This window comes from Paracoccus seriniphilus (assembly GCF_028553745.1).
In the GTDB taxonomy this organism is placed as follows: Bacteria; Pseudomonadota; Alphaproteobacteria; order Rhodobacterales; family Rhodobacteraceae; genus Paracoccus; species Paracoccus seriniphilus.
This window is the reverse complement of the sequence record NZ_CP067129.1, coordinates 1714402-1827541: the sequence shown is the minus strand read 5'-3', so window position 1 is coordinate 1827541 and position 113140 is coordinate 1714402. Positions and strand designations below refer to the sequence as shown.

Here is a 113140-nt window from a genome sequence, read left to right as displayed (position 1 = left end):
CGCCATTTGCTCTGGCCGGGTTTGATTTCCAGCGATTGCAGCAGAAAGGCGCGAATGCCTGCTTCGGGGATCAGCTCACGCAGGGCCGCATCGGCCTGACTGCGGCGTTCGATCGTCGAAAGATCAAGGGATTGCATGGCATCGATCAGATGCGACTGGCTGTGGCTATAGGCCAGCGGCGCAATATCCATCACCACCAGCCTGCGAAGCAACTCGGGATGGGTCAGCGCCAGCACCATCGCGGTCTTGCCGCCCATCGAATGACCCGCGACATCCGCGCGACCGCCCAGATCGCGAATCAGTTCAGCCAGATCCGCAGCCATGGCGGGATAGTCATGCTCTTCACTATGCGGGCTTTCGCCGTGATTGCGCAGATCGACGGTCACGACCGGACGATCCTTGGCAATACGACGGGCCAGAGCGCCCAGATTGCGGCCCTGACCGAAGAGGCCATGCACCAGAATGACGGGAAGCCCATCTTCCGGGCCGGTGATTCTATGCTTCAGTTTCATGTCGTGATCCTAGGATGTCTGGCACCCGTCTGCCATAGCGTCTATCATCGCGACATGACACGCGAAGCAATCAATTTCACCGATATTCAACCCATGGCGGACGAGGTTTCCGACCTGATCAAGGCACGTTTCGGCGGTGCCCGCCGGGGTGAGCATCCGCCGCTGGCCGTCATGTTGCGCCGCCGTGGCGGGGCGTTGCCGCGTCGTCTGCGGAATGCTGCTGCGCGTCTGGCCGAGGCCGACCGTCTGAGCGCCCAGCCCAAGATCGCCCGGCAGCTGGATCTGGCCGGTCTGGCCCGGGCCCATGGCGATCTGATCGCCTATCTGCGTCCCCTGGGAGAGTTCAGCCGCTGGCGCGGCCGTGCGATCAGCTTTGCGGCATCAGTCTGTTTCGGATTGCTGGTTCTGGGCGCGGTGATCGTCTGGCTTCTGGTGCAGCGCGGACATATCTGACAAAGGGCCTGAAATGCATGTGACGCAAGGCTGGTGACCGGTTGCGGTCACTTGCAAATGCTGCCTTGCGGCATGACCTTGGGACGAACTCGAACAGGATAGCCTTATGACAACCGCCACTGATTCCGGGCCGGTCAGCCTTCGCAATGCCATTCTGGCACTTGCGCTGGGGGCCTTTGCCGTCGGAACCTCTGAATTTTCCGCCATGGGGCTGTTGCCCTATTACGCGGCCGACCTGGGAATTTCCGATCCGCAGGCGGGCCATGTCATCAGCGCCTATGCGCTGGGGGTGGTCGTCGGTGCGCCGATTACCTCGCTGCTGGGGGTCAGATTGCCGCGTCGTCGCTATCTGGCGGCCCTGATGGCATTTTACGGGTTGATGAACCTGCTGGCTGCGGTGATGCCCGGCCTGATGGCCCTGACTGCCATGCGCTTTCTGGCGGGTTTGCCCCATGGCGGCTTTCTGGGCGTGGCGATGCTCTATGCGGCGGACGCCCTGCCGCTGGGGCAAAGGGCGCGCGGCGCGGCACAGGTGATGCTGGGGCTGACCGTGGCAAATACGGTCGGGGTGCCCCTTGCCGGCTTCCTTGGGCAGAGTATCGGGTGGCGCTGGGGGTTTGCACTGCCCGGTGTTCTGGCTCTGGCATCGTCCTGGCTGATCCTGCGGGTCGCACCCCGCGTGGGCGGCAACCCGGATGCACGGCCCCTGGATGAACTGCAGGCTTTGCGCAATCCCCGCGTCTTGTGGATGCTGGCGGTAGGTTCGATCGGGTTCGGCGGGCTGTTCGCGGTTTATGCCTTTCTGACGGCGGCCATCCTGGCGACGACGCAGGCGCCCTCATGGTCAATTCCGTTGACTCTGGCGATGTTCGGGCTGGGCGGCACTTTCGGCACCTGGGGGGCTGGACGTGTGACCAGCCGACTCGGGCCGATCCGCGCCGCCTATGTCAGCTTTGCGGCCATGGCGATCACGCAGGCTTTCGCCTCATTCGCGGTTGGAAACTGGCAGCTGATGGTGCTGTCGTCGTTTCTGTTGGCGGCCGGGGCGGGGCTGGTGATCCCCCTGCAGACGCGACTGATGGATGTCGCCGGACGCGCCCAGAACATGGCGGCGGCGATGAACCATGCCGCCTTCAACGCCGCCAATGCACTGGGGCCGTTCCTGGCCGGGCTTGCCCTTGCGGCGGGCTGGGGCTGGCGCGCGCCGGGGCTGGTCGGGATCGGGCTTACGGCTGCGGGTGCCGTGATTCTGACCCTTGCGGTTCGCCATGAGCGTGCACATCCCGGGATGGCAGAGCATGCAGAATGATCTGGCGCGAGTTTGACGCGAACTCGCGGCGCCAGGTGACGAACAGCACGACGGCGGTCGCCACAAGCAGGGCAAGGGGGCCGGCCAGCCAGGCCAGCCCCGCAAGGGCGAAATAGACGCTGCGCAATCCGGCATTGAAGCTGCGCGCCGCGGTGATGTTCAATTCGGCCGCCTGCAACGCCTTGTCCCGTGCCGAGGGGTCGGTCACGTCATTGGGCACGGCGGCCATCATGACGGCGCAATAGCCGAACAGCCGATGAGCCCAGGCAAATTTCAGAAAGGCGTTGACGACAAAGAACATCGCGACCAGAAGCTTGATCTCCCACAGGACCGCGGTGCCCTGTTCGAGGTCCAGCTCGCGCACAAGGCCGCGCAGTTGGTCGGTGTCGCTGACCAGAGCCAGGATTCCGCCCGTGGCAATCATGCAGGCCGAGGCGAAAAAGGCTGTCCCATCGCGCAGGGTGGACAGGATGCCGCCATCGAAGATGCGCGGCTCGCGTGTCAGGAACTGCAACATCCATTCGCGCCGGTATTGTTTCATCAGCACCGAAACCGACGGCCGCGAGGCAGGGGGATGTTCGGTTACCCGGCCCATGGCGAACCAGCCTATGAACAACAGTGCGACGGCGCTCAGGTCGGCGAAACCCAAAGTGAGTGGAAGATAAAGATACTTGTCCATATCCGGTATTTATGCGGCGGTGGCGGCGCTTGAAAGCAATATGTTCAAACAGTATTCTTCCCGGATGCCACTAATTGCCGCTGCGCGTTCCCAACCGCGCGCGAGCAGGGAGCCAATATCGTGATACAAATGCCCGAGCCGGATACGGCGGTGCTGGCGAACAGGGCCGGGATCATCGCTGCCTTGCGTCAGGCGGCACCGGATGCCGTCATTGATGATCCCGCCGAGACCCGCGTCTATGAATGTGATGCGCTGTCGGCCTATCGCTGTGCACCCCTGGCCGTTGTCCTGCCGCGCAGCACCGAAGAGGTTTCGGTGGTTCTGGCCACCTGTCACCGCCTTGGCGTGCCTGTCGTGCCGCGCGGGGCCGGCACCAGCCTTGCGGGCGGATCCATGCCCACCGCCGATGCCGTCGTGATCGGACTGGCCCGGATGAACAAGGTGCTGGAAATCGCGCCCGAGGACCGTCTGGTGCGGGTGCAGACCGGGCGCACCAATCTGTCGGTCACAACGGCGGTCGAGGGCCAGGGGTTCTTCTTTGCACCCGATCCCTCCAGCCAGCTGGCCTGCGCCATAGGCGGCAATATCGCCATGAATTCCGGCGGTGCCCATTGTCTGAAATATGGCGTCACCACCAATAATCTGCTGGGGGTCAGGCTGGTGCTGATGGATGGCACCATCGTTGATCTGGGCGGGCCATCCGGCGAGGGGCCTTCGCTGGATCTGCTGGGCGTGGTCTGTGGCGCGGAAGGCCAGCTGGGCATCGTGACCGAGGCGACTTTGCGTATTCTGCCCAAACCCGCGGGCGCGCGCCCGGTTCTGGTGGCATTCGACAGCAGCGAAACTGCCGGAGCCTGCGTGGCCGCGATCATTCGCTCGGGCGTTCTGCCGGTGGCGATCGAATTCATGGATGGTCCCTGCATTGCCGCGACCGAGGCCCATTCCGGCGCAGGCTATCCCGATTGCGAGGCACTGCTGATCATCGAGGTCGAGGGCAGCGATCCCGAGATTGACGAGCAACTTGGGCTTATTCGCGCCGTGGCGCAGTCATTCGATCCCATCGAGTTCCGCGAAAGCCAGAGCGAGGACGAATCCCGCCGGATCTGGCTGGGGCGCAAATCGGCCTTTGGGGCGATGGGGCAGCTTGGCGATTACATCTGTCTGGATGGAACCATTCCGGTGTCCTCCCTGCCTGTCGTTCTGGCCGAAATCGGCGTGCTGTCCAAAAGATACGGGCTGGCCGTCGCGAATGTCTTTCATGCCGGTGACGGCAATATGCATCCGCTGATCCTCTATGATGCCAATACGCCGGGCGAGCTGGACAAGGCCGAGGCTCTGGGCGCGGATATCCTGCGCCTCTGTGTCAGGGCGGGTGGATGCCTCACCGGCGAACATGGCGTCGGTATCGAAAAGCGGGACCTGATGCGCGAGCAATATTCCTCTGCCGATCTCGAGGCCCAGATGCGCGTCAAGGATGTCTTTGATCCGGGCTGGTTGTTGAATGCGGCCAAGGTCTTCCCCCTTGATCTTTCGGCGGAACGCAAGCGCGTTGCGCGCCTGGGGGTACATCATGCGTCCTGAAAGTGAAGCAGAACTGGCCGCGCTGATCCGGCAGGCCGAACGCCCCCTGTCGATCACCGGCGGCGCGACCCGTCATCAGCCGGGCGAAGGCCAGGGCCTGCGTCTGGACATGACTGGTCTGCAGGGGGTGACGCTGTTTGAACCCGCCGCGCTGACCTTGGTGGTGCGTGCCGGAACTTCTCTGGCCAGTGTCGAAAAGATGCTGGCGGACGAGGGACAGATGCTGGGCTTTGAACCGGCCTGCCATCCCGGATCGACCATAGGTGGTGTCTTTGCGACCAACAGCTCTGGCCCTCGACGCATTCAGCTGGGCGCGGCGCGGGATGCGCTGCTTGGTGTGCGTTTCGTGGATGGCAATGGCGAGATCATCAGCAATGGCGGGCGGGTGATGAAGAATGTCACCGGCTATGATCTGGTGAAGCTGATGGCTGGCAGTCGGGGCAGATTGGGTGCCCTGACCGAACTCAGCCTGCGCACGGCGCCTGTTCCACCGGCAAGCTGCACTCTGACGCTGCCCGCATTGGATGCCATCGGGGCGATCGCGGCGCTGACCACCGCGCTTGGAAGCCCGCTGGATGTCAGCGGGGCCGGTTGGCTGCCCGGGGCCGGCGCGTTGCTGCGTATCGAAGGGCTGTCGGGTTCGGTGCAGACCCGCGCGGCCGAACTGACCCGGCTCTTGTCCGGTTTCGGCGAGGTGCATGTTCTGGACAGCGATCCATGGCAGCAGCTTCGCAACGGGCCGCAGAATGGCGAAGGCGATCTGTGGCGGATCGTCTGCCGCCCCAGCGAGGCTCCGGCGTTGTTGGCCGCCTTGCCTGCGCCGGAAATGATGGATTGGGGTGGGGGATTGATCCTGCTGCGTCTGCCCGCAGGTGAACTGCCAGAACTGCCGAAATTCTGGGGTCATGCGCGGCGCGTTTCGGGTGCAGCCCCTGCCGTTCTGCCCGCCCCTGATCCGGTCACGGCGCGACTGGAGGCAGGGCTGCGGCAGCGTTTCGATCCGCGTGGCATTTTTGCAGGAGCCGAGTGATGCAAACCAATTTCACCGAACTGCAATTGCAGGATCCTGCCATCGCGCAATCGAACAAGATCCTGCGCAGCTGCGTTCATTGCGGCTTCTGCACCGCGACATGCCCGACCTATCAGGTTCTGGGCGATGAATTGGACAGCCCGCGTGGGCGGATCTATCTGATCAAGGACATGCTGGAGGCCGGACGTCCGGCGGATGAAAAGACCGTCAAGCATATCGACCGTTGCCTGTCCTGCCTGTCCTGCATGACCACCTGTCCTTCCGGCGTGGATTACATGCATCTGATCGACCATGCCCGGGTGCATATCGAAAAGACCTATCGCCGGCCCTGGCACGATCGGGCGCTGCGATGGGCGCTGAAAGGCATCATTCCCCATGCCGGTCGCTTCCGTCTGGCCCTGCATGCCGCGCGGCTGGCCCGCCCGTTTCGTGCACTGCTGCCCGACAAGCGCTTGCGCGCCATGGTCGAAATGGCCCCGGCCTCGGTTCCCAGGGTCAGCGCAAATGACAAGGGGCAGCTTCTGCCCGCCACGGGGCCCCGCCGGGCGCGGGTTGCGCTGATGATCGGCTGTGCGCAGCGGGCGCTGAACACCGATATCAATGACGCGACCATCCGTTTGTTGCGGCGTGCAGGCTGTGACGTGGTCATCCCCGAGAAGTTCGGCTGCTGCGGTGCGCTGACCCTGCATATGGGCAAGGAATCACAGGCCAAGGCAAGCGCGCGCGACAGTATCGCCCGTTTGCTTGCCGCCGAGGCCGAGGCTCCGCTGGATGCCGTTATCATCAATACCTCGGGATGTGGCACCACGATCAAGGACTATGGTCACCTGTTCCAGCATGATGACATCGCCGAGGACGCTGCACGGGTGTCGGCGCTGGCGCAGGATGTGACCGAGTTTCTGGAACGCCATGCCCTGCCCGAAGTGACCCGGCCTGGTGCGCATCGCGTCGCCTATCATTCGGCCTGCTCGCTGCAGCATGGGCAACGGATCAGATCGACACCGAAATCGCTGTTGACCCATGCCGGTTTCACGGTGGTCGAACCCGAAGATCCGCATCTGTGCTGTGGTTCGGCGGGCACCTATAACCTGCTGCAGCCGGAATTGTCGCAAGAGCTGCGCGCGCGCAAGGTTGCAACTCTGGAAGGGACCACACCCGAAATCATCGCCGCCGGGAATATCGGCTGCATGATGCAGATCGGAGGGGCGACGGCGTTGCCGGTCGTTCATACGGTGGAATTGCTGGACTGGGCGACCGGAGGGCCGCGACCGCGCGGATTGGAGAAACCGAACTGATTTTTGCGCAGGGTGATGTCTTGAACCCGAAAAAGCGATGCCTAAATCAATGATACCGGCGGCCGCAATGGCGCCGGTTCAGGCCCGCCCGATGATCGGGGGGCACCAGGAACATCGCTTATGGAAGGATGTGAACCCATGCGTAATTTTGACCTGACCCCGCTTTACCGTGCGTCTGTCGGCTTTGATCGTCTGGCCGATGTTGTTGATCGCGCCATGACGGCCGATCTGGCCGCGCCGACCTATCCGCCCTACAATATCGAAAAGACCGGCGAGGACAGCTATCGCATCTCGATTGCCGTGGCCGGTTTCTCGGCTGATGACCTGACCGTGGAAATGCGCGATGGTGCCGTGGTCGTCTCTGCCCGCAAGGCCGAGGAAGACGAAAACCGCACCTATTTGCACCGTGGCATCGCCACCCGCGCCTTTGAGCGCAAATTCACTCTGGCCGACCATGTCCGGGTCGAAGGTGCCAGCCATTCCGACGGCATGTTGCATATCGATCTGATCCGCGAAGTGCCCGAGGCACTCAAGCCGCGCCGTATCGAGATCGCCAAGACCGCACCGCGCGTCGAAAAGCTGGATTCCTGAATCCTGAACTGAAGGCGGGGTCCGGGGGCATCAGTTCCCGGGCCTTTTCCATGCGGGTTTCTCATGCAGGAATGCCGTTGGCGCGAAGGTCAGACGATGGTCACAACTTGCGCCGCGCATTCAGTGCGGCACTGATCGTGCCGTCATCCAGATAATCCAGCTCGCCGCCAATGGGCACGCCATGAGCCAGCCCGGTCACTGCAACGCCCATGTCGTTCAGGATATCGGCAATGTAATGGGCGGTCGTCTGGCCATCCACGGTGGCGTTCAATGCCAGGATGACCTCTCGCACATTCTGGTTCTCGATCCGCTCAAGCAGGGCGGGGATGCCCAGATCCTCGGGCCCGATTTCATCCAGGGCCGACAGCGTGCCGCCCAGAACGTGATAGCGCCCGCGAAAGCTGTTGCCTCGTTCCAACGCCCAAAGATCGGCGACATCTTCAACGACGCAGATTTCACCGGTGTCGCGACGCGGATCACTGCATATGGCACATTGATCGCTGTCGGTGATGTTCCCGCAGGTCAGACATTCGCGCGAATTGGTGGCGACACGATCCAGCAGCTGCGCCAGCTGTGTCATCTGTCCGCTGCGCTTGCGGATCAGTTGCAGCACGATGCGCCGGGCCGAGCGTGGCCCCAGCCCGGGCAGGCGCCCCATCAGCGTGATCAGCGCCTGTATGTCATCGCTGCCTTCGGCCATTGCCTCAGAACGGCAGTTTCATGTCTGCGGGCAGCCCCAGTTCCTGGGTGATCCGGGCCATTTCGGACTGCATCTTGTCCTGCGCACGGCGCTGTGCATCCTTGATCGCGGCAAGGATCAGATCCTCGACGACCTCTTTTTCGGTAGGCTGGAAGATCGAGGGATCAATCTCAAGGCCGGTCAGCTCGCCCTTGGCGGTCGCGGTGGCCTTGATCAGTCCGGCACCGGATTCCCCGGTGACGGTCAGCTTGTCCATGTCTTCCTGCAGTTGCTGCATGCGATCCTGCATGTCCTTGGCGGCTTTCACCATCTTGGACATGTCGCCCAGCCCGCCCAATCCTTTGAACATCTACTCAGTCCTCATCTTCGAAGGGATCCCATTCCTCGACTTCCGCGACGGGCCCCTGTGTTGCATCATGCGGGTTGGCCGCACCTTCGGCGACCGTTTCCTCGGCGATCGTTGTGTCATGTGTGATGCGCGTGACATTTTTCAATGTGGCACCGGGAAAAGCCGCCATCACCTGCTGGACGATCGGCAGTTCCATCGCCCGTTTGCGCGCCTTGGCGTTTTCGGCCTCTCGCGTTTCGGCAATCGTCGGGGCACCACCGCTGTTGGTGACCGTGACGGCCCATCGCTGACCGCCACACCAGCCCCGCAACCGCTCGGCCAGACGTTGCGCCAGATCGACCGGCGGATTGCCTCGGGGTTCGAACTCGATCCGCCCCGGACTGTATCTGGCCAGCGCCACATGGTTTTCGACCTGCACCAGCAACAGCATGTCACCCATGCGCCGGATCAGGTCCAGAACCGAGGCAAAATCGGGAAAGGCGGCAAAGGCATCCGGGGAAACCGCCAGCGCCGTGGCTGCGCCCGAGGGCTGCACCACCGCGCGTGGCGGCACGGCGCGGCGCGCCTGGGGCGCATTTCCTGCCGTGCCCGCAGGCGTGTTCCGGCGCGAAAAATCACCCGCCGCCTGTGATTGCTGTACCTTGCGGATCAGGGCGTCCGGGTCGGGCAGATCGGCCGCATGGGTCAGACGGATGATCGCCATTTCCGCCGCCATCATCGCATTGGGCGCGGCAGAGACCTCTTCCAGAGCCTTCAGCAGCATCTGCCACATGCGCGTCAGCACCCGCATCGCCAGACGGTCGGCCAGTTCCTTGCCGCGCGTCCGTTCATCCGGGGCGACGGTCGGATCCTCGATGGCATCGGGCGTGATCTTGACCACGGAAACCCAATGGGTGATCTCGGCCAGATCGCGCAGGACCGCAATGGGATCGGCTCCATCGGCATATTGTGCCTGCAGTTCGGTCAGGGCCGCCGCCGCATCGCCACGCAGCACCATCTCGAACAGGTCCAGCACCCGGCCACGGTCGGCAAGCCCCAGCATCGCGCGGACCTGCTCGGCGGTGGTTTCGCCTGCGCCATGGCTGATCGCCTGATCCAGCAGCGAAGTGGCGTCGCGGGCCGAACCCTCGGCGGCGCGGGTAATCAGCGCCAGCGCGTCCGGTGCGATCTGCGCGCCCTCGCTCCTGGCGATTCGCGTCAGCATGTCGATCATCACCTCGGGCTCGATCCGGCGCAGGTCGAACCTTTGACAGCGCGACAGCACGGTGACGGGAACCTTGCGGATCTCGGTGGTGGCAAAGATGAATTTTACATGGGGAGGCGGCTCCTCCAGCGTCTTGAGCAGCGCGTTGAAAGCGCTGGTCGACAGCATGTGAACTTCGTCGATGATATAAATCTTGTAGCGGGCGCTGGCGGCACGGTAATGCACCGACTCGATGATCTCGCGAATGTCGCCGACACCGGTGCGCGAGGCCGCGTCCATTTCCATCACATCGACATGACGGCCTTCGCTGATCGCCACGCAATGTTCGCAGACACCGCAGGGTTCGGTCGTCGGGCTGCCATTGCCGTCGGGGCCGATGCAGTTCATGCCCTTGGCGATGATCCGCGCCGTGGTCGTTTTCCCGGTCCCGCGAATCCCGGTCATGATGAAGGCCTGTGCGATCCGGTCGGCGGCAAAGGCATTCTTCAGCGTCCGCACCATCGCATCCTGACCGACCAGATCAGCAAAGGTTTCCGGCCGGTATTTCCGGGCCAGCACCTGATAATTTTGTTCGTTATCGCTCATCCACCACCCGATCTTGCCGCGACACTCTAGCCTTGCCGCCAGCGGGCGACAACCGATTCACGGTTCCTGGAATTTCATTGTGAAATCTGATCGCTTGGCAGATGCATGGCCCTGAATTTCTCCCATGCCTCGTTCAGGCTGCGGGTCCGGGCCTCGGCCAGACGCACGGCTTCAGGCGGCAGGCCGCGGGCAATGGCGCGGTCCGGATGCGCCTCGAGAACCAGCTCGCGCCAGCGTTTGCGCGCCTCGGGCAGCGGCGTGTCCGGTGCCACGCCCAGCATCTGGCAGGGAGGGCAGCCCGCATGCGGATCGTGGCGGTTGCGGATCGCCAGAATGCGTGCCGGTGACATGCCGAAGATCCGGCCGACCTCCTCGATGAAGGCAATCTCGGATTCATGCATTTCGCCATCGGCAAGGGCAATGATGCACAGCCCTTCGATCACATCGTCCAGAACCGGATCACCGGGAGGGAACATGGCTGCGATCCGGCGCGCCCAGGCGTCGAATCCGGCCACATCCTGACGCGCCAGATCAAAGACCCGGGCGGCATTCTTTTCCTCGGCACGGGGAATGATGAACACCCGGCGGAAGGCCGCCACCTCGGATCGTGCTACAAAGCCGTCGGCCTTGGCCAGCTTGGCCCCCAGCGCAATGATCGCGATGGTAAAGGCGACCGAGCGTTCCGGCGGCGTCGCGCTGCGCTGGTTGCCCAGCAAGGCGGCCAGACGGTCGGCAATGCGCTGCCAGAAGCTGCGTGGCTTTGGCAGATTTGGGCAGGGCGGGTGTTGCGCGGTCGTATCCATGGCTGCACAATATCCGGCTTTGCTGCGGGACGGTAGGGCGAACGGAGATTCGCCCGCCCCTGTCGGCTGGGCCGGCCTAGCCGCGATGCGCGCCTTCTGCCAGCTTCCTGACGAAATCTACGATTTCCGGAACCGGGCGCTTTTCGCCGATCATCTTGACGATGGCCGAGCCCACCACGCAGCCATCCGCGATCGAGGCGATGCTTTCGGCGGCCTCGGGCGTCGAGATGCCGAAGCCGACCACGACGGGCAGATTGGCGGCGGCCTGGATGCGGGCCACTTCCGGGGCCACATCAGCGGCATTTGCCGCCGCGCCGCCGGTGATGCCCGTCACGCTGACATAATACAGGAAGCCGCTGGTATTGGCGATGACGGCGGGCAGGCGGCGATCATCCGTGGTCGGGGTGGCAAGGCGGATAAAGTTCAGCCCGGCCTGATTGGCGGGAACGCACAGCTCGTCATCCTCTTCGGGCGGCAGATCTACCACGATCAACCCGTCAACGCCTGCCTCAACGGCGTCGCTGAGGAATTTTGTCACGCCCCCGGGGCGTGCATAGATCGGGTTGTAATATCCCATCAGCACGATTGGGGTCTTCGGGTCATCCTTGCGGAAGGCCCGCACCATATCCAGGGTGCGCGTCACGCTGCCACCGACCGCAAGCGCGCGCTGGCCCGCAGCCTGAATCGTCGGGCCATCTGCCATCGGATCGGTGAAGGGCATCCCCAATTCGATAACATCGACCCCGGCGTCCGGCAGGGCGCGCATGATTTCAAGCGCGGTCGCGTCGTCGGGATCGCTTGCCATCATATAGGCAACGAAAGCCTTTTTGCCCTGTGATTTCAGTGCCGCGAATGTGTCATCGATTCTGGTCATGGCCCGTCCCTGAAGTGCTTGCCCCCAGCACTAGCCCCGTTCCGCGGCTTTCGCAATCCGCTGCGCAGGCTGGACTTGCGCGGCGCAGATGCCTAAGTAACCGCGAAATTCAGGAAAAGGTGCATCAATGGGCTTTCGCATGGGAATCGTCGGGTTGCCGAATGTCGGGAAATCCACGCTGTTCAACGCGCTGACGAAAACTGCCGCCGCGCAGGCCGCAAACTTTCCCTTCTGCACGATCGAGCCGAATGTCGGCGAGGTTGCGGTGCCGGATCCTCGTCTGGACAAGCTGGCTGCAATTGCCGGGTCGAAGCAGACCATCCCGACACGGATCACCTTTGTCGATATCGCGGGTCTGGTCAAAGGTGCCAGCAAGGGCGAAGGTCTGGGCAACCAGTTCCTGGCCAATATCCGCGAAGTGGATGCCATCGCCCATGTGCTGCGCTGTTTCGAAGACGGCGATGTGACCCATGTCGAAGGCCGCGTGGATCCCCTGGCCGATGCCGAGGTGATCGAGACCGAGTTGATGATCGCCGATATGGAATCGATCGAGCGTCGGCTGGCGAACCTGCAGCGCAAGCTGAAAGGCAATGACAAGGAGGCTCAGGATCAGGACCGGCTGCTGAAGCAGGCGCTGACCGCGCTGGAGGCGGGCCGCCCCGCTCGCAGCATCGAGGTTGCGCCGGATGATCTCAAGGCGTGGAACATGCTGCAACTGCTGACCGCCAAGCCGGTGCTTTTCGTCTGCAACGTTGCCGAGGACGAGGCCGCCAAGGGTAACGCCCTGTCCGACAAGGTTGCACAGATGGCCGAGGCGCAGGGCGCAGGGCATGTCGTCATTTCGGCGCGGATCGAAGAAGAGATCAGCCAGCTGGAAAGCGATGAAGCCGAGATGTTCCTGACCGAGATGGGACTGGACGAGGCCGGTCTGGACCGACTGATCCGCGCGGGCTACGACCTGCTGGGGCTGAAGACCTATTTCACCATCGGTCCGAAAGAGGCGCGGGCCTGGACGATCACCAAGGGCACTCTGGCCCCCCAGGCCGCCGGGGTCATTCACGGTGATTTCGAGAAAGGCTTCATCCGCGCCGAGACGATCGCCTATGACGACTATATTGCCGGCAATGGCGAGGCTGGCGCGCGCGATGCCGGCAAGCTGAGGGTCGAGGGAAAATCCTACGAAGTGGCGGATGGCGACGTGCTGCACTTCCTGTTCAACGCCTGAAGAGCCTCATCCGCAACAGTTTTTCCGCCCGCCATGCGACGTCATGGCGGGCTGTTTCCGGTGAGCTTCAGACGGAGGAAAGGAAAATTCCCGCTGTTTTGCAGCAAAAAAACAATTGCTTGCCCGGTGTTTCCCATATCCGCGAAAAAGCACTTGTCAGTCTTTGGCAAGCTGAATATACGGATCAGCGGAGACGTGGCCGAGTGGTCGAAGGCACACCCCTGCTAAGGGTGCAGGCCCGAAAGGGTCTCGAGGGTTCGAATCCCTTCGTCTCCGCCACTTATCTTTCTGAAATCGCTCTCCCTATACGGACGCAGCCGGATTTTTCCGTTGTTTTCGAGGGTTATGCGGGAGGGGCTATTCACCACGCCCGGCGCGAGACGGCCGAAATCGGTCTCTCAGGGCCGAAATTCTCTGAACCTGTTGCCTGCGCCGGTTTGGTGAATTTTTCGCAAGTAATTGATCGGGCTCGGAAAATATGTAGCGCGACCTGAACACTTCGATTGCGGTGGCAACACCGGAAAAGCGACCGGCACCGGACGTTCGCCAACAAGTGCATGCCCGGCGTGAACCCTAATGTTCGCTCCGGGCTGCTCCTCTTTCCGGCAATTTCGCCCCTGGCGACGTCAATCGGTAGCCTTCTCAAAACCAAGTGGTAGCGGCGTGATTCCAAGCTCTTTCAGATACCTATTATGCGTCGCGGCCGCCGAACTGATTTGCGTCTGGAGATCCGAGAGGTGTTTATGCACACTGACAAGATCGACCTCTTCCTCGGGCTCAGCAGTACTGACGTATCGAGAGATGTTGAGGTTGAAATCATGCTCTTTTTCAATCTCGTCGAGACTCACGACTCGCGAATAGCGGTCCTCTTCTTTCCTGTGCTGATAGGTTTCTACGATTTTGTTGATATGCTCCTGCAGCAGCGTGTTTTGCCGTTTTCCCGGTTGGTAGTGCTCGGCCGCATTGATGAAGAGAACGTCATCGGTCCGCTTGCATTTCTTCAGCACCAGGATGCACACCGGAATTCCGGTCGAGTAGAACAGCTTGGCCGGCAGGCCGATGACCGTGTCAATGTTCCCGTCCTTCAGAAGCTTGGTGCGAATCTTCTTCTCTGCCCCACCCCTGAACAGCACACCGTGCGGCAGAATGATCGCCATGGTTCCGTCCTTCGCGAGGAAGTGGAATCCGTGCAAAAGAAAGGCGAAGTCGGCCGCTGATTTCGGCGCGAGCCCGTAGACCTTGAAGCGGAAGTCCTTCGCCATCTCCTCGCTCGGCTCCCAGCGCAGGGGCTGGGTGCGACGGGCCATGCCCTGTCGCGACATCTGCACGATGCCGGGGCGGAACTGGTCGTGGCGGATGTCAACAACGACGCGGTGCGTCGCGCGGTTGCGGAATTCGGGGCGACGGCGGTTGAGCCAGACTGCATCCATACGGCAGATGTCGATGTATTCGCACCTTGTGCCCTTGGTGCCGGATTGAACGATCAAACGATCCCCGAGATCAAGGCCAGGGCCATTTGCGGGCTTGCCAATAACCAACTGGCCGAAGCCCGGCACGGCGAAATGCTGCGCCAGGCAGGAATTGCCTATGTGCCCGATTACGTGGTGAACGCGGGGGGGGGATGATGGGGGCCTCGACCGTGATTTTTTCCCAGCCATCGCGCGAAGCGTCGATCAGGCAGATCGAAGGGTTGCAGGGCAAGATCAAGGAGATCCTGACCCGTGCGCTGCGTGAGCGAAAACCAAGTTCCGAGATCGCGGATGCGATGGCACGTGAACGGATCAATTCCGAGGGGAAATGCTGATGCCCGCCTATGTCGTGTCGATGATGTCGATCCATGATGTCGAAACATACAGGAAATATGCCGACCGCACCCCGCCTCTTGTCAGGAAACATGGTGGCAGGTTCCTGACCCGGGGCGAAGCCTTCACCTGTGTCGAGGGGAATGACTATGACGGGCGTCTGGTGATCCTTGAATTTCCGTCCAGGGCAGATGTCGAGGCGTGGTTCAATGACCCCGAGTATCAGGAGGCCATGGTCTTTCGACAGGCTGCTTCGACCATGCATTACCTGCTGTTGCAGGAAGGAGGCCAGAATACCGAAGACCCTGATCCGAAACTCTAGCGCAGCCAGGGAAATGGCCGTCTTTGCAACCCGTCCGCAGTCCAGCACGCAGGGAAAGCTGTCATGGCTCATGCAATCGTAATCAGGGAATATGGTGGATCAGAGGTGCTGATCTGCGAGGAGGTCACGGTCGGTGAGCCAGGTGCCGGTCAACTGCGCATTCGGCATACCGGGATCGGGGTGAACTTCCATGATGTCTATGTGCGCTCGGGCCTTTACAAGACGCTGACCTTGCCGGGAGTTCCGGGGTGTGAAGCGACGGGTGTCGTGGAAGCTGTCGGCCCCGAGGTTTCCGGCTTTCAGGTCGGGGATCGGGTCGCCTATGTGACGGGACGCTATGGGGCCTATGCCTCGCACAGGCTTCTGTCTGCGGACCTGGCCGTGCCGATGCCCCCGGGCGTAGGGGATGCGGCACCGGCTTCGAACCTGTTGCGTGCGATGACCGTGGAAATGCTGACCGGGCCTGTATGCAGGATCCGTCCCGGCATGAGCGTCTTGGTGCATGCGGCAGCCGGGGGTGTCGGGCGCATGCTGTGTCAGGCTCTTTCAAATCTTGGGGCGAGCGTGATCGGAACCGTCGGAACGGCCGAAAAGGCCGAAATAGCCAGGGCCAATGGCTGTACCCATACCATTCTTTACCGCCAGCAGGATTTCACCAGGGCCGTGGCTGACATCACCAATGGCCGGGGTGTTGATGTCGTCTATGACTCGGTGGGGGCTGACACGTTCAAGGGGTCGGTCGAAACTCTGGGGTACTGTGGCCACCTGGTGAATTTCGGTCAATCATCCGGGCCAATCGAACCAGTCTTGATGAGCACGCTTGCGGCCAGGTCGCTGACCCTGTCCCGGCCCATCCTGTTTCATTACCTGCGCGACCCCATCCAATATCGTGCAATGGCCGAAAATGCCTTGCAAAAATTCGCATCCGGTCGCTTGCAACCACCGGAGCCGACGCCTGTGCCGCTTGCCGATGCGCAAAGGGCGCATGACATTCTGGAGGGTATGGCAGGTGGGGGCGCGCTTCTGCTCGTTCCCTGAGCACGAATACGAAGTCGATCCTGGATCGAATGCGGCAGCGAGAAGGCAGGTCTTGAGCCCTGTTCTGCTGCAAGGCATCAGGTTGCCGATGGGGGGCTGGCCGGATTTCTCCGGCCAGATGTCGCTTCATTCACCGGGAACGCCCATCAGGTCCGGCTCCTTGTGGTGATGATGCTCTTTCACTGGGCGCATGAAGAAGTTGGCGAAAAAGGCCACGACCAACAATGCCGCCATGCAATACATGGTGGTGTTGTAAAGGCTGGGCGTCGGGTCCACCGTGCCGGCCGGGGCGATTTCCATCAGGCGCGCGATGGTGACCGTATGGGCATCCACCAGGGCCTGCAACTGCGAGATCGGCGCACCAAAGGTATCTTCAAAGACCGCGGGATCGACCCGTCCGGCCAGATCATTGATCGCGCTGGTGACCGACACCTGGCGCAGCGAGGTGATGGCCAGCGGTCCCAGAACGCCTGCCGTCGACCATGCGGTCAGCAGACGGCCGTGGATGCCACCGACATGCATGGTGCCGAACATGTCGGCCAGATAGGCCGGGATCGTCGAGAAACCGCCACCATACATCGAGAAGATGATCATCGTCGCGACATAGAAGCCGATCAGGTAGAACATCGACGGAGAGTTGGCGCCCGCCGTGGCAAAATAGGGGATCGACAGATACAGCGCCGTGCCCAGCACGAAGAAGCACATATAGGTCGTCTTGCGCCCGATGTAATCCGAGGTCGAGGCCCAGAAGAACCGGCCCAGCATGTTGAAGACCGAGATCATCAGGACATAGGTCGAGGCAAACCCGGCGGTGACGACAAGCGGCATCATGGTGCCGAAGATCTCGCTCATCATGGTCTTTGCCACGCCGATCACGCCGATCCCGGCGGTCACGTTCAGGCACAACATCAGCCACAGCTGCCAGAACTGCGGCGTCTTCAGCGCCTGGTCGATGTCGACATTGTTCTGCGAGACGAGGCCCGAGGATGCGGGTTTGGGTTGCCAGCCTTCGGGTTTCCAGTCCGGGGCCGGGACGCGATACTGGAAGGCCGCGATCATCATCACGATGAAATAGACGATACCAAGCGTCATGAAGGTGGCCGCGGCGCCGGTATTTCCGGTGCCAACCACATAGACGCCCGCCTGACCGCCCAGCTCGGCCGCCTGCGAGGCGGTCGCAATGACCACTTCGACCTGGCCTGCCGCTGTTTCCGCAAAGATGCGGCCATTCTGGATGGTCGTGGAGACGGCCTCTTGCGTGCCCAGATATTCCGGGGCGCGCTCATAGATGTTCAGCAGCCAGCCCTTGACCGGGGCCGCGATCATCGCGCCACCGCCAAAGCCCATGATGGCCATGCCGGTCGCCATGCCGCGCCGGTCGGGGAACCACCGCAGCAGCGTCGAAACAGGCGAGACATAGCCAAGACCCAGGCCGCAGCCGCCCAGCACGCCGTAACCCAGATAGATTAGCCAGAGCTGGTGGCTGGAAATGCCAAGCGAGCCGATGATGAAACCGCCGCCCCACAGGAAGGCGGCAGCGACCCCGACCATTCTGGGGCCGACCTCTTCCAGCCATTTCCCCGCGAAGGCGGCGGAAAGACCAAGGAAGACGATCGCCACCGAAAAGATCCAGACGACCGAGCTGAGGCTCCAGTCGCCTGCAGCCGGAGAGACCACGCCAAGCTGGCGCGTGAGCGCCGGGTTGAATACCGACCATGCATAGACCGAGCCGATGCACAGGTGAATTGCGATGGATGCCGGCGGAACCCGCCAGCGGTTATAGCCGGGTTCGGCGACGATATTGCTCTTGTGCAGAAAGCCGAGCGCGCCGCCACCTTGGGCGTCATTCATTTGGTTGTCCTCCCTCTCTCGTCAGACCTGGGCGGCGTGCCTCCACCCGAGGCGCGCGACCCGTCAAACCGGCATGCGGCGGCATGCCACATCGAGTTTTGGGCAGGAGAATGTAGTTCTGTCAAATATATTATCGTTTTAAATCAATATGATATATGGACATTCTGATCCGGTATCTGCCTGCTTTGGGGTTGGTTCGGGACATTTTGTCCTCGCGGCGGGCAAGGGGGCTGGCAAAGCGGGACATTCTGTCCGTTTCAATTCAAATCGGTTGCGGGCAGGAAAATCACGAAGCGGCTGCCCTGTCCGGGTTCCGACGTCACGGTAATACGCCCACCGGCGCGACTCACCAATGTCTGGCTGATCGACAACCCCAGACCGGTGCCCACGGCATGTTTGGTGGTGAAGAAGGGATCAAAGATCCGACGCAGCGTGTCGGGGGGAATGCCTGTCCCATTGTCCTCGACGATGATTTCCACGCCTTGCGGCGCATTCTGCACCACAAGCTGCAGCTGGCCACCCTCGGGCATGGCATGGACCGCGTTCAGGATCAGGTTGACGATCACCTGCTGCAATTCGGTGCGCGCCATCAGCACCTTTCGCGCCGAGCTGAAATCCGTCTGTGCCTCGATGCCGTTGGCTTCGGTCTGGTGACGGGTCAAGAGCAGGCAGTCACGCACCACCTCGGCGGGTGAAATGACATTGGCAGCACCGGAATATTCGTTGGGGCGTGCGAATTGCAGCAGCTTCGATACGATGGATCCGATGCGATAGACCTGATCGTCGATCAGCCGGAATTCGGTGTCCACAGTGCTGGCATTTTCGCCCAGGAGGCTGCGCGCGACCTCAAGGTTGCCCTGAATCACTGCAATCGGATTGTTGATCTCATGCGCGACCGAGGCGGTGATTTCCCCGACGGCCGCCAGCTTTTCCGACATGATCAGGCGCTCGGTCGTTTTCTCAAGCTTGCGATTGGCGATACGCAGATCGGCGGTTCGTTCCTCGACCTTTTGTTCAAGGCTGTTGGCCCAGTCGCGCAACTGGCGGTCACGCTCCTGTATCTGGTCAAGCAGGTCGTCCAGATGGCTGGCCACCTGCGCGATTTCCCCGGCATCGCCAGTATCGCCGTTGCGGGCCTGCCAGTCCCCGGCTTCGACCCTTGCGATGGTCTGGGTCATGCGTTCCAGCGGCAGAAAGATCCGCCCGGCCCATCTGAGGAAGATCGGCACCGAGGCAGCCGCGATCAGCAGGAAGACCAGCGTGATCGTCAGCACCGACATTATCTTGGCCTGCCGGAAAGGGGTTTCCAGAAAGCCGACGTACAGCATGCCGACCCGATTGCCAAAGCTGTCGACAATGGGTTCATAGGCCGAGATATACCAGTCATTCACCACAAAGGCCCGGTCAAGCCAGGTTCGCCCCTGGTCCAGCACCCGCGCGCGCACCGCAGCCGAGACCCGTGTGCCCAGAGCGCGGACATTTTCGAACAGCCGCACATTGGTCGAGATGCGCACATCTTCAAGGAACAGCGTTGCGGTACCCTTGCTGCCCTCGGGCAGGCTTTGCTCGCGATAGACCAGCGCATTGATCGTATCGATGAAATCCAGATTGCCGTTCAGCAGTCGTCCCCCCACCAGTGCCGCTCGACGTCCGTCGGGCAAAAGGACCGGGGCGGCGGAATGGATGATCATGCCCCGATCCTCGACCTCGCGATCGGTTGGTGTGGCCGCGACCGTCGGCACCAGATGCGTCGCCGCGCGATCTGACAGTCCCGGCACAAGCTGGTCCATTTCCGGTGCCGACAGAATGTCGATGGCGCTTTCGGTTGCACCGCTCAGGGCGGATTGCACCACCGGCCATCTGACCGGTTCAAAGCCGCCGGGGCCGTGATCACCGGTTGTCAGATAGAGGAAATCCAGTTGCAACGCATCTCGCCGCTCTTCCAGCAGCCCCGCCAGTGCATCCTGCTGATCCAGCGCGTCGCGCAGCGTGACCGAGCGGGCGATGGCATCCAGCCGTTCGCCCGACAGTTCCATCAGCCGCGCCAGATATTGATCGGCAATGGTCAGATCGCCATTCACCTTGGTGATCAGGATGTCGTCGACCTTGCCCGACCATCGCCACATGGTGCTGCCCAGCATCAGGGGCAAGAGTACCAGCATCGGCAATAGCGCGATGACCAGAAGCCGCATCCGGACCGACTGCAGGAAACGCGGTACGCGCGTCATGGATCAAAGGCCCCACGCCGCGCATTTGCGGTCAATGGTCTTGCGCGAGACCCCAAGCCGGCGCGCGGCCTCGGTCCGGTTGCCGCCCACGGCTTCCAGGGCGCGCAGGATCTGGCGGCGTTCCATCTGGTCAAGGGGTTCGATGGGTGCGGCGCTGGCAGATTTGCCGCCAAGTGTCTCGAGGGGGAAATGCCCGAAGATCAGCGAGCGCTCGATGAAATTGCGCAGTTCGCGGATATTGCCGGGCCAGTCGTGGCGCAGCATCGCGGCCCGCACCGGCGGGTCGATCTCCAGTCGCGTCAGGCCAAGGCGCTGCGACAGGTCGTTCAGATACATCTCGGCCAGTTCCAGCACATCGGTGCCGCGATGCGCCAGTGGTGGCATCTGGATGTTCAGGACATCTATGCGAAAGAACAGATCAGCACGAAAACGGCCCTCGGCGACCTCCTGTTCGAGTGATTTCGATGTGGCCAGAATGAAACGCGCGTCCAGTTGCAGGCTGCGCTCGGTGCCCACTGGTCGTACCAGCCCATCCTCCAGAACCCGCAACAGGGCCGATTGCGCAGGCGCGTCCAGTTCCGCGACCTCGTCGATGAAGACAGTACCCCCCTGGGCCGAGACCAGCAGACCTTCGCGCGCGGTGGTCGCGCCGGGGTGGATGCCCGCGGCATGGCCGTAGAGTTCGACCTCGATCATGTCACTGGGGATGGTTGCGCAGTTGATCGGTACGAATGGATGGCGTGCCCGTGCCGAGGCAGCGTGCAGATGCCGCGCGGCAACCTCTTTGCCCGAGCCGGAAGGCCCGGTGATCAGCAATGGCGTATCGACATCCTTGACCCGGTCCAGCGTGTCCCGGATGGCGCTGATCTCGGGGGATGTTCCCAACAGCCTGTTCCGCTGGCGCCGTCCCAGATCGGACTGGTCCAGTTCGTGGCGCAACAGGCGGTTTTCCCGGCGCAGCATGGCTGTCTGCTGGCAGCGGCGCAGGGCGTTCAGCAGTTGATTGCTGCGAAAGGGCTTGAGAAGGAAATCCGACGCGCCGGCCCGCATGGCGGCAATGGCGGTTTCCAGATCGGCATAGGCGGTCACCATGATCACATCGGTGACGCCGCCCTTGGTGTTCTGTTCGGCCAGCCAGTCCAGGCCCTTGCGCCCCGGCATCACATTGTCCAGCAACATGATGTCGAAATGCCGTGCGGACAGCTGCGCCGCCGCCTCGTCGGTATTGGCGGCTTCCACGACGGTCCTGCAATGGGGCGCCAGAGTCTTGACCAGAAAGTTGCGCATTCCCGGTTCATCATCCACGACCAGAATACTGGCCTGGGCCAGCGCCTCGGTCAGGTGACCGTCTTGGCGGATGTCTGCCTCCTCCACCAGAGCCTCCCTCTCTCGCGGTTTGGATTGCATCATGGCGAAAGCAGCGCGGGCGTCTAGGGACAATTTCCTTCCCCGCGCGCCGTCTCTCCGGCAAAAGCCGGTTGCCCGCGGAACGCGGAACATGAGACTAGATGGCAGACAGTTTGCGCGTCCCGCCCATGGACGTGACGCGATCGATCAGGAGGGACGAAAGATGAAACATTGGCACTGCGCTGGGCTGGTCGGCGCGATGATCCTGGCGGCCGGGGTGGCCGGGGCAGAGACGCGGCTGACCTATAAATCGGCAAAGACCGGCACATCCTATTACCAGATGGGTGTAGAACTGTCCGAGGCGGTCAAGGCCGCGACGGATGGCGATATCACCATGACGGTCGAGGAAAGCCAGGGGTCGGTTCAGAACGTGATGGAGGTGCGCGGACGCGGAGGCGACTATGTCTTTACCGGACCTCCTTCACTGGTGGGGGCCGCACAGGCCGGGACGGGGCCTTTCGAGGGCAAGGGCAATCCGAAGTTCGAGAACATCCGTGCCTTGTTCCCGATCCCTTCGTTGACCATGCATTTCGTGCTGGCGGGGAATGAGGGGACGACGACTCTGGACGCACTGGAGGGCAAGAAGATCCTTTTGGGCAAGGGCAGTTTCGGGGCAACCGAAGGCGCGAAATATCTGGATCTGTTCGGACTGACCGACAAGATCACGGTTGCAGATGCCGAACTGTCGAATGCCGGTGACGCGTTGACGAACGGGCAGATTGACGGCTTTGTCACGGCGGGCAGCTATCCTGCACCCAATGTCGTCGAGGCGGCTGCCAGCGAAGGTGTGCGTGTCCTTTCGTTGAGTGATGAACAGATCGCCCAGACGGGACGGGACAAGGTGGTCATCCCCGCCGATGTCTATCCGGGGCAGGCGGGCGACATCACCACCACGGGTCTGACGGTTGTGGCCTTTGCCTCGACCGAAATGGATGATGACACCGCCTATGAACTGACCAAGGCATTCTGGTCGCAACGCGACAGGATGGCCGAGACTGCGCCCTGGTGGGCAGGTGTGAATACCGATCAGGTGGCCGGAATCGGGGCGCTGCATCCGGGTGCGGCACGTTATTATGAAGAGATCGGAGTGGCGACGCCTCAATGACGATGACTTCGATGTCCAGAACGCGGCGGCTGGCAATGCTGGCCGCCGCGATCCTTTTGGTCGGCTTCCATCTGGGGCTGGTCTTTTCGGGGATCGTGCCGAATCTGGTTGCGCGTCCACTGCATCTGGCGCTGATCCTGCCCTGGGTGTTCTTTTTTGCCACGCCGCGCGGGCGGGTTGCAGGGCTGTTTGGAATGCTGTTGGGCGCGGCGGGCATTGCGGCCGCGATATGGATCGCGCTGAACGCGGACCGACTGGCCGATCAATACGGCTTTGTCGAAACGTGGTTCCAATATGTTGTCGGGGCGGTGCTGCTTCTGTCAGTTCTTGAGGCTGCACGCCGGGCGATCGGCTGGCCCTTGCCACTGATAGCCGCCATCGGATTGCTCTATGCGGGGTTCGGTCAATATGTGCCCGGAGAATTCGGCCATGCCGTCCTGCCCGCCGCAAGCCTGATGGGCACGCTGACTCTGGCCGAGGGTGGAATATTCGGCCAACTGGCGGGGGTGTCAGTCGGCGTTGTCGCCATCTTCGTCATCTTCGGCGCGGTGCTGAATGCCGGTGAGGCGGGGCAGGGCTTCATGAACCTGTCTGCCGCTGCCGCCGGTCGGCTGCGGGGCGGGGCCGGGAAGGTCTCGGTCGTTGCCTCGGCACTCTTCGGTTCGATCTCGGGCTCGGCTTCGGCAAATGTCGCCTCGACAGGGGCCGTGACCATTCCGGCGATGATCCGCCTGGGCTATCCGCGGCGCATTGCGGCGGCAGTCGAGGCGGTTGCCTCATCCGGTGGCCAGATCATGCCGCCGCTGATGGGGGCAGGAGCCTTCGTCATGGTCGAGCTGACCGGCACGCCCTATACACAGATCATCTTTGCAGCCTTGCTGCCGGCGCTGCTCTATTTCGTCGTGGTCTGGTTCGGGATCGATGCCTATGCCCGTCGATTCAATCTGGGGGCCTTGCCGGCCGATCAGCGCCCGTCCCTGCAGGAAGTGGCGATCACATCCGCCTTTTTCGCGGTGCCTTTCGCTGTCTTGTTGGGTGGCATGTTCTGGATCGGCTATACGCCGCAGTATTCGGCGGCCCTGGCCATTATTTCCGGATCGCTGCTGTTGCTGTTCGGGGCGGACATGCGCATGGACCTGGCGCGGGCCCTGACGCGGGCCGAGACCGCGCTGATCGGGGCCGCGCGGCAGGTTGCCATGATCGCCTCGATCATTCTGTGCGCGTCGATCATTGTAGGCGTCCTGGCGATGACCGGGCTTGGCGTGAAGATCACCTCGCTGATTCTTTCCGCGTCGAACGGTCAGATCTGGCCGACGCTGATCCTGACCGCGCTGGCCTGTCTGGTGCTGGGCATGGAGGTGCCGACAACTGCAGCCTATGTGATCTGCATCTCGGTTGCAGGACCGGCGCTGACATCGTTGGGGCTGGAACCCTTGCAGGCCCATCTGTTCGTCTTCTGGTTCGCACTGTTGTCGACGATCACTCCGCCGGTTTGCGGGGCGGTCTTCATCGCGGCGGGGATGGCCCAGGAAAACTGGCTGCGCGTCGCCGCAACCGCCATGGCGCTGGGCGTGGGGCTGTATCTCATCCCGATTGGCATGGTGGCACAGCCCGATCTGATCCGTCTGGCCGATGCGCCAGTGCCCGCGGTGATTGCAGCCTTGCTGGTGGGTGGAGGATGCCTGATCATCGCCTATGGGCTGATCTCGGTGCAAAGCCTGTGGAAATCGGCGCTCGCCCTCATCCTTGGACTTGGCATCATCTACGGTCTTCCGGCGTTGATATAGCGACCGGCAGAGCATGGTGCAGATTGCGACGGGCCTGTCAGTTGGGCCCGTTGCGCGATTGTCTGGCCTGCAGCGACGCCATGACATATCCCATCAGCATCGCCATGCCGATATGGCCGACAAGGGAAGACTGCGTGTAAGCGCCGAAACCCATCATGAAGCTGCGTCCGACCAGTGGCGCCAGAAGACCCTGTGCAACGAACCACAGGATCAGACCGGCAATTGCGCCCGCAAGAACCAGGTTTCGTTTCAGGATCAGATGGGTCATCCACAGGAAGCCCGAAAATCCGATCGTGCCGATCGCGACATGCAGGATGAATCCGGCCCAATACGGGACAGGGATGCCAAATCCGATCCTGATCAGCGCAACAACCAGATTCGCCGGTGCAAGCGCCACGCCGAACAGCAGGGGCGAGATCAGCCAGGCATAGATTTCGAATGCGATTTCACCGGCCAAGCCGGCCAGCAAAAGATTCCTGAATAGGTGACGGCTCATCATGTCGGTCGTTCTTTCCTGCTGGGTGGCGGGCGAAAGGAACCCGGCGTGAAGAACGCACGGGAAATGAGGGGCGGACTTGCAAGAGGCCGCTGAATGGCGTCTAGCCAATCTTGAATGAATGCTCAACAATATACTTGAGCGTTCGTTCAACAATTGGTGAGCGGCTGCGCTGCATGAGGCGTGGCGCCACCTTCCTGTCATTCTTGCCTGATTTTCACTCAGTCCCGGTTCCGGACTCTCTGAGTGTGCACAGGTCATCCCGTTGCGATGGCGCGGGTATCAAATGCTTTGATTTCTTCAGGGCAGGCATTCTTATGGATGGGCATAATAATGATAAACGAAGAGAACACCGATGACCGATACCAACAGGGGGACGGCCCCCGTCCTTTCCGTGTGCGATCTGACAGTCGCCTTGCCCGGAAAACATGACCGTCCTTATGCCGTGCAGGATATCAGTTTCGATCTGATGCCTGGCGAAATCCTTTGCATCATCGGGGAGTCCGGCTCGGGGAAATCCGTCACTGCCAATGCGGTGATGGGGCTCTTGCCCGACGTGATGACCGTCGAACGTGGCAGGATTGATTTCAAGGGAAAGGCCCTGCTTGACCTGCCCGAGGCCGAGTTGCGCAAACTGCGCGGACGTGCGGTTTCGATCATCTTTCAGGATCCGCTGTCTGCCCTGAACCCCCTGATGACCGTCGGAGACCAGATTCGCGAAGTGCTGGACACGCATGGGATCGGCACCAAGGGCAGCCGTGCCGAGCGGGTGGTCGAGATGCTGACAGAGGTCGGTCTGCCCGATCCGCTGCTGATCCAGCATCAATATCCGTTTCGCCTGTCTGGTGGGCAGCGACAGCGCGTCATGATCGCCATGGCCTTGGCGCTTGATCCCGATATCCTGATTGCGGATGAGCCAACCACCGCGCTGGATGTCACCACGCAGGCGCAAATCCTGGACCTGATTGCCCGCATTCAAAAACACAAGGGCATGAGCGTCATGTTCATCACCCATGACTTCGGCGTGGTGGCCGAAATCGCGGATCGGGTGATCGTGATGGAACAGGGCCAATTGGTCGAGCAGGGCGATGCCCATTCGGTGCTGACCGCGCCCCGGCATCCCTACACAAGAAAACTGATCGCCGCCGTGCCGAAGATGCGTGAAGATGATCGCGCGCGCGACAAGAAGCGCAGCGTCGTCCTGAACGTCCGCAATCTGCACAAGACCTATCGCACGCGCAGCGGACTCATGGGGCGAATGCGCGAGGTCAATGCTGTGAATGACATCAGCTTTACCCTGCATGCCGGTGAAACCATCGGCATCGTCGGAGAATCCGGCTCGGGGAAATCCTCGATGGGAAAAGTGCTGATGAAACTGATTTCCGCCGACAGCGGAGAGATCCGCTTTCAGGGGGAAAACACGCTGGCCATGTCCGAGGAGGAATTCCGCCATCTGCGCCCCCTGATCCAGATGATCTTTCAGGATCCCTTTGCCTCGCTTAATCCCCGTTTCACGATCGGGCAGGCGCTGACCGTGGGACCGATCGCCCACCGTCTGCTGACGCATCGGGATGCACGAAAAAAAGCCGAGGGTATTCTGGAGCTTGTCGGCCTCGACGCCTCTGCCTTTGATCGCTATCCGCATGAATTTTCGGGGGGGCAGCGACAAAGGGTCGGCATTGCCCGCGCGCTTATGTTCGACCCCGAGGTGATCGTCGCAGATGAGGCTGTCTCTGCGCTGGATGTCTCCATTCAGGCGCAGGTTCTTGAATTGCTGGACCAAATCCGGCGCGAACGCAAATTGGCCATGGTATTCATCACCCATGACCTGCGCGTTGCCAGCCAGATCTGCGACGAGATCATCGTGATGCATCGCGGCAAGATGGTGGAATGCGGTCCGCCCAGCCAGATTTTCCAGCGGCCGCAGCATGACTATACGCGCTCTCTTGTCGCCGCCATTCCCGGTATTGATGCCGCCTGATGGGCGGAATTGCCGCGCCGATGCAAGAGGGGTGACCGCCGGATGCCCCTCTTTCTTGTTTGACGACCGCGAGGTGGTCCGCGCCGCGCGATAAGGGCGCAGGCATCGGGGCTGCCGGGATCTTGCGTGTGGGATCACAGAGAAAGCCATGCCCAAAAGAGGGGCAATCATCGCCCGCTTCAGATCCGATAGTTGTATTTCACAACTTATTTCTTGCGCGAAACCGATTTTGGCCCAAGCATGAACACAGGATGACAGGGAAGACCCATGGCATGACTAAAAGGCCCACTGATCAGGATATGGACGCACCGATCACGATTGGCGGGCTGCACATAGATGTGCTGGATGGTGCCTTCAGCTGGTATATCCGATCTCTCGATTCGGTCGTGTCCCGGGATCTGGATCGACGCATGGCGCATCTTGACGTGGCCAGGGGCAAGGGAAAGATCACCGCCTTGCTTTTGGTCGATGACTATCCCGGCGTTCGTCCGTCGCAAATTTCCGAAGTCCTGATGAGAGACCGTCCCGCAACGGGCCGGATCATCGATACCCTTGTAAAGGCAGGTGACATCCGGCGGGAAACGGCCGCCGGGGACCAGCGTGCCCAGGCGCTCTACATCACCCCGCAAGGGCACAGGGTTGCCGAGGAAGTTCGCCAGATCATTCGCCAGCAGGAAGAGGAGTTCTTCGATTTCATCGCTCCGGACGACCGGCGGGAATTCATGCGCATGCTCAAGCGTGCCTATCTGAACATGAGAAAGAAACGCCCATGACCCAGTCTCAAGTAGCCCTTGTTTCCGGTGCCAGCCGCGGCATTGGTGCCGCCACTGCCAGAACCTTGTTTGATGCGGGCTGGCAGGTGTCACTGGGAATGCGGACTCCGGTCATGCCGGAATGGGCCGAAGCGGCCCCCGAGCGTGTGCATCTGTTCACCTATGATGCGTTCGAAGCCGAAAGCCCCCGGAACTGGGTCGCCGAAGTGATGGGGATCTGGGGGCGGATCGATGCCGTGGTTGCCAACGCCGGGATCGCGACCACAAAGACCCCGATAGAGATCACCGACGAGGAAATGTCCCGGCTTCTGGAGGTGAATGTCCAGGGGCCACGCAGGCTTGCGGCGGCCTGCTGGGATGCGCTGGCCCGATCCGGGCGGGGCAGGGTGATCATCCTGGGATCGCTGTCGGGAAAGCGGGTCAAATCGGCCAGGTCGGGTTCATATGCGATTTCCAAATTTGCGGCGGTCGGTCTGGCCCATGCCCTGCGTCACACGGGCTTTGAGCAGGGCATTCGTGCGACGGCGGTCTGTCCGGGATTCGTTGCCACGGATATGGCCATGGGGCTGACGGAGCGATCCAGCAAGGCGATGACCCAGCCCGGCGATCTGGCGCGGGTGATCCGGATGCTGATCGAACTGCCCAATGAGGCCAGCGTCGCCGAGTTCTGCGTGAATTGCCAACTTGAGGAGAGTTTCTGATGCCCGGTCCTTTCGTGACGCCTGTTCATGGTGATCTGGAGTTGCCACGGAAAGTTGACGTGGTGGTCATTGGCGGGGGCATCATCGGATGTTCAGCGGCGCTTGAACTGGTCGACCAGGGGCTGAAAGTGGCGCTTTGCGAAAAGGGCGGGATCGCCCATGAGCAATCCAGCCGCAACTGGGGCTGGGTGCGCATCACGCGCCGCGATCCGCGCGAAATCCCCTTGATGGCCGAGGCCCTGCGCATCTGGCCGACCCTGGCGGAACGCACGGGGCGCGATCTGGGCTATGAGCGGGCCGGGATCGCCTTTGTCTGCCGGACGGCCAAGGCCTTTGCCGAACACGAACGCTGGCTTGAACATATCAAGGATTATCAGTTCGACAGCAGGATGCTGTCGGCCGAAGAATTCGCAGCCATGACACCGGGGATGCAGATGCCCATCGAGGGGGCGCTGTTCACCTCGGCCGACGGTCGTGCCGAACCCCAGAAGGCCGCACCTGCAATTGCGGAGGCCGCGCGGGATCGTGGTGCGCATATCCTGACCGAATGTGCCGTGCGCGGGATCGAGACCAAGGCAGGGGCCGTATGCGGGGTGGTCACCGAACGCGGCGAGATCGCCTGTGATCAGGTGCTGCTGGCCGGCGGGGCATGGTCAAGCCTCTTTGCCCGCAATGCCGGGCTGCGTCTGCCTCAGCTGAAGGTCAAGAATTCGGTCATCCGCACCAAGCCGCTGGAAGGCGGGCCGGAACATGCGATCTGGTCCGACGGGTTTTCGATCCGCAAACGCCAGGATGGCGGCTACACGATCGCGGATGGATTCCGCAATATCGTCGATATCGTTCCGGACAGCTTTCGCTACATGCGAGAATTTCTTCCCGCGCTTGGCGCCGAGTGGAAATCGCTTCTGCTGCGTTTCGGCGGGCGTTTCTATGACGAGGCCCGCATTCCCAACAAATGGTCCCTGACCGAGGCCAGTCCTTTCGAGTACAACCGCGTGCTTGATCCGAAACCGTCATTTTCCATGCAGGACGAAGCTCTTGCCAATCTGCGAAAGGCTTTCCCGGTTTTCGAAAAGGCCGAGATCGCGCAGCGATGGGCGGGGGCGATCGACGTGACACCGGATGCGGTTCCGGTGATCTCGGGGATCGAGGATATCCCAGGGTTCCATATCGCGACGGGCTTTTCCGGCCATGGGTTCGGTATCGGTCCTGCCGCGGGACGTCTGGCCGCCGATCTGGTCAGCGGGCGCAGCCCATTGGTCGATCCGCATGCCTTCCGTTTCTCGCGTTTCACGGATGGATCAAAGATCGAGATCATAAGCGGGTTCTGATGCTTCCGCAGGGGGCGCGGCACGTGAGCGAGCCGGGTCCTGAAGAGCGGCGCATGACGCGCGCCGTTCTGGAATTTCCTTCGCTCGCAACAACAGGGAAACTGAGATGACTGACAGGAACAAAAAATCCGCACATCTTGATCGCCGTCAGGCCTTGATGATGATGGGGGCCGCGGGTGCGGGTCTCATGACCCCCATGATGATCGGGCGTGATCGCGCCTTTGCGGCCAATGCCGATGCAAGCGGTCAGCTGGTTCTGGCATTTTCGCAAGAGCCGACGGTGTTCAATCCCCTGATGCCGCATATCGAAGTCGATGAAGGGGTCTATTACGCCGTCTATGACCCGTTGTTCGATTTCGATCCCGATGGCGAGTTTTTCCCGGTCCTTGCTGCCGAGGTGCCCTCGGTGGCAAATGGCGGCATTTCCGAGGATGGTCTTTCCTGGCGGCTGAAGCTGAAGGAAGGTGTCACATGGCATGACGGCACGCCATTTACCGCTGAAGATGTGAAATTCTCGCTGGAACTGACGATGGATCCCGATTTCCGGTCCTTCCGTTCGACCGGTTACAGGTTCATCAAGGACATTACCGTGGTGTCGGACACGGAACTGACATGGACCATGAGCGAGTCCTTCGCGCCCATGACGGCAATTCTGGCATCAACCTACATGGTGCCCAAGCATGCCTTCGACGGGGTCGAGGACAAGAACGCCACGATCCTGAATACCGCGCCCATCGGCACCGGCCCCTTCCGGTTCAAGAACCGCATGGCAGGCGATCATATCGAGCTTGAGGCCAATCCCGATTATCACATGGACGGGCCGTTCCTGAAGACGCTGATCATCAAGTATGTGCCCGATCTGAACGTGATGTACACGCAGTTCAAATCCGGCGACATTGATGTGATCGGCCTGCAATACATCTCGCCCGACCATCTGGGCGAGGCCGAGAAGCTGCCAGGCAAGGTCGTCGAGGTTGTCGGGGCGGCGACATTCGAAAGCATCGGGCTGAACATGACGCGCCCGCAGTTCCAGGACAAGGCCGTGCGCCAGGCGCTCTACATGGCGATCGACAAGGGTTCGATCATCGACGCTTTGTATTATGGTGTGCCCACGCCCACCGAAACCTACATGCCGCGCCAGTCCTATTACTACAATGAGACGCTGCCCAGGCATGAGTTCAGCATCGAAAAGGCCAACGCGCTGCTGGATGAGGCAGGCTGGGCGAAAGGCAGCGATGGCATTCGCGAAAAGGATGGCGTGCGCCTGTCCTTTTCCAATTCGACCACGGCGGGCAACCATCTGCGCGAACAGGCGCAGCAATTCATTCAGCAGACATTTGCGTTGATCGGAGTCGAGATGACGATCAAGAATCTGCCGCCTGCCGTCATGTGGGGCGACTATTGGATGAATTCCGAGTTCGACTCGGTGGTTGTCGGCCTGAATGTCCTTGCTGGCGCAGACCCCGATGCGTCGGATTACTTTCTGTCCAGCATGTCGCCGGCCCTGGGTGGCTCGGGGCAGAACACCTTCGCCTATCAGAACCCCAAGGTGGACGAATTGCTGGTAACCGGTGCCAGGAATTTTGTGCCCGAGGAACGCAAGGCGATCTATGAGGAGATGCAGGCCGTGATCCGTGAAGACCTGCCCTTCCTGCCGATGTTCCAATACGCGTTGATCAAGGGTTGGAAGGATGATGTCACCGGCCCGGTCCCGAATATCAACAACCGCATCGACACCTGGAATGTGCGCGACTGGGCGCGCAGCTGAGGCAGTTTCCTTGTGCCTTTGACGCGCGGCGCTGCTGCGCGTCAGCGTCGGCTGTCTTCATGCGGCCGACCAGCCCGGAATACGACTCATTCAGAGGACGTTCGCCATGTTTCGCTATACTCTGTCCCGGCTCGGCCAGAGCCTCATCCTGCTGTTGATCGTGTCCTTCATCGGTTTTGCAGTGCTGACCCTTGCCCCCGGCGGCCCGCTGTCGCAATTCGCGCTGAGTCCGGGCATGACGCAAGAGCAGATTGACAAGATCGCCTCTCAGATGGGGCTCGATCGACCGGTTTGGGTGCAATATTTCGACTGGCTGCGGCATCTTGTGGTCGGCGACTGGGGAACCTCCTATCGCGACGGACAGTCGGTCCTGCATGTGATCGGCAGTCATCTTTTCGCGACGCTGCTGCTGATGGGTTCGGCCACCGTGATGTCGGTCACCCTTGGCAGTTCCATCGGCATATGCAGCGCCCTGCGACGTGGCAGCGCCTTTGATTACAGCATGACGGTTCTGGCCATGGTGGCGCTGTCCATCCCGACATTCTGGTTCGGTCTCATTGCGATCTATGTCTTTTCGCTCAACCTTGGATGGTTGCCCGCAGGGAACATGTACACGGTCGGGGATGGATCGGTGATCGACTATCTGCGACATCTGATCCTGCCCGCGTCGGTGCTGGCCCTTGTCGATGTGGCGATCTGGAGCCGCTACATGCGCACCTCGACACTCAATGTGGTCAATCAGGATTTCGTGCGCACCGCCAAGGCCAAGGGGCTGACCCGGCGCCGGGTGCTGCTGAAACATGTCGTCGGCAACTCGCTGGTTCCGATGATCACCCTGGCCGGTCTGCAACTGCCGATGGTTCTGGGCGGTGCATTGGTGACCGAGACGGTGTTCACCTGGCCCGGCATGGGGCGGCTGTTCCTCGATAGCCTTGGATATTCGGATTATCCGGTGGTGATGGGGCTGCTGATGGCCTCGGCCATGCTGGTCCTGATCGGCAATCTCATCGCGGATCTTGGCGTCGCGCTGATCGATCCGCGCATCCGCCTTGAGTGAAGGACATATCGCCATGACGACAACCGTGACATACAGCAAACGGCCCTTCATCAAGTCCCGCGCCCTGCGCCGCTTTCTGGGGCACCGGCTGGCCCTGATCGGTCTGTTGATGGTGCTGAGCCTTACGGCCGCCTGTTTCATCGGCCCCTATCTCCTGCCCTATGACGAACTCTACATAGACCTGCTTTCGCGCTTTGCGCCGCCGGGAACGGGCGGGCATATCCTTGGCACCGACCCCCTGGGGCGCGACATTGCCGCGCGGCTGTTCCATGCGGGGCAGATTTCCATGGCGGTGGGGTTTGCGGTGATGGTGATTGCCACCAGTATCGGCTCTGTCGTCGGGGTGGTTTCGGGATATTACGGGGGGCGTGTTTCAGCCGTGCTGATGCGGATTGTGGACGCCTTTCTATCCTTTCCCTCGGTGTTTCTGCTTCTGGCTTTGGCGGCCTTCATTCAGCCCGGACCGGTGATGATTGCGCTGATCATTTCGGCCACCTCCTGGATGGAGGTCGCGCGGATCGTCGAAGCCGAGGTGAAATCGCTGCGCAACCAGGATTTCGTTCAGGCCGCACATATGCTGGGGCTGTCCAATCGCTGGATCATGTTTCGTGAGCTGTTGCCCAATGCCATCGGCCCGATCATCGTCGCAGCGACCCTGACGGTGGCCCGCGCGATCCTGCTGGAAGCCTATATTTCCTTTCTGGGCTACGGCATCCAGCCGCCGCTGCCCAGCTGGGGCAACATGTTGAATGGGGCGCAGCAATATCTTGCCTCGGCCCCATGGTTGGCGATCGTGCCCGGGGTGACCATCACCATTGCCGTGGCCGGGTTCAATTTCATCGGCGACGGTCTGCGCGATGCGTTCGACAGCCGCAGCGACCATCAATAGGGGGCGGTCTGATGCAGAAATTCTCGAGGTTCACGGATACGCTTTGGTATGCGACCGCACCTGCTGCGCCGCAAACCCGGCCTCTTGAGGAAGAGATCAAGGCCGATGTCTGCGTTGTCGGGGCGGGTTATTCGGGCCTGACCACGGCGCTGGAACTGGCCCGGCAGGGCGTTTCGGTCGCGGTGCTGGAACGCGAATTGATCGGCTTTGGCGGATCCGGACGCAACGCGGGCCATTGCACGCCGACATTCACGCATTTCAGTCTCGATGAACTTCGCGCACATCTGGGGGCGCCCTGGGCGGAACGCCTGATCCGGCGCCAGACCCGTGCCAATGACAAGGTGGGCGAGATGATCGCGCGCTATGGGATCGACTGTGAATGGGAACAGAACGGCTATGTTCAGGGGGCCTTGTATCCCTCGCATGTCGACACCCTGCGCAACCACATGAAAAGCTATAACGCCGTGGGCGCGCGCACGCGCCTGCTTGATCGTGACGAGGTTCGGGCGGTCACCGGCTCGTCGCGCTTTTTCGGCGGCTGGCTGCATGAAGAGGCTGGGGGGCTGAACGCGCTTGGTTATGCGCGCGGTCTTGGACGGGCGGTCATGGAAGAGGGTGGCCGGATATTCACCGGCACGACAGTCACGGGCTGTGATCGTGACGGGCAGGCATGGGTGGTCAAAACCCCGCGCGGTTCGGTGCGTGCCGAAAAGGTGATCTACACGACCGGGGCCTATACGGTTGCGGGATGGCCAAAGCTGGACCGGACCTTTCGGATCATGCGGGTCTTCGTGGCCGCGACCCAGCCCTTCTCGGCGGCTTCGCAGGCTGTCGTCCTGCCGGGGCGCACGACCATTCAGGACGGACGCGGCGATATCTATGTCTACAAGTACAATCGCGAAAACCGCATCGTCGCCTCGATGTTTCCCATGGGCCCGCGCGGGCGTGACCCAGAGCTGACGCGCAAGATCCTGTCTGAACGTCTGAAATGGCTGCACCCCGAATTGCGCGAAGAGCCGCATTGGGAATTTTTCTGGTATGGTGATCTGGACATGCAGCGGCGCACTGTGCCGCGCCTTTACGCCCTGGCGCCCGGCGTGGTGGCAATGACCGGCCTGTCGGGACGCGGCGTGCCCACCGGGTCGATGATTGGTGGCATCCTGTCCGATTGGGCCATGGGCGTGGCAGAGAAAGATCTGGACCTGAGGATCGAGCCCCTGAGCCGGCAACCCCTCTATATGAGCATTGCTCCGAAACTTGCACTGCGCAGCTATCGGCTGCGCGACAACATACGTGCGAAAAGACAGCGGGCTGAATTGCCGCCCTATGCCTAGGGCCACATCCGGCACCGGATTTGCACAGCAACAGGAGAACGAAGATGCCGGGACCGAAACCTGATCCGGTCGAAAGCAATGCCGAGCTTCCACGGCAGGTCGATGTCGTCATCATCGGTGGCGGGATTGCAGGGGTTTGCGCGGCGCTGGAACTGCTCGAACAGGGCAAGAGCGTGGCGATCTGCGAGAAGGGCCGGATTGGGGCCGAGCAATCCAGCCGCAACTGGGGCTGGGTGCGACTGACACATCGTGACCCTCGCGAAATGCCATTGATGCTGGAATCCGTGCGTCTGTGGCAGGACATGGATCGGCGCACGGGGCAGCAGACCGGCTATCGGCAATGTGGCTCGACCTATGTGGTCAACAGCGAATCCGCCCTTGAGGCCGAACGTCATGCGGTGGATGCCCTGCAATCATTTCAGGTTCCCGCGCGCATGCTGACTCGTGACGAGGTTCTGCAGGCATTTCCCGGTCTGACTTCGGATATCAGGGGGGCGCTTCACAACCCGCATGACGGGCGTGCCGAGCCGCAGAAGGCGGCCCCGGCCATTGCACGGGCGGTGCAGGAAAAGGGCGGCAGCATTCATCAGGAATGCGCTGTTCGCAGCGTGGAAACCGCAGCAGGCAGGGTCTGCGCCGTGATCACGGAAAAGGGGCGTATTGCCTGTGATGCCGCGCTGGTGGCCGCCGGGGTCTGGTCACGGCTGTTCCTGGGAAACCTGGGCATTGATCTTCCTCAACTGCAGACCAAGGGCAGCGTCCTGCGCATCGAGCCGTTGGCGAACGGCCCCGAGGGCACGCTGAAACATCCCGATTTCGCCATGCGCAAACGTGCCGATGGTGGCTATACGATCGCCTCGGCCACACCAGGCCGCTATCAGCTGACGCCGGACAGCTTTCGGCTGCTGACCAGATTCCTGCCGACGCTGAGAAATGAATGGCGCAGCATAGGTCTGGGCATCGGCCCGGCCTTTCTCGACGCCCTTCGCACGCCGCGGCGCTGGAAAGCGACGGATATCAGCCCGTTCGAAAGGATGCGTATTCTCGACCCTGAACCGGACGACAGGATTCTGGACAGTGCATTGGCCGCGGTGAAAGCCGCCCATGCGCCGTTCAAGAATGCCAGAGTTGCGCAGCGGTGGGCAGGATACATGGACGTCCTGCCGGATGTTATTCCGGTGATTTCGGCGACCGAGGGGGTCAGGAACGGCCTGCCTGGACTATATGTCTGCTCTGGGTTCTCGGGTCATGGATTCGGTCTTGGAACAGGGGCGGGGCGGCTTGCGGCAGAGCTGATCTCGGGCCAAGCGCCTTGTCTCGATCCGTCGGCCTTCCGGTTGCACCGTTTTTCTGATGGATCGCGGATCACGCCCATGAAGAACATCATTCAGGGAGCCAAGGCCTGACATGGCGCTCTTGCTGAATGTGACAGACCCTGAACGGATCGAGGCCTTTGAAAAGGCGTTTCGCGATTTTCCGGTCCGGCTGGTAAGGTCGGACGAGGGGTATGACGCCCGGGACATCCACTACATCTTTACCTGGCAACCGGTCGATGACTGGGCGCGGTTTCCCAATCTCAGGGTCGTGTTTTCCGTGTCTGCCGGGGTCGATCAGTTCTCGACACTGCCCGGACATGTCGATCTGATCAAGATGGTGGACGGCAACAACACGCAATATGTCGTGGACTATGTGCTGGCGGCCTGTCTGGCATGTCTGCGGAGGTTTCCGGTCTATGCCACCCGGCAGGGACAGAGACTATGGCAGCCCGATCCCCCACGGTCCTTGGCAAATTCAGAGATCGCGATTCTCGGACTGGGAGAGATTGGTCAGGCGACCGCACGGGCGCTTTGCGCGCTGGGGTGCCGGGTATCAGGCTGGTCCCGCAGTGGGCGTGACATCCCCGGCATTGCCTGTGCAGGCGGAGAGGCGGGCTATCTTTCGCTGTTGCCGACTGCGGATATCGTCGTCTGCCTTTTGCCGCTGACCCCGCAAACGCATGGTCTGCTTTCCGGCGCGTTCTTTGACCGGATGAAGCCGGGAGCGGCATTGGTGCATGCCGGTCGCGGCGCGCAATGCGTATTTCGGGATCTGGGGGATGCACTGCGGACGGGGCAGCTTGGCGTCGCCGTCATCGATGTCTTCGACAGGGAACCCTTGCCCGAGGACAGCGAAATCTGGGGCTTTCCCAACTGCCTGATCACCCCCCATGTCGCCGGGCGCACTGATGCGGGAACCGCTGCGGCCAATGTTGCGCAGAACCTGACAAGACTGCGGCAGGGCAGGGACCTGCTGTGGCGCGTGGATCGGCAGAAAGGATATTGAGCCGGGGACGGCGCCCTCGGGCAGCCCTGCCGTGATGTCGAATGCACGGGTCGCGAGTGCTGCGTCAGGGCTGTCTTGGCGGCGCGGTTGTGGCGCGCATCATCAGTTCGACATCCAGCTGCATCCGCGTGACGGCTTGCGGATCCCCATGCGAGATCGCCGTGACCATATGGCGTGCCGCTGCCGCTCCGATCCGTCTGGCGGGGATGCGGACGGTGGTCAAGGTCGGCTCCATGTCGGCTGAGCCGGGAAAATCGCCGATGCCGATGATCGACAGGTCGCGCGGGACCGAAATGCCCAGTCTGAGTGCCGCATAGACGGCCCCCTGTGCGATGATGTCATTGCCACAAAGCAGGGCCGTCGGCTGGCTGGCGCGGCCGAGGATCCCGGTGCATACGCTTTTGGATTGCGACAGGCTGTAAAGCGTTTCTGCGCACCATTCCTCGGCAATTTCCACACCTGCTGACGCCAGCGTACTGCGGGCCGCGTCCAGTCGCGTGCGCGCGCGGTCATTTTCCGCTGTCGGGGGAAAGACCAGACCGACCCGGCGATGTCCCAGAACCAGCAGATGTTCGGCCGCGCAACGACCGGCCTCGGCATTGTCGACGCCGATGCAGGATAATTCCGACTTGGGCGAATAATTCCAGATTGCCAGTGACGGCACCTGTTGTTTCTTCAGAAGCAAGAGGCTGTCCGGGCTGTGATCAAGCCCGATCAGGGCCACGCCATCGACCCTGTGTTCCAGCAGTTTCCTGATGACATTGTATTCCAGCGACAGATCATAGCCATGCGATGCAAGCAGCAGGGTAAAGCCATGTGCGCTGACCTCGTCATTGAAGGACTGCACGACGTCGGCGAAGATGGCGTAATTGACGGTGGGCACCACAAGGCCGATCGTGGCGCTGCGTTTTCCATGCATGGCCTGTGCGGCGCGGTTCCTGATGTAGCCCGAGTTGCGGATCGCCGTGTCGATTCGTTTTCGGGTCTTGGGATTGACCATTTCCGGATGGTTTATCGCCCGGGATACGGTCGCCGGAGAAACCCCGGCAAGCTTGGCAACGGAAACGATATCGGCCTTGGAAGCATTTTTTTTCATATGGTTATGTCCTGTTCGGCAGATATTATGAAAACATTTGCAATGTAATTTTCATAACATATCCTGAGATGGACGGAACAAGAAATGTGCATCACGCAGCTTCGGGAAATGCCTGCGGCAGTGCTGTCGGGACGATGGTTTCGAACTGTCGGTGCCAACTTGGGAGGGAGGATCATGAACGCTCAGGAAGAAACATTGGTGGTCGATCGGATCATCGCCGAGGCCCGTGCCGCCCAGGCGGAATACGAGCGCAACGGCAGCCAGTCGCGCTATGATCGGGCGGCGCAGGCCGCTGGCTGGGCCATCATGGAACCCGCCCGCAACCGCAGCCTGTCAGAGCTTGCCGTGAAGACGACGGGTCTGGGTAACGTGAGCGACAAGATCACCAAGAACCATCGCAAGACCCTTGGCCTGATGCGCGATATCAGCCAGGCACAGACGTTCGGTGTGCTGTCCGATGACGCCGAGAGCGGGATCACCACCTTCCTGCGGCCGATCGGCGTGGTCGGCGCGGTCGTTCCCTCGACCAACCCTGCGGCCACGCCAGCCAACAATATCATCAATGCGCTGAAGGGCGGGAATGCGATCATCCTGTCGCCCTCTCCGAAAGGGGTGGCCTGCTGCACGCTGTTGCTGGAATTCATCCACGCCGAGTTCGACAAGATCGGCGAGAACAAGGCCCTTGTGCAGATGCTGCCCGCCCCCGGCAGCAAGGCCAAGACGCAACGTCTTCTGGAACAGGTCGATCTGGCCATCGTGACCGGAAGCCAGGACAATGTCCGCCGCGCCTATTCCAGCGGCACGCCAGCCATTGGCGTCGGTGCGGGGAATGTGACCGTCATCGTGGATGAAACCGCCGATCTGGAAGACGCGGCCAGCAAGATCGCCGCATCAAAGACATTCGACAATGCGACTTCCTGTTCATCGGAAAACGCGCTGGTCGTCGTGGAGTCCGTCTATGACGCTTTCACCGCTGCCCTGCGCAAGGTCGGCGGGGCGGTGCTTCCGGCTTCGGAAGAGGCAGGGATCGTCGAACGCCTGTGGCCGGGCGGGCACTTGAGCCGCGAGATCATCGCCAAGGATGCGGATGTGATGATCGAAAAGCTTGGCCTTGGCGACAAGTTGCCCGAAGCCACGCGTTTCATTGCGGTCGAGACGCAGGGGATAGGTCCGGGCCATCCGCTTTCGGGCGAGAAAATGAGCCGGATCGTCGCGCTGTACCGGGCACGTGACTATGAAGACGCCGTCGATATCACGCAGCGGATATTGCAGTTTCAGGGTGCCGGTCATTCGCTGGGGATCCATACCGAAAACCCGGACCGCCCGCTTGCGCTGGCCAGCCGGATGCCGACCTGCCGCGTGATCGTCAACCAGGCGCATTGCTTTGCCACGGGCGGCGCCTTTGACAACGGGCTTCCGTTTTCGCTGTCGATGGGTTGTGGAAGCTGGGGCGGAAATTCGATCGACGACAACCTGCATTGGCGCCATTTCGTTCAACGGTCACGGGTCATCCGTCCCATTCCCGCACGCGAACCGGCGCTGGAGGAGATCTTTGCTGACTACTGGGCGGAGGCAGGAAAGTGAACTACGACGCTTCGACACCGCCCATCGGCACGGTCCGCGACTGGCTTGATCATCGCGCAGAGACGGCAGGCCGGACGATCAGTCACCTGTTTCCCGGCAGTGCGGCGCCCTTGACCTGGGCCGAACTTCGCGACGAGGCACGCGTCATTGCGGCCCGTCTGGCAGGTCTGGGAGTGTCCAGGGGCACCAGCGTGGCCGTGATGCTGCCCAACAGCAGGGACGCGATCCTTTGTCTTTTCGGTGTGCTCTATGGCGGGTTTCGCACCACGGTCATCAATCTGGCGGCCGGGGCCGAGGCCATCGGCTATGCCCTGTCCCATTCCGAGGCCAGTCACGTCTTCGTCGGCGCAGGGCAGGAAGAACTGTTTGCAAGCGCCGCCCAGTCGCATGATTTCAACGCCATTGCCATACGGGTGGAGGATGGCATTGACTGGCCTGCCGCAACTGGCGAAGCGCCGCTTTGCGAGTTGAATGCCCAGGATGATGCGCTGCTGATGTATACCTCGGGGACGACAGGACGTCCCAAGGGCGTGGTGCACAGCCATTCCAGTCTGCTGGCAGGCGGCTGGACGACGGCACTGGCGCATGAACTGACCAGCGAGGATCGCGCGCTTTGCGTGCTGCCGATCTGCCATATCAACGGGCTTTGCGTGACCGTCATGGGGCCGCTGGTCTCGGGGGGATCCGTCGCCATCTGCGAGCGTTTCTCTGCGCGCAAGTTCTGGGATCAATGCGGCGAGGCCGAGGTGACATGGTTCTCGGTCGTGCCGACGATCGTGTCGCATCTGTTGCATAGCGACGAGCGACCTGATGTGGACACACGCGAACGCATCCGTTTCGGCCGCTCGGCATCCTCGGCGCTGGCGCCCGAGGTCCACCGGGCTTTCGAAGAACGTTTCGGTATATCGCTGATCGAGACCATGGGGCTGACGGAAACTGCGGCGCAGATCCTGTCCAATCCGCTGTCCGAGGCCGAGCGCAAGATCGGTTCGCCGGGAAAGGCCTATGGCGACAGGGTGGTGATCCTTGGTCCCGATCTGATGCCGCTGCCCCCTGATACCGAGGGCGAGATTGCCGTGCGCGGCCCCAATGTCATGCGCGGATATCTGAAGAACGAGGCTGCGACGAAGGAGGCGCTGACCGAGGATGGCTGGCTGCGTACCGGGGATCTGGGGCGCATGGACGCCGACGGGTTCGTCTTTGTCACCGGGCGGCTCAAGGAACTGATCATCAAGGGTGGCGAGAATATCGCCCCTCGAGAGGTGGATGAGGCGCTCTATGCCCATCCCGATGTTGTCGAGGCGGCTGCTTTCGCGCGCCCATGTTCAAGCTATGGCGAGCGGGTCGAGGCGGCGGTTGCGCTGCGCGCCGGAGCCGCCGCATCCGAGGCTGAACTGATCGAGTTGTGTCACGAAAAACTGGGAAAATTCAAAAGTCCCGACTCGATCCATTTTCTGGCCGAACTGCCCAAGGGGCCGTCGGGAAAGATCCAGCGCAGACATCTTTTGGAGATCACGAGGGCCGGAGGTTAGAACAGGCAGCAAGTGGCCGACCGAAAGGGAGAGCGGAAGGCCACCGACAAAGCTGCGTCGTCAATGAACGCAAAGGGAGGATAACAGATGGATATGTTCAAAAGCAGGGGCAACGCCCTTCGTGCCTTGATGATGCTGGGGGCCATGACGGCCGGTGGAGCGGTCAGCGCCCAGGATTATCCGAACCGGCCTATCGAGCTGGCCGTGACATTTGGCCCCGGTGGCGGTGCCGATGTCATGGGACGGCAGATGGCGAAACTGCTGGAAGAACCGCTGGGTGTGCCTTTGCCCGTGGCGAATGTGGCCGGTGCATCGGGCAATGCCGGGCTGACCCATTTGCGGACGAATCCGGCCGATGGCTACACGGTGGGCACTTTGATCTCGTTGACGGTGGCGTCATGGGCTTCGGGGCTGGGCGACAATGAGCCCGAGGACTTTCGTGTGGTCGCCGTGGTGCAAAGTTCCCCGTCCTTTCTTTTCGTACCGGCCAGCAGCCCGCACAAAAGTGGCAAGGAGCTGTTCGACTATGCCAGGTCCCATCCGGGCGAGATTACCGTCGCGACATCGGGATATGGCACTCAGGATGACGTGACGCTCAAACTGCTGACAGATGCCGGGGTCGAGATGAAGAACGTTCCCTTCCAGGCCCCGGCCGAGCGCTATGCTTCGCCAATTGGTGGTCATACGCAGGCCATTTATGAGGAACCCGGTGATGTCGCGCAGTTCATCGAGGCAGGACAACTGGTGCCTGTGGTGGTGTTCTCGTCGGAACGCCATCCGGCATTCCCGGATGTGCCCACGTCAGCCGAGCTTGGCATAGATATTTCCGGGCTGGACAATTTCCGCAGCCTGGCGGTGCGGGCCGGCACGCCCGATGACATCGTTGACCGGCTGCAGGAAGCGGTTCTGGGCGCGGTGGCGACGGATGACTGGCAGGCGTTTTGCAAGAAGACATATTCCTGCATCGAACCCGTGACGGGCGATGCGGCACAGGCGATGATTTCCGGCTTCCGCAGTCAGATCGCCGCTCATCTCGGAACCTGAGGGAGTGCGCCGTGTCTACTTCATCCAATCGAGTCGCTGTCGCTGACCGACCGGCGCGGGATCACGCCTCGGGCCTGATCCTGCTGCGCCCCGCAGTGCTGCCGGCCATGCTGTTCCTGCTGGCGCTGATCCTGCCGCAATTCATGTTCTGGCAGGGTGCGCCGAAAGTGACCGAGGGCCTGGGGCCGGCAGCATGGCCGGACCTGATCCTAGACGGGCTGGCGATCTTTTCCGCCATCTGGCTTGTGCACGAACTTTGGGTGCTTGGCCGCGCCGGACGACGGCCGATGCTGAAGGCCCAGGAGGATGACGAGGTCTATCGCTATGGCAAGGCCCTGGTCGGCATCTTGCTGATCGTCATTTATGGCGCGGTTCTGAGCCTTGTTGGCTTTGCCCTGGCCACGGCCGGTTTCATCGCCATCTGGACCCTTTACGGAGGCATCCGGAATCCGCTGGTCGTCGCGTCGGTGTCACTGATCGGGACCGCCATTCTGCTGTGGGTCTTCATGGGGCTGGCGCTGATGCCGCTCAGCCGGGGGCAGGGGGGCTTCGATCATTTCAGCATCTGGCTGCTTCAGACCCTTGGAATCTATTGACGGAGATGGTCGCATGAGTTCGTTCGAATTACTGGCAGGCGGCTTTCACTCCGCGTTTCAGCTGGTTGCCTTTGCCACGATCGTGATCGGTCTTCTGGTCGGCGTCGTGGCGGGGGCGCTTCCCGGCATCTCGTTTGTCAATGCAATGGCGATGGCGCTGCCCTTCACCTATGTGATGGAACCCACGCAATCCATGCTGTTCCTGGGTGGCATCTATGTCGGTGGGGTCTTCGGGGGGTCCATCTCGGCCATCATCATCAATGTTCCGGGAACACCCGCGTCCCTTCCGGCCACCTGGGATGGATATCAGATGACCCGAAGGGGCGAGGTCAAGCGCGCGTTGACCATTGCCGTCACTGCCTCGGCCACGGGCGGATTGGTCAGTGCGCTGGTTCTGGCCTTTCTCTCGGCTCCATTCGCGGCCTTTGCGCTGAAATTTTCCCAACCCGAATTCTTTGCGGCGACGGTGCTTGGTCTGGTCAGTGTCATTGCCATCGCCAAGGACCAGCCGGTGATCACCGTCGTATCCCTGCTGGCGGGGATTGCCATTGGCACCGTCGGGGTCGATCCGCTGTATGGGCAGGCGCGTTTCAGCTTTGGTATCTCCGAGATGGAAAACGGCATCCGCTTCGTGGTCGTGATGATCGGTCTGTTCGCGATCGGCGAGGTCGTGGACCTGATCGCCACCAATCGCGATCTGCGCCCGAAAAAGACCGAAGGCGCAGGAAAAGGGGCGGGTCTGCGCGACATGTTCAGGCTGAAGGGCGCCATCGCCCGCGGAACGGGCCTTGGCTGCATGATCGGGATGATCCCGGGCGCGGGGGCAACCCCTGGTGCGGTCATTGCATATGGGGTGGAAAAGCAGGTTTCCAAACGCGGCGACGAATTCGGAACCGGCGTCGAAGAGGGACTGGCCGCGCCCGAAGCCGCGAAGAATGCCACGACCGGTGCGGCGATGGTGCCGCTGCTGACTCTGGGAATCCCCGGCAGTGCCGCGACGGCGATCATGCTGGCGGCGATGATGCTGCATGGCATCAACCCGGGCCCGCTGCTGTTCATCATGGACCCTTCGATGGTCTACACGATCTTTGCGGCCATGATCATCGCGAATATCCTGATGATCTGTGCCGGGATCGGGGTCGCACAGGTCTTTTCGACGCTGATGCGCACACCTCCGGCGATTCTGGCGGCATTCATCATCGTTCTCAGCGTCGTGGGGGCATTCGGGATCCGGAACAATATCTTCGACGTCTATGTCTGCCTTGCCTTCGGGGTTCTGGGCTGGGGAATGAAGCGGATCGGATTTCCATCGGCGCCGATGGTGCTTGGTGTCATACTTGGCCCTCTGGCAGAACGCTATTTCCTGACATCGCTTGCGAATTCCAACCAGGACTGGACGGTATTTTTCACCCGCCCGATCAGCGGAACGATCCTGCTGCTCGCATTGCTCTTTGTGCTTTGGTCCCTTTGGGCTCCGATCACATCGGCGATGTCGCGGATGAAACAGCTCATGGCCTGAAGCACCCGCAGGGCCGTCCTGCGCGGCGGGCCTGCTGGGGCTGCCCGCATGGGTCTCGGCCTGCCGAATGCACGCGAATGGAGGAATGACATGAAAAGGATGTTCGACAGGACCTTCGGCAGAGTGCTCAACATGGATGATATCCGCGCCATGATCGGATCCCGTATCGCAGCAGGGTCGGATCATCGCCTGGGCAGGGCGTGGCGCGAACAGGTCGTCGGGCCGGGGCGGCAAATGTCCCGGCCCCTCACAAGCCACAGTTTCAAGGAAAACAATATGAGGCCGTCGAGAATGATCCCCGGAAATGTAGCGCGATCCGCGACGACAGACGCCTTTGGCAAAGCAGGCCGCTCCCCGGTCAAACTGTCCATCGCTATGGACATGGCGGTGCCGTCATGAACCAGCCCTTTGTCGATACATCGCCCAGGGTCTCGGACGAGATCCGCAAGACCACCTGCTACATGTGTGCCTGCCGCTGCGGCATCAATGTTCATATGAAGGATGGCAAGGTCGCCTATATCGAGGGAAACCGGGATCATCCCGTGAACCGCGGGGTGCTTTGCGCCAAGGGATCAGCCGGGATCATGCAGGTGAATGCTCCCTCACGCCTGCAGGCACCGCTGCGCCGGGTCGGGCCGCGCGGATCGGGGGAGTTCGAAGAGATCAGCTGGGACGAGGCGCTTGATATTGCCACAGGCTGGATGGAACCCTTGCGGCGCAAGGATCCCTCGAAGCTTGCCTTCTTCACCGGGCGCGACCAGTCGCAAAGCTTCACCGGCTTCTGGGCGCAGAATTTCGGCACCGTCAACTACGCGGCGCATGGCGGTTTCTGTTCCGTCAACATGGCGACAGCCGGCATCTATACGATGGGTGGTGCCTTCTGGGAATTTGGCCAGCCGGACTGGGATTACACCAAGCTGTTCATGCTGTTCGGCGTGGCCGAGGATCACGACAGCAACCCGATCAAGATGGGCCTGGGCAAGATCAAGGCGCGCGGCGCGCGGGTCATCGGGGTGAACCCGATCCGCACGGGCTACAATGCGATCGCGGATGACTGGATCGGCATAACCCCGGGCACCGACGGGCTGTTCGTTCTGTCGCTGATCCATTGCCTCATCTCGGCTGGCCGGGTCGATCTGGACTATCTGGCCCGATACAGCAATGCACCGGTCTTGCTGGAGGATGGGACCGGAATGTTCCTGCGCGACGAGGCAGGCAAACCGCTGGTCCGCGACCGCAAGACGGGCAAGATCACCGCATTCGATACGCCTGGAATCCTTCCCGATCTGGCCGCACGCCATGAGGGACATCGCACCGTGTTCCAGCATATGGCGGACATGTATCTTGACCCCGCCTATGCGCCCGAAGCCGTGTCCGAAACCTGCGGCATTCCCGCCGAGCGGATCCGCGCGGTTGCCGAGGAATTGGCGCGTGTGGCCTTTGACGAGGCGTTCGAGATCGAAAAGAAATGGACGGATTTTCGCGGCGAAACGCATCAGCGGATGATCGGTCGGCCGGTTTCCTTCCATGCCATGCGTGGCATTTCGGCCCATTCCAATGGCTTCCAGACCTGCCGGGCGATCCATGTGTTGCAGATCCTGCTGGGAACGGTCGAGGTTCCGGGCGGCTTTCGTTTCAAGCCTCCCTATCCCAAATCCTCCGAGGCGCATCCCCGTCCGCATTTCAACAGCCGGCCCGACAGCCCGCTGGACGGGCCGCATCTGGGCTTTGTGCATGGGCCGGAACAGCTTGCCCTGACGCCCGAGGGGACGCCTGCGCGCATTGACAAGGCCTTTACCTGGGAAAACCCGATGTCGGCTCATGGGTTGATGCATATGGTCATTGCCAATGCCCATGCCGGTGATCCCTATCGGATCGACACACTGTTTCTCTATATGGCCAATATGGCGTGGAACTCGTCGATGAATACCGCCGAGACCATCAGGATGCTGACCGACAAGGACGAGAATGGCGAATATGTCATACCGCGCATCATCTATTCGGACGCCTATTCCTCCGAGATGGTGGCCTATGCCGATCTGATCCTGCCTGACACGACCTATCTTGAGCGGCATGACTGCATCAGCCTGCTGGATCGCCCGATCTGCGAGGCGGATGCGGTGGCGGACGCCATCCGCTGGCCGGTGATCGAGCCGGACCGCGAGGTGCGGGGCTTCCAGACGGTGCTGATCCAGCTGGCCAACCGGATGAAGTTGCCGGGCTTTACCAATGAGGATGGCAGCCCGAAATACCGGGATTACGCAGATTACATCGTCAATCATGAACGCAAGCCCGGCATCGGCCCGCTGGCAGGGTTCCGCGGAAATGGCGACCAGGCTGGCCGCGGACCCATCAATCCCGAACAACTGGATCGCTATATCGAGAATGGCGGTTTCTTTGTGTCCCATGTTCCCGATGGGGCGCAGTATTACAAGCCGTGGAACATGGCCTATCAGAACTGGGCCGTGGAAATGGGGATCCTCGATGCGCCCCAGCCCTATCTCTTCCAGCTTTATGTGGAGCCGATGCGCCGGTTCCAGCGCGCCGCCGAGGGCCACGGAGAGCTTCAGCCACCAGAACACCTGCGCGACCGCCTGCGGCGCACGATGTCACCGCTGCCCGACTGGTATCCGCCATTTGGGGACGAGAATGTCGATCCTGCAGAATATCCTGTTCATGCACTGACCCAGCGGCCCATGGCGATGTATCACAGCTGGGGCAGCCAGAACGCATGGCTGCGCCAGATCCACGGGATGAATCCTCTCTATGTGCCGCAAAAGCTGTGGGAAACGCATGGCTTTCAGGAGGGCGACTGGGCGCGGCTGACTTCGGCCCATGGCACCATCGTCGTGCCCGTGGCGCTGCATTGTGGTCTCAATGAGAATACGGTCTGGACCTGGAATGCGATCGGCAAGCGCAAGGGAGCATGGGCCTTGTCGCCCGACGCGCCAGAGGCCCGCCAGGGCTTTCTTCTGAACCATCTGATCAGCGAACTTCAGCCACCCAAGGGCGACGGGCTGCGCTGGTCCAATTCGGACCCGATCACGGGGCAGGCGGCCTGGTTCGATCTGCGGGTCCGGATCGAAAAGGTCGATCCGCGCGACGAGGCAGAGCCCGCCCTTGCGCCACTTGTTTCACCCGTCGGCACCGGACCGCAGAATATCGCCTGGAAGGTAGGAAAATGACTGTTCTCCCCCAAACGACCGAAAAGAAGCTGGGGCTGGTGATTGATCTTGACACCTGCGTCGGCTGTCATGCCTGCGTCATCAGTTGCAAGGGCTGGAACACGGAAAACTATGGCGCACCTCTTTCGGACAGCGATGCCTATGGCGCCGAGCCCGTCGGCACCTTTCTCAACCGCGTTCACGCCTTCGAGGTGCAGCCTGACAATGGTGCGGCGGCGCAGGCCGTTCACTTTCCGAAATCCTGCCTGCATTGCGAAGATGCCCCCTGCGTCACCGTCTGCCCGACCGGGGCTTCATACAAGCGACGCGAGGATGGCATCGTTCTGGTGAACGAGGATGCTTGCATCGGCTGCGGGCTTTGTGCCTGGGCCTGTCCATATGGCGCGCGCGAGCTGGACACACAGGCAGGCGTGATGAAGAAATGCACGCTTTGCGTCGATCGGATCTATAACGAAAACCTGCCGGAAGAGGATCGTGTCCCGGCCTGCGTGCGCAGCTGCCCCGCAGGGGCGCGCCATTTCGGTGATTTCGCCGATCCCGACAGCAATGTCAGCCGTCTGAGCGCCGAACGCGGAGGCTTCGACCTGATGCCCGAAATGGGCACGCGTCCGGTGAACAAATATCTTCCGCCACGTCCGAAGGATCAACTGACCTGTTCTGACGGCGCAGCCCCTGCAGGGGTGGTTGCCGAGAATCCGGGCGGCTTTCTTGCATGGCTCGACAAGGCACTGGAGAAACTCTGATGCATCCCGCTCCTTCGATCATTATCTTCACTGTCCTCTCCGGCGCAGGCTTTGGCTATCTTGCGCTGCTTGCCGGGGCGCATGGCACGGGCCATATCGCGTTTTTCCAGTTCGCCCTGGGCTTTGCCCTGGCCGTGACGGGCCTTGTGGCCTCCAGCTTCCATCTTGGAAATCCGCAGCGCGCGCTCAGGGCCTTTAGCCAATGGCGCAGCAGTTGGCTCAGCCGCGAGGCATGGGCTTCGCTGGCCGCATTGCTCTGCATGGCCGTGGTCGGCGCTTATGCCGTATTCTTCGGCCAGCCATTGCCGTTTCTGGCGCTGTTGGGGTCGGCTCTGGCGCTTCTGACCGTCTTGGCCACCTCGATGATCTATGCCCAGCTCAAGACCGTGCCGCGCTGGAATTCCGCCTTGACGCCATTGTATTTCCTGACCACCGCCCTTGCGGGGGGGGCCATTCTTGTCGGCTGGACGCGGCTGGCGGTGGTGGCGCTGCTTGTGCTGGGGGGAATTCAGATCTGGGCATGGGCTGCGGGTGATCGCCGTTTCTCGGCGCGGGGGCATTCCATGGCGACGGCGACGGGGCTAGGCGGGTCCGGTTCCATCCGGCTGTTCGAGAAACCGCATTCGGGGCAGAACTACTTGCTGAAGGAATTTGCCTATGATGTCGGTCGTCGTCATGCGGCAAAGCTGCGCGTCATCTCGATCATCCTGATGTGCCTGTTGCCCGCAGTCCTTCTGGTGTTCTTGCCGGCATCCCTGCCGGTCATCATCCTGGCCTTTGCCCTTCATCTGACGGGGGCCATCGTTTCGCGCTGGCTGTTCTTTGCCGAGGCCGAACATGTCGTCCAACTCTACTATGGTCGCAACTGATCGGAGGTTGATCGGGCACGGCCTGCAGGGGCGGCAAGCCCCTTGCCGATGGCTCATGGCATGGCTGGGCGATCTCAGCGGTCGAAAAAGGGGAACTCGTTCAGGCAGTAATTTTGCGCAGCCATGGCCAAGGAAACCGAGCCGTCCCGTGGCCCCGACCCGAAATGCGACAGGCCGGCTTTGGCGGCCTTGTTCTGCGGGTCCAGGGTGAAGATGATAGCCTCTCCGGCCTGACGGGGTTTGGCCGTAGCGCGCCAGATCCGCGTTTTCCCGGGCAGGCCCAGCACGCGTTGGGCAAAATCGGCGGCGGCGCACCAATATTGCGTCTCGATCCGGCGCAGATCATTGTCGACCGCGATTTCTGTCGGGCTGATCTGACGGGCGGTCATGCCGTTGACGGCCGTGAAGGCCATGGCGGGCAGGGGAAACAGCAGGACGGCAAGGGAAAACAGTCGCATCGGCACCTCCGTTGCCCTGCATTATCCATGACCGGGCCGATTCTTGCACCCCCGGAAAACAACGGCGGCCCCCGGATAGCCTGTTCCGGGGGCCGCATGATGAAAGCTGGCGGGGCTGCTTGTCGGGCCAGCCACCGGATCCGGGGCAGGGGGCCATCTTGCCAGGCGGCTTGCCCGGGCCTTGCGGCTGGCGGAATGCGCCCTTGCGGTCAGCTGTGGATATCGATCCGCTTGACCTGGGCCTGTGCGGACGGGGATTTCGGCAGTGTCACCGTCAGCACACCCTTGGCGAATTGCGCGTCCGCCTTGTCCTGATCGACTTCAACCGGCAGCGGGATGCGGCGTTCGAAGCGGCCATAGAACCGTTCCGAAAATTGCCGTTCCTTGTCCTCGGTGGTCGAGGATTTCTCGCCGCGCAAGGTCAGCGAACCGTGGTCAAGCAGAAGCTCGACATCCTTTTCCTCCATTCCCGGGAGATCGGCGGTGACACGGATTTCATTGTCCGTTTCCGAGATTTCGACACTCGGCCAGCTGTTGGGCATCAGGCTGCCCAATCCTCCTGCCATTGGCAGAGTTCTGTCGAACGAACGCCAGAAACTGTCGAAGAGGCGATCAAACTCGCGGTGAAAGGCGATGAAGGGATCGCTGGTCTCGGCCCGCCACGAGGTCAGGGCTTGATCATTGCGGTTCCGGGTCCAGGGGATGAGGTCACGTACGGACATTGTCTTCCTCCTTGTCTTCAGAACATTGTCAGGGGATGCACCGGTTGCACCGGTGCATCACATGCGGTTTTCAGAGGGAATCTCAGGCGGCGGCAGGCTCGCGCCCCGATGATGTCGTGATCTGCGCGGGTTGGCCGCCCTTGTCGCTGGCCTGAGAGGCGATCTCGATCCGGCGGGGCCTGAGTTCCTCGGGGATCTCGCGCTTGAGCTTCACGGTCAGCAAGCCGTCCGACAGGCTGGCGCCCTCGACCCGAACGTGATCCGCAAGTTCGAAGCGGCGCTCGAATGATCGACCGGCGATGCCACGATACAGGTAGCTGTTGCCGTCCTTGTCGGAATCTTCCCTGTGTCCCGAGACGATCAGCATGTTCTTGTCCTGGGTCAGGGTCAGATCGTTTTCGGTGAAGCCTGCCACCGCCATATCGATGCGATAGTCGTCCTCGCCTGTCTTGACGATGTCATATGGTGGCCATTTGTCCGGCGTGTCCAGCCGGCTGGCAGCTTCCAGCGCATCAAGCATCCGGTCAAAGCCGATGCTGGAGCGGAACAGCGGTGCAAAATCATGTCGTGTTGCCATAGCCATATCCTCCTTTGAGCAACATGGGTACAGACCTTCGCAAGACCGCTTTCGCGGTTCTTGACTGTGTTGCCGATCCCCTTATGGGCGGTCGACACAAATCAGATTGTCGGGATGAAAGGCGATTTCAAGGGGAAGTTTGACATTTTTTTATCCGCGTCATCATGTGGTTGTGCTGTTTCGATCAGATGGTCACGATCACGCGGACCGGCCCGTCACGGCGCAGGATATCGGCGGAGACGTGATGATCGCCGGACCGGCGCAGGGCGATGTCGACCGTGCCCTCGCCCAGCCGCAGATTGCGCAGTTCGACCTCTCCAAGGAACTCGGGCAGGATCGGCTGATCAAAGATCACCTGACCTGCCTGCGCATCGAAACGCAGCCCCAGACAGGCCTGAAGCAGCAGCAGAGGCGCACCTGCCGCCCATGCCTGCGGAGTGCAGGCCACGGGATAGAAGGTGGGGCCCTGCGTGTCGCGACGCGGAAAGCCGCAGAACAGTTCGGGAAGACGGCGCAGGTCGATATAGGTTGCTGCGGAGAAGATCCCTTCGAAGATCCGCGCGGCCTCGGCCCTGAAGCCGTAGCGCGCCAGGCCCGCACCAATCAGCGCATTGTCATGGGGCCAGACCGAGCCATTGTGATAGCTCATCGGATTATAGCGCGCCTGACATGCCGCCACGGTGCGAATGCCCCAGCCGCAGAATGAGGACGGTCCCATCAGCCCATGCACCAGCCTGTCGGCCCGGTCCCTGCGCACGATTCCGGTCCAGAGGAGATGACCCGTATTGGAACTGCGCACCCGGCAGGGGCGCTTGTCGCCGTCCAGCGCCAGCACATAGGTGCCCATTTCATCGTCCCAGAAGGTGGTGTCAAAGCTGGCTTTCAGCTTTTCGGCCTTGCGTTCCTGTGACAGGGCAAAGGCGTCATCGCCCAGCTCGCGCGCCATATGTGCCGCCGCAAGGCGGGCGGCATGGACATAGCCCTGCACCTCGCAAAGCGCGATCGGCCCTCTGGCCAGCCTGCCGTCGGCGTGAAATACGGCGTCATGGCTGTCTTTCCAGCCCTGATTGGTCAAGCCGTTGTCGTTGCGTCTGCCATATTCGATGAAACCGTCTCCGTCGCGGTCACCATGACGTTCGATCCAGTCGATGGCCCTCCGGATATGCGGCCAGAGCCTTTCCAGCCCCGCCCGATCGCCGGTGCGTTCGAAATAGGCCCCGGCCAGCATGACGAAAAGCGGTGTCGAATCGACGCTGCCGTAATAGCGCCGAAATGGCACCTCGCCCGTTTCGGCCATTTCGCCATAGCGCACCTCATGGAGGATCTTTCCCGGCTCGGCATCGGTGTCAGGATCAAGTTCCCCTGCCTGATTTTCGGCAAGATGCAGCAGGACGCCCCGCGCGACAGCCGGATCGAGCCACAGCATCTCCCAGGCGGTGATCAGCGCGTCCCGGCCAAAGACGGTGCTGAACCAGGGGACCCCGGCATAGGGATAGGGTCCGGTTTCGGTATCCGTCATCAGCATGTAGAGATCCGAGATCGAGCGGCGGATCGTCTCGTTGAAGATCTCGTTCGAACTCTGCACGGCCGCGGCGCGTGATGATGACCGTCTCAGCGCATGGCGCGCCTCGCGCAGCGACCGAAAGAACAGTTGCGACGGGGGATCCTCGACCCCGTTCACGTCGCAGCCGATCTCGATGAAAAGAGCGCGCGCCTCACCGGGGGCAAGTGTCAGCCGATAGACTGCCTTGCCGGCCTCCAGTCTGGCCGGTGCGGGATCGAAACGCAGGGCCGTGCTGCGTGGATTGTGGTCAAGCCCGCGATAGGACAGCAGGACATGGGCGGCGTTCACTTCGGGCAGCAATTGCCGGCCGCGTTCAGGCCGCTGTGCGCCACGGACCTCGAAGATATCCGCGAAATCGGCCTCGAATGCGATTTCCAGTGTGATGTCATGGGCCGTCTCGTCAAAATTGCGCAGTGCCAGCCGTTCATAGCAACAGCCCTGCCACAGGAATCTTGTCCGACGCATGTGGATGCTGTCATGGGCGATCAGGCAGCGGCCCAATTCATCATGCAGATCGGGATTGGTCAGATCGCAGGTCAGCGTGGCATTGTCGTCGCGCAGCGTCGAGGAGAGCAGCATGGGCCGCTCTCCGCAGATGGTCAGATAGTATTGCGACAGATAGCGGGTGTCGCGGTGGAACAGGCCCTCGGGGCTGCCAGGCCCCGAAAGCACGTCGCCGTTATGGTCGAAGACGGCGAAGGTGTCGCCATGCTTCAATGTTCTTGGCCGCCGCTCTTGCAGCGAGGCGGCAGCCGGAATGAAGAACTGCGCCAGCGGCGCGACGGTTTGCGCCCCGTTCAGGGAAGAATGCTGCAATGCCCCGGTCATCTCGATTTCTCCACTTGTCATTGTGCCGCTTGCAGGACGTCGGCGTCTCGGCCGTCGCGCAGGTGCAACATTGGCGTTGTGGCGGCCCTGACACCGGGAAGGGCGCGATAGATGTCGATATAATCCTGCGCCATGCGATCGGCGGTGAAACGCTCTTCGAAGGTCGCCCGCACGATACGTCTGCTGATCCGGTCAAGCTTGCCCAGTGCCATGACGGCTTCGTCCAGGGATTTGACAAGATAGCCCGTCAGGCCCGGCTCGACGATTTCGGGCACGGAGCCATTTTCCCAGGCTATTACCGGCGTGCCGCAGGCCATGGCTTCGATCATCACCAGCCCGAAGGGTTCGGGCCAGTCGATGGGAAACAGCAGCGCCCGGGCATTGCCAAGGAAATCGGCCTTCTGCGATTCATTGATCTCGCCGACATATTCGACGTGATCGCAGGTCTCGATCATCGGCGCGATGGTCTCCTCCCAATAGCGGCGGTCCGTGTCGCTGATCTTTGCCGCGATCTTCAGGGGCATGCCGGCGCGCCGGGCGATCTCGATGGCGCGATCCGGGCGCTTTTCAGGCGAGATCCGGCCCAGAAAGGCCAGATAGTCGCCCCGCGGCTGTTCGGTGAAGGGCAGCAGATCGCGGGGGATGCCGTGATAGACCGTTCCCGCCCAGTTCACGAAGGGCAACGGCCCGCGCTGGTCATCCGAGATCGACACCAGCGGATAGTTGGGAAAGGTCGCATAAACCGGCCGCAGATCGTGCCCGTCAAGCCGTCCGTGCATCGTCGTGACCATCCGGTCCGCGAAGGGCTGTGCCATGGGATAGTGCAGGAAATCGATGTGGAAATGCAGCACGTCGAATTCATCGGCGCGCCGGCGAACCTCCTCCAGCATGGCGACATGCCATGGCAGCGAATTCGTCACCATGGGGTCAAGGCGCAATGCCTCCTTGCTGCAGGGCACCAGATGAGCGCTGGTCTTGCTGTCGCCACTGGCAAACAGCGTGACCTCATGGCCCTGCCGGACCTGTTCTTCGGCAAGATATGAGACGATCCGTTCCGTGCCCCCATACAGACGCGGCGGGCAACTTTCTTCCAAGGGTGCGATCTGCGCGATCTTCATCAGCAAAACCTCCTCTTGAGAGCGAAGCCTCATCGATGCATGCATGAAGGTCTGTGCGATCACCCGCATGGGCATGACCGCCGGAGGTGGCATCTCGGATTCGGACTGGCGTGACGCGTGATCACCGCCCTCCGCCGGAATCCTGTTTCCGGAACGCGAGATGGTCCTGTCCGGCAAAACCTTCTGCGCAATACAGCGATGTCAGATAGCAGGAAAACCCTGCATCATTTCAGTTAGCAAACACGGGCGGGGATTCAAGCCCGTGGCGTGGCCGAAAAAACGCTCGGTCAAGCGATGCGCAGGGCAGATCGTGCGCCGGAGGCCGTCAGCGCTTCAGATACATTGCCAGAAAGACATCGACAGCGCTGCGCGAGGTCTTGCGCAGGCTTTCTTGCGGAGGAGGGGACTCGATCTTGCTGAACAGGCATTGTCGCCACAGACCGGCCGTGGACAGTTCGATCAACTGATACGCGGCCAGCGTGATATCGGGAATGTCCAGGGTGCCGGAAGCGGTTTCGTTGCGAAGGAAGGTCTCGACCATCTGGCGCATGCGCGTGGCACCGCCCTCATAGAAACGGACGCCAAGCTCGGGCATGCGTTCGGCAATGGCGATCACCGTGCGCTGTGATCGTATCAATTCGGCAGAGCATAATGTCTGCGCAAAGGCAAACGCGAAATCATACAGCTTTTCCCGCAGCGGAAGATCGCCCTGCAGCCGGTCTTCGAAGCTGGCGAAAACGCGGTCTCTTTCACGTTCCAGCAGCGCCTCGAACAGATCTTCCTTGCCGCTGAAATAGACATACAGCGTGCTCTTGGACACATCTGCGACCCGACAGATGTCATTGACGCTGGCGCTGTCGAATCCAGAATCCAGAAATACACGGGCCGCGCCATTCAGGATGGCTTCCCGTTTGGCCGGATCCTGCCCTGCGGCGTGGCGGCGCGGTTTGGCTGTGTCATGTGTCATGGGTTCCATCTAATCGAACCGATCGGTGCGATAAAGGCTTGTAGTGAGCCTTTGCTCCATCTAAATGCCGGATCGAACCGCCCGGTACGATGGAGTTTGCCGAATATGGGCGCCCGAGGGAACGAGGATAGATCTGATGGCCCGTCACGACCGCAACATTGTGCAGACCGACAAGATTGATGTCACCGCAGATCCGGCCGAGATGCCGTTGGCCTCGACCCCGCAAAAATCACGCGCCAAGCGGATTGCATTGATGGTTCTGGGGTTTGCCGTGATCGGTGCCGCGCTGGATTTCGGTTACGATTACTGGACGACAGGGCGTTTCATGGTCGAAACCGATGATGCCTATGTGACCGCCGACACGACGGTGATCAGCAGCAGGGTGCAAGGCTATGTCGTCGAAGTGCCGGTCAAGCAGAACGACCGGGTCAAGGCGGGTGACATCCTGGTGAAACTGGATGATGGCGATTACCGGATCGCATTGGAGACCGCCAAGGAAAAGGTCCGCACCGCCGATCAGACCATCGCGCGAATAGATGCCCAGATCACCGCAGCCAAGGCAAGCGTCGAACAGGCCAGGGCCATGAAGGCCGTGGCCGAGGCGCAACTGCGCGCCGCGCAACGCAACTATGAACGAGCCGAGAAACTGGCCCAGAACAGCGTCACCTCTCAGGCACGTCTGGACGAGGCGACCGAAACGCTGGAAACCACGACCGCCTCGCTGGCCAGCGCCGAGGCCACGATCCTGAATGCCGAGGCGCAGGTGGGTGTGCTGCAGGCCCAGAAGGCCGAGGCACAGGGCACCAGGCATGAACTTGAACTGACCGTGAAACAGGCGCAGCGCGATCTGGATCTGACCGTTCTGCGCGCGCCTGCGGATGGAACCATTGGCAATCTGTCCATCGAAATTGGCGATCTTGTCACGCCCGGCGCCAATCTGGCCGCGCTGGTTCCGCTGGACTCGCTCTATGTCGAGGCGAATTTCAAGGAAACCCAGATGTATGATCTGGCCCTTGGCGCGGATGTGCATGTCACCTTTGATGCGATCCCCGGGCAGACATTCAAGGGCAAGGTGACCTCGATGTCTCCGGCGACGGGCTCGGTGTTCTCGCTGTTGCCTGCCGATAATGCCACGGGCAATTTCACCAAGATCGTGCAGCGTGTGCCCGTGCATATCGACATCCCGCGATCTGCGATAGAGACCGGACATCTGCGGGCCGGCCTGTCTGCGGTGGTCGAGGTGGATAGCCGCACCGGATCCAATGAGGGTCTGGCGATTCTGGCGAAAGCCGAATAGCCGCCATGTCTGCCCCGGATCAGGAGTTTTCAACCGAACTGACCCGCCGCCGGGTCATCGCCTTTTTCATCATGGTCTTCGGGATGTTCATGGCGATTCTGGACATCCAGATCGTCTCGGCCTCTTTGCCGGACATTCAGGCGGGGCTGGGAGCCAGTTCGGATGAGATCAGCTGGGTGCAGACCTCATATCTGATTGCCGAGGTCGTCATGATCCCGCTGTCGGGCTTTCTGGCGCGGATGATGTCCACGCGCATCCTCTTTGCCCTTGCCGCCGCGGGATTCACGGCATCCAGCTTCATGTGCGCGACATCGACCACGATCACCGAGATGATCCTTTGGCGGGGGCTGCAGGGGTTTCTTGGCGGCGGGATGATCCCGTCGGTCTTTGCCGCCGCCTTCACGATATTTCCTCCGGCCAAACGAAATGTCGTTTCCCCCCTGATCGGGCTGATCGCGACGCTTGCGCCCACGGTGGGACCGACGGTCGGGGGCTATCTCAGCCATACGATGTCATGGCACTGGCTGTTCCTGGTCAATGTGATTCCGGGAATCGGCGTCACGATCGGCGCCTGGATGCTGATTGATTTCGACCGCCCGAAATGGAGCCTGTTCAACCGCTTCGACTGGCTGGGGCTTGGCGCTCTGGCGGCCTTTCTGGGGGCGATGGAATTCGTGCTCGAGGAAGGTCCGGGCAACGACTGGTTCGATGACGACATGGTCTCGACCATGACGGTGATCATGGTGGTCGGCGGAATCGTGACCTTCTGGCGGGCCTTTACGCGCGAAGAGCCATTGGTCGATTTTTCGGCCTTTCGGGACACCAATTTCGCCGTCGGTTCGGTCTTCAGCTTCACCATGGGGATCGGGCTTTACGGGCTGACCTATCTCTATCCGCTCTATCTGGCCTCGATCCGCGGGTATGACAGCCTGATGATCGGCGAAACCGTCTTTGTGTCCGGGCTTTCCATGTTCATCAGTGCGCCGCTGGTGGGGATGCTGTCGTCGCGGGTCGATCTGCGCGCCATTCTTCTGGTGGGTTTCATGGGTTTTGCCAGTTCGACGTGGATCCTGACCGGGATGACCGCAGAGTGGGATTTCTGGGAGCTGCTGCTGCCTCAGATCATTCGCGGCATGTCGCTGATGCTGTGCATGGTGCCCATCAACAATCTTGCCCTTGGCACATTGCCCCCCAGCAAGATGAAGGGAGCTTCAGGGCTTTACAACCTGATGCGCAATCTTGGCGGTGCCGTCGGGCTGGCAGTCATCAACACGGTGCTGTCTGATCGCAGCAGCCTCCACTATGCCCGCCTGTCCGAGGCCGTGACATGGTCGAATGACGAGGCGTTGCGCCAGTTGAGCCTGCTGGCGGCAAATCTGACTGCGCACGGGTTGAATGGCACGACAGGGGCCCTGCAGCAGATGGCCGCGCGCGTTGAGGCACAGGCCACGGTGATGTCATTCATCGATGTCTTCGTTCTGATCAGCCTGTTGTTCGCCAGCCTTGCCTTTGCATCCCTGCTGATGAAACCGCCTGCCGCGCGGGGAGGCGGCGGCGCACATTGACGCCGCCGAAGGCATGCCCAAAACCGGGCGTGCCTCTCTTGTGTCACAAGGGTTGGGGCAGCTTGCCCGCGACGAAGGGGTGGCGCTGAACCAGCAGCCAGAGCGTCGCACAGAAGGTTCCGATCACCATCAGCAGCAACCCATAGTTCCAGATCAGGTCTTCCGGGTGAAGGGAGACGATCTGAATGCCCGCAGCGCCCATGAGCGTTGCACTGAACTGGATCAGGGCTGCGGCCGATCCCGTGTCGCGCGCCTGCTGTTCCAGCAGCAGGTTGGTGCCGGGGACGCGCACGACGATCACCGAGACGGTCGAGACGGCCGCCACAGCCGCAAAGAGGAAGGGCGACAGGCTGCCGAACAGGATCATCACCGCACCGCCCGTGATCAGGACAGCGAAGCAGCCCAGGATGATGCGCTGCACGGGGATGAAACGGGCCAGCCGCAGATACAGCATCGGCCCCAGGGTGGCACATGCGGCATTGAAGGCAAAGAAGAAGCCAAAGGTCTGCTCTGACAGGCCGAAGCCGTCGATATAGACATAGGCTCCGATCCCCAGAAAGGCCATCAGGCACATGGGCACCATCGCAAAGAGGGCCAGCAGATAGGCGAATCTGGGATTGAGCAGAACAACGGCCAGCCGGCTCCATGCGTGAACAAGCGGTCCCGTCGATTTTTCCTCCAGCGTGTCCCTGTAGAGGCTGACAAGAGCGGCACCACAGCATCCGAAGATGGCCAGCGCGATGAACATCCAGTGCCACGAGGCGATCTTCAACAGGAAGGCGCCCAGGACCGGAGCGATCATCGGGGCAACGATCACCAGGGACATCACCGTGGCCATGACCCGCTCTCTTTCCCGACCGTCGAACAGATCCTTGACGATGGCGGTCCCGACAACGGTGATGCCACCCCCGGCAAATCCCTGCAGGATGCGGAAGGCGATCAGGGATTCGATGCTGAAGGCCAGGGCGCAAAGAAGGCTGGCCCCGATATACATCGCCAGGGCCGTGAACAGGATCGGCTTGCGGCCGGTTCTTTCGCTCAGTGGCCCCCAGAACAGCATGCCCACCGCAAAGGCGACCATATAGGCACCAAGCGTCAGGTTCACCATGCCGTGGCTGGTGGAAAAATTCTCGGCCATCTGTGGAAGCGCAGGCAGATAGAGATCCATGGTCAGCGGGGGAAAAGCTCCGAGAACAATCAGCAGGAGCATGGTTCCCCTCCTGCCCAATACGGGTTGTTCGACTTTCATGGCAGAGACTCCTGTTGCTGATCCCGGATGGCGAATTCCGTCGCGATGTCCTGATGGCCGACAGGGGACAGGCGACGGGGCCGGTCATAGTGGCGGGACCGCGAAGATAGAAGATGTTCAATGAAATCAGCCGGTGTTTCCTTTGGCCCATTGCGTGACACCTTTCCGTTACTGATCCAGATCAAGGTGCCGGTCGTTTGAATCACCTAGGTTCCGGGGGTGACGCAGGCGATGACAAGGGGTCGGTAGCAATGCGCGACACCGGGAAAATCACGGATTCGACGACAAGCGGCCTGGGGATGGTTCAGGCTGTCCGGGGGGCCGTGGTCGATGTCGGGTTCGCGCAGGGCGATCTGCCGCCGATCAATGCGGCGTTGCAGGTCCAGTGGGACGGTCCGACACCCTTGCTGCTGGAGGTTCAAAGCCATCTTGACCTGAATACACTGCGCGCCGTGGCATTCCAGACGACCACGGGGCTGGCGCGGGGCACCCCGGTGCAGGCCCTGGAGGGACCGGTCGAGGTTCCGGTGGGCAGGCCGGTGCTGGGGCGTCTGCTGGATGTGGTCGGCAATGTCAGGGACAATGGTCCTGCATTGCCCGACGATGTGGTGCGCAGGTCGATCCATGCCGCGCCGCCCGCCTTGCAGGCCCGGACCCGCAGCACCGAGATTTTTGAAACCGGCATCAAGGTCATCGACCTTCTGACCCCGATGGCACAGGGGGGAAAGGCCGCGATGTTCGGGGGGGCGGGCGTCGGAAAGACCGTTCTGGTCATGGAACTGATCCAGGCCATGGTTCAGAAATACCAGGGGATTTCCGTTTTTGCAGGCGTGGGTGAACGCTCGCGCGAGGGGCATGAACTGCTGACCGAGATGAAGGGCAGCGGCGTGCTGGATCGCACGGTTCTGGTCTATGGCCAGATGAATGAGCCGCCCGGCGCGCGCTGGCGGGTGCCTTTGACGGCGCTGACGATCTCGGAATATTTCCGCGACCAGAGGCATCAGAACGTTCTGCTGCTGATGGATAACGTGTTCCGCTTCGTTCAGGCGGGGGCCGAGGTTTCCAGCCTTTTGGGGCGTCTGCCCTCGCGGGTGGGGTATCAGCCGACCCTGGCCAGCGAGGTGGCGGGCCTGCAGGAACGTATTGCCTCGGTGGCCGGATCGGCGGTCACGGCCATTCAGGCGGTCTATGTGCCCGCGGATGATTTTACCGATCCGGCGGTGACGACGATTTCAAGCCATATGGATTGCGTCATCGTCCTGTCGCGCGCCCAGGCAGCCGAAGGCTTCTATCCTGCGATTGATCCGCTGGGGTCCTCTTCGATGCTGCTGGATCCGCTGATCGTCGGGGATGACCACTATCAGACCGCCGAGGCCGTTCGTCGGGCCTTGGCCCGGTTTCGTGAATTGACCGACATCATCTCTCTGCTTGGGGTCGAGGAGCTGGGCATGGCAGACCGGCTGATCGTCAAGCGCGCCCGCCGCCTGCAGCGGTTCCTGACCCAGCCCTTCATGGTGACCGAGGCCTTTACCGGCACGCCGGGTGCCAGCGTGCCGCTGACCGAAACGCTGGCCGGATGTCGGGCCATTCTGGATGGCGAGGCGGATGATTGGTCGGAGAGTTCGCTCTATATGGTCGGCAGCTTCGAGGATGCCCGCCGCAAGGAGGCCGCCTCATGCAGTTGAAGATCGTCACGCCGCTGTCGGTGGTCGTCGAGACCGATATCACCTCGCTGCGGGCCGAGGATGTCAGCGGCAGCTTCGGCATTCTGCCCGGACATGCACCATTCCTGACCACGCTGGCCGTGTCGATTGCCAGCTGGCGTCGGGGTAGGCGGGAACATTTCTGTGCGCTGCGCGGTGGGGTTCTGGTCGTCGGCGAGGATGGTGGCATCACCATTGCCACGCGTGAGGCGGTTCCCGGCGATGATCTGGACCATCTGGACCGGGATGTGCTGGAAAGGTTCCAGTCCGAAGAGGATGCCGAGCGCGTGGAACGCAGCGAGACCGTGCAACTGCAACTGAATGCCATCCGCCGCATGGTCAGCCGACTGCATCTGAACGCCGACAGAGGAGCGTTCCGCTGATGTCCGACCCCGAGGAAGATCCGCTGGTTGTCCAGACCCGCCTGCGCCGGGAGCGCCGCGCGCGCTGGCTGCGCGAGGGGGATATGTCCGTCGGGCGCCGTCTGGCCCAGATTGGCGTTCTGGGCTGGATCTTCATTTTGCCGACGCTGGCCGGATTGTTTCTGGGCCGCTGGCTGGATGCCCGATTTGGGACCGGAATTTTCTGGTCCGCCCCCTGCATGATTCTTGGTCTTTGCGTCGGGGGCTGGACCGCATGGAAATGGATGAACGCGAAATGACCCACCTGCCGCTGACTCTTGCCGTTTGCTTTTCTGCCGGATTGCTGCTGGGCTTTGCCTATTTCGCAGCCCTGCGCATGACCGCCGATCTGATCGTCGGCCAAGGCCGTCCGCTGCTGGCGCTGGGGCTGACACTGGGCCGCCTTGGGGCCATGGTCGCCGCGCTTTATCTCGCCGTTCTGTTCGGTGGGCTGGCGCTTCTGGCTGCCCTTGGGGGGGTGTTGAGTGCCAAGGCAGTTCTGGTCGGTAAAGCGCGGAGGGCCGGGTCATGAACTCTCCGCTGGATGCAATGATCCTGTTTCACGTCGGGCCCGTGCCGATCAGTCGCGCGATTGTGGTCACATGGGTGATCATGGCAGTGCTGGTGCTGGGCGCATTCCTGCTGACGCGCCGCCTGACGCTGAAACCCGGCAAGCTTCAGGCCGCGATCGAGTTGATCGTTACCACCGTTGACACCCAGATCCGCGAAACCACCGGCGCCGGACCCGAACCCTATCGCGCCTTCATCGGTTCGCTGTTCCTGTTCATTCTGGCCGCCAACTGGTCCTCCCTGCTTCCCGGGGTAGAACCTCCGACCGCCCAGCTTGAGACCGATGCCGCTCTGGCGCTGCTGGTCTTCATTTCTGTGATCTGGTTCGGCATTCGCGGCGCGGGCCTGCGCGGCTATCTGAAATCCTTTGCCGCGCCCAATATCGTGATGATCCCGCTGAACATCATGGAAAGCATCACCCGCGTCTTTTCGATGTTCGTGCGCCTGTTCGGAAATGTCATGAGCGGCGTGTTCGTGATCGCCATTGTTACCTCGCTTGCGGGGCTGCTGGTGCCGATCCCGCTGATGGCGCTGGATCTGCTGACCGGCCTTGTCCAGGCCTATATCTTCGCCATTCTGGCCATCGTCTTCATCTCGGCCACGGTCGAAGAGGGCCAGCCGAAACCCGCCCCTGTTTCCTCTGCTGAGAAAAAGGATAAATGATGGATTACGCTCCGATCGTCAGTATCATCTGTGCCGCCTTTTCCGTGTCCTTCGGGGCGATTGGTCCCGCCCTTGCCGAGGGTCGTGCGGTCGCCGCCGCCATGGATGCCATCGCGCGCCAGCCCGAGGCGGCGAACACCATATCGCGCACGCTGTTTGTGGGTCTGGCGATGATCGAGACCACGGCGATCTATTGCCTTGTGATCGCGTTGCTGTTGCTGTTCGCCAATCCGTTGCTGGCCTGATCCGATGGATATCGATGTCTGGGGACTGGCACTGCAGGCCGTCAATGTCCTGATCCTGATCTGGTTGCTGTCACGCGTCTTCTGGCGGCCCGTTGCCGCCGCCATCGCCAAACGTCAGCAGGCCGCCACAGCCATCATCGAAGCCGCCCATGCCGTGCAGGCCCGCGCCGATGCTGCATTGGCCGAGGTCACGCAGGCGCGAGAGGGGATTGCCGCGGAACGGGTCGCCCTGCTGGATGCCGCGCGACAAGAGGCCGAGGCCGCGACCCAATCCGCCCTGACCGAGGCCCGCGCCAGGGCCGAAGAGATCCTGACCAGGGCGCGGGCCAGCATCGAAAGGGAAACCGAGGCCGCACGTCAGGCCAATGCCGAACAGGCGCGCGAACTGGCGCTGCAGATTGCCTCGCGGTTGCTGCAGCAATTGCAGGGTCGCGAAATTCAGGCCGCTTTCGTGGCCCGATTGAAGGATGCCATTGCGGCGCTGCCGGAAAAGGATCGCGCGACGCTAGCAAAGGATCCGAAAGGGGTTCGCGTGGTCACGGCCAGTGACCCCGAAGACCTAAGGCCGGCCATCGAGAAAACCCTGCGCAAGGCTCTGGGCGATCAGGTGAGGCTGCATTTCGTGACCGATCCCGGTCTTGTCGCGGGGATCGAGTTGCATGGTGATCACTTTGCCCTGCGCAACAGCTGGCAGGATGATCTTCAGCAGGTCCGAAAGGTGCTTCAGGATGCCGAATAGAGATCCAGACTGGTTTTCCACCGCATCGGCGGCTTTGCGTGATGCCGGGATCGGGCCGCGTGTTCAGCATCGTGGCCGGGTCGAGGATGTCGGTGATGGCATTGCCATGATCTCGGGGCTGCGCGATGTGCGGCTGGACGAGGTTCTGCGCTTTGCCAATGGGCAGGTCGGTTTCGCGCGGGTGCTGGACCCGGATCTGATCGGCTGCGTGATGTTGGACGCGGCACAGGATGTCGAGGCGGGCGATGAGGTGTTCGGGACCGGAGAGGTCGTCAATGTTCCCGTGGGCGAAAGCCTGCTGGGTCGTATCGTTGATCCTTTGGGTCGGCCGCTGGACGGCAAGGGAGAGATCGAGGCACAGGCGCATTGGCCCATCGAAAGACCGGCGCCGTCGATCATCGAACGCGATCTGGTGACCGAACCGGTGCAGACCGGCGTGGTCGTCCTCGACACGCTGTTCGCATTGGGGCGCGGCCAGCGCGAGTTGATCGTGGGCGATCATTCGACCGGCAAGACAACGCTGGCCGTGGATGCCCTGATCGCACAGCGCGACAGTGACATGATCTGCGTCTATGTGGCGGTGGGGCAGAAAAGCTCCAGCGTGGGCCGGGCCATCGATGCCTTGCAGGCGCAGGGAAACTTCTCGCGCTGTATTGTTCTGGTGGCCGAGGCCGCCTCGGCACCCGGTCTGCAATGGATCGCGCCCTATGCAGGCATGACCATGGCCGAATATTTCCGCGACAGGGGACAACATGCGCTGATCGTCATTGATGATCTGTCCAAACATGCGGCAACCCACCGCGAAATCGCATTGCTGACACGACAGTCCCCGGGGCGCGAAGCCTATCCGGGCGATGTCTTTTACATCCACGCCCGGTTGCTTGAACGCGCCGCCAAGCTGTCCGGGGCATGCGGCGGCGGGTCATTGACGGCGCTGCCGATCGCCGAGACCGATTCCGGCAATCTGTCCGCCTATATTCCCACCAATCTGATCTCGATCACCGATGGTCAGATCGTGCTGGATGCAGCGCTGTTCCATCAGGGGCAGAAGCCGGCTGTCGATGTCGGCCTGTCGGTCAGCCGCGTCGGGGGCAAGACCCAGGCGCCGGTCCTGCGCAAGGCGGCCGGCACGTTGCGGCTGGATTACGCGCAATTTCTGGAGCTGGAGGTCTTCACCCGCTTCGGGGGCATGCCCGAGGGCCGCGTGCGCGATCAACTGACGCGCGGAGCCCGTATCCGCGAGGCGCTGCGACAGCCCCAGCACAGCCCCTATCGTCTGGCGGATGAGGTGGCGCTGATGCTGGCCGTGCAGACTGGCCTGCTGGATCCGCTGCCGGTCACGGCCATTCCCGCCTTTCGCACGGCCTTGCCCGCCACGCTGGATCGGGATGCTGCGCGGGCCGTGCAGGCATTGGCGGGGCGGGGCGAACTGGCGCCCGAGTTGCAGCAGGAATTGTTGCGGGCGTTGACGGGATTGGCTGGATCCTTCGCTCGGTCCGATCAGGCGACGGTCGGGCAAGACAGCCAATGACGGAACGGCTGGCAGATATCAGCGCCCGGATCGAAGGCGTGCGTCAGCTGGGCGCGGTGGTCAATGCCATGAAGGGCATTGCCGCGGCCCGGGCGCATCAGGCCCGCGCCCAGGTCGCGGCGGTTGACAGCTATGCCCGCACCATTGCTGCCGGCCTGTCGGCGATGATAGGCCATGAGGCAGAACCTGCACCGTCGGCAAGGGGCAGGGAGGCCCTGCTTGTCTTTTGCGCCGAACAGGGCTTTGCCGGTTCTTTCAGTGAAAGGGTGCTGGACAGCATCGACCATGCGCCGGACTGCCTGTTCCTGGTTGGCACGCGCGGACAGAGCGTTGCGGCGGCGCGCGGCCTGCAGGCCGATTGGACCGCCGCGATGCCCTCGCATAGTTCGGGGATTCCGAGGTTGGCGGATCACATCACGACAGCCATCTATGATGCGGTGGCCAGGGGGTGCATGGATCGCCTTGACGTGGTTTTCACGGGCTGGCGCGAGGGACGCAACACGCTGGTCCGGCAGGGTCTGTTCCCGATAGTTCTGGATGATCTGCCGGAAACCAGATCGCAACGCCCCCTGACGCAACTGCCGCAAGAGATGTTGGTGTCCCTGCTGGGGCAGGATTATTTCAACGCGCAGGTCTGCAAGGCTGCGCTGCATGCCTTTGCTGCGGAAAATCAGGCCCGGATGGAGGCCATGGCCTCGGCTGCCCGCCAGATTTCGCAAGAGCTGGAGGGTTTCGAGGCCACCCTGCGCCGTGTTCGGCAGGAAGAGATCACCGCCGAGATCATCGAGCTTGGAACCGGCGCGGTTACAGCCGGGAAAAGGGATGGTAGAATGTCGAAACGCTGACACAGATCAAGGTTACGTTGCAAGCCGGCCTGCAAGGTCATGCTTGGGACTGCCGTTGCCCTAGCATCCTCGGAAGGACATGCCATGGCGAAGCTATCTGGACGGACAAGAAAATACCGCGATGACAAGCCCCGGGCAGTCATGCGGGCGCAGGCTGGCGGGTTGTCTGACGCGTCCGCCCGTGCCAGCGAGGGCGGGGTGACCCGCGGCCTGTCCCCCTTGGTCCTGACCCGGGCGTGGATGGATTGGGCGGTTCATCTGGCTGCTTCGCCGGGCAAACAGATGCAATTGCTTCAGCAAGCGATGGAAAATGCACAGGCTGTCTTTGCCGCAGGCCTTGGCGAAACCTTGTCGGGCGCGGATGGTGCAGCCGATCCCCGTTTTGACAGCGCCGAGTGGCAAAAATTCCCTTTCAACCTTCTGGCGCAGGCACATCAGCGACAGCGGCAATGGTGGCTGGATGCCATGACCGGTGTTCGCGGTGTCGAACCGGCCCATGAGAACCTGATGGCATTCGTCACCGGGCTGCTCTCGGACGCCGTCGCTCCGTCGAATTTTCCCGCCATCAACCCCGATGTCATCTCGGCCAGCCTGAGCGAGAACGGACTGAACCTTGTTCGCGGCAGCAGGAATTTCGCCAAGGACATGGCGACGCTGTCCGGGCTAGTCCCCGCAGTCTCGCAACCTTTCGAGGTCGGGCGCAATCTTGCCACCACCGCGGGCAAGGTGGTGTTTCGCAACAAGCTGATGGAGCTGATCCAATATGCGCCGACGACCGACACCGTTTGCCCCGAGCCGATCCTGATCGTGCCGGCATGGATCCTGAAATATTACGTTCTGGATCTCTCGCCACATAATTCCTTTGTCCGCTTTCTCGTCGATCAGGGTTTCACGGTCTTCATGATCTCGTGGAAGAACCCTCTTCCCGAAGATCGCGATATCGGGATGGAGGATTATCGCCAGCTTGGCGTGATGGCAGCAATCAATGCCGCCATCAAGATCACCGGGGCGCCAAGACTGCACACGCTTGGCTATTGTCTTGGCGGCACGCTGTTGTCGATAGCGGCTGCCGCGATGGGGCGGGACGGAGACGATCGGCTTGCCTCGGTTTCACTGCTGGCCACGCAGGTGGATTTTTCCGAGCCGGGGCCGTTGCGTCTGTTGATCAACGAGGCCGAGGTGGCGATGGTCGAAGAGATGATGGAAAGGCAGGGCTATCTTTCTTCGGACAGCATGGCAGGTGCCTTTGCGCTGTTGCGTGCCCGCGATCTGCTCTGGACGCGGGCGATCAACAACTATCTGCTGGGTCGACAGGACGATGGCCTTGACCTGATGGCATGGCATGCCGATGCCACCCGCCTGCCTGCCCGGATGCATTCGCAATATCTGCGGCAGCTGTTTCTGAACAACGATCTTGCCCAGGGGCGCTATCTGGTCAAAGGCAAACCTGTCGGCTTCGGCGCCATTCGCGCGCCCATCTTCGCGGTGGGCACCGAAGAGGATGACGTCGCCCCTTGGACATCAGTCTATAAACTGCATCTTTTCACAAGATCCGAGGTGACATTCGTGCTGACAAATGGCGGACATAACACCGGCATCATTTCCGCTCCGGGACAGCCAGAGCAACATTTCCGGATGGGGCGTGGCTCTGCCGATTCCGGCTATCGCGAGCCGGAAGAATGGCTTGCTGAACATGAGGCCGAGGACGGCTCGTGGTGGGTCGCCTTCGCCAGATGGCTGGGAGAGCACTCGGGTGAGGCGGTCTCGCCACCGCAAATGGGCGCTCGGTCAGGCGCATGCAAGGCGATCTGCGATGCCCCCGGCACATATGTCATGCAGCGATAGGCCGGTCAGCCAAAGAAACCGGGGAGGCCGCTTGGCCTCCCCGTAAAAATTCGCAGCGAACTGAGGTGGAAATCAGAACGGGATTTCGTCGTCGTAATCGCTGCGCCCGCCAGCCGGGGCACTGCTGCCGCTTGCGGGTTCGCTGCGATAGCCACCATCGTTGCCGCCGCCAAAGTCGCGTCCGCCGCCACCTTCACCGCGACCGTCCAGCATCTGCAGACTGCCGCCGAAATTGCGGATGACGACTTCGGTCGTGTAGCGGTCCTGGCCGGATTGATCCTGCCACTTCCGGGTTTCCAGCTGGCCCTCGACATAGACCTTGCTGCCCTTTCTCAGGAAGCGTTCGACGACATTGACCAGCCCTTCGGACATGATCGCGACCGAATGCCATTCTGTCTTTTCGCGCCGTTCGCCGGTGTTGCGGTCTTTCCACTGTTCGGATGTGGCGATCCGCAGATTGGCGACCTTGCCGCCGTTCTGGAATGTCCGGATTTCCGGATCACGGCCCAGATTGCCGATCAGAATGACCTTGTTGACGCTGCCTGCCATGACGGAGTTCCCTGCTTCGATACGCTTGAGAATGGGGTCTAGCCCAGCCGGGGTGCAAGCCGCAAGCCCGACCCGTTCCGATGCCTGATGTGAATACCTTGCGGGTCTCGGCGGAAACCCGCCGAAGGCATGCGGAGATCGAAACGTGATTTCGCTCCTGCTGGCAGGATTTCCGATTTGCTGTATAGTTTCGACCAACGCGTCAGCCAAAAGATGCGGTTCAAGCTCCGGTAGCAGGACGAGCCTGCCCTGGGACGCGGCGACATAAAGAATGAGGGCAGATGAATGCGGATCATTCCGAACGCGAAGGCAGTTGTTGGAACTGTCATGGTGGTAGCTATGGCGATGCCGGCGGCGGCCGAGGGATTGCGCCTGTCTGGCAGTTCGTCAAAATCCCGTGCCGATCAGTTCGCGCGTCAGACACGGTTGATGGATTCCCGGCTTGCCACGCAATATCAGCAATCGGCCCGGCTGCAGCCCAATGGCGGAAACCGCAGCATTGTCGATATCGAACTTTCCACCAATATTCCGGCCTATCGCGGCAAGCGTAGCGACTACATTCCCCATGCACGCGCGGCGGCCCGCAAATACGGCATCCCCGAAGATCTGTTCCTGCGGCTGGTGCAGCAGGAGTCCGGCTGGAACCCGCGTGCGCGTTCGCACAAGGGTGCGACAGGTCTGGCACAGCTGATGCCCGGAACAGCCGCCAAGCTGGGCGTGAACCCGAATGATCCGATCCAGAATCTTCAGGGCGGCGCACGGTATCTGCGGATGATGTATGACCAGTTCGGCAATTGGCGCCTTGCCTTGGCCGCCTATAACGCCGGCCCCGGCGCTGTCTCGAAATATGGCGGCGTGCCGCCCTATCGCGAGACCCGCAATTACGTGCGCATCATTGCAGGTAGCTGAGTGCGGGGCGCGGAACCACGGATGCGAATGGTGATCGCCGCATGAGCCTGCCCCGCGCGCCGGACCGGCTTTCCGACGACATGGCATCGGCGATCGGTCATGCAGTGGCCGCTTTCGGCTTTCTGGAAGAGGCGCTGAAACGCGCGTTGTTTTCCCTGACCCGTCAGGGGCTGGGCGAAGATGCCAGTGACGCCGAACTGGAAAAATGGCTGCGGCGCATCGACGAGATCGCCGATGACTCTCTGGGCACATTGATCGACAGTTTTGGTGCGGCCCTGCTGCAGGCGGGTGTCCATGACCGGGACGAACTGATCGAGGCTCTTGGCGGGATTCGTCTGAAGCGGAACCTGCTGTGTCATGCCTCGTGGCGGCCCGGCCGCAAGGAGGGCTATTGGCATCCGACCTTCATCAATACCCGTGGCGAGCGCTATCCCGACGACATGAGTCCTCAGGACGTGCGTGATATCCATGCACATGCATTGCGCATTGCCCGCCGCGTCGTATCGATCATGCGCGCGACCGGGATCGATGGCGAATGGGCAGGCCATGATGATGCTCCGCAGGGCTGAACTGCGCCTGTTGCGCCACCATTGCAGAAAGAGTTTTCAGCAGTTTGGCGTGAAAACGCGATCGCGCGTTGCAACGGCCGGGCGGTCAGGATAACAACCCGACCAATCCAAGACGAGAGGCTTTCATGTCGTCCCCCCTCCGCCTGGGCATTGCCGGGCTAGGCACCGTCGGGATCGGTGTCGTCAAAATCGTGCAGAAACGCGCAGAGCTTCTGGCCGCTCGTTCCGGGCGCGATATCACCATTACCGCCGTTTCGGCGCGTGATAAAATGAAGAACCGTGATGCGGATCTGTCGGCTTACCGCTGGGAAACCGATCCGATGGCAATCGCGCAGGCCGATGATGTCGATGTCTATGTCGAGTTGGTCGGCGGCGACAGCGGCATTGCCAAGGACAGCATCGAGGCCGCGCTGCGTTCGGGCAAGGATGTGGTCACGGCCAACAAGGCGCTTCTGGCCAAACATGGGCAAGAGCTTGCCCAGTTGGCCGAAAGCCTGGGCCGGGTGATCCGTTTCGAGGCAGCCGTTGCCGGTGGTATTCCGGTGATCAAGACCATGACGGAATCGCTGGCCGGAAACGAGATCCAGCGCGTCATGGGTGTCATGAACGGCACCTGCAATTACATCCTGACCCGGATGGAAAGCGCTGGTCTGCCCTATGAAACCGTCTTTGAAGAAGCGCGGCAACTGGGCTATCTGGAGGCCGATCCGACGCTGGATGTCGGCGGGATCGATGCCGGGCACAAGCTGGCCATTCTGTCCTCGATTGCCTTCGGCACGCAGGTCGATTTCGACAATGTCGAGATCGAAGGGATCGAGCGAGTCAGCATCGACGACATCAACCGCGCCGCGGATATGGGCTATCGCATCAAGCTGCTGGGCGTTGCGCAGATGACCGGACGCGGGCTCGAGCAGCGCATGTCGCCCTGTCTGGTGCCCGCGGACAGCCCGCTTGGCCAGCTGAATGGCGGCACCAATATGGTCATCGTCGAAGGTGACAGCGTCGGCCAGATCGTGCTGCGCGGGGCAGGGGCCGGCGAAGGTCCGACCGCCAGCGCCGTCATGTCCGATATTGTCGAGGTCGCGCGCGGCCTGCGCATGCCTGTCTTCGGTCAGCCGGCTGTCGGCCTGACGGCAGCACAACCGGCCCGCACCGCCGTTCCCGCCGCCTACTACATGCGGCTGGAACTGCAGGACAAGCCGGGGGCGCTGGCCAAGGTGGCCACCGTTCTGGGCGATGCCGGCATCTCGATCGACCGGATGCGCCAATACGGCCATACGAACAAGGCCAGCGTTCCGGTTCTGGTCGTGACCCACAAGACCACGCCGGATGCCATTGATCACGCGATCACGGTCCTGCCGGAAACGGGTGTGCTTGTCAGCGATCCGGTCGAATTGCGGATCGAGGATGTCTGACGCCTGAAGGGCTTTGACAGGAATTCGGGCAAGGCCGCAGATTGATCTCTGCGGCCTTGTCGTTTCAGTCTTTGCGTGCTGCGCGGATCAGGTTCAGGATATCGGCGGCGGCGGCCGGAATATTGGTGCCGGGTCCAAAGATTGCCTTCACGCCTGCCTTCTTCAGGAAGTCGTAATCCTGTTGCGGGATGACGCCGCCGCAGATCACCAGGATATCTTCTGCGCCCTGAGCCTTGAGGGCCTCGATCAGCTTGGGGGCCAGCGTCTTGTGGCCGGCGGCCTGGCTGCTGATTCCGACGACATGAACATCATTGTCCACGGCATCCTGAGCGGCCTCTTCAGGGGTCTGGAACAGCGGTCCCACATCCACGTCAAAGCCGATATCGGCAAAGGCGGTGGCGATGACCTTGGCACCCCGGTCGTGGCCGTCCTGACCCATCTTGACCACCAGCATCCGCGGGCGGCGGCCTTCTTCCTCGGCGAAGCTTTCGACATCCTTCTGGATCTTGGCAAAACCTTCGTCGCCCTCATATGCCGCGCCATAGACGCCAGCCAGGGTCTTGACCTCGGCGCGGTGACGACCGAACTGTTTTTCCATGGCCATGCTGATTTCTCCGACAGTTGCACGGGCGCGGGCGGCCTCGACGGCGGCTGCCAGAAGGTTGCCTCCCTCGGCCGCACGGCGGGTCACCTCGTTCAGGGCGGCCTGACAGGCGGCCTCGTCGCGGGTGGCGCGAATGTTTTTCAGTCGTTCGATCTGGCTGGCGCGAACCTTGACGTTGTCGACATCCAGAATGTCGATCGGGTCTTCCTTGTCCTTGCGGTACTTGTTGACGCCGACGATCACGTCCTCGCCCCGGTCGATCATGGCCTGGCGGCGCGCGGCGGTTTCCTCGATCCGCAGCTTGGGCATGCCCGAGGCCACGGCTTTGGTCATGCCGCCCAGTTCCTCGACCTCTTCGATCAAGGCCCATGCCTTCTCGGCCAGTTCCGCGGTCAGGCTTTCGATGTAATAGCTGCCTGCCAGCGGATCGACGACATGGGTGATGCCGGTTTCTTCCTGCAGGACCAACTGCGTGTTGCGCGCGATGCGGGCGCTGAAATCGGTGGGCAGGGCGATGGCCTCGTCCAGCGCATTGGTATGCAGCGATTGTGTTCCGCCCAAGGCTGCCGACATGGCCTCATAGGCGGTGCGGATCACATTGTTGTAGGGATCCTGTTCCTGCAGGCTGACGCCCGAGGTCTGGCAGTGCGTGCGCAGCATTTTCGAACCCGGCTTCTTCGCGCCGAATTCATCCATGATGCGATACCACAGCAGGCGCGCGGCGCGCAGTTTGGCGATCTCCATGAAGAAATTCATGCCGATGGCAAAGAAGAACGACAAGCGGCCCGCGAAGGCATCGACATCCATGCCCGCCGCAATGGCCGCGCGGACATATTCACGCCCGTCGGCCAGCGTATAGGCCAGCTCCTGCACCAGATTGGCACCGGCTTCCTGCATGTGGTAGCCGGAGATCGAGATGCTGTTGAAACGCGGCATCTCGGTGCTGGTATATTCGATGATGTCCGAAATGATGCGCATGCTGGGTTCGGGCGGATAGATATAGGTGTTGCGCACCATGAATTCCTTGAGGATGTCATTCTGGATCGTGCCCGACAGTGTCGATTTGTCGTGGCCCTGTTCCTCGCCGGCGACGATGAAATTCGCCAGGATCGGAATGACCGCGCCATTCATGGTCATGCTGACGCTGACCTTGTCCAGCGGGATGCCGTCGAACAGGATCTTCATGTCTTCGACACTGTCGATGGCAACGCCCGCCTTGCCCACATCGCCCTCGACGCGCGGGTGGTCGCTGTCATAGCCGCGGTGGGTCGCCAGATCGAAGGCGACCGAGACCCCTTGCTGACCGGCGGCAAGGTTGCGGCGATAGAAGGCGTTGGATTCCTCGGCCGTGGAAAATCCTGCATATTGGCGGATCGTCCAGGGGCGGCCCGCATACATCGTGGCACGGGGTCCGCGCGTGAAAGGAGCCAGTCCCGGCAGGCTGCCCAGATGCTCAAGACCTTCGGTGTCTTCCTCGGTATAAAGCGGCTTGACGGCAATTCCTTCCAGCGTGTCCCAGGTCAGGCTGTCGGGGTCGCGGCCCTTCAGTTCTTTCTCGGCCAGCTTGCGCCATTCCTCCAGCGTCGGTTTTGTCATGATCCGTCCTTTCCCAAAGGCTGGCTCGTCCTATATTCATATAAGGAAGAGGTGCCGATGAAGTTGAATTTCCTGTTGTTCGCGATGGCTCTTGCGGCCATGGGGCCTGCGCGTGAAGCCGCTGTGCCGTCGGTCGTCCCCGATATCCCCTTGCCACAGCCACAAAGCCCGGAAGAGGTGGAAGCCCCGGCCGTTCCCGAAGCCGAAGCGGTCGCCATCACGGAATATGATGCGTCAAGCGTGCTGCCCGAACAGTTCCGTTGGGTTGCGCGTCCGGTGGTGGTTTTCGCCGATGCCCCCGAAGACCCGGCCTTTCGCGAACAGCTCGAGGCCTTGCGCAGCCGTCCGGATGCCCTGGTCGAGCGCGATGTCGTGGTGATCACCGATGCCGATCCCGAGGCCAACAGCCCTTGGCGCCAGCTGTTGCATCCGCGCGGCTTTTCGCTGGTTGTCATGGACAAGGACGGGCAGGTCAAACTGCGCAAGCCCTTGCCTTGGGATGCGCGCGAAATCAGTCGCGCCATCGACAAGTTTCCGTTGCGTCGCCAAGAGATAGGCCGCGCGGGCGTCATGCCGTGACAATTGAAATTCGGGGCAATCATCCCTATATTGACAGTACAAGGAATGGAGTTCCATGATGAGCACGACATCTTACAACCCTCCGCCGATCACTGGCCGAACTGGCCCGAAGCCGGGCTACTAGGGCGATCTTCTTCGCCTGCGCGCCCGTCGATATTGGCGCGAATCGCTGCCAGCGCCTGATCGCCCAGTTCAAGCGCTTCCAGCTTCATCGAAATGTAATCCCGATACATATTGGCGGCCCTTTCCGGGCCGATCACAGCAAGATCAAGCTGTCTCAGATCCGCGATCATGGCTGATATCGCGTTGAGCTGGCTGTAATACAGCACGATCGGATCAACCGTATCACGCGGCAGCACGTGGATTTCCCCAGCAATCGCCCTGAAGATCGCATCATTGTTCTCGGTCGGAATCACCGGAAAATAGCCGGGTTCCGACAGGATTCGCTGGCGGATCTGTGCGCCATAGGCTCCGACATCATCGCGCCGTAGTGCCGCCAGATAGGCGCGAATTTCCGCGAACAGCGCACGCTGAACATCACGCACCCGATCCGCGCGCAGTTTCGCATCGCGTCTCCGGTTCTGATAGGCCACGACCCACCAGCCGATCGCAAGAAACAGGCCGGCGATCACGGCCTGTTGTGCCTGCGGGGCAAGATATGAGTCGAAGGGCGGCATCAGCCCCGCAGGCCCCTAGGGGCAGGAGGGGCCGGTCTTGCAATGATCTGGCGCGGGGATGATGTCATTCGAACTCCAGAATCACATCATCCACCTTCAGGCTTTGTCCGGCCTCGGCATTTACCGATTTGACGACGGCCTTCTTCTCGGCCCGCAGGATGTTCTCCATCTTCATGGCCTCGACGGTGGCCAGCGGCTGGCCTTCCTCGACCTCATCTCCGACGGCGACATTGATCTTCACGATCAGGCCGGGCATCGGGCACAGCAGGTATTTCGAGGTATCGGGTGCAACTTTCTGGGGCATCAGACGCACCAGTTCGGCCGCACGTGGACGTCGGACATGGACCTTCAAATCCGCGCCACGGCTGCGCAACCGATAGCCGGCGGCGATCCGGTCGACCTTCAGCACCAGCAGCTTGCCGTCCACCGTCAGCCGTGCCAGAGAATCGCCGGGGGTCCAGTTGCTTTCGACACGCAGATCCTGGCCGTCGACAATCACATTGGCGCCGTCGCGGTCGGCCCGGATGCGCACGGGAACTTCGGTATCACCGACAAAGACAACCCAATTCTCGCCGACATGGCGCTCATGGTTGTCCAGCCGTCCGCTGATACGGGTGCGACGGATCTCCGCAACCCGGTGCATGGCTGCCGCCGCGGCCGCGATGCGCATCGTCTCGGATTCCGAGGGAGCAACACCCTGGAATCCGTCGGGGTATTCCTCTTCGATGAAGGCGGTGGTCATTTCACCTGCAGTAAATTTCGGATGATCCATCACCGCCGAGAGGAAGGGCAGGTTGTGGCCGATGCCTTCGACCTCGAATTCATCCAGCGCCACGCGCATCGCCTCGATCGCATCGGCGCGGGTCGGGGCCCAGGTGCACAGCTTCGCGATCATCGGGTCATAGAACATGCTGATTTCGCCGCCTTCATAGACGCCGGTATCATTGCGCACTGCAACGGGACTGTTGCCGCCAGCGGTGCTGTTGACCCAGTTTCCCGTGTCCTTCAGCGGACCTGCCGCAATCTCCGAAGGCGGACGATAGCGGCTGAGGCGCCCGATCGATGGCAGGAAGCCGCGATAGGGGTCCTCGGCGTAAAGCCGGCTTTCCATCGCCCAGCCATTGATGATCAGATCGGACTGGGCAAAGGGCAAAGCCTCGCCTGCCGCGACGCGGATCATCTGTTCGACCAGATCGACGCCGGTAATCAGTTCGGTCACCGGGTGTTCGACCTGAAGCCGCGTGTTCATTTCGAGGAAATAGAAGTTCCGGTCGCCATCGACGATGAATTCCACGGTTCCCGCGCTGCTATAGTCCACGGCCTTGGCCAATGCGACGGCCTGTTCGCCCATTGCCTTGCGGGTGGCCTCGTCAAGGAAAGGCGAGGGTGCCTCTTCGATGACCTTCTGGTTGCGGCGCTGAATCGAGCATTCACGCTCGTGCAGATAGACGGCATTGCCCGCCTTGTCGGCCAGCACCTGAATTTCGATATGACGCGGCTGGGTGACGAATTTCTCGATGAAGATCCGGTCGTCACCAAAGCTGTTGGCAGCCTCGTTCTTCGAGGATTCGAAACCTTCGCGGGCCTCCTGGTCATTCCAGGCAATGCGCATGCCCTTGCCGCCACCGCCGGCACTGGCCTTGATCATGACCGGATAGCCGATCTCGCCGGAAATTTTTACGGCTTCTTCGGCATCGGCAATCAGGCCCATGTAGCCCGGCACCGTTGAAACCCCGGCTTCCTGTGCCAGTTTTTTCGAGGTGATCTTGTCGCCCATGGCTTCGATCGCGGAAGCGGGGGGGCCGATAAAGGCAACGCCTTCAGCCTCGAGCGCCTCGGCGAACTTGCGGTTCTCGGACAGGAAGCCATAGCCGGGGTGAACGGCCTCGGCGCCGGTCTGGCGGATCGCATCCATGATCTTGTCGATCACGATATAGGATTGATTGGCCGGCGGAGGACCGATGTGAACGGCCTCATCGGCCATTTTCACATGCAGGGCATTGCGGTCGGCGTCGGAATAGACGGCTACCGTCGCGATGCCCATCTTGCGGGCGGTCTTGATGACCCGGCAGGCGATCTCACCCCGGTTGGCAATCAGGATTTTCTTGAACATGGGGTCCCCCGGTCGAAAAGACATGAAAAAACCGCCCGCGACCCAAGGTCACGGACGGTCCTGAACGATTCTCTGCGCGCCGCGACGGCGCGCAGGTCAAATCCGTTATTGGCAGAGGCGCACGTCGTCGCACAAGGCGCCGCCGGCTGCGCCGATTGCCGCGCCACCCAGAACGTTTTCACCGGCGAGATCTGCGATGACAGCCCCCGCGCCGGCGCCGATAAGCGCGCGGTCGGTGTCGGTCGGATTGATGTTCTGGGTGCAGGCCGAAACCGCGATGACCGCGAGGACCGCCGAGAAGGAGAGAAGTTTCCGCATGTTCCATTTCCAGTCAGTTGAAGTGACGCAGGAACCGCCCCCGCGAGGTCGCAAGTTCGGGTCTTAGTAGCTTTTCTGGCAGACACCGACGTCGTCGCACAGGGCACCGCCTGCGGCACCGATGGCCGCACCGGCCGCGATGTCTTCATCCAGAACTTTTGCGATGACCGCACCGGCGGCCGCGCCGCCGACGGCACGCTGTGCATCGGGGGTGAGGCCGGTCTGATAGCCAGAGGCGCATGCGGAAAGACCCGCTGCAGCAACGGTAAGGCCTGCGAGGCGGAGGAACAACGAAGTTTGCATTTATGTGTGCCTGTATCTGAAGACCCTGAGCGGGCCAGTTCTTTTGAGTGATAACCGACTATTACATAGTTGATGAGCCCGTCAAACTGACATGGGCGTGAAATCGCGGTATTTGGCAGAGAACCGCGCATTTCCATCACCCTTCGTCCTCATCATCCAGATCGAGCTCTTCCCAGTCGAAATCGGGCTGTTGGCCCGACGCAAACAGTTGCGGGAAGGAAGCTTCGGCGGCTTCGAAATCGATCTGCAGCAATTGCCCGTAATCGGCGGGATCAAATTCGCCGACCGGAACGATTTCACGCCCGATCAGCCAGCCGATACGGCCAGCGTCCAGATTGCCGCGCTCAAAGGGCTCGGCGCCGAAATGCTGGATCAGGGCTGAAAGAAAACCGGCATCGGCCCGCTTGTCTGCGGGCTTGCGATCGCGGAAACGTTCACGGCGCACGATTGGCGTCGCGCCCTTCTTGCGATTCTCTCGGCGAATGGTGAATTGATAGTCGGTGCCGGGCAGGCGGCCTGGAAAGCCACGATGTTTCAGCATGGTGCCCTCATGTCGTCGGGGCGCCGGATGCACGGGCAGCCGGACTGCCCGCGCAAGTGTTTCCTGGTTGGGTTAGCTGCCGTATTTGCCTTGGTAGACCGGCTCGGTCGTGACCGGATCGGCTGCGGTCGGCACATAGACTTCGGGTTCCTGGCGCTGGCAGGCGGCAAAGGCCGAAACCAGAACGAGGCCGAGAATGAATTTCTTCGACATGCGATATTGCTCCTGAATGGCGGGCGCGCTGACGCCCGGCTGCTCGAATTCAGGTCGTCCTCTTCTCGGGCCGACCTGACTTGGATGTTACCGTCCCGTGGTCGCCCGAGACAGCACCGCAACTCGCCCGCAGGTGAAACCTTGCGGGTCTGTGGCCTGGCTGCATCATTCACGCAGATGTGCATTCTCATTCTGTCCCGCCGACTACAGAGGAATGTTGTCGTGTTTTTTCCACGGGTTGGACAGCTTCTTGCTGCGCAGCGAGGCAAAGGCGCGCGCCACCCGGCGACGGGTCGAACGGGGCTGGATCACCTCGTCGATAAAGCCCTTTTCGGCCGCCACGAAGGGATTGGCAAAACGGTCCTCGTAATCCTTGGTGCGCGCCGCGATCTTGTCGTTGTCGCCCAATTCGTTGCGATAGAGAATCTCGACCGCGCCCTTGGCACCCATCACGGCGATCTCGGCCGTGGGCCAGGCATAGTTGAAATCGCCCCGCAGATGTTTGGATGCCATGACGTCATAGGCACCGCCATAAGCCTTGCGGGTGATGACGGTGACTTTGGGGACCGTGGCTTCGCCATAGGCAAACAGCAGCTTTGCGCCATGCTTGATGACGCCGCCATATTCCTGTCCGGTGCCAGGCAGGAAGCCGGGAACATCGACGAAGGTCAGGATCGGGATTTCGAAGGCATCGCAGAAACGCACGAAGCGCGCTGCCTTGCGCGAGCTGTCGATATCCAGACAGCCTGCCAGAACCATCGGCTGGTTGGCGACGACGCCGACGGTGCGCCCTTCCAGCCGGATGAAGCCGGTGATGATATTGCCCGCAAAGTCCTTCTGGATCTCGTAGAAGTCGCCCTCGTCGGCGATCTTCACGATCAGTTCCTTCATGTCATAGGGCTGATTGGGATTGTCCGGAATCAATGTGTCCAGACTTTCCTCGATGCGGGCCGGGTCGTCGAAGAAGGGGCGAACCGGGACGGTGTCGCGATTGTTCATCGGCAGAAAGTCGAACAGCCTGCGAATTTCGGACAGGGCTTCGACATCATTCTCGAATGCACCATCGGCGACCGAGCTTTTCCTGGTGTGCGTGCCCGCACCGCCAAGCTGTTCGGCCGTGACGACCTCATTGGTGACGGTCTTCACGACATCCGGGCCGGTCACGAACATATAGGATGTGTCCTTCACCATGAAGATGAAGTCGGTCATCGCCGGGGAATAGACAGCACCGCCCGCGCAGGGCCCCATGATCACGCTGATCTGCGGGATGACACCCGAGGCCATGATGTTGCGCTGGAACACATCGGCATAGCCGGCAAGGCTGGCCACGCCCTCCTGGATCCGCGCGCCGCCGGAATCATTGATGCCGATGATCGGGGCACCATTCTGCATGGCCATGTCCATGACCTTGCAGATCTTCTGGGCATGGGTTTCCGACAGAGAGCCGCCAAAGACCGTGAAGTCCTGCGAAAAGACATAGGTCATGCGGCCATTGATCGTGCCCCAGCCCGTGACGACCCCGTCACCATAGGGGCGGTCTTCCTGCATTCCGAAATCGGTGCTGCGATGGGCGACGAACATGTCGAATTCTTCGAAACTGCCTTCGTCCAGAAGCAGCTCAATTCGTTCGCGCGCGGTCAGCTTGCCGCGCTTGTGTTGGGCGTCGATGCGACGTTGGCCGCCACCCAGCCGCGCTTCATCACGACGGCGCTCCAACTCTTGCAGAATATCCTTCATGGCAAGCCTCCCGGTTCAGTTGCTGCAAACTATCCTGACACGAGGTTGCAGGAAAGAAAAATCAAGGAAATTTGCAAACTATGTGGTAATGATCCATCGCAAATTGCAAAAATGCAAAAGCGGCATTTCGACGCTGTGGGCTTGACGAGGGCGGGGGCCGGCGTCATGCCACCGGCATGGGACTTCAGATCGATATTCAGGCCATCGTGGCCAACTGGCGGGCGCTTGCGTCCATGGCTCCAACAGCGCGGGCAGCCGCCGTGGTCAAGGCCGATGCTTACGGCCTGGGCGCGGGCAGGGTGGCCGCGGCACTCTATGAGGCCGGAGCGCGCGACTTCTTCGTGGCGCTGGCCCGCGAAGGGCAGGTGCTGCGCGGGCATCTGCCCGAGGACGCCCGCATCAATGTCCTGTCGGGACATATGGAAGGGCAGGACCTGAGCGGGCTGGTGCCGGTTCTCAACAGCACTGAACAGTTCTTCCGCGATCGCGCCATGCGTCCGGGTCAGCCCTTCGCGCTGCAACTGGACAGCGGCATGAACCGCCTTGGGATGGAGGCCGCGGAATGGGCCTCGATTCGTGACGAGGCATTGGCCGCCGGACCCGCTTTCATCATGTCTCATCTGGCCTGCGCCGATGAGCCCGAACATCCCGCCAATGCCAGCCAGCTTGCCGCATTCCGCGCCATGACCGAGGGCTGTGACGTGCCGTTGTCGCTGGCCGCGACCGGAGGCATCCTGCTGGGCAAGGATTATCACTTCGATCTGGTCCGCCCGGGAATCGGCATGTATGGCGGCCTGCCCTTTGCGCAGGCACGGCCCGTCGTGCGCCTGTCGCTGCCGGTGATCCAGACGCGTGTGGTCGAGCCGGGCGAATTCGTCGGCTATGGTTCAACCTGGACAGCTACGGAGCGCTGCCGCATTGCGACCGTGGCTGCCGGTTATGCTGATGGCATTTTCCGTGCCCTGTCCTCCAGTGGGGCCAGCCTTTACGCTGATGGCAGGCCCTGTCCCATCGTGGGGCGGGTGTCGATGGATCTCGTGACCGCCGATGTCAGCGCCCTCGATGGCGTTCCGGCCGAACTTGATCTGATCTGTGACGAGCAGCCCATTGATCGTGTGGCCGATTACGCCGGAACCATCGGCTATGAAATCCTGACGTCGCTGGGGCAGCGATACGAGCGGACATATCTGTGAACCCTGTCGGGCTGATCGGGCGGGCCACGTTGCGCGGTATCCGGGGAACCGGAGCGCTGGCGCTGTTCGTGATGCGGGGGCTTTTCAGAGTCAGGCCGTTTTATCTGCGTGTCTTTCTGACGCAATTGCTGCAGATCGGCTGGCTTTCCCTGCCCGTGGTCGGTCTGACCGCCCTGTTCACCGGCGCGGCACTGGCGCTGCAGATCCATTCTGGCGGGGCGCGCTTTCAGGCCGGTGACGTCGTGCCGGCGATCGTCGCCATCGGCATGGTGCGCGAGTTGGGGCCGGTTCTGGGGGGGCTGATGGTCGCGGCGCGCGTTGCCAGCAGCATCGCCGCCGAGATCGGCACCATGAAGGTGACCGAACAGATCGACGCGCTGATAACCCTGTCAACCGATCCGATGCGCTGGCTGGTGACGCCGCGGCTCTGGGCGGCCATGCTGACCGTGCCCTGCCTGGTGGCGGTCGGGGACGTGATCGGGATCATGGGCGGCTGGCTGATCGGCATCAATTCACTTGGGTTCAATTCGGCCACCTATCTTTCCAACAGCTGGGCCTATCTGGAATATTGGGACGTCATGTCCGGCCTGATCAAGGGCGCGTTCTTCGGGCTGATCGTCGCGGTCAGCGGGTGCTGGTTTGGCATGCACTCAGGGCGGGGGGCCGAAGGCGTGGGCCGGGCGACGAAATCGGCCGTGGTCGCCGCGGCTGTCGGCATATTGGCCGCCAATTTTGCATTGACCGGGATGTTCTTCCGATGATCGCGCTGCAGGGCCTGCACAAGTCATTCGGAGACAAGCACGTTCTGACGGGCATCAACCTGACCGTGGCGCAGGGAGAAAGCCTTTGCGTGATCGGTCAGTCGGGCACCGGGAAATCCGTGCTGCTGCGCTGCATATTGGGGTTGGAGCGCCCCGATGCGGGCGCGATCCTGTGGCGCGGCCAGCCGCTGGACGTGCGCCGCCGGGCCGAGTTCATGCGCGGCTTTGGCATGCTGTTCCAGGGCGCGGCCTTGTTTGACAGCCTGACCGTCTGGCAGAATGTCGCATTCCGGCTGATGCAGCGCATGCCGGCACAGCGGGCCAAGGCGATTGCCATCGAGAAGCTGGCCCGCGTTGGACTGGCTGCAGATACCGCTGACCTGATGCCCGCCGAACTGTCCGGCGGCATGGCCAAGCGCGCCGGACTGGCCCGCGCCATTGCCGATGACCCCGAAGTGATCTTCTTCGATGAACCAACGACCGGGCTGGATCCGATCCGGGCGCGGCGAATCAACGGGCTGATCCGCGATATCGTGCGCGAGACCGGGGCCACCGCCATCACCATCACCCACGACATGGATTCGGTGCGCACGATTGCCGACAGGGTCGTGTTGCTGCAGGACGGGCAGATTGCCTGGGATGGTCCGGTGGGTGCCATGGATGATGCGCCGCAACTTGCGGGTTTTCTGGGCAAGGCCGGGACATGAGCGCTGTCATCCAGGGTCGGATCTGCCACCTATGACCGCAATTTTCACAGATTGTGCAATCTGGAATGTGCAATCGTTCAACATGATCTTGTGCGAATCCCTTCGGATTGCCACCATAGACATACAAGACTGAGCAGGAGATAGATTTGGGCCTGACCCCAACGCCCCCCGTCGCGACACATTCTGGCGAAACCCTGTTGGAATTCCCTGACAATCGCTTGTTGATTGATCTGTGCGGTGTCAATGACCGCCATCTGGCACAGATCGAGGAAGCCCTGAGCATCCATATTCTTCGGCGTGGCAACCAGCTTGCCGTCGTCGGCGATGCCGAAGCGCAGATCGAGGCAGAGCAATTGCTGAACAGCCTCTATGCAAGGCTTGAGCAAAGCAAGCCGGTCACCCCGGCAGAAATCGACGCAGCACTGCGGATGGGGGTGGATGTGGTGCCCGAAACATCGCCAACTGAACAGCTGGAAATGTTCTCGGGCGGAAATTACGAACTGCGCACCCGCAAGAAATCGGTCGAGCCGCGCACCGATGCGCAACGGGCCTATGTCCGGTCTCTGTTCGAGAATGAACTGGCCTTCGGCATTGGTCCGGCGGGGACCGGCAAGACCTATCTGGCCGTTGCCGTCGGCGTGACCATGCTGATCGGCGGGCAGGTGGACCGGATCATCCTGTCGCGTCCCGCTGTCGAGGCGGGTGAGCGCCTGGGCTTTCTGCCCGGCGACATGAAGGAGAAAGTCGATCCCTACATGCAGCCACTATATGATGCGCTGAATGATTTCCTGCCGTCGAAACAGATGCAGAAACTGATCGAGGAAAAACGGATCGAGATCGCACCTCTGGCCTTCATGCGCGGTCGGACCCTTTCCAACAGTTTCGTAGTTCTTGACGAGGCGCAGAACGCAACCCAGATGCAGATGAAGATGTTCCTGACCCGTCTGGGCGAGGGATCGCGCATGGTCATCACCGGGGACCGAACCCAGATCGACCTGCCGCGGGGCATGCAGTCGGGGCTCAGTGACGCGGAACGGATTCTGGATGGTGTGAAAGGTATCAGCTTCAATTATTTCACGGCCAAGGATGTCGTGCGCCATCCGCTGGTGGCCCGGATCATCAATGCCTATGACGCCGAAGATGCCGCAGCGCTCGCACGCGGTGAAAGTGGAGATGGTCGGGGCGGATATGTTCCACGCCGCGCCATTCGGAATGATGCCTGAAGAAATAGCCACGGATTGCGTCATCGAAGATGAGCGATGGGAAGAGGCCGGGCTTGAGGGCCTGGCTGAACGCGCAGTCGAAGCCACCCTGCACTGGCATGAGATTGGCGGCGAAGTGGTTGTCATGGGATGCGATGATCAGCGCATTGCTGCGCTGAACGCCGATTTCCGCGGCAAGCCACGCGCCACCAACGTCTTGTCATGGCCCTCGGTGGAACATGTCCCCCATGCGCCGGGGGAACGGCCCGCTCTTCCCGACGAGGAAGAGCTTGGCGATATCGCCATTGCCTATGAAACCTGCCGTGCCGAAGCCAAGGCGCAGGGCAAGCCCTTTGAGCATCACGCCCTGCATCTGCTGGTCCACGCCGTGTTGCATCTGCTGGGCTATGACCATCAGAATGATCCCGATGCAGAAGTCATGGAGGCAACCGAAAGGTTGATCCTGCAGGAACTGCATGTCCCCGACCCCTATGACGAGAAGGTCCAATGAGATCCGAACCGCGATTACCCGAATATTCGCTTGTCGATGACGGCAACAACTCTCAGCAGGACGGCGAGGCCGAGTTACCTCAGACTCGCGGGTTCTTCGGACGTTTCCTGGATGCCCTGAGCGGTTCGGATGAGGATGAGAAACAGCCCGAACATCCCGAGCGCCGCCCCGCCCAGCCAGCGCCTGGGATGGTCAATCTGCGCCGCCTGCGGGTTGATGACGTTGCCATTCCCAAGGCCGAGATCGTTGCCGCGCCGCTGAATATCTCGCTGGAGGACATGGTCGAGATGTTTCGCGAACATGGGTTTTCGCGCATTCCCGTCTTTCGCGGCACGCTGGACAGCCCGCTTGGCCTGATCCACCTGAAAGACCTGGCGCTGAAACATGGTTTCGGGGTGGGCGGAAAATTCACGCTTCGCCCGATGCTTCGCCCGCTGCTTTATGTTCCGCCCTCGATGCCGATCGGCGTTCTGTTGCAGCAGATGCAGCAGAAGCGCACGCATATGGCGCTGGTGATCGACGAATATGGCGGCGTGGACGGCCTGGTGACCATCGAGGATCTGATCGAACAGGTCATCGGCGAGATTCAGGACGAACATGACGAGGTTGAAGGCGGTCTTTGGGTGGCAGAGAAGCCCGGCCAATGGCTGATACAGGCCCGCGCGCCCCTGAACGAGGTCGAGGCTGAAACCGGCGTCAAGCTTGCCAGCGATGACGAGGATGAAGAGATCGACACGCTGGGAGGTCTGATCTTCATGTTGACGGGGCGCGTCCCGCTGCGCGGCGAGGTGATCTCGCACAGTTCAGGAGTCGAATTCGAGGTTGTCGATGCCGATCCACGTCGCATCAAGCGCGTGCGCTTGCGTCTGCCCGGCGTGGTGGATGGCAAGGCCGTGTCGGATGTCGCGAAGCCGGCCGAGACGGGGGGCGCCGAAGGTCAGACCGACTGAAATCTCTCAAGTGCCGCCCGAAGGAATATCTCGCGCCGGGGCGGCGCTTCCATCATGGCTTCATGGCGGGCACCTTCGAGATGCAATAGCCGCGAGCCGGGCCATTGTTCGCTGCGTTCGGCAATCGCCTTGGTCGAAACGATGCTCTCCTCGCTGCCCAACGAGACGGTCATCGGATGTCGGGGTGATTCCATGCGTGACAGACGCGCAGATTCCTTCAGTGCCTTGCCGACCCAATCGAATGTCGCGCCGCCGATGGTCAGCTCGGGCCAGGCCGCGGCTTCACGCATCAGGCGGCACCATTCGTCTATATCCGATGTCAGCAGGTTCGTGCTGAACGCCTCATCCAGCAAATAGGTGCCCTTGGCACCGGTGCCGGGAACCGCCCGTCCGCCCCGACCCAGCCGGCCGGCGACATAGGCAATGGCGGATGCAGCCCAGAGAGGCAGGGGAGACAGGTTGATTCCCCACATCGGCGCCGAGAAGACCGCCGTTTCCACCGGCAGCCCGTCATGCAGCGCCGCCAGCCCGATGCAGCCGCCCATGGAATGGGCCAGCAGGTGCCACGGTCGGGGCAGATCCAGTTCGGTCGCCGCGGTGACCATTTCGATCACGTCGCGCTGATAATCCGAAAATTCCCCGATATGCCCCGGTCGGGGATCTTCCTGCAAACGCGCGGACATGCCCTGGCCCCGCCAGTCGATGGCAAGAACGGTATAGCCTTCGGCGTTCAGTCGCTGTGCAAAGGGCGCATATTTCTCGACATATTCGGTGCGGCCGGGAAACAGCAGCACCGTGCCATTGGTCTGTGGTGATTCATGTTCCCACAAGGCCATGCGCAGGCGGATCCCGTCATCGGCCGTCGCCCAGAAGGCCCGGGCCGGGCGACTGCTGTCGCCCGGAAGCTGATGAAATGGAGCCGCCTCGATCATCTGAACCTGTTCAGGAAAGGGCCTGGCCAAGCTGCATCGCGACACCCATGTTGCCGTCGATCTTCAGCTTGCCGGTCATGAAGGCGGTGGTGGGGTTCACGCTGCCATTCAGGATGCCTTCAAAGGTTTCGCGGCTGGCCTTCAGCGTTACCTCGGCCTCTTCATCGCCCGCATGGACGCCGTTTTCATCGATCATGATCGCGCCTTCGTCCTCGATCACGAATTTTGCGGTCGAACCGAAGCTGCCGATCTTTTCATTCAGCTTTTCAACGGCAGCAGTCACAACTTTGCTCATTTCGGTCCTCTTTTCGCGCTTGGGCTGGTGCCCGGTGGCCGGGCTGGGTTACACCACGACTATGGGCCACGAACCAGCATATTTCCACCGTGTCGTCGCGGCATTACGGTCTCGAATAGTTCCGATTTTCATCATTTGCGCAACAGTTTTCGCACAGGCTGACGTTGCGCTGGCGCAGGACGGATCGCACATGCAGGAATCCTTTGCGCAACTGGCGGATCCCGACGGGGAGGGCTGGCGAATCGCCGAGGCGGATATCCTGCGCGAGTGGTCAAAATCGGGCTCGGCTGCGATGGACCTGTTGCTCAAGCGCGGCGAAGAGGCGCTGGACCTGGGAGAGATCGATCTGGCCATCGGGCATCTGACCGCGCTGACCGATCATGCCCCGGATTTTGCCGCCGGATGGCTGGCGCGCGCCCAGGCCTATGCCGCGGCCGGGAAAGTCGGTCCTGCCATTGACGATCTGGCGCATGCGCTTCAGCTTGAGCCGCGACATTTCGTCGCGCTGACCCAGTTGGGGGCCATGCTCGAGGAAATCGGCGATGAGGAACGGGCGCTGAAGGCCTATCGTCAAAGTCTGGAAATCCATCCCCATCAGCAAGAGGCGATTGACGCTGTCCAGAGACTGGAAGATCAGCGTCAGGGCACCGATATCTAGGGCCATGAGCATGCATGACAAAGGCCGGATCACGGCCGTTCTGGGGCCGACCAATACCGGCAAGACCCATTACGCAATCGAACGGATGCTGGCGCATCGCAGCGGGGTCATCGGCCTGCCGCTGCGCCTTCTGGCGCGCGAGGTCTATGACCGGATTGTCAAGCTGCGCGGCCCCTCGGTCGTTGCCCTGGTGACGGGGGAAGAACGCATCGTGCCTGATCGCGTCCAGTATTGGGTCGCCACGACCGAGGCCATGCCCGAGGTCGGTGCCGATTTCGTCGCCATCGATGAAATCCAGTTGTGCGCCGACCCCGATCGGGGTCATGTCTTTACCGACCGGCTGCTGAACCTGCGCGGCCTGCAGGAAACGCTTTTCCTTGGCAGCGACACCATGCGCCCTGCGATTGCAGCCTTGGTGCCGGGGGTTCAGTTCCAGCGGCGCGAGCGGTTCTCCACGCTGTCGTGGGCCGGATCGAAAAAGCTCAGCCGGATGCCGACGCGTTCGGCCATTGTCGGTTTCAGCGTCGATGACGTCTATGCGATGGCCGAATTGCTGCGCCGCCAGAAGGGCGGCTGCGCGGTGGTCATGGGTGCCCTGTCGCCGCGCACGCGTAACGCCCAGGTCGAGATGTATCAGGCCGGAGAGGTCGATTATCTGGTCGCGACCGATGCCATCGGCATGGGGCTGAATCTTGATATCCGCCATGTGGCCTTCAGCGCGACGCACAAGTTCGATGGGCGCCGTGTCAGGGCACTGTTTCCCCATGAATTGGGCCAGATTGCCGGCCGTGCCGGGCGGCACACGGAATCCGGCAGCTTCGGCGTCACCGGCGAAGCCGGGATTCTTGATGAGGGGCTGATCTCGGCCATCGAGAACCACCGCTTTCAACCCATCAGCCGTCTGATGTGGCGCAACACCAGGCTGGAATACGGCACGATGGATCGACTGCTGCAGAGCCTCGAGACCGGACCGGACCACGAATTGCTGACCCGCGGGCGCGAAGCCGATGACATTCACGCGCTGAAGGTCCTGCGCGAGATGCCGGAAATCCGCGACCGCGTGCAGGGCGGCAAGGACGTGCGGCTGTTGTGGGATGTCTGCCGGGTTCCGGATTTTCGCAAGATATCGACCGGCGAACACAGCAGCCTTCTGGCTCGAATCTATGGTTTCTTGCAGGATGGGCGCATCCCGTCTGACTGGCTTGCGCGGGCAATCGCGCGAATCGACAAGACGCATGGCGATATTGATGCACTCTCGAAGAGACTGGCATATATTCGCACATGGACCTATGTCGCGCAGCGGTCAGGCTGGGTTGATGACGAAAGTCATTGGCGCGGAGAAACTCGCGCTGTAGAAGACCGCCTGTCAGATGCGCTGCATGCAGCGTTGACCCAACGATTTGTGGACCGGCGCACATCCGTGCTCTTGCGCCGGCTCAAGCAGAAGGAGAGCCTTGTGGCCGAAGTGAACGACAAGGGCGAAGTAAGTGTCGAGGGCGAATTCGCCGGTCGACTGGAAGGTTTCCGCTTTCGTCCCGACCAGACCGCAACGGCGGACGAGGCGAAGATGCTGAACAGGGTCAGCTATGAAGCGCTGCGTCCCGAGTTTCATCTGCGGGCAGATCGCTTTTATAACGCGCCTGATACCGAGCTGGACTTTACCGAACAGGGCGGCCTGATGTGGGGTGGTTCCGCGGTCGGCAAGCTGGTCAAAGGTGCCGATCCGCTCAGCCCCTCGGTGCAGGTCTTCGTTGATGAAGAGGCCGGCGAAGATATCGCCGAAAAGGTCAAGCGCCGCCTTCAGCATTTCATCGATCGCAAGATCAGCGCCCTGTTCGAACCGCTGATCGCCATGCAGAAGGACGAAAGCCTGACCGGGCTTGCCCGTGGCTTTGCCTTCCGTCTGGTCGAGACGCTTGGAGTCGTGGCCCGCGAGGGTGTGGCCAATGAAGTGAAGGAACTGGACCAGGAAGCCCGCGGCATGTTGCGCAAGCATGGCGTCCGCTTTGGCCAGTTCACGATCTTCATGCCGGCCTTGCTGAAACCGGCACCGACGCGTCTGCGTCTGGTGCTTTGGTCGCTGGCCCAGGGGCTGGACGAATTTCCCGAGAGCCCCCCGCCGGGGCTGGTGACGATTCCCCATATCCCCGAGGTTCCGGACGGGTATTACACGCTGTCGGGCTATCGCCCGGCGGGCGAGCGTGCCATCCGCATCGACATGCTGGAACGTCTGGCCGACCTGCTGCGCGCACAGGACACGCGGGGCGGCTTCGAGGCGAATCCGGACATGCTGTCGATCACCGGCATGACGCTGGAGCAATTCGCGGGGCTGATGCAGGGGCTGGGCTATTCGGCAGAGAAGGGCGAACGTCCCAAGGTCAAGGCCGCCGCTCCGGTTCAGCCCGAGGCTCCTGCGCCCGAGGCTTCGGATGCGCCGCTGACCGAAGAGGAAAGCGTGCTGGCGGCCGAAACCCGCGCCAAATGGGAAGCCGAACAGGCCGAGAAGCGTCGTGCCGCCGCAGCCGAAGAGGGCGAGACCGACAAGGAACCCCCTGCCGCAGCCGAGACCGAGGTGTTTTACACCTTCCGTTGGGCACCCAGACCGCGCAACAACCGTCGCCCGCAGGGTGATGGACAGGGGCGCAAGGGCGGTCAGCGCCGCGATGCGGGGCAGGCCGATGCGCGCGCTGACAAGCCGGCGCGCGAAGGCGGCAAGCCAAGAGGCAAGGGTGGTCCGCGCAAGGGCGGCAAGCCGCAGAAGCAATCGCCCAAGACCTTTTCCTCTCGACCCGAGAAAAAGACCGATCCTGACAGCCCCTTCGCGGTTCTTGCGGCGCTCAAGACCAAGAAGTGAGCGAGACGGCCGAAACCCTGCGGCTGGACAAATGGCTGTTCTTCGCGCGGTTTTTCAAATCGCGCGGAGTTGCGGCCGAGCGGATAGAACGGGGTGGCATTCGCCTGAACGGGCAGCCCTGCCGCAAGCCGGGACGCGCGATTCGTCCCGGTGACCTGATTGTCATCTCGGCTTTCGGACATCTGCGCTGCATCCGGGTCACGGCCTTGCCTGAACGGCGTGGCCCGGCCAGTGAAGCAAGGGAATCCTACGAGATCCTCGATGATGGCGCGGCCCAGAAGTCCGGCTGATTGCTGACCGGCGGGTCAGATTTCGCCTGTGCGCACCTGCTGGCGAACGGATGTTCTGCGAGTTCCGGCAGGACAAAGACACAGGTCTTTTCAGCACGGGTGACCTTGAATGATTCCGGCCGCAGGCGTAACTGTCAGCGCGGATCGAACTGGAGTATGCAATGACTTATGTTGTCACCGATAATTGCATCATGTGCAAATATACCGACTGTGTAGAGGTCTGTCCCGTGGACTGCTTTTACGAGGGTGAGAACACATTGGTCATTCATCCCGACGAATGTATCGACTGCGGGGTTTGTGAACCGGAATGCCCGGCTGACGCCATCCGTCCCGATACCGAGCCGGAGATGGAGAAATGGGTCGAGTTCAACCGCAAATACTCGGAGCAATGGCCGGTCATCACCCAGAAGAAGGATCCCCTGCCCACGGCAGAGGAGATGGACGGCGTGGCCGGAAAGCTGGAAAAATATTTTTCCGAGACGCCGGGCGAGGGTGACTGAGGCGGACGTGCTGATTAAGGTTGATGTTTGACCGATAGTACGGGCGATTCGTTCTGACGTTGCCGTGATGACGCGGTCGAAACTCGTCAGGGCGCTGAAATCGAAGCGGAAAGACGCCTGCGTATGGCATTGCGCGGGTGTTTTCGCGCCACTTTTTTTGTGGGCGAATTTATGCTATGTTCAATTCTCATTTGTGTCCGTCTGGTGTCAGAGGCCCGGCGGATGCGCGCCCGTATTGACCCCTCATGTTCTCTGCCGGCCATGAGGTAAAGACAAAGATCAAGAATCGGACCGCAGGTGGCATGTGCCGCTTACGGTCTTTTGTGCCCTCGACAGGGCGCCACCTAGAGGAAGCCTGAATGTCCAAAGCCAAGAAAAGCGAATTTCGTCCTGACGACTTTGTTGTCTACCCTGCGCATGGTGTCGGCCAGATCGTGTCGATCGAAGAGCAGGAAGTCGCAGGATTGCGTCTGGAGATGTTTGTGATCTCTTTCGAAAAGGACAAGATGACGCTGCGCGTGCCGACGGCCCGTGCCAGCGAAATCGGAATGCGCGGCTTGTCCTCGCCTGATCTGATCGACCGTGCGCTGGAAACCCTGAAGGGCAAGGCCCGGGTCAAGCGGGCCATGTGGTCGCGTCGTGCCCAGGAATATGATCAGAAGATCAATTCCGGCGATCTGATGTCGATCGCCGAAGTGGTGCGCGATCTGCACCGCAATGATGAACAGCGTGAACAATCCTATTCCGAACGTCAGCTTTACGAAGCTGCGCTGGACCGGCTGACTCGCGAAGTGGCTGCCGTCAGCGGCCTTGACGAAGGTTCTGCCCAGAAGCGCGTCGAAGAGGTTCTGCTGTCGCGTGCGGCCTGACAGGGCATTCGGATCCTGTTGCTGTGGGCGTCCCGAAAGGGGCGCCTTTTTTGATGGCAGCTCCGGGTTGCCGAAGCTTGGGGCGCGTGGACATCACGGCCTGCCGCGCCTATAAGTCGCGCGACTTCGGAACCCCTTTAGAGGTGCAACATGATCAAGGTCTTCGGACATACCGCCCCCGATACAGATTCGACCGGCTCTCCTATCGTCTGGGCCTGGTATCTTAACGAAATCCGCAAGTTGCCTGCAAAGGCCGTCTTGCAGGGCGAGCCGAATACCGAGGCAGCATGGATGCTGACCCGCTGGAATCTGGACAAGCCCGAGATCATCAGCGATGTCGCCGAGGGCGAGGATTGCGTCATTGTCGACACCAACAATCCCGCCGAGCTTCCGAAATCGATCAACGATGCCAATGTGATCGAGATCATCGACCACCACATGCTGGTTGGCGGCATCAAGACGCGCAGCCCGATCAATATTACCATTCGCCCGCTGGCCTGCACGGCCACGATCATGCATGACCTGATCGGTGATGACATGGCGCAGATGCCTGATGCGATCAAAGGGGCGATGCTGACCTGCATTCTGTCCGACACGATGGAATTCCGCAGCCCGACCACCACCGACCATGATCGCGCCATTGCCGAGAAACTGGCGGCGGAACTGGGCGTCGATATTCCGGAATTCGCTGCCGAGATGTTCGCGGCGAAATCCGATGTCAGCGAATTCAGTGATGAAGATCTGCTGCGCATGGACAGCAAGGAATTCGAGGTGGGTGGCAAGAAGCTGCGCGTTTCGGTTCTGGAAACCACCGCGCCGCGCGTCCTGCTGGACCGCAAGGCGAACCTGATGGCGGCCATGCCGGTGGTTGCCGGTGCCGATGGCGCGGATGAGGTTCTGTTGTTCATCATTGATATCCTGAACGAAGAGGCGACCCTGCTGATCCCCAATGATCTGGTCAAACAGATCGCCGAGAAGAGCTTTGGCGTGACAGTCTCTGGCGATACCGTTGTCCTGCCCGGTGTGCTGAGCCGCAAGAAGCAGATCATGCCGGCATTGGCCATCTGATGACCCGGATCATTCAATCGCTTTCGCAGATCGGCACGAATTACGACGTCTTGTTCTGCGATCTCTGGGGGTGCCTGCACAATGGCAAGCAGCCCTATGCCGCCGCCGTCGCCGCATTGCAGGACTTCCGCAAGAATGGCGGGCGCGTCGTGTTGATGACCAATGCGCCGCGTCCGAACCAATATGTGATCGCCCAGCTTGATCGCATGAATGTGCCGCGAGATACTTGGGACATGGTGATCAGCTCGGGCGATGCCGCGCAGGACGCCATGTTTGCCGGAGCAGTCGGGCGCAAGGTCTGGCATATCGGCACCGCGAAGGATGACGGCTTCTTCAATGATGTCCCCGAGGAATGGGCTGACCAGCCCGATGTGACCCGCGTCCCCCTTGAGGAAGCCGAGGGAATCGTCGCGACGGGCCCCTTTGACGAGATCAACGAGGCACCCGAGGATTATCGCGCGCGTTTCATGCTGGCGCGCGAGCGCGGGCTGAAGCTGCTTTGCGCCAATCCGGATGTCGTGGTGGATATGGGCGAGACGCGGATCTACTGCGCCGGTGCCCTGGCCGAATTCTATGAGGAACTTGGCGGCGAGTCGCTTTATTTCGGCAAGCCGCATCCGCCAATCTATGAGCGTGCCCGGCGACTGATGAATCTGACCGACAATTCGCGGATTCTGGCCGTGGGTGACGGGATCAACACCGACATTCGCGGCGCTGCGCAAGAGGGGATCGACGCATTGTTCGTGACCGGCGGCCTGGCTGCCGCGGCATTTGGCGATGATGTCGAAAACCCCGACCCCGAGCTGCTGCGCGAATGGCTGGCCTCGCGTCAATTGCATCCTGAATACAGCATCGGGCGACTGCGCTGACCCTGTTCTGAATGAATTTTCCAAAGGCCCGCTTGTTGCAAGCGGGCCTTTTCTGTTGTCGGGGGTGGGATTTCGTTCGGCAATAATATGTCGCCGATTGGTAGTGTGTGTATATTTTGTTGCGCGACGGATTGAATGCTGCTATGCAGCATGAATGTCAGAATAACCCCGGCGCAGCAGATGGAAGAGACCATGTTTGACAATTTCCCCCGTGGCACGATCGTCATCGAGGATCTCGAGGTCGGGATGACGCGTCATTTGCAAAAGCAGATCACCGATCGCGATATCGAGCTGTTTGCCGAGGTTTCTACTGACCGCAATCCCGTGCATCTGGATGACAGCTATGCGCAGGACACCATCTTTGAGGGACGTATAGCCCATGGGATGCTGACCGCGGGGCTTGTTTCGGCCGTGATCGGAGAGCAACTGCCGGGTCATGGCACGGTCTATCTGGGCCAGACGCTGAAATTCATGGCGCCTGTTCGTCCCGGTGACATGGTGCGTGCAGAAGTGACAGTCGAAACAATCGATCACGCGAAAAGACGAGTGACGCTTGCAACCCGCTGTCTCGTGGGCGATACGGTCGTGCTAAAAGGCGAGGCGGTCGTGCTGGCCCCAAGCCGCAAGTTCGACTGACGGGGCGGCTGCGCCCCATTGGGGGCCTAGTGCATATCCATCGCGACTGGACAGGGATACCGGCTGACGCCCGAGGCGCATCGGTTGCCATGGGTAATTTCGACGGCGTACACATGGGGCATCGCGCGGTCATTGATGCCGCGCGCAAGGCTGCAGATGCGCCCCTGGGAATCCTGACCTTTGAACCGCATCCGCGTCAGTTCTTTGCGCCGGACGCTCCGCCTTTCAGATTGATGAACTCCGAGGCCCGCGCCAATCGACTGGCGCGACTGGGGGCTCAGCATCTGTATGAGTTGCCGTTCGGTCCGGTGATTGCCGGTCTGACGCCCGAGGCCTTTGCGCGCGAGGTTCTGGTCGATGGTCTGGGTGTTGCCCATGTGACGGTCGGGCAGGATTTCTGCTTTGGCCACAAGCGTTCGGGCAATGTCGAGATCTTGCGTGAACTTGGGGCGCAGCTTGGTTTCGGCGTGACCGCAGTTCCGCTGGTCGGCCATGAAGGGCAGGAATACAGTTCGACCGCCATTCGCGCCGCCCTCGCCGAGGGGCGGCCGCGCGATGCCGAACGGATGCTGGGACATTGGCACCGCATCGAGGGCGAAGTCGTGCATGGCGAAAAGCGCGGACGCGAGCTGGGCTGGCCCACTGCCAACATGCGGCTGGATGATCTGCATCTTCCGCGCCTGGGCGTCTATGCGGTGCTGGTCGATGTGCTGACCGGCTCGGCGCAGCTGTCTTGCAAGGGGGTCGCCAGCCTTGGTGTGCGGCCCATGTTCGGGCGCAACGAACCCAATCTGGAGGTGCATCTTTTCGATTTCTCGGGCGATCTGTATGGGCAACATCTGTCCATTGCGCTGGTCGATTTCCTGCGGGACGAAGCCAGGTTCGACTCGCTGGACGCCCTGATCCGGCAGATCGAGGATGACGCCGATCAGGCACGCATGATCCTGGCGGGTGTGTGATGCGCGAACGTTTCTGGGAATTGCCTCTGTCGCGGCTGGATCGCGAGGAATGGGAAGCTCTTTGTGACGGTTGCGGCAAATGCTGCCTGAACAAGATCGAATATGAGGACACCGGCGAACTGGCCTTCACCCGCGTTGCCTGCAAGCTGCTTGACGGTCACAGCTGTCAATGCAGTTCCTATGCAAACCGACATGATTTCGTGCCTGAATGTGTTGTGCTGACACCGGGAAAGCTGAAGGAAATCGCTTGGTGGCTGCCTTCGACCTGCGCCTATCGGCTGCGTCATGAGGGGCGGCCCCTGTACAAATGGCATCCGTTGATCTCGGGTGATCCCGAAACGGTTCACAGCGCCAAGGTCAGCGTGCGCGGCTGGACCGTCAGCGAGGCCGAGGTGAGCGAAGAGGACTGGGAAGACCACATCATCGAGGAGCTTTCGTGAATTTCGCCTCGGACAATGCCTATGGCGCGCATCCTGCCGTCATGCAGGCGCTTGTCGACTGCAACGATGGCGCGGTGATGGGTTATGGTGCCGATCCGGTCACGGCGCGCGCAACGGCCGCTCTGCGCGAGGTTTTCGAGGCGCCCGAGGCGATCGTGCGTTTCGTGGCGACCGGCACGGCGGCAAATGCGCTTGTCTGTGCCCAGCTGTCTCCGGGATATGGCCGGATCTATTGTCACCGTGATGCCCATATCGAAACCAGCGAATGCGGCGCGCCCGAGTTCTTTTCCGGCGGCGGCAAGCTGATCACCCTTCCGGGGGATGCCGGCAAGCTGCGGCCCGATGTGCTGAAAGAGGCAATCCGTATCGGCGCAGGCGAGGGGCTGAATGGCGGGTGCAATGCCATGGTGTCGCTGACCAATGCCACGGAATTGGGCACGGTCTATTCGCCGGACGAAGTTGCCGCGCTCTGCGAGGTCAGCCATGCCGCCGGACTGCCCGTCCATATGGATGGCGCACGTTTTGCCAACGCGATGGCCTCGCTGGATGCTGCACCGGCGGATGTGACCTGGCGCGCGGGTGTCGATGCGCTTTGCTTTGGTGGCACCAAGAATGGTGCCATGGCAGCAGAGGCGGTGCTGTTCTTTGATCCTGATCGCGCCGAAGGCTTTGACTATCGTCGCAAGCAGTCGGGGCATGTCTTTTCCAAACAGCGCTTTCTGGCGGCGCAGATGCTGGCACTGTCCGAGAGTGGCCTGTGGCTGGATCTGGCGCGTCGGGCGAACTGTGCGGCGGTCAGACTGGCCGAGGGCGTCCAGCGGGCCGGAGGGCGGCTGCTGGCCCCGGTGGAAAGCAATGCCGTCTTTGCCGAGATCCCACTGGCGGCGCATCAGCGTGCCGTGGCGGCGGATGCGAAATATCACCTTTGGCCAGATGCGTCGGCGGAAAGACTGGATCCGGTTCCGGTGCGGCTGGTGACATCATGGAACACGCCCCAGTCCGATATTGACGGCCTGACGGCGATTTTGTGCGGTGAGACCTAGCAGCTAGGTGGGGTCATCGGTCATGGCGTCCAGCAGCATCTGCAACGCATGTTCCACCGTGGCCTGACGGACATTCGCGCGGCCCAATGCCCCGAATTCCACCAGGCTGGTGGTCGTGCCCGATGCCTGTGCCAGACCGAAACAGACGCGGCCTTCGGGCTTGTGCTCTGACCCCCCCGGACCTGCAATCCCCGTGACAGAGACTGCCAGCCCGGCCTGAGAGCGCTGTAGCGCACCCTGCGCCATTTCGGCGGCGACCTCGATGCTGACAGCGCCATGGGCCTGCAGGGTTTCAGCGGCCACGCCCAGCATCCGTTGCTTGGCGGCATTGGAATAGGTGATGAAGCCGCAATCGACCACTGCCGATGATCCGGGGATCTCGGTCAGGCTGGCCGCGATCAGCCCGCCGGTGCAGCTTTCGGCGGTGGCGATCATCACCCCGCGGGCCTGCGCCGCCTGCAGAACCTGAGCTGCCAGGGTCACATCAGCACCAGATGGGCAAAGGCGGCGGCCAGCAGCGTGGCGATACCGGCAAAGAGCCCGGCCCAGAGATCGTCCTTCATCACGCCGTCAACACCGCCATTGCGATCGGCGCGTCCGACCAGCCAGGGCTTCCAGATGTCGAACAGGCGGAAGAACAGGAATGCGGCCAGCCAGCCGGGATAGGGGAAGGTGTCAGAGGGTATTTGGGCGAAGAAGAAGGCGGCCGAGGGAAAGCAGAGGGCGAGCCATTGTCCAGCCACTTCGTCAATGACGATCTCGCTGCGGTCGGGATCGCTCATGCCCTGTGTATGGCGGCGCACGGCCCGGAAGCCGACAATCGTCACGATCACCGTGGCGGCGGCCAGCAACGGGAAATGCCCGATACGGTGCAACAGCAGCCCCAGCAGCACGGCGACGGCCGATCCCCAGGTGCCCGGTGCGGGTTTCAGAAGCCCGGCTCCGAACCAGATGCAAAGCAGACGATCCATGCGTTATTCCTTGATGAGAGCGATCGTCGCAATCGCGGCGATCCCTTCGCGGCGGCCGGTAAAGCCCAGGCGTTCCGATGTTGTCGCCTTGACGCTGATGCGCGAGGCATCAATATCCATGATTGCCGCCAGCCGATCCTGCATTGCACCGGCATGGGGGCCGATCTTGGGGGCCTCGCAGATCAGGGTGATATCGGCATTGCCGAAGGCAAATCCGCGCTTGCGGGCAAGTTCGGCTGCGTGGCGCAGGAAGATGGCGCTGTCGGCACCCTTCCATTGCGGATCGCTTGGCGGAAAATGGCGCCCGATATCGCCTTCGGCCAGCGCACCATAGATCGCATCGGTCAGGGCATGCATGCCGACATCGGCGTCGGAATGGCCAACCAGACCGGCATCATGGGGAATCTGCACACCGCAAAGCCAGACATGATCGCCCGGTCCGAAGGCGTGGACGTCATAGCCATTGCCAAGACGAATATCCATGTGACCTCTCAGCAGTCTTTCTGCCCGCGCGAAATCTGCGGGATAGGTGATTTTCAGATTGTTCTCGTCGCCGGGCGTAATTGCAACCTCGATCCCGGATCTGCGTGCCAGTTCGACATCGTCGGCTGCATCCTGCGGATGGTTGCGATGGGCCTGCAAGATGGCTTCAAGGGCAAAACCCTGTGGTGTCTGGGCGCGATACAGCCCTTCACGCGAGGCCGTCCCGCACACCCGTTGGTTCTCTCCGCGCCAGAGGGCATCCGTCACGGGAACGGCCGGTGCAGCGGCCTCTGCGCCTGTAGAAAGGGCCATGACGACGCCGCTGATGACCTCGTCGCTGACCAGGGGCCGCGCGCCGTCATGGATCAGCACATGGGTGATGTCGCTATGTTCCAGCGATTCCAGCGCCGCCCTGACGCTGGCCGCGCGGCTGTCACCGCCGGTGACGATGGTGACGGAGCCGCAGGTCAGGGCGATGGCCCGAGCCATGTCGTCGGGATGCACGACCAGCACCACGCGCTCGAAGCCGGAAAATGCCGCCAGCGTGTGGGCCAGCACGGGACGATCACCCAGCTGGCACCATTGTTTCGGGCGGTCACCGCCAGCGCGGCTGCCCCGACCTGCCGCGGTGATGATCGCGGCAAAGCCTGTGGGCGGGGTCACGCTCATGCGTGGTCGGGCATGTCGCCCCTGATCGCATCCGCGAAGGCCGTGCGATAGAGCGAGGACAGTGCTTGCAGCGGGGCCGTATCGCCGCCCAGTGAAACCGTGTCACCGCCAATCCGGCCAACCGTCGCAAGGGGCACCCCTGCCGCTTGCGCTGCTGCCGTCAGGGCTTTGGCACCTGCCGGAGTGCAGGCCACAAGGTAGCGGGCCTGATCTTCGCCGAAGAGCTGCGCGATCTGATCGCTGTCCAACGTGACGCCCAAGCCGGCGGATTCGGCCATTTCGAATGCGGCCAGTGCCAGACCGCCATCCGAAAGATCGGTTGCCGCAGTCAGGTGTTCGCGGTTGTCGCGCAGGAAGCTGCCATGCTTCCTTTCGGCATCCAGATCGACATGGGGCGCATCACCGCTTTCGATCCCGAAGGCTTCATAAGCCAGCGCCGATTGGCCAAGATGCCCCTCGGTCGCGCCGATGACCAGCAGCAGATCGCCTTCGGAGGGCAGGCCGGAGATCAGCCCGCCGAGATCCTCGATCAGGCCCACGCCGCCAATGGTCGGGGTCGGCAGGATGCCTGTGCCATCGGTTTCATTGTACAGTGAGACATTGCCGGAAACGATGGGGAAGTCCAGGGCACGGCAGGCTTCGCCAATGCCTTTGATCGCGCCGACGAACTGGCCCATGATTTCGGGCTTTTCCGGATTGCCGAAATTCAGGTTGTCGGTTGTGGCCAGCGGCGTGGCCCCGGCAGCGCAGAGATTGCGATAGGCCTCGGCGACGGCCTGTTTGCCGCCTTCAAAGGGATTGGCACGGACATAGCGCGGGGTGACATCGCTGGTGAAGGCCAGGGCCTTGTTGGTGCCATGCACGCGCACGACGCCGGCGCCAATGCCGGGGCGGCGGATCGTGTCGGCCCCGACCTGCGTGTCGTATTGTTCCCAGACCCAGGCCTTGTGCGCATAATTGGGCGATCCGATCAGCGACTTCAGTGCCTCGATCGGGCGGATGTCGGGCAGGGTCGGGTTGTCGCCAGCGGGCGGGGTTTCGACCCAGGGGCGGTCATATTCCGGCGCGCTGGAGGCCAGCTTGGACAGCGGCAGATCGGCTTTGACATCATTGCCATGGATGATCAGGAAACGATCTTCGGCGACGGTCTCTCCAACGATGGCGAAATCCAGATCCCATTTTTCAAAGATCGCGCGGGCTTCGGCCTCTTTTTCAGGCTTGAGCACCATCAGCATGCGTTCCTGTGATTCCGACAACATCATTTCATAGGCGGTCATGTCGGTTTCGCGCTGGGGCACGGCATCAAGTTGCAGTTTGATGCCCAGACCGCCCTTGTCGCCCATTTCCACGGCCGAGCAGGTCAGACCGGCTGCACCCATGTCCTGAATGGAGATCACGGCACCCGAGGCCATCAGTTCCAGACAGGCTTCCAGCAGGCATTTTTCGGTGAAGGGCGCGCCGACCTGAACGGTGGGGCGCTTTTCCTCGATCGTGTCGTCGAATTCGGCCGAGGCCATGGTGGCCCCGCCAACGCCATCGCGTCCGGTCTTGGCACCCAGATAGACAACCGGCATGCCCACGCCTGAAGCCGCCGAGTAGAATATCTTGTCGGCATCGGCCAAGCCGGCCGCAAAGGCGTTCACGAGGCAGTTGCCATCATAGGATTTGTGAAAACGCACTTCGCCACCGACATTGGGCACGCCAAAGCAGTTGCCATAGGCGCCGATACCTTCGACCACGCCCTTGACCAGATGCGAGGTCTTGGGGTGGGTGGTGCGTCCGAATGACAGCGAATCCATAGCGGCAATCGGGCGGGCGCCCATGGTGAAGACATCGCGCAGGATGCCGCCGATGCCGGTCGCCGCGCCCTGGTGGGGCTCGATATAAGAGGGGTGGTTGTGGCTTTCCATCTTGAAGACCACGGCCTGTCCATCGCCGATATCGACCACGCCGGCGTTCTCACCCGGTCCGCAGATGACCTGAGGCCCTTCGGTCGGCAGGGTGCGCAGCCATTTCTTCGAGGATTTATACGAGCAATGTTCGTTCCACATGGCGCTGAAGATGCCCAGTTCGGTAAAACTGGGCTCTCGGCCAATAATGTCCAGAATGCGATCATATTCCTCGGGCTTGAGCCCGTGCGCGGCGATCAGTTCCGGGGTGATCGACGGTTCCTGCATCTCTGGTCCTTCCTGGCGGTAGAGTCTGGCGCCTTTTATGGCGTGTCAGTCGCCATGGGAAGGGTCCGCTCGGCCCGGTTTGCCATATCAGGACAAAAAAAAGCCGGGCACTAAGCCCGGCCTAAGTCCAACAGGGAGGTAGAAGGTGATGCGCGGTTAGGCTGCCATCGCCTTCGTAGCCTGATTTATGGGCAGGATGTGAACGGTTCAAGTCTTTTCATGCTGCGCGCGCAGCATAGCCGACATGCAGTTGCCGAATGGCTACACGCCAAAGTTGCAGATTCGCCGCCGAATCGGCGGGTTTCACTACCCGAACGCGTTTTCTTTGGCGGGGTTACGTCAATGGGCGTTGCTGTTTTCGCTTTGATAGCGGCGATAGGCCTGAATCTCTTCCAAGACAAAATCGCGAAAGGCTGCAACGCGCTGGGTTTGGCGCAATTCTTCCGGATAGGCGAGGAAGACCGGGACTTCGCCGGATTCGGTATCGTCCAGAACGCGGACCAGTTCCGGGTGGTCGGCGGTCAGATAGTCGGGCAGAACGCCGATGCCGACATGAGCCAGGACGCTTTGCAGAACGCCAAAGTAGTTGTTGACCGTCAATGTCGAATTGACGTTCTGTGCCATGACTTCCTGTACCAGCCGCGCACCGGCCGCGACCTGTGGCTGATCGGTTTTCTGGCAGATGATGCGGTGCTTCGCCAGGTCTTCCATGGTTTTCGGTGTGCCGGCGTGGGCCAGATATTCCGTCGTCGCATAGAGACGCATACGGATGTTCAGCAGGCGCCGGCGGATCAGGTCGGACTGGCTGGGCTCTTTCATGCGGATGGCGACATCGGCCTCGCGCATGGGCAGATCCAGGACCCGTTCTTCCAGAATCAGGTCGATCTTCAGGTCAGGGTATTTTCTGTAAAGCTTGACCAGTCGCGGAGCCAGCCACAGCGTGCCAAAGCCGACGGTTGCCGTGACCTTCAGCTCGCCAAGGACATTTTCTTCGCTGTCCTTGATGCGCGCCGAGGCGGAATCCAGTTTGCGCGCCATGGATGACGTGGCTTCGAACAGCAATTCACCCTGTTCGGTCAGGATAAGCCCGCGCGCGTGGCGGTGGAACAGGGTGGTTCCCAGCGATTCTTCCAGGGCACGAATCTGACGGCTGACGGCTGACTGGGACAGATGCAGCGTATCCCCGGCATGGGTCAGGCTGCCTGCATCGGCTACCGCGTGAAAGATTCTAAGCTTGTCCCAGTCCATAGTTGTCACATTCCCGCATGGTCAGCCATGCATTTTTTGCAAGGCTGGCGCAGCCCTGCCTGTCTGTCACGCTTAGGTCAAGACCCGATTTTTTTCCTTTTTCGGTCAGCAATTCTGACCTATAGTGGCTTAAATGCTTAAGACATGGGAGGACATGTGGGATGAGCAAGCAGGAATTTTCGCTAGCCGACCGATTCGATCTGACAAAAACGCATGTGTTATTGAACGGAACGCAGGCACTTGTGCGGCTGATGCTCATGCAGGCAGCACGTGACAAAGCCGCCGGGCTGAACACGGCGGGACTTGTGACCGGCTATCGCGGATCTCCGCTGGGAGGGGTTGATCTGCAGATGATGCGCGAATCGCGTCGTCTGACCGAGTCCAACGTCCGGTTCCAGCCGGGGTTGAACGAAGACCTCGCCGCAACAGCAATCTGGGGCAGCCAGCAGGCAGAGTTGCGCGGCGAGGGGAAATATGACGGCGTCTATGCGCTGTGGTATGGCAAGGGGCCTGGCGTCGATCGCAGCGGCGACGTGATGCGTCACGCCAACATGGCCGGTTCCTCGGCGCATGGTGGCGTCGTGATGGCGATGGGTGACGACCACACGGGCGAATCCTCGACGGTGCTGCATCAGTCCGACTGGGCGATGATCGACGCCTATATTCCCGTCCTCTCTCCTGCGGGCGTTCAGGAGATCCTCGATTTCGGTCTGTATGGTTTTGCACTGTCGCGCTTTGCAGGCGTCTGGACCGGGCTCAAGACCATGAAGGATACCGTCGAGGCCACCGCCGTGGTCGACGGCAATCCGCATCGCCTGAATTTCGTGATCCCACAGTTCGACATGCCCGAGGGCGGGTTGAACATCCGGCTGAATGATACGCCGGTCGCGCAGGAAGCGCGGATGATCGACTACAAGCGTCAGGCGGCCGAGGCCTTCTCGCGCGCCAATCGCATCGACCGCAAGGTCTGGGGCAAGCAAGGCGCAAAGATCGGCTTTGTTGCCGCAGGCAAGAACTGGCTGGACCTGGTTCACGCGCTGTCGCTGCTGGGCATTGATGAGGCCGAGGCCGAACGTCTGGGGCTGACCACCTACAAGGTCGGCCAGACATGGCCGCTGGACATGAAGTCCATGCAGGAGTGGTCCGAAGATCTCGAGCTGATTGTCTGCGTCGAGGAAAAGCGCAAGCTGATCGAGGTTCAGCTGAAAGAGGCTATTTTCGATAATCGGCACGGGCGGCGCGTGCTTGGCTGGCGTCACGACCAGACGGGGGAAGAACTGTTCCCGACCCGCTACGCGCTGGATCCGGTGATGATCGCGCAGAAAATCGGTGCGATCCTGATCGAGGAGGGGCGGGGCACCGAACATATCCGCGCCGGTCTGCAGCGGCTGACCGAGGTGCGCCGCAATGACAATGCCCCCGAAATCGCCACGCGCACGCCCTGGTTCTGTTCAGGTTGCCCCCATAACACCTCGACCAGACTGCCCGAGGGCAGCCGGGCCTATGCGGGAATCGGATGCCATTACATGGTGCAGTGGATGGGCCGCGACACCGAGGGCTTTACCCATATGGGCGGCGAGGGTGCCAATTGGATCGGAGAGGCTCCATTCAGCAAGAGAAATCATGTTTTCCAGAATCTTGGAGACGGAACCTATAATCATTCAGGGAATCTGGCGATCCGGGCCGCGCTGGCTGCAGGAACCAATATCACCTACAAGATCCTGTATAACGACGCGGTTGCGATGACCGGCGGACAGCCCAATGAAGGCGGTCTGACCGCGCCCCAGATTGCGCGGGAACTGGTCGCGATGGGGGTCGATCCTGTCGTCGTGGTCTATGACGAAAAGGAAGATGTGACCCGCTCGGATTTCCCGGCGGGGCTGCGTTTTGAAGAACGCGCCGAGATGATGAATGTGCAGCGCGATCTGGAAAAGCTGAAGGGCGTCAGCGCGATCCTTTATATCCAGACCTGTGCGGCCGAAAAACGGCGCCGGCGCAAGAAGGGGGACTTTCCCGATCCGAACCGCCGCGTCTGGATCAATCCCGAGGTCTGCGAAGGATGCGGCGATTGCTCGGTTCAGTCAAATTGCGTGTCGATCGTGCCGCTGGATACGGAACTGGGCCGCAAGCGCCAGATCGACCAGTCCAGCTGCAACAAGGATTACAGCTGCCTGAACGGCTTTTGTCCCAGCTTCGTGACCGTCGAGGGTGGCAAGCTGCGCAAGCCCAAGGCCGAGACATTCGACATCCCCGATCTGCCCGATCCCGATCTGCCTGCCATCAACGGCACGCATAACGTCGTGATCACCGGCGTTGGCGGCACCGGCGTGGTCACCATCGGTGCTGTGCTGGCCCAGGCCGCCCATGTCGATGGCAAGGGTGCGGGCATGATGGAGATGGCCGGTCTGGCGCAAAAGGGCGGTGCTGTGCATATCCATCTGCGTCTTGCCGAGAAACCTGAAGACATCAGCGCCATTCGCGTTGCTACAGGTGAGGCTGACTGCGTGATCGGTGGAGATCTGGTGGTGACTGCCGGGGCGCGAACCATCGGGCTGATGACGACCGGGCGGACCGGGGCGGTGGTCAATGATCATGAGATCATCACCGGCGATTTTACCCGGTTTCGCGATTTCCAGGTGCCGTCGGACCGGTTGCGGATGTCGCTGGAGGCGCGGCTGGGCGAAAAGGTCTCTTTCTTCGATGCCAATGAACTGGCCCTGCGGATGCTGGGTGATTCCATCTATTCGAACATGCTGGTGCTGGGGGCCTGCTGGCAGCAGGGTCTGATCCCCCTGTCGCACGGGGCCATCATGCAGGCGATCGAACTGAATGGTGCCAAGGTTGCCGAAAACCAGCGTGCCTTCAATATCGGTCGTTGGGCGATGGTCCACCCCGATCAGGCACGCAAACCGCTGGATCCCGTGCAGATTTCTCCTGATCCGGTTGCCTATCGGGCGGACAGGCTGGTGGCCTATCAGGGCAAGGGGCTGGCGCGGAAGTTCCGCAAGCTGGTCGATGCCGCGCCAAAAGAACTGCGCAACAGCGTTGCCCAGGGCTATTTCAAGCTGCTGGCCTACAAGGATGAATACGAAGTTGCGCGGCTGCATCTGGGCACGATCGAACAGGTTGCCAAGACCTGGGAAGGTGACACCAAGCTGTCGCTGCATCTGGCACCGCCGATCCTGCCCGGCAAGGATGCCCAGGGACGCCCCAGGAAACGCGAGTTCGGCCCCTGGATGTTCAAGGCTTTCAAAGTACTGGCTGCCATGAAAGGGCTGCGCGGCACGCCGCTGGATCCCTTTGGCTATAGTGCCGAGCGCCGGGCCGAACGCGCCATGATCCGCCAATACGAACAGGACATGCGTGAGGTCTTTGCCAATGTCACCGATGCCACGATGCCCGTGGCCATTGAACTGGCGGAACTGCCGCTGAGCGTGCGCGGTTATGGGCCGGTCAAGGAGAAGGCCGCGGCCGAGGCGGAATTGCGTCGCCAGGAGCTTTTGGCGCAGTTCCGCAGCGGAGATGCACCGATCCGTGAAGCGGCCGAGTGAAACGGGTCATTCCCAATTGTCGCGCGGCGTCCTAAAAACACGTCGTGCGGCTAAAGGAGTGGAGCATGGCAGTTGGTGTATTCGATTCGGGTCTGGGCGGACTGACCGTTCATCAGGCCATCTCGGCCCGGTTGCCCGAGCTGCCCCTGGTCTATCTGGGGGACAATGCTCATGCGCCCTATGGCGTCAGGACCGCAGATGACATCTATGAGCTGACCTGTGCCGGTGTCGAAAGGCTTTGGCAAGAGGGCTGCGATCTGGTGATTCTGGCCTGCAACACGGCCAGCGCTGCCGCACTGCGACGGATGCAGGAAAGCTGGTTGCCGCCGGAAAAACGGGTGCTGGGTGTCTTCGTGCCGATGATCGAGGCCCTGACCGAACGCCGCTGGGGTGACAATTCGCCGCCGCGAGAGGTTCAGGTCAAACATGTCGCCCTGTTTGCGACGCCGGCCACGGTGGCCAGCCGGGCGTTTCAGCGCGAATTGGCCTTCCGCGCCGTTGGCGTGGATGTCGAGGCGCAGCCCTGCGCCGGTGTCGTCGATGCGATCGAACAGGGCGATGAGCTGCTGGCCGACGCCCTGGTGACCAGCCATGTCGAGGCGCTGAAGCGTCGCATGCCCAAGCCCGAGGCGGCTATCCTGGGCTGCACGCATTATCCCTTTGCCGAAGCTGCCTTCCGGCGCGCCCTTGGGCCGCAGGTCGAGGTTTATAGCCAGGCAGGGCTGGTAGCGGAAAGCCTGGCGGACTATCTTGAGCGCAGACCGGAATTCCGCGGTGAAGGCACTGTCTCGAAATATCTCACGACAGGCGATCCGATCCGTGTTTCCGGCAAGGCGACGCAGTTTCTGCGCCGTTCAATCCTCTTCGAATCGGCTTGAAGGAATGTCATGGCAGGGTTGAAATCATTGAAGAAACGCAGGCGGGTTCAGGTGGTCGTTGCCGCCGCCCTTGCGTTGGTGATTGCGGTGGCCCTGATTGGCTATGGCTTTCGCGATGGCATCAATCTGTATCGCTCGCCCTCGCAGGTCAGTGAGCTGGCGCCGCCGCCCGACGAATATTTCCAGCTGGGCGGATTGGTGAAAGACGGGTCGATCGAGGATCGCGACGGGGTCAGGTTCGATTTCGTCATCACCGATGGCGTGGTCGAAATTCCCGTCTCATATACCGGTGATGATCCGCGCCCCGACCTGTTCAAGGAAGGACAAGGCACGATCGCCAAGGGTTATTATCGCGACGGTCGTTTCGAGGCTCGTGATCTGCTGGCCAAACATGATGAAAGCTATATGCCGCGTGAGGTTGTTGACACCCTGAAGGAAAGCGGCGTCTACGAGGATCCCAATTCCTGATCAGCCTGCCGTTGCGTGGTGTCGCCCTGCAACGCACGCATGGTTAATGGATGGTTAAGCCGTCCCCTGCACCTTTTGCGATGAAGATCGCAAGAGGGGTGTTTACATGCAAAGCGTCGAAGAGATCGCGCGTGAGATCGTGGCGCGTGAGGGCGGCTATGTTGACGATCCGGATGATCCGGGCGGTGCGACCAAATACGGTGTCACGATCGGCACGATGCAGGGTCTGGGTCTTGATCTGAACCGTGATGGCCGGGTGGACGGCAAGGATGTCCGGGCTCTGACTCGCGCTCAGGCTGAACAGATATTCGTTGAACATTACTTTCGTAGGCCGCGGCTGGCGGAACTGCCCGAGATGCTGCAGCCCAGCCTGTTCGACATGTATGTGAATGCGGGGCGCAATGCCGTGAAGATCCTGCAGCGGTTGATCACGCGCATGGGCTTTGCTGCGACAGATGACGGAATTGTCGGCCCGCAAACCATTCAGGCCGCCGCCGAGGCCGCCGAGGCCGCGCCAGATCACCTGGCAGATGCCTATGGGATTGCGCGCCGCAATTACTATTACGCCCTGGCCGATCAGCGCCCTGCCAGCCGAAAATATGCCACGACCCGCAAGGGTACGAAGGGCGGTTGGATCACCCGGGCCGAAGCATTCATCCATCCGCGCTATCATCTGTCTGACAGCCAGCATCGGGAAAGGGTCGCCAAATGGGCATGATCGAGCGCTTCATCGGCTTTGGTGCCGGCGCAACGGCATTGGGGCATGCAGCGGCCGGAATGGCCGAGATATTCACTCAGAATGCGACCAGGAAAATGGAACTGCAGGAAGAGGCCCACATCCGTGCAATGTCGCAGTTCGGGCAAGAGTTCTCATCCGGTCGTGGCGACATGTTTCACAGTTTCATTAATGGGTTGAATCGTCTTCCTCGACCATTTCTGGCTTTGGGGACGATGGGCTTGTTCGTCTATTCGATGGTCGAACCCGCGGGGTTCGCGTTGCGCATGCAAGGGCTGCAGCAGGTTCCCGAACCGCTGTGGTGGTTGCTGGGCGCCATTGTCGGCTTTTATTTCGGCGCGCGAGAGGCCCATTATTTCCGCAATCGCAATTGGCAGCAGCCGAAACTTCGTTCCAGGGGGCAGCAGGCTGCCGGATCGGATGCGGCGTTCTTCTCGGGCCCGATCCCTGATGACGATTTTGCCGACAATGCTGCCCTGCGCGATTGGGTGGCCAGCTTGCGCGGATCGGTCGCATCCTGACAGACGCGATTGTGAGAACATGGAAGCAAGGGGGGACTTTCCCCCCTTTTTTCCTGCCCCTATGCTGCGCGCAACAGAGGAAGCCCTTTATGATTGCTGAAATAGGCCATTTTGCCCTGATCCTCGCTTTTGCCGTGTCGCTGTATCAGGCGACGGTGCCGATGATCGGTGCGTCGCGCGACTGGCATGGATGGATGGAGAGCGCCAATCCTGCCGCCCTGGCACAGTTCCTGCTGTGCGGACTGTCCTTCGCAGCGCTGACCGCTGCCTTCGTGACATCGGATTTCTCGCTGAAGCTGGTCTATGAGAATTCCCATACGGCCAAGCCGATGCTTTACAAGGTCAGCGGCGTCTGGGGAAACCACGAAGGTTCGATGCTGCTTTGGGTTCTGATCCTGTCGCTGTTCGGAGCGGCGGCGGCCGTATTCGGCACCAATCTTCCGCCACGGTTGCGTGCGCGTGTGCTGGCGGTGCAGGCCTCGATCGGTGCGGCATTCTATGCCTTTATCATCTTTACCTCGAACCCCTTTCTGCGCCTGGCCAATCCGCCCTTTGACGGGCGCGACCTGAATCCGCTGTTGCAGGATCCGGGCTTGGCTTTTCATCCGCCGTTTCTCTATCTGGGCTATGTCGGGCTTTCGATGGCCTTCAGCTTTGCTGTCGCGGCGCTGATCGAGGGGCGCGTCGATGCAGCCTGGGCGCGCTGGGTTCGGCCATGGACACTTGCGGCATGGATGTTTCTGACCATCGGTATCGCGCTGGGATCCTGGTGGGCCTATTACGAGCTTGGCTGGGGGGGCTTCTGGTTCTGGGATCCGGTCGAGAACGCCAGTTTCATGCCCTGGCTTCTGGCCGCCGCGCTGCTGCATTCGGCGATTGTCGTCGAAAAGCGCGAGGCGTTGAAAAGCTGGACGATCCTGCTGGCGATCATGGCGTTCGGTTTCTCGTTGATCGGCACATTCATCGTGCGTTCCGGGGTGATCACCTCGGTCCACAGTTTCGCCAGCGACCCCGAGCGTGGTCTGTTCATTCTGGCCATTCTTGGTGCCTTCGTCGGCGGCGCGCTGACGCTTTATGCCGCGCGGGCCGGGACGATGACGGCCAAGGGAGTTTTTGCGCCGGTTTCGCGCGAAGGTGCGCTGGTGCTGAACAACGTCCTGCTGGCGGTTTCGGCCTTCGTGGTCTTCATCGGCACGATGTGGCCGCTGTTTGCCGAGATGATGTGGGACCGCAAGCTTTCGGTCGGGGCGCCGTTCTTCAACAAGGCCTTCACGCCTTTCATGATCGTGCTGGCCATCGTGTTGCCGATGGGATCGCTGATCCCCTGGAAACGGGCCAGGTTCCTGCGGGCCATCCGACCTTTGCGCGGCGCGCTGATTTTCGCCCTTGCAATAGGCCTGCTGGTCTATGCGGTCTCGACCGGGCGTTCCTCGATTGCCGTGATAGGCGCGGGGCTGGGGGCGTGGCTGATCGCCGGCGCGGTGGCCGAACTGCTGCATCGGACGGGATCGTCGGGACTGTCGCGGCTGCTGCGCCTGCCGCGGGCTGATTGGGGCAAGGCCGTCGCCCATGCGGGGTTGGGGGTGACCTTCATCGGTGTCGGCCTGATGACCGCATGGCAGACCGAGGATATCCGCGTCGCCCAAATCGGGGACAGTTTCGATGTTGCCGGTTACACGATCACGCTGCAATCCGTCGAACAGATCGAGGGGCCGAATTACCTGTCGACCATGGCGGCGATGAAAATTTCACAAAATGGGACCGAGGTGGCCATTCTGCATCCCGAAAAACGCGTCTATCCCGTGCAGGCCATGCCCACCACCGAGGCCGCGATCGACAATGGCATCCTGCGCGACATCTATGTGGTTATCGGGGACGCGCAGGCCGATGGCGGCTGGGCGGTACGCAGCTATGTCAAGCCCTTTGCAAACTGGATCTGGGCGGGTGCCATCTTCATGGCCCTGGGCGGATTGATCAGCCTGTCGGACCGTCGCTATCGCGTGGCTGCGGGTGCTAGGCGCAAGAGCATGACAGCGGTGGCCGCAGAATGAGACAGTTCATTTCGGTTCTTCTTCTGCTGGTCACGCTGCCCTTTGCCGCCATGGCCGTTCAGCCCGATGAGGTTCTGGGCGATCCCGCGCTTGAGGCGCGCGCCAGAGGTATCTCGCAGAAGCTGCGCTGCCCTGTCTGTCAGGGTGAGAATATCGATGAATCCAATGCCGCGATCAGCCGCGACCTGCGTCTTTATGTGCGCGAAAGACTGGTGGCGGGCGATGACGACGAAGAGGTCATCGATGCGGTGGTTGACCGTTTCGGAGAATTCGTGCTGTTCGAGCCCCGCGCCCGTGGTGGCAACCTGTTGCTGTGGCTGGCCGGGCCGATCATGGCCATTCTTGCGCTGATCGTGGCCTGGCGATTCATCCGGTCGCGATCCATGGTCACACAACCGACCACCCGGCTTTCCGATGAGGAACAGGCGCGGTTGAAGCAGATCATGGGCGAGGACTGACGCGAGGTCGTTCTTTACCCCCGCCTTTGATCTGTTCATCAAGACGAAAAGCGGGGGAGGCCAGCATGAGCTATCAGACAATCCAATTCGGTATCAGCGACGGCATCGCCACGTTGATCCTGAACCGACCCGAAGTGATGAACGCCCTCAACCGGCAGATGCGTGCCGAAATCACCCGGGCCTTGGCGACGCTGAGCCAGGATGTCCGTTGCGTGGTGATGACGGGTTCAGGCCGTGCCTTTTGTTCGGGGCAGGATCTGACCGATGCGGCGGCGGCGACCGATCTTGAAACCACCCTGCGCGATGAATACGAGCCGATGCTGCATGCGGTCATGAACTGCTCCGCACCGGTGATTGCGGCGGTCAATGGTGTTGCTGCCGGGGCGGGGGCCAATCTGGCGCTTGTGGCGGATGTTGTGATCGCGGCCGAGAACGCCAGCTTCGTTCAGGCATTTACCCGCATCGGCCTGATTCCCGATGCCGGAGGAACCTGGATGATGCCGCGTCTGACCGGTCTTGCCCGCGCGGCGGGGATGATGCTGTTCGCGGATTCCATCCCGGCGCAACAGGCGGCGGATTGGGGCATGATCTACCAAAGCTGCGCGGATGATGACTTTGCCGAAATCGTCGCGGCCCGCGCCAAACATCTGGCACAGGGACCGACTTCGGCCTATCTGGCCATTCGCGAGGCGCTGAGACAATCCTTTGGCAATGATCTGGACAGCCAGTTGCAATTGGAGGCCCGCCTGCAGGGGCAGGCCGGGCGCAGCCATGATTTCCAGGAAGGGGTCGCGGCTTTTCTGCAGAAAAGAAAGCCCGTATTCACCGGGAAATAATCAGGCGATCTGGGAAAACCGGGGGCTTGACCCGCGATTGTCAAAGAATGGAACAGTCGCGGGATCTGGCAATTCGGCGTCATGCGGGACCGCACTGGCCAGTTGCGCAACCTCGGCCAGAACCACCTCGGTGATGAAGGGCAGATTGAGGTTGCGTGCTTCGGTCAATGGCACCCAGTGCAGATGGGACAGCTCGTCACAGGCCCGGCTGAAATCGTCGGGATCGCCGGTGATCCTGGCGGCATCGGCCAGGAAGAAATGGGCATCAAAACGGCGCGGGCGTCCCGGCGGCGTGATGGCGCGAAAGACATATCGCAGCGCCGATGCATCGGCGGCCAGCGCCGCTTCGGCATAGCCCGGCCAAGGCGATGGTGGCGACGCCGGATTGCCGATCAATAGGCCTGTTTCCTCTGCCAGTTCTCGCAAAGCGGCGGCGGCTATAGCCCTTGGGTTCGCTGGGGCTTCCTCACGCGGTTCGGCCAGCAGGCGGCGGTGATGGATGTCGGCCAGCGGTCGCGACAGCACCGCCATGGTATCCTCGGGGTCGACCGCGCCGCCGGGAAAGACATATTTTGACGGCATGAAAGCGGCTTTTGCGCCGCGCATTCCCATCAGAACGGATGTGCCCGCGCGACTGCGCCGCAGCAGGATCATGGTCGCAGCCTGACGGATGGGGAGAGAATCCCCCGGCGTCATGCGTTGGCCGGTTCGGCGTTGCGGCCGAAGCCATGCATGCGGCGCGCCCATTGCAGTCCGATCATTCCGCCCTTGATGCGCGGCAAGAGCAGAAGAGACA

At 61.5% G+C, this 113140-nt stretch carries 111 protein-coding genes and 1 tRNA gene (2 of these 112 running past the window's edge); 74 read left to right on the top strand and 38 right to left on the bottom strand.

What is annotated here, in order from left to right:
- Window positions 1–512 carry the 5' portion of an alpha/beta fold hydrolase gene (locus JHW44_RS08915; protein WP_089344732.1) on the bottom strand. The gene continues 262 nt to the left of window position 1, outside the view, so only the first 512 of its 774 coding nucleotides appear in the window; its start codon is at window positions 510–512; the stop codon falls past the left edge of the window.
- Here JHW44_RS08915 and JHW44_RS08910 point away from each other — a divergent pair.
- Both JHW44_RS08910 and JHW44_RS08905 read left to right on the top strand, forming a co-directional pair.
- The gene (locus tag JHW44_RS08910; protein ID WP_272850266.1) at window positions 498–965 is read left to right on the top strand and encodes a hypothetical protein; all 468 of its coding nucleotides are present in this window, start codon (window positions 498–500) and stop codon (window positions 963–965) included. The two genes, JHW44_RS08915 and JHW44_RS08910, sit on opposite strands and share 15 nt — an antisense overlap.
- A gap of 106 nt (window positions 966–1071) precedes the next feature.
- The gene (locus tag JHW44_RS08905) at window positions 1072–2274 is read left to right on the top strand and encodes an MFS transporter (RefSeq protein WP_089344733.1); all 1203 of its coding nucleotides are present in this window, start codon (window positions 1072–1074) and stop codon (window positions 2272–2274) included.
- On the opposite strand, the gene JHW44_RS08900 is transcribed toward JHW44_RS08905, so the two are convergent.
- Window positions 2192–2953, bottom strand: coding sequence for a DUF599 domain-containing protein (locus JHW44_RS08900; RefSeq protein WP_089344734.1), 762 nt, complete (start codon window positions 2951–2953; stop codon window positions 2192–2194). The genes JHW44_RS08905 and JHW44_RS08900 overlap by 83 nt on opposite strands.
- Window positions 2954–3082: 129 nt before the next feature.
- Here JHW44_RS08900 and JHW44_RS08895 point away from each other — a divergent pair, with 129 nt between their 5' ends.
- From JHW44_RS08895 to JHW44_RS08880, 4 genes are all read left to right on the top strand, one after another.
- A complete protein-coding gene (locus JHW44_RS08895; protein ID WP_419182517.1) occupies window positions 3083–4534 on the top strand; it encodes an FAD-binding oxidoreductase in 1452 nt (483 codons plus the stop codon).
- Window positions 4524–5564: an FAD-binding protein gene (locus JHW44_RS08890; protein WP_089344735.1), complete on the top strand. Its 1041-nt coding sequence runs from the start codon at window positions 4524–4526 to the stop codon at window positions 5562–5564. Before JHW44_RS08895 ends, JHW44_RS08890 begins: the two co-directional genes overlap by 11 nt.
- Window positions 5564–6859 carry a glycolate oxidase subunit GlcF gene (glcF, locus tag JHW44_RS08885; RefSeq protein ID WP_089344736.1) on the top strand — a complete coding sequence of 432 codons (1296 nt, stop codon included), beginning with the start codon at window positions 5564–5566 and terminating at the stop codon, window positions 6857–6859. Before JHW44_RS08890 ends, glcF begins: the two co-directional genes overlap by 1 nt.
- Before the next feature lie 138 nt (window positions 6860–6997).
- Window positions 6998–7450 carry an Hsp20 family protein gene (locus JHW44_RS08880; RefSeq protein ID WP_089344737.1) on the top strand — a complete coding sequence of 151 codons (453 nt, stop codon included), beginning with the start codon at window positions 6998–7000 and terminating at the stop codon, window positions 7448–7450.
- A 100-nt stretch (window positions 7451–7550) separates the two neighbouring features.
- Here the strand turns inward: JHW44_RS08880 and recR are convergent, their stop codons facing one another.
- The 5 genes from recR to trpA form a co-directional block, all read right to left on the bottom strand.
- Window positions 7551–8150: a recombination mediator RecR gene (recR, locus tag JHW44_RS08875; protein WP_089344738.1), complete on the bottom strand. Its 600-nt coding sequence runs from the start codon at window positions 8148–8150 to the stop codon at window positions 7551–7553.
- Between the two features lie 4 nt (window positions 8151–8154).
- Window positions 8155–8499, bottom strand: a complete 345-nt coding sequence (locus JHW44_RS08870) for a YbaB/EbfC family nucleoid-associated protein (RefSeq protein ID WP_089344739.1) — start codon at window positions 8497–8499, stop codon at window positions 8155–8157.
- A gap of 4 nt (window positions 8500–8503) precedes the next feature.
- Complete coding sequence (locus JHW44_RS08865; protein WP_089344740.1) at window positions 8504–10288, bottom strand: DNA polymerase III subunit gamma/tau; 1785 nt, start codon at window positions 10286–10288, stop codon at window positions 8504–8506.
- 74 nt (window positions 10289–10362) lie between these two features.
- Entirely contained in the window at window positions 10363–11091 is a 729-nt protein-coding gene (locus tag JHW44_RS08860; RefSeq protein ID WP_089344741.1) for a molecular chaperone DjiA, read from the bottom strand.
- A gap of 76 nt (window positions 11092–11167) precedes the next feature.
- Entirely contained in the window at window positions 11168–11965 is a 798-nt protein-coding gene (gene trpA / locus JHW44_RS08855) for a tryptophan synthase subunit alpha (RefSeq protein ID WP_089344742.1), read from the bottom strand.
- Between the two features lie 127 nt (window positions 11966–12092).
- Here trpA and ychF point away from each other — a divergent pair, with 127 nt between their 5' ends.
- Together ychF and JHW44_RS08845 are read left to right on the top strand one after the other, a co-directional pair.
- A complete protein-coding gene (gene ychF / locus JHW44_RS08850; RefSeq protein WP_089344743.1) occupies window positions 12093–13190 on the top strand; it encodes a redox-regulated ATPase YchF in 1098 nt (365 codons plus the stop codon).
- 189 nt (window positions 13191–13379) lie between these two features.
- Window positions 13380–13469: transfer RNA gene (locus JHW44_RS08845), tRNA-Ser, on the top strand.
- 347 nt (window positions 13470–13816) lie between these two features.
- On the opposite strand, the gene JHW44_RS08840 is transcribed toward JHW44_RS08845, so the two are convergent.
- Window positions 13817–14677, bottom strand: a complete 861-nt coding sequence (locus tag JHW44_RS08840; RefSeq protein ID WP_272850265.1) for an N-6 DNA methylase — start codon at window positions 14675–14677, stop codon at window positions 13817–13819.
- On the opposite strand from JHW44_RS08840, the gene JHW44_RS08835 reads away from it, so the two are divergent.
- The 4 genes from JHW44_RS08835 to JHW44_RS08820 all read left to right on the top strand — a co-directional run bounded on the left by JHW44_RS08835 (window position 14564) and on the right by JHW44_RS08820 (window position 16352).
- Window positions 14564–14815 (top strand): Rossmann-fold NAD(P)-binding domain-containing protein, encoded by a 252-nt coding sequence (locus JHW44_RS08835; RefSeq protein ID WP_218822542.1) that lies wholly within the window; start codon window positions 14564–14566, stop codon window positions 14813–14815. The two genes, JHW44_RS08840 and JHW44_RS08835, sit on opposite strands and share 114 nt — an antisense overlap.
- A gap of 14 nt (window positions 14816–14829) precedes the next feature.
- Window positions 14830–14994 (top strand): hypothetical protein, encoded by a 165-nt coding sequence (locus JHW44_RS08830; protein ID WP_272850264.1) that lies wholly within the window; start codon window positions 14830–14832, stop codon window positions 14992–14994.
- Window positions 14994–15314: a DUF1330 domain-containing protein gene (locus JHW44_RS08825; RefSeq protein ID WP_179217645.1), complete on the top strand. Its 321-nt coding sequence runs from the start codon at window positions 14994–14996 to the stop codon at window positions 15312–15314. The genes JHW44_RS08830 and JHW44_RS08825 overlap by 1 nt, the downstream gene beginning before the upstream one ends.
- A 63-nt stretch (window positions 15315–15377) precedes the next feature.
- Window positions 15378–16352 carry a quinone oxidoreductase family protein gene (locus tag JHW44_RS08820; protein WP_089343320.1) on the top strand — a complete coding sequence of 325 codons (975 nt, stop codon included), beginning with the start codon at window positions 15378–15380 and terminating at the stop codon, window positions 16350–16352.
- A 126-nt stretch (window positions 16353–16478) separates the two neighbouring features.
- Here the strand turns inward: JHW44_RS08820 and JHW44_RS08815 are convergent, their stop codons facing one another.
- The 3 genes from JHW44_RS08815 to JHW44_RS08805 all read right to left on the bottom strand — a co-directional run bounded on the left by JHW44_RS08815 (window position 16479) and on the right by JHW44_RS08805 (window position 21805).
- The gene (locus JHW44_RS08815; protein ID WP_089343321.1) at window positions 16479–18203 is read right to left on the bottom strand and encodes an OFA family MFS transporter; all 1725 of its coding nucleotides are present in this window, start codon (window positions 18201–18203) and stop codon (window positions 16479–16481) included.
- 257 nt (window positions 18204–18460) lie between these two features.
- A complete protein-coding gene (locus JHW44_RS08810; protein WP_089343322.1) occupies window positions 18461–20431 on the bottom strand; it encodes a sensor histidine kinase in 1971 nt (656 codons plus the stop codon).
- 3 nt (window positions 20432–20434) lie between these two features.
- Window positions 20435–21805 (bottom strand): sigma-54-dependent transcriptional regulator, encoded by a 1371-nt coding sequence (locus JHW44_RS08805; RefSeq protein ID WP_336385700.1) that lies wholly within the window; start codon window positions 21803–21805, stop codon window positions 20435–20437.
- A gap of 196 nt (window positions 21806–22001) precedes the next feature.
- Between JHW44_RS08805 and JHW44_RS08800 the strand changes: the two genes are divergently transcribed.
- Together JHW44_RS08800 and JHW44_RS08795 are read left to right on the top strand one after the other, a co-directional pair.
- Window positions 22002–22943: a TAXI family TRAP transporter solute-binding subunit gene (locus tag JHW44_RS08800; protein WP_089343323.1), complete on the top strand. Its 942-nt coding sequence runs from the start codon at window positions 22002–22004 to the stop codon at window positions 22941–22943.
- Window positions 22940–24730, top strand: a complete 1791-nt coding sequence (locus tag JHW44_RS08795) for a TRAP transporter permease (RefSeq protein ID WP_336385699.1) — start codon at window positions 22940–22942, stop codon at window positions 24728–24730. The genes JHW44_RS08800 and JHW44_RS08795 overlap by 4 nt, the downstream gene beginning before the upstream one ends.
- Window positions 24731–24767: 37 nt before the next feature.
- Here JHW44_RS08795 and JHW44_RS08790 read toward each other — a convergent pair whose 3' ends face one another.
- The gene (locus JHW44_RS08790; RefSeq protein ID WP_089343324.1) at window positions 24768–25229 is read right to left on the bottom strand and encodes a hypothetical protein; all 462 of its coding nucleotides are present in this window, start codon (window positions 25227–25229) and stop codon (window positions 24768–24770) included.
- Between the two features lie 352 nt (window positions 25230–25581).
- On the opposite strand from JHW44_RS08790, the gene JHW44_RS08785 reads away from it, so the two are divergent.
- The 10 genes from JHW44_RS08785 to JHW44_RS08740 all read left to right on the top strand — a co-directional run bounded on the left by JHW44_RS08785 (window position 25582) and on the right by JHW44_RS08740 (window position 37382).
- A complete protein-coding gene (locus tag JHW44_RS08785; RefSeq protein ID WP_089343325.1) occupies window positions 25582–27207 on the top strand; it encodes an ABC transporter ATP-binding protein in 1626 nt (541 codons plus the stop codon).
- Between the two features lie 272 nt (window positions 27208–27479).
- A complete protein-coding gene (locus JHW44_RS08780; RefSeq protein ID WP_218822543.1) occupies window positions 27480–27980 on the top strand; it encodes a MarR family winged helix-turn-helix transcriptional regulator in 501 nt (166 codons plus the stop codon).
- Window positions 27977–28681 carry an SDR family NAD(P)-dependent oxidoreductase gene (locus tag JHW44_RS08775; RefSeq protein ID WP_089343327.1) on the top strand — a complete coding sequence of 235 codons (705 nt, stop codon included), beginning with the start codon at window positions 27977–27979 and terminating at the stop codon, window positions 28679–28681. The genes JHW44_RS08780 and JHW44_RS08775 overlap by 4 nt, the downstream gene beginning before the upstream one ends.
- Window positions 28681–30012 (top strand): NAD(P)/FAD-dependent oxidoreductase, encoded by a 1332-nt coding sequence (locus tag JHW44_RS08770; RefSeq protein WP_089343328.1) that lies wholly within the window; start codon window positions 28681–28683, stop codon window positions 30010–30012. The genes JHW44_RS08775 and JHW44_RS08770 overlap by 1 nt, the downstream gene beginning before the upstream one ends.
- Before the next feature lie 106 nt (window positions 30013–30118).
- Window positions 30119–31780, top strand: coding sequence for a peptide ABC transporter substrate-binding protein (locus JHW44_RS08765; RefSeq protein ID WP_089343329.1), 1662 nt, complete (start codon window positions 30119–30121; stop codon window positions 31778–31780).
- A gap of 106 nt (window positions 31781–31886) precedes the next feature.
- The gene (locus JHW44_RS08760) at window positions 31887–32837 is read left to right on the top strand and encodes an ABC transporter permease (protein ID WP_089343330.1); all 951 of its coding nucleotides are present in this window, start codon (window positions 31887–31889) and stop codon (window positions 32835–32837) included.
- Window positions 32838–32850: 13 nt separating this feature from the next.
- A complete protein-coding gene (locus JHW44_RS08755) occupies window positions 32851–33726 on the top strand; it encodes an ABC transporter permease (RefSeq protein ID WP_089343331.1) in 876 nt (291 codons plus the stop codon).
- 11 nt (window positions 33727–33737) lie between these two features.
- On the top strand, window positions 33738–35060 hold the full coding sequence (locus tag JHW44_RS08750; protein WP_089343332.1) for an NAD(P)/FAD-dependent oxidoreductase: 1323 nt from the start codon (window positions 33738–33740) through the stop codon (window positions 35058–35060).
- Between the two features lie 44 nt (window positions 35061–35104).
- On the top strand, window positions 35105–36466 hold the full coding sequence (locus JHW44_RS08745) for an NAD(P)/FAD-dependent oxidoreductase (protein ID WP_089343333.1): 1362 nt from the start codon (window positions 35105–35107) through the stop codon (window positions 36464–36466).
- Between the two features lies 1 nt (window position 36467).
- Window positions 36468–37382, top strand: coding sequence for a 2-hydroxyacid dehydrogenase (locus tag JHW44_RS08740; RefSeq protein WP_089343334.1), 915 nt, complete (start codon window positions 36468–36470; stop codon window positions 37380–37382).
- 64 nt (window positions 37383–37446) lie between these two features.
- On the opposite strand, the gene JHW44_RS08735 is transcribed toward JHW44_RS08740, so the two are convergent.
- Window positions 37447–38478: a LacI family DNA-binding transcriptional regulator gene (locus JHW44_RS08735; protein WP_089343335.1), complete on the bottom strand. Its 1032-nt coding sequence runs from the start codon at window positions 38476–38478 to the stop codon at window positions 37447–37449.
- 174 nt (window positions 38479–38652) lie between these two features.
- Here JHW44_RS08735 and sauS point away from each other — a divergent pair, with 174 nt between their 5' ends.
- From sauS to JHW44_RS08690, 9 genes are all read left to right on the top strand, one after another.
- Entirely contained in the window at window positions 38653–40062 is a 1410-nt protein-coding gene (sauS, locus tag JHW44_RS08730) for an acylating sulfoacetaldehyde dehydrogenase (protein ID WP_089343336.1), read from the top strand.
- Window positions 40059–41594 carry an AMP-binding protein gene (locus tag JHW44_RS08725; RefSeq protein ID WP_089343337.1) on the top strand — a complete coding sequence of 512 codons (1536 nt, stop codon included), beginning with the start codon at window positions 40059–40061 and terminating at the stop codon, window positions 41592–41594. Before sauS ends, JHW44_RS08725 begins: the two co-directional genes overlap by 4 nt.
- An 87-nt stretch (window positions 41595–41681) precedes the next feature.
- Complete coding sequence (locus JHW44_RS08720) at window positions 41682–42638, top strand: Bug family tripartite tricarboxylate transporter substrate binding protein (protein WP_089343338.1); 957 nt, start codon at window positions 41682–41684, stop codon at window positions 42636–42638.
- Between the two features lie 11 nt (window positions 42639–42649).
- The gene (locus tag JHW44_RS08715; RefSeq protein WP_143811436.1) at window positions 42650–43234 is read left to right on the top strand and encodes a tripartite tricarboxylate transporter TctB family protein; all 585 of its coding nucleotides are present in this window, start codon (window positions 42650–42652) and stop codon (window positions 43232–43234) included.
- 13 nt (window positions 43235–43247) lie between these two features.
- The gene (locus JHW44_RS08710) at window positions 43248–44753 is read left to right on the top strand and encodes a tripartite tricarboxylate transporter permease (protein ID WP_089343340.1); all 1506 of its coding nucleotides are present in this window, start codon (window positions 43248–43250) and stop codon (window positions 44751–44753) included.
- A gap of 90 nt (window positions 44754–44843) precedes the next feature.
- Window positions 44844–45152, top strand: a complete 309-nt coding sequence (locus tag JHW44_RS08705; RefSeq protein ID WP_089343341.1) for a hypothetical protein — start codon at window positions 44844–44846, stop codon at window positions 45150–45152.
- On the top strand, window positions 45149–47938 hold the full coding sequence (locus JHW44_RS08700) for a molybdopterin oxidoreductase family protein (RefSeq protein WP_089343342.1): 2790 nt from the start codon (window positions 45149–45151) through the stop codon (window positions 47936–47938). Before JHW44_RS08705 ends, JHW44_RS08700 begins: the two co-directional genes overlap by 4 nt.
- Window positions 47935–48681: a 4Fe-4S dicluster domain-containing protein gene (locus tag JHW44_RS08695; RefSeq protein WP_089343343.1), complete on the top strand. Its 747-nt coding sequence runs from the start codon at window positions 47935–47937 to the stop codon at window positions 48679–48681. The genes JHW44_RS08700 and JHW44_RS08695 overlap by 4 nt, the downstream gene beginning before the upstream one ends.
- Window positions 48681–49550 (top strand): dimethyl sulfoxide reductase anchor subunit family protein, encoded by an 870-nt coding sequence (locus JHW44_RS08690; protein ID WP_089343344.1) that lies wholly within the window; start codon window positions 48681–48683, stop codon window positions 49548–49550. The genes JHW44_RS08695 and JHW44_RS08690 overlap by 1 nt, the downstream gene beginning before the upstream one ends.
- Window positions 49551–49624: 74 nt before the next feature.
- Here JHW44_RS08690 and JHW44_RS08685 read toward each other — a convergent pair whose 3' ends face one another.
- The 6 genes from JHW44_RS08685 to JHW44_RS08660 all read right to left on the bottom strand — a co-directional run bounded on the left by JHW44_RS08685 (window position 49625) and on the right by JHW44_RS08660 (window position 55784).
- The gene (locus tag JHW44_RS08685; RefSeq protein ID WP_089343345.1) at window positions 49625–50008 is read right to left on the bottom strand and encodes a hypothetical protein; all 384 of its coding nucleotides are present in this window, start codon (window positions 50006–50008) and stop codon (window positions 49625–49627) included.
- Between the two features lie 209 nt (window positions 50009–50217).
- A complete protein-coding gene (locus JHW44_RS08680) occupies window positions 50218–50730 on the bottom strand; it encodes an Hsp20/alpha crystallin family protein (protein WP_089343346.1) in 513 nt (170 codons plus the stop codon).
- An 82-nt stretch (window positions 50731–50812) separates the two neighbouring features.
- Window positions 50813–51307, bottom strand: coding sequence for an Hsp20 family protein (locus JHW44_RS08675; RefSeq protein ID WP_089343347.1), 495 nt, complete (start codon window positions 51305–51307; stop codon window positions 50813–50815).
- Between the two features lie 184 nt (window positions 51308–51491).
- A complete protein-coding gene (locus JHW44_RS08670) occupies window positions 51492–53720 on the bottom strand; it encodes an amylo-alpha-1,6-glucosidase (protein ID WP_218822544.1) in 2229 nt (742 codons plus the stop codon).
- Window positions 53717–54817: a glycosyltransferase family 4 protein gene (locus tag JHW44_RS08665; protein WP_089343611.1), complete on the bottom strand. Its 1101-nt coding sequence runs from the start codon at window positions 54815–54817 to the stop codon at window positions 53717–53719. Before JHW44_RS08665 ends, JHW44_RS08670 begins: the two co-directional genes overlap by 4 nt.
- 325 nt (window positions 54818–55142) lie before the next feature.
- Window positions 55143–55784, bottom strand: a complete 642-nt coding sequence (locus JHW44_RS08660) for a TetR/AcrR family transcriptional regulator (RefSeq protein WP_245846866.1) — start codon at window positions 55782–55784, stop codon at window positions 55143–55145.
- 136 nt (window positions 55785–55920) lie between these two features.
- On the opposite strand from JHW44_RS08660, the gene JHW44_RS08655 reads away from it, so the two are divergent.
- The gene (locus tag JHW44_RS08655; RefSeq protein ID WP_245846868.1) at window positions 55921–57081 is read left to right on the top strand and encodes an HlyD family secretion protein; all 1161 of its coding nucleotides are present in this window, start codon (window positions 55921–55923) and stop codon (window positions 57079–57081) included.
- Between the two features lie 5 nt (window positions 57082–57086).
- On the top strand, window positions 57087–58646 hold the full coding sequence (locus tag JHW44_RS08650) for a DHA2 family efflux MFS transporter permease subunit (RefSeq protein WP_089343349.1): 1560 nt from the start codon (window positions 57087–57089) through the stop codon (window positions 58644–58646).
- A gap of 43 nt (window positions 58647–58689) precedes the next feature.
- Here JHW44_RS08650 and JHW44_RS08645 read toward each other — a convergent pair whose 3' ends face one another.
- Window positions 58690–59856 carry a Bcr/CflA family efflux MFS transporter gene (locus JHW44_RS08645; RefSeq protein ID WP_218822545.1) on the bottom strand — a complete coding sequence of 389 codons (1167 nt, stop codon included), beginning with the start codon at window positions 59854–59856 and terminating at the stop codon, window positions 58690–58692.
- A gap of 290 nt (window positions 59857–60146) precedes the next feature.
- On the opposite strand from JHW44_RS08645, the gene atpD reads away from it, so the two are divergent.
- The 10 genes from atpD to JHW44_RS08595 all read left to right on the top strand — a co-directional run bounded on the left by atpD (window position 60147) and on the right by JHW44_RS08595 (window position 68437).
- Entirely contained in the window at window positions 60147–61580 is a 1434-nt protein-coding gene (gene atpD / locus JHW44_RS08640) for a F0F1 ATP synthase subunit beta (RefSeq protein ID WP_089343351.1), read from the top strand.
- Window positions 61571–61981: a F0F1 ATP synthase subunit epsilon gene (locus JHW44_RS08635; protein WP_089343352.1), complete on the top strand. Its 411-nt coding sequence runs from the start codon at window positions 61571–61573 to the stop codon at window positions 61979–61981. The genes atpD and JHW44_RS08635 overlap by 10 nt, the downstream gene beginning before the upstream one ends.
- Window positions 61981–62259: an AtpZ/AtpI family protein gene (locus tag JHW44_RS08630; protein WP_089343353.1), complete on the top strand. Its 279-nt coding sequence runs from the start codon at window positions 61981–61983 to the stop codon at window positions 62257–62259. The genes JHW44_RS08635 and JHW44_RS08630 overlap by 1 nt, the downstream gene beginning before the upstream one ends.
- Window positions 62235–62531 (top strand): N-ATPase subunit AtpR, encoded by a 297-nt coding sequence (locus tag JHW44_RS08625; RefSeq protein ID WP_089343354.1) that lies wholly within the window; start codon window positions 62235–62237, stop codon window positions 62529–62531. The genes JHW44_RS08630 and JHW44_RS08625 overlap by 25 nt, the downstream gene beginning before the upstream one ends.
- Complete coding sequence (locus JHW44_RS08620; protein WP_089343355.1) at window positions 62528–63232, top strand: F0F1 ATP synthase subunit A; 705 nt, start codon at window positions 62528–62530, stop codon at window positions 63230–63232. Before JHW44_RS08625 ends, JHW44_RS08620 begins: the two co-directional genes overlap by 4 nt.
- Window positions 63229–63477 (top strand): F0F1 ATP synthase subunit C, encoded by a 249-nt coding sequence (locus JHW44_RS08615; RefSeq protein ID WP_473093029.1) that lies wholly within the window; start codon window positions 63229–63231, stop codon window positions 63475–63477. Before JHW44_RS08620 ends, JHW44_RS08615 begins: the two co-directional genes overlap by 4 nt.
- Window positions 63478–63481: 4 nt before the next feature.
- Window positions 63482–64216: an ATP synthase F0 subunit B gene (locus JHW44_RS08610; protein WP_089343357.1), complete on the top strand. Its 735-nt coding sequence runs from the start codon at window positions 63482–63484 to the stop codon at window positions 64214–64216.
- The gene (locus JHW44_RS08605; protein ID WP_089343358.1) at window positions 64206–65747 is read left to right on the top strand and encodes a F0F1 ATP synthase subunit alpha; all 1542 of its coding nucleotides are present in this window, start codon (window positions 64206–64208) and stop codon (window positions 65745–65747) included. The genes JHW44_RS08610 and JHW44_RS08605 overlap by 11 nt, the downstream gene beginning before the upstream one ends.
- A complete protein-coding gene (locus JHW44_RS08600) occupies window positions 65744–66592 on the top strand; it encodes a F0F1 ATP synthase subunit gamma (protein WP_089343359.1) in 849 nt (282 codons plus the stop codon). The genes JHW44_RS08605 and JHW44_RS08600 overlap by 4 nt, the downstream gene beginning before the upstream one ends.
- Window positions 66593–66676: 84 nt before the next feature.
- The gene (locus JHW44_RS08595) at window positions 66677–68437 is read left to right on the top strand and encodes a PHA/PHB synthase family protein (RefSeq protein ID WP_089343360.1); all 1761 of its coding nucleotides are present in this window, start codon (window positions 66677–66679) and stop codon (window positions 68435–68437) included.
- A 72-nt stretch (window positions 68438–68509) separates the two neighbouring features.
- Here the strand turns inward: JHW44_RS08595 and ssb are convergent, their stop codons facing one another.
- Entirely contained in the window at window positions 68510–68986 is a 477-nt protein-coding gene (gene ssb / locus JHW44_RS08590; protein ID WP_089343361.1) for a single-stranded DNA-binding protein, read from the bottom strand.
- A gap of 327 nt (window positions 68987–69313) precedes the next feature.
- Here ssb and JHW44_RS08585 point away from each other — a divergent pair, with 327 nt between their 5' ends.
- The 3 genes from JHW44_RS08585 (at window position 69314) to JHW44_RS08575 (ending at window position 71879) form a co-directional block, all read left to right on the top strand.
- Window positions 69314–69895, top strand: coding sequence for a lytic transglycosylase domain-containing protein (locus JHW44_RS08585; RefSeq protein ID WP_245846870.1), 582 nt, complete (start codon window positions 69314–69316; stop codon window positions 69893–69895).
- A 41-nt stretch (window positions 69896–69936) separates the two neighbouring features.
- Entirely contained in the window at window positions 69937–70464 is a 528-nt protein-coding gene (locus JHW44_RS08580; RefSeq protein ID WP_089343363.1) for a hypothetical protein, read from the top strand.
- 125 nt (window positions 70465–70589) lie between these two features.
- Entirely contained in the window at window positions 70590–71879 is a 1290-nt protein-coding gene (locus JHW44_RS08575; RefSeq protein ID WP_089343364.1) for a homoserine dehydrogenase, read from the top strand.
- A 64-nt stretch (window positions 71880–71943) separates the two neighbouring features.
- Here JHW44_RS08575 and scpA read toward each other — a convergent pair whose 3' ends face one another.
- Complete coding sequence (gene scpA / locus JHW44_RS08570) at window positions 71944–74079, bottom strand: methylmalonyl-CoA mutase (RefSeq protein ID WP_089343365.1); 2136 nt, start codon at window positions 74077–74079, stop codon at window positions 71944–71946.
- Window positions 74080–74136: 57 nt separating this feature from the next.
- Here scpA and JHW44_RS08565 point away from each other — a divergent pair, with 57 nt between their 5' ends.
- Window positions 74137–74658 carry a DUF4174 domain-containing protein gene (locus JHW44_RS08565; protein ID WP_089343366.1) on the top strand — a complete coding sequence of 174 codons (522 nt, stop codon included), beginning with the start codon at window positions 74137–74139 and terminating at the stop codon, window positions 74656–74658.
- 89 nt (window positions 74659–74747) lie between these two features.
- Here JHW44_RS08565 and JHW44_RS08560 read toward each other — a convergent pair whose 3' ends face one another.
- The 7 genes from JHW44_RS08560 to JHW44_RS08530 all read right to left on the bottom strand — a co-directional run bounded on the left by JHW44_RS08560 (window position 74748) and on the right by JHW44_RS08530 (window position 80560).
- Window positions 74748–75335 carry a hypothetical protein gene (locus JHW44_RS08560; RefSeq protein ID WP_089343367.1) on the bottom strand — a complete coding sequence of 196 codons (588 nt, stop codon included), beginning with the start codon at window positions 75333–75335 and terminating at the stop codon, window positions 74748–74750.
- A 64-nt stretch (window positions 75336–75399) separates the two neighbouring features.
- Window positions 75400–77448, bottom strand: a complete 2049-nt coding sequence (locus tag JHW44_RS08555) for an acetyl-CoA carboxylase biotin carboxylase subunit (protein WP_089343368.1) — start codon at window positions 77446–77448, stop codon at window positions 75400–75402.
- Window positions 77449–77553: 105 nt separating this feature from the next.
- A complete protein-coding gene (locus tag JHW44_RS08550; protein WP_089343369.1) occupies window positions 77554–77766 on the bottom strand; it encodes a hypothetical protein in 213 nt (70 codons plus the stop codon).
- Window positions 77767–77829: 63 nt separating this feature from the next.
- Window positions 77830–78069, bottom strand: coding sequence for a hypothetical protein (locus JHW44_RS08545; protein WP_089343370.1), 240 nt, complete (start codon window positions 78067–78069; stop codon window positions 77830–77832).
- Window positions 78070–78205: 136 nt separating this feature from the next.
- Complete coding sequence (locus JHW44_RS08540) at window positions 78206–78610, bottom strand: hypothetical protein (protein ID WP_089343371.1); 405 nt, start codon at window positions 78608–78610, stop codon at window positions 78206–78208.
- Between the two features lie 72 nt (window positions 78611–78682).
- Window positions 78683–78823 (bottom strand): hypothetical protein, encoded by a 141-nt coding sequence (locus JHW44_RS08535; RefSeq protein ID WP_179217646.1) that lies wholly within the window; start codon window positions 78821–78823, stop codon window positions 78683–78685.
- Window positions 78824–79027: 204 nt separating this feature from the next.
- Window positions 79028–80560 (bottom strand): acyl-CoA carboxylase subunit beta, encoded by a 1533-nt coding sequence (locus JHW44_RS08530; RefSeq protein ID WP_089343372.1) that lies wholly within the window; start codon window positions 80558–80560, stop codon window positions 79028–79030.
- Window positions 80561–80736: 176 nt separating this feature from the next.
- On the opposite strand from JHW44_RS08530, the gene alr reads away from it, so the two are divergent.
- The 6 genes from alr (at window position 80737) to JHW44_RS08500 (ending at window position 85884) form a co-directional block, all read left to right on the top strand.
- Complete coding sequence (alr, locus tag JHW44_RS08525; RefSeq protein WP_089343373.1) at window positions 80737–81753, top strand: alanine racemase; 1017 nt, start codon at window positions 80737–80739, stop codon at window positions 81751–81753.
- Window positions 81750–82514 (top strand): MlaE family ABC transporter permease, encoded by a 765-nt coding sequence (locus tag JHW44_RS08520; RefSeq protein WP_089343374.1) that lies wholly within the window; start codon window positions 81750–81752, stop codon window positions 82512–82514. The genes alr and JHW44_RS08520 overlap by 4 nt, the downstream gene beginning before the upstream one ends.
- Window positions 82511–83221 (top strand): ABC transporter ATP-binding protein, encoded by a 711-nt coding sequence (locus JHW44_RS08515; RefSeq protein ID WP_089343375.1) that lies wholly within the window; start codon window positions 82511–82513, stop codon window positions 83219–83221. The genes JHW44_RS08520 and JHW44_RS08515 overlap by 4 nt, the downstream gene beginning before the upstream one ends.
- Window positions 83222–83367: 146 nt before the next feature.
- Complete coding sequence (locus JHW44_RS08510; protein ID WP_089343376.1) at window positions 83368–84444, top strand: PhoH family protein; 1077 nt, start codon at window positions 83368–83370, stop codon at window positions 84442–84444.
- On the top strand, window positions 84434–84934 hold the full coding sequence (ybeY, locus tag JHW44_RS08505; RefSeq protein WP_089343613.1) for an rRNA maturation RNase YbeY: 501 nt from the start codon (window positions 84434–84436) through the stop codon (window positions 84932–84934). The genes JHW44_RS08510 and ybeY overlap by 11 nt, the downstream gene beginning before the upstream one ends.
- Window positions 84931–85884, top strand: a complete 954-nt coding sequence (locus JHW44_RS08500) for a hemolysin family protein (RefSeq protein WP_089343377.1) — start codon at window positions 84931–84933, stop codon at window positions 85882–85884. The genes ybeY and JHW44_RS08500 overlap by 4 nt, the downstream gene beginning before the upstream one ends.
- On the opposite strand, the gene JHW44_RS08495 is transcribed toward JHW44_RS08500, so the two are convergent.
- Both JHW44_RS08495 and JHW44_RS08490 read right to left on the bottom strand, forming a co-directional pair.
- On the bottom strand, window positions 85872–86816 hold the full coding sequence (locus tag JHW44_RS08495; RefSeq protein WP_245846872.1) for an alpha/beta fold hydrolase: 945 nt from the start codon (window positions 86814–86816) through the stop codon (window positions 85872–85874). The two genes, JHW44_RS08500 and JHW44_RS08495, sit on opposite strands and share 13 nt — an antisense overlap.
- A gap of 10 nt (window positions 86817–86826) precedes the next feature.
- Entirely contained in the window at window positions 86827–87111 is a 285-nt protein-coding gene (locus tag JHW44_RS08490; RefSeq protein WP_089343378.1) for an SCP2 sterol-binding domain-containing protein, read from the bottom strand.
- A 190-nt stretch (window positions 87112–87301) separates the two neighbouring features.
- On the opposite strand from JHW44_RS08490, the gene JHW44_RS08485 reads away from it, so the two are divergent.
- The 11 genes from JHW44_RS08485 (at window position 87302) to JHW44_RS08435 (ending at window position 97297) form a co-directional block, all read left to right on the top strand.
- Window positions 87302–87769: a tetratricopeptide repeat protein gene (locus tag JHW44_RS08485; protein WP_245846874.1), complete on the top strand. Its 468-nt coding sequence runs from the start codon at window positions 87302–87304 to the stop codon at window positions 87767–87769.
- A gap of 10 nt (window positions 87770–87779) precedes the next feature.
- On the top strand, window positions 87780–90623 hold the full coding sequence (locus JHW44_RS08480) for a helicase-related protein (protein ID WP_089343616.1): 2844 nt from the start codon (window positions 87780–87782) through the stop codon (window positions 90621–90623).
- Window positions 90620–90913, top strand: coding sequence for an RNA-binding S4 domain-containing protein (locus tag JHW44_RS08475; RefSeq protein ID WP_089343379.1), 294 nt, complete (start codon window positions 90620–90622; stop codon window positions 90911–90913). The genes JHW44_RS08480 and JHW44_RS08475 overlap by 4 nt, the downstream gene beginning before the upstream one ends.
- 161 nt (window positions 90914–91074) lie before the next feature.
- Window positions 91075–91413: a ferredoxin FdxA gene (gene fdxA, locus JHW44_RS08470; RefSeq protein ID WP_089343380.1), complete on the top strand. Its 339-nt coding sequence runs from the start codon at window positions 91075–91077 to the stop codon at window positions 91411–91413.
- 359 nt (window positions 91414–91772) lie between these two features.
- The gene (locus JHW44_RS08465; RefSeq protein ID WP_089343381.1) at window positions 91773–92282 is read left to right on the top strand and encodes a CarD family transcriptional regulator; all 510 of its coding nucleotides are present in this window, start codon (window positions 91773–91775) and stop codon (window positions 92280–92282) included.
- 150 nt (window positions 92283–92432) lie between these two features.
- Entirely contained in the window at window positions 92433–93350 is a 918-nt protein-coding gene (locus JHW44_RS08460) for a manganese-dependent inorganic pyrophosphatase (protein ID WP_089343382.1), read from the top strand.
- A complete protein-coding gene (locus JHW44_RS08455) occupies window positions 93350–94219 on the top strand; it encodes a TIGR01459 family HAD-type hydrolase (protein ID WP_089343383.1) in 870 nt (289 codons plus the stop codon). The genes JHW44_RS08460 and JHW44_RS08455 overlap by 1 nt, the downstream gene beginning before the upstream one ends.
- 192 nt (window positions 94220–94411) lie before the next feature.
- Entirely contained in the window at window positions 94412–94855 is a 444-nt protein-coding gene (locus JHW44_RS08450; protein WP_089343617.1) for a MaoC family dehydratase, read from the top strand.
- Between the two features lie 29 nt (window positions 94856–94884).
- Entirely contained in the window at window positions 94885–95814 is a 930-nt protein-coding gene (locus tag JHW44_RS08445; protein WP_089343384.1) for a bifunctional riboflavin kinase/FAD synthetase, read from the top strand.
- A complete protein-coding gene (locus JHW44_RS08440) occupies window positions 95814–96254 on the top strand; it encodes a YcgN family cysteine cluster protein (protein WP_089343385.1) in 441 nt (146 codons plus the stop codon). Before JHW44_RS08445 ends, JHW44_RS08440 begins: the two co-directional genes overlap by 1 nt.
- Window positions 96251–97297: a threonine aldolase family protein gene (locus JHW44_RS08435; RefSeq protein WP_089343386.1), complete on the top strand. Its 1047-nt coding sequence runs from the start codon at window positions 96251–96253 to the stop codon at window positions 97295–97297. Before JHW44_RS08440 ends, JHW44_RS08435 begins: the two co-directional genes overlap by 4 nt.
- A gap of 3 nt (window positions 97298–97300) precedes the next feature.
- On the opposite strand, the gene JHW44_RS08430 is transcribed toward JHW44_RS08435, so the two are convergent.
- The 5 genes from JHW44_RS08430 to JHW44_RS08410 form a co-directional block, all read right to left on the bottom strand.
- Entirely contained in the window at window positions 97301–97780 is a 480-nt protein-coding gene (locus JHW44_RS08430; RefSeq protein ID WP_089343387.1) for a CinA family protein, read from the bottom strand.
- Window positions 97777–98268: a phosphatidylglycerophosphatase A family protein gene (locus JHW44_RS08425; RefSeq protein WP_089343388.1), complete on the bottom strand. Its 492-nt coding sequence runs from the start codon at window positions 98266–98268 to the stop codon at window positions 97777–97779. The genes JHW44_RS08430 and JHW44_RS08425 overlap by 4 nt, the downstream gene beginning before the upstream one ends.
- A gap of 3 nt (window positions 98269–98271) precedes the next feature.
- Window positions 98272–99420: a bifunctional 2-C-methyl-D-erythritol 4-phosphate cytidylyltransferase/2-C-methyl-D-erythritol 2,4-cyclodiphosphate synthase gene (locus JHW44_RS08420; protein WP_089343389.1), complete on the bottom strand. Its 1149-nt coding sequence runs from the start codon at window positions 99418–99420 to the stop codon at window positions 98272–98274.
- Window positions 99417–101597 carry a phosphoribosylformylglycinamidine synthase subunit PurL gene (gene purL / locus JHW44_RS08415; RefSeq protein ID WP_089343390.1) on the bottom strand — a complete coding sequence of 727 codons (2181 nt, stop codon included), beginning with the start codon at window positions 101595–101597 and terminating at the stop codon, window positions 99417–99419. Before purL ends, JHW44_RS08420 begins: the two co-directional genes overlap by 4 nt.
- 339 nt (window positions 101598–101936) lie before the next feature.
- Entirely contained in the window at window positions 101937–102845 is a 909-nt protein-coding gene (locus tag JHW44_RS08410; RefSeq protein WP_089343391.1) for a LysR family transcriptional regulator, read from the bottom strand.
- A gap of 161 nt (window positions 102846–103006) precedes the next feature.
- Here JHW44_RS08410 and JHW44_RS08405 point away from each other — a divergent pair, with 161 nt between their 5' ends.
- The 8 genes from JHW44_RS08405 to JHW44_RS08370 all read left to right on the top strand — a co-directional run bounded on the left by JHW44_RS08405 (window position 103007) and on the right by JHW44_RS08370 (window position 112344).
- Complete coding sequence (locus tag JHW44_RS08405; protein ID WP_089343392.1) at window positions 103007–106396, top strand: indolepyruvate ferredoxin oxidoreductase family protein; 3390 nt, start codon at window positions 103007–103009, stop codon at window positions 106394–106396.
- 65 nt (window positions 106397–106461) lie between these two features.
- Window positions 106462–107274, top strand: a complete 813-nt coding sequence (locus JHW44_RS08400) for a glutamate racemase (RefSeq protein WP_089343393.1) — start codon at window positions 106462–106464, stop codon at window positions 107272–107274.
- 18 nt (window positions 107275–107292) lie between these two features.
- Window positions 107293–107742, top strand: coding sequence for a cytochrome c maturation protein CcmE (ccmE, locus tag JHW44_RS08395; RefSeq protein ID WP_179217660.1), 450 nt, complete (start codon window positions 107293–107295; stop codon window positions 107740–107742).
- Between the two features lie 106 nt (window positions 107743–107848).
- On the top strand, window positions 107849–108460 hold the full coding sequence (locus tag JHW44_RS08390) for a holin-associated N-acetylmuramidase (protein ID WP_089343395.1): 612 nt from the start codon (window positions 107849–107851) through the stop codon (window positions 108458–108460).
- Window positions 108451–108999 (top strand): holin family protein, encoded by a 549-nt coding sequence (locus tag JHW44_RS08385; protein WP_179217648.1) that lies wholly within the window; start codon window positions 108451–108453, stop codon window positions 108997–108999. The genes JHW44_RS08390 and JHW44_RS08385 overlap by 10 nt, the downstream gene beginning before the upstream one ends.
- Window positions 109000–109088: 89 nt before the next feature.
- Window positions 109089–111050 carry a heme lyase CcmF/NrfE family subunit gene (locus tag JHW44_RS08380; RefSeq protein WP_089343396.1) on the top strand — a complete coding sequence of 654 codons (1962 nt, stop codon included), beginning with the start codon at window positions 109089–109091 and terminating at the stop codon, window positions 111048–111050.
- On the top strand, window positions 111047–111508 hold the full coding sequence (locus JHW44_RS08375; RefSeq protein WP_089343397.1) for a cytochrome c-type biogenesis protein: 462 nt from the start codon (window positions 111047–111049) through the stop codon (window positions 111506–111508). Before JHW44_RS08380 ends, JHW44_RS08375 begins: the two co-directional genes overlap by 4 nt.
- A 65-nt stretch (window positions 111509–111573) precedes the next feature.
- A complete protein-coding gene (locus JHW44_RS08370; protein ID WP_089343398.1) occupies window positions 111574–112344 on the top strand; it encodes an enoyl-CoA hydratase-related protein in 771 nt (256 codons plus the stop codon).
- Here the strand turns inward: JHW44_RS08370 and JHW44_RS08365 are convergent, their stop codons facing one another.
- Window positions 112345–112998 carry an NUDIX hydrolase gene (locus JHW44_RS08365; protein ID WP_245846880.1) on the bottom strand — a complete coding sequence of 218 codons (654 nt, stop codon included), beginning with the start codon at window positions 112996–112998 and terminating at the stop codon, window positions 112345–112347. It lies immediately after the preceding gene.
- 38 nt (window positions 112999–113036) lie between these two features.
- Window positions 113037–113140: the 3' portion of a DUF983 domain-containing protein gene (locus JHW44_RS08360; protein WP_089343619.1), read on the bottom strand. The gene runs 322 nt beyond the window's last position; only the last 104 of its 426 coding nucleotides appear in the window; its start codon lies beyond the right edge, outside the window; its stop codon occupies window positions 113037–113039.

Excerpts from the sequence above, each read along its gene's own strand:
- JHW44_RS08910 (WP_272850266.1), top strand. The coding sequence starts at position 498 with ATGCTTCAGTTTCATGTCGTGATCCTAGGATGTCTGGCACCCGTCTGC.
- JHW44_RS08905 (WP_089344733.1), top strand. The coding sequence starts at position 1,072 with ATGACAACCGCCACTGATTCCGGGCCGGTCAGCCTTCGCAATGCCATT.
- JHW44_RS08900 (WP_089344734.1), bottom strand. The coding sequence starts at position 2,953 with ATGGACAAGTATCTTTATCTTCCACTCACTTTGGGTTTCGCCGACCTG.
- JHW44_RS08895 (WP_419182517.1), top strand. The coding sequence starts at position 3,083 with ATGCCCGAGCCGGATACGGCGGTGCTGGCGAACAGGGCCGGGATCATC.
- JHW44_RS08890 (WP_089344735.1), top strand. The coding sequence starts at position 4,524 with ATGCGTCCTGAAAGTGAAGCAGAACTGGCCGCGCTGATCCGGCAGGCC.
- glcF (WP_089344736.1), top strand. The coding sequence starts at position 5,564 with ATGCAAACCAATTTCACCGAACTGCAATTGCAGGATCCTGCCATCGCG.
- JHW44_RS08880 (WP_089344737.1), top strand. The coding sequence starts at position 6,998 with ATGCGTAATTTTGACCTGACCCCGCTTTACCGTGCGTCTGTCGGCTTT.
- recR (WP_089344738.1), bottom strand. The coding sequence starts at position 8,150 with ATGGCCGAAGGCAGCGATGACATACAGGCGCTGATCACGCTGATGGGG.
- JHW44_RS08870 (WP_089344739.1), bottom strand. The coding sequence starts at position 8,499 with ATGTTCAAAGGATTGGGCGGGCTGGGCGACATGTCCAAGATGGTGAAA.
- JHW44_RS08865 (WP_089344740.1), bottom strand. The coding sequence starts at position 10,288 with ATGAGCGATAACGAACAAAATTATCAGGTGCTGGCCCGGAAATACCGG.
- JHW44_RS08860 (WP_089344741.1), bottom strand. The coding sequence starts at position 11,091 with ATGGATACGACCGCGCAACACCCGCCCTGCCCAAATCTGCCAAAGCCA.
- trpA (WP_089344742.1), bottom strand. The coding sequence starts at position 11,965 with ATGACCAGAATCGATGACACATTCGCGGCACTGAAATCACAGGGCAAA.
- ychF (WP_089344743.1), top strand. The coding sequence starts at position 12,093 with ATGGGCTTTCGCATGGGAATCGTCGGGTTGCCGAATGTCGGGAAATCC.
- JHW44_RS08825 (WP_179217645.1), top strand. The coding sequence starts at position 14,994 with ATGCCCGCCTATGTCGTGTCGATGATGTCGATCCATGATGTCGAAACA.
- JHW44_RS08820 (WP_089343320.1), top strand. The coding sequence starts at position 15,378 with ATGGCTCATGCAATCGTAATCAGGGAATATGGTGGATCAGAGGTGCTG.
- JHW44_RS08815 (WP_089343321.1), bottom strand. The coding sequence starts at position 18,203 with ATGAATGACGCCCAAGGTGGCGGCGCGCTCGGCTTTCTGCACAAGAGC.
- JHW44_RS08810 (WP_089343322.1), bottom strand. The coding sequence starts at position 20,431 with ATGACGCGCGTACCGCGTTTCCTGCAGTCGGTCCGGATGCGGCTTCTG.
- JHW44_RS08800 (WP_089343323.1), top strand. The coding sequence starts at position 22,002 with ATGAAACATTGGCACTGCGCTGGGCTGGTCGGCGCGATGATCCTGGCG.
- JHW44_RS08795 (WP_336385699.1), top strand. The coding sequence starts at position 22,940 with ATGACGATGACTTCGATGTCCAGAACGCGGCGGCTGGCAATGCTGGCC.
- JHW44_RS08790 (WP_089343324.1), bottom strand. The coding sequence starts at position 25,229 with ATGATGAGCCGTCACCTATTCAGGAATCTTTTGCTGGCCGGCTTGGCC.
- JHW44_RS08785 (WP_089343325.1), top strand. The coding sequence starts at position 25,582 with ATGACCGATACCAACAGGGGGACGGCCCCCGTCCTTTCCGTGTGCGAT.
- JHW44_RS08780 (WP_218822543.1), top strand. The coding sequence starts at position 27,480 with ATGACTAAAAGGCCCACTGATCAGGATATGGACGCACCGATCACGATT.
- JHW44_RS08775 (WP_089343327.1), top strand. The coding sequence starts at position 27,977 with ATGACCCAGTCTCAAGTAGCCCTTGTTTCCGGTGCCAGCCGCGGCATT.
- JHW44_RS08770 (WP_089343328.1), top strand. The coding sequence starts at position 28,681 with ATGCCCGGTCCTTTCGTGACGCCTGTTCATGGTGATCTGGAGTTGCCA.
- JHW44_RS08765 (WP_089343329.1), top strand. The coding sequence starts at position 30,119 with ATGACTGACAGGAACAAAAAATCCGCACATCTTGATCGCCGTCAGGCC.
- JHW44_RS08760 (WP_089343330.1), top strand. The coding sequence starts at position 31,887 with ATGTTTCGCTATACTCTGTCCCGGCTCGGCCAGAGCCTCATCCTGCTG.
- JHW44_RS08755 (WP_089343331.1), top strand. The coding sequence starts at position 32,851 with ATGACGACAACCGTGACATACAGCAAACGGCCCTTCATCAAGTCCCGC.
- JHW44_RS08750 (WP_089343332.1), top strand. The coding sequence starts at position 33,738 with ATGCAGAAATTCTCGAGGTTCACGGATACGCTTTGGTATGCGACCGCA.
- JHW44_RS08745 (WP_089343333.1), top strand. The coding sequence starts at position 35,105 with ATGCCGGGACCGAAACCTGATCCGGTCGAAAGCAATGCCGAGCTTCCA.
- JHW44_RS08740 (WP_089343334.1), top strand. The coding sequence starts at position 36,468 with ATGGCGCTCTTGCTGAATGTGACAGACCCTGAACGGATCGAGGCCTTT.
- JHW44_RS08735 (WP_089343335.1), bottom strand. The coding sequence starts at position 38,478 with ATGAAAAAAAATGCTTCCAAGGCCGATATCGTTTCCGTTGCCAAGCTT.
- sauS (WP_089343336.1), top strand. The coding sequence starts at position 38,653 with ATGAACGCTCAGGAAGAAACATTGGTGGTCGATCGGATCATCGCCGAG.
- JHW44_RS08720 (WP_089343338.1), top strand. The coding sequence starts at position 41,682 with ATGGATATGTTCAAAAGCAGGGGCAACGCCCTTCGTGCCTTGATGATG.
- JHW44_RS08710 (WP_089343340.1), top strand. The coding sequence starts at position 43,248 with ATGAGTTCGTTCGAATTACTGGCAGGCGGCTTTCACTCCGCGTTTCAG.
- JHW44_RS08705 (WP_089343341.1), top strand. The coding sequence starts at position 44,844 with ATGAAAAGGATGTTCGACAGGACCTTCGGCAGAGTGCTCAACATGGAT.
- JHW44_RS08700 (WP_089343342.1), top strand. The coding sequence starts at position 45,149 with ATGAACCAGCCCTTTGTCGATACATCGCCCAGGGTCTCGGACGAGATC.
- JHW44_RS08695 (WP_089343343.1), top strand. The coding sequence starts at position 47,935 with ATGACTGTTCTCCCCCAAACGACCGAAAAGAAGCTGGGGCTGGTGATT.
- JHW44_RS08690 (WP_089343344.1), top strand. The coding sequence starts at position 48,681 with ATGCATCCCGCTCCTTCGATCATTATCTTCACTGTCCTCTCCGGCGCA.
- JHW44_RS08685 (WP_089343345.1), bottom strand. The coding sequence starts at position 50,008 with ATGCGACTGTTTTCCCTTGCCGTCCTGCTGTTTCCCCTGCCCGCCATG.
- JHW44_RS08680 (WP_089343346.1), bottom strand. The coding sequence starts at position 50,730 with ATGTCCGTACGTGACCTCATCCCCTGGACCCGGAACCGCAATGATCAA.
- JHW44_RS08675 (WP_089343347.1), bottom strand. The coding sequence starts at position 51,307 with ATGGCAACACGACATGATTTTGCACCGCTGTTCCGCTCCAGCATCGGC.
- JHW44_RS08670 (WP_218822544.1), bottom strand. The coding sequence starts at position 53,720 with ATGACAAGTGGAGAAATCGAGATGACCGGGGCATTGCAGCATTCTTCC.
- JHW44_RS08665 (WP_089343611.1), bottom strand. The coding sequence starts at position 54,817 with ATGAAGATCGCGCAGATCGCACCCTTGGAAGAAAGTTGCCCGCCGCGT.
- JHW44_RS08660 (WP_245846866.1), bottom strand. The coding sequence starts at position 55,784 with ATGACACATGACACAGCCAAACCGCGCCGCCACGCCGCAGGGCAGGAT.
- JHW44_RS08655 (WP_245846868.1), top strand. The coding sequence starts at position 55,921 with ATGGCCCGTCACGACCGCAACATTGTGCAGACCGACAAGATTGATGTC.
- JHW44_RS08650 (WP_089343349.1), top strand. The coding sequence starts at position 57,087 with ATGTCTGCCCCGGATCAGGAGTTTTCAACCGAACTGACCCGCCGCCGG.
- JHW44_RS08645 (WP_218822545.1), bottom strand. The coding sequence starts at position 59,856 with ATGCTCCTGCTGATTGTTCTCGGAGCTTTTCCCCCGCTGACCATGGAT.
- atpD (WP_089343351.1), top strand. The coding sequence starts at position 60,147 with ATGCGCGACACCGGGAAAATCACGGATTCGACGACAAGCGGCCTGGGG.
- JHW44_RS08635 (WP_089343352.1), top strand. The coding sequence starts at position 61,571 with ATGCAGTTGAAGATCGTCACGCCGCTGTCGGTGGTCGTCGAGACCGAT.
- JHW44_RS08630 (WP_089343353.1), top strand. The coding sequence starts at position 61,981 with ATGTCCGACCCCGAGGAAGATCCGCTGGTTGTCCAGACCCGCCTGCGC.
- JHW44_RS08625 (WP_089343354.1), top strand. The coding sequence starts at position 62,235 with ATGGAAATGGATGAACGCGAAATGACCCACCTGCCGCTGACTCTTGCC.
- JHW44_RS08620 (WP_089343355.1), top strand. The coding sequence starts at position 62,528 with ATGAACTCTCCGCTGGATGCAATGATCCTGTTTCACGTCGGGCCCGTG.
- JHW44_RS08615 (WP_473093029.1), top strand. The coding sequence starts at position 63,229 with ATGATGGATTACGCTCCGATCGTCAGTATCATCTGTGCCGCCTTTTCC.
- JHW44_RS08610 (WP_089343357.1), top strand. The coding sequence starts at position 63,482 with ATGGATATCGATGTCTGGGGACTGGCACTGCAGGCCGTCAATGTCCTG.
- JHW44_RS08605 (WP_089343358.1), top strand. The coding sequence starts at position 64,206 with ATGCCGAATAGAGATCCAGACTGGTTTTCCACCGCATCGGCGGCTTTG.
- JHW44_RS08600 (WP_089343359.1), top strand. The coding sequence starts at position 65,744 with ATGACGGAACGGCTGGCAGATATCAGCGCCCGGATCGAAGGCGTGCGT.
- JHW44_RS08595 (WP_089343360.1), top strand. The coding sequence starts at position 66,677 with ATGGCGAAGCTATCTGGACGGACAAGAAAATACCGCGATGACAAGCCC.
- ssb (WP_089343361.1), bottom strand. The coding sequence starts at position 68,986 with ATGGCAGGCAGCGTCAACAAGGTCATTCTGATCGGCAATCTGGGCCGT.
- JHW44_RS08585 (WP_245846870.1), top strand. The coding sequence starts at position 69,314 with ATGGTGGTAGCTATGGCGATGCCGGCGGCGGCCGAGGGATTGCGCCTG.
- JHW44_RS08580 (WP_089343363.1), top strand. The coding sequence starts at position 69,937 with ATGAGCCTGCCCCGCGCGCCGGACCGGCTTTCCGACGACATGGCATCG.
- JHW44_RS08575 (WP_089343364.1), top strand. The coding sequence starts at position 70,590 with ATGTCGTCCCCCCTCCGCCTGGGCATTGCCGGGCTAGGCACCGTCGGG.
- scpA (WP_089343365.1), bottom strand. The coding sequence starts at position 74,079 with ATGACAAAACCGACGCTGGAGGAATGGCGCAAGCTGGCCGAGAAAGAA.
- JHW44_RS08565 (WP_089343366.1), top strand. The coding sequence starts at position 74,137 with ATGAAGTTGAATTTCCTGTTGTTCGCGATGGCTCTTGCGGCCATGGGG.
- JHW44_RS08560 (WP_089343367.1), bottom strand. The coding sequence starts at position 75,335 with ATGCCGCCCTTCGACTCATATCTTGCCCCGCAGGCACAACAGGCCGTG.
- JHW44_RS08555 (WP_089343368.1), bottom strand. The coding sequence starts at position 77,448 with ATGTTCAAGAAAATCCTGATTGCCAACCGGGGTGAGATCGCCTGCCGG.
- JHW44_RS08550 (WP_089343369.1), bottom strand. The coding sequence starts at position 77,766 with ATGCGGAAACTTCTCTCCTTCTCGGCGGTCCTCGCGGTCATCGCGGTT.
- JHW44_RS08545 (WP_089343370.1), bottom strand. The coding sequence starts at position 78,069 with ATGCAAACTTCGTTGTTCCTCCGCCTCGCAGGCCTTACCGTTGCTGCA.
- JHW44_RS08540 (WP_089343371.1), bottom strand. The coding sequence starts at position 78,610 with ATGCTGAAACATCGTGGCTTTCCAGGCCGCCTGCCCGGCACCGACTAT.
- JHW44_RS08535 (WP_179217646.1), bottom strand. The coding sequence starts at position 78,823 with ATGTCGAAGAAATTCATTCTCGGCCTCGTTCTGGTTTCGGCCTTTGCC.
- JHW44_RS08530 (WP_089343372.1), bottom strand. The coding sequence starts at position 80,560 with ATGAAGGATATTCTGCAAGAGTTGGAGCGCCGTCGTGATGAAGCGCGG.
- alr (WP_089343373.1), top strand. The coding sequence starts at position 80,737 with ATGGGACTTCAGATCGATATTCAGGCCATCGTGGCCAACTGGCGGGCG.
- JHW44_RS08515 (WP_089343375.1), top strand. The coding sequence starts at position 82,511 with ATGATCGCGCTGCAGGGCCTGCACAAGTCATTCGGAGACAAGCACGTT.
- ybeY (WP_089343613.1), top strand. The coding sequence starts at position 84,434 with ATGATGCCTGAAGAAATAGCCACGGATTGCGTCATCGAAGATGAGCGA.
- JHW44_RS08500 (WP_089343377.1), top strand. The coding sequence starts at position 84,931 with ATGAGATCCGAACCGCGATTACCCGAATATTCGCTTGTCGATGACGGC.
- JHW44_RS08495 (WP_245846872.1), bottom strand. The coding sequence starts at position 86,816 with ATGATCGAGGCGGCTCCATTTCATCAGCTTCCGGGCGACAGCAGTCGC.
- JHW44_RS08490 (WP_089343378.1), bottom strand. The coding sequence starts at position 87,111 with ATGAGCAAAGTTGTGACTGCTGCCGTTGAAAAGCTGAATGAAAAGATC.
- JHW44_RS08485 (WP_245846874.1), top strand. The coding sequence starts at position 87,302 with ATGCAGGAATCCTTTGCGCAACTGGCGGATCCCGACGGGGAGGGCTGG.
- JHW44_RS08480 (WP_089343616.1), top strand. The coding sequence starts at position 87,780 with ATGCATGACAAAGGCCGGATCACGGCCGTTCTGGGGCCGACCAATACC.
- fdxA (WP_089343380.1), top strand. The coding sequence starts at position 91,075 with ATGACTTATGTTGTCACCGATAATTGCATCATGTGCAAATATACCGAC.
- JHW44_RS08465 (WP_089343381.1), top strand. The coding sequence starts at position 91,773 with ATGTCCAAAGCCAAGAAAAGCGAATTTCGTCCTGACGACTTTGTTGTC.
- JHW44_RS08460 (WP_089343382.1), top strand. The coding sequence starts at position 92,433 with ATGATCAAGGTCTTCGGACATACCGCCCCCGATACAGATTCGACCGGC.
- JHW44_RS08455 (WP_089343383.1), top strand. The coding sequence starts at position 93,350 with ATGACCCGGATCATTCAATCGCTTTCGCAGATCGGCACGAATTACGAC.
- JHW44_RS08450 (WP_089343617.1), top strand. The coding sequence starts at position 94,412 with ATGTTTGACAATTTCCCCCGTGGCACGATCGTCATCGAGGATCTCGAG.
- JHW44_RS08440 (WP_089343385.1), top strand. The coding sequence starts at position 95,814 with ATGCGCGAACGTTTCTGGGAATTGCCTCTGTCGCGGCTGGATCGCGAG.
- JHW44_RS08425 (WP_089343388.1), bottom strand. The coding sequence starts at position 98,268 with ATGGATCGTCTGCTTTGCATCTGGTTCGGAGCCGGGCTTCTGAAACCC.
- JHW44_RS08420 (WP_089343389.1), bottom strand. The coding sequence starts at position 99,420 with ATGAGCGTGACCCCGCCCACAGGCTTTGCCGCGATCATCACCGCGGCA.
- purL (WP_089343390.1), bottom strand. The coding sequence starts at position 101,597 with ATGCAGGAACCGTCGATCACCCCGGAACTGATCGCCGCGCACGGGCTC.
- JHW44_RS08410 (WP_089343391.1), bottom strand. The coding sequence starts at position 102,845 with ATGGACTGGGACAAGCTTAGAATCTTTCACGCGGTAGCCGATGCAGGC.
- JHW44_RS08405 (WP_089343392.1), top strand. The coding sequence starts at position 103,007 with ATGAGCAAGCAGGAATTTTCGCTAGCCGACCGATTCGATCTGACAAAA.
- JHW44_RS08400 (WP_089343393.1), top strand. The coding sequence starts at position 106,462 with ATGGCAGTTGGTGTATTCGATTCGGGTCTGGGCGGACTGACCGTTCAT.
- JHW44_RS08390 (WP_089343395.1), top strand. The coding sequence starts at position 107,849 with ATGCAAAGCGTCGAAGAGATCGCGCGTGAGATCGTGGCGCGTGAGGGC.
- JHW44_RS08385 (WP_179217648.1), top strand. The coding sequence starts at position 108,451 with ATGGGCATGATCGAGCGCTTCATCGGCTTTGGTGCCGGCGCAACGGCA.
- JHW44_RS08380 (WP_089343396.1), top strand. The coding sequence starts at position 109,089 with ATGATTGCTGAAATAGGCCATTTTGCCCTGATCCTCGCTTTTGCCGTG.
- JHW44_RS08375 (WP_089343397.1), top strand. The coding sequence starts at position 111,047 with ATGAGACAGTTCATTTCGGTTCTTCTTCTGCTGGTCACGCTGCCCTTT.
- JHW44_RS08370 (WP_089343398.1), top strand. The coding sequence starts at position 111,574 with ATGAGCTATCAGACAATCCAATTCGGTATCAGCGACGGCATCGCCACG.
- JHW44_RS08365 (WP_245846880.1), bottom strand. The coding sequence starts at position 112,998 with ATGATCCTGCTGCGGCGCAGTCGCGCGGGCACATCCGTTCTGATGGGA.